This is a genomic window from Halomonas sp. (assembly GCF_034520545.1).
Classification (GTDB): Bacteria; Pseudomonadota; Gammaproteobacteria; order Pseudomonadales; family Halomonadaceae; genus Halomonas.
On the sequence record NZ_JAXHNN010000009.1, the window covers coordinates 283,882 to 398,133 of the forward strand.

General features: G+C 59.2%; 105 protein-coding genes, 6 tRNA genes, 1 other RNA gene and 6 pseudogenes (2 of these 118 cut by a window edge). 83 read left to right on the plus strand and 35 right to left on the minus strand.

Annotation, left to right across the window (positions count from 1 at the left end; translation table 11 throughout):
* Together rlmKL and U5L98_RS06305 are read left to right on the plus strand one after the other, a co-directional pair.
* A protein-coding gene (rlmKL, locus tag U5L98_RS06300; protein WP_322557483.1) for a bifunctional 23S rRNA (guanine(2069)-N(7))-methyltransferase RlmK/23S rRNA (guanine(2445)-N(2))-methyltransferase RlmL crosses the window boundary here: on the plus strand, positions 1-216 show its 3' end. 1,974 nt of this gene lie to the left of the window's left edge; only the last 216 of its 2,190 coding nucleotides appear in the window; its start codon lies beyond the left edge, outside the window; its stop codon occupies positions 214-216.
* A gap of 19 nt (positions 217-235) precedes the next feature.
* Positions 236-583, plus strand: coding sequence for a glutaredoxin family protein (locus U5L98_RS06305; RefSeq protein ID WP_322557484.1), 348 nt, complete (start codon positions 236-238; stop codon positions 581-583).
* Positions 584-586: 3 nt separating this feature from the next.
* On the opposite strand, the gene U5L98_RS06310 is transcribed toward U5L98_RS06305, so the two are convergent.
* Positions 587-868 carry a hypothetical protein gene (locus U5L98_RS06310; protein ID WP_322557485.1) on the minus strand — a complete coding sequence of 94 codons (282 nt, stop codon included), beginning with the start codon at positions 866-868 and terminating at the stop codon, positions 587-589.
* Positions 869-985: 117 nt separating this feature from the next.
* Between U5L98_RS06310 and pdxB the strand changes: the two genes are divergently transcribed.
* Entirely contained in the window at positions 986-2,149 is a 1,164-nt protein-coding gene (gene pdxB / locus U5L98_RS06315) for a 4-phosphoerythronate dehydrogenase PdxB (RefSeq protein ID WP_322557486.1), read from the plus strand.
* A gap of 58 nt (positions 2,150-2,207) precedes the next feature.
* Here pdxB and htpX read toward each other — a convergent pair whose 3' ends face one another.
* The 4 genes from htpX to msrB form a co-directional block, all read right to left on the minus strand.
* Complete coding sequence (gene htpX, locus U5L98_RS06320; protein ID WP_322557487.1) at positions 2,208-3,107, minus strand: protease HtpX; 900 nt, start codon at positions 3,105-3,107, stop codon at positions 2,208-2,210.
* Positions 3,108-3,228: 121 nt separating this feature from the next.
* Positions 3,229-4,458, minus strand: a complete 1,230-nt coding sequence (locus U5L98_RS06325) for a pyridoxal phosphate-dependent aminotransferase (protein ID WP_322557488.1) — start codon at positions 4,456-4,458, stop codon at positions 3,229-3,231.
* A gap of 116 nt (positions 4,459-4,574) precedes the next feature.
* On the minus strand, positions 4,575-5,540 hold the full coding sequence (gene ylqF, locus U5L98_RS06330; RefSeq protein WP_322557489.1) for a ribosome biogenesis GTPase YlqF: 966 nt from the start codon (positions 5,538-5,540) through the stop codon (positions 4,575-4,577).
* Between the two features lie 90 nt (positions 5,541-5,630).
* Entirely contained in the window at positions 5,631-6,032 is a 402-nt protein-coding gene (gene msrB / locus U5L98_RS06335; RefSeq protein ID WP_322557490.1) for a peptide-methionine (R)-S-oxide reductase MsrB, read from the minus strand.
* 191 nt (positions 6,033-6,223) lie between these two features.
* Here msrB and U5L98_RS06340 point away from each other — a divergent pair.
* From U5L98_RS06340 to U5L98_RS06435, 21 genes and pseudogenes are all read left to right on the plus strand, one after another.
* Positions 6,224-6,299 (plus strand) — tRNA-Glu (locus U5L98_RS06340).
* Between the two features lie 23 nt (positions 6,300-6,322).
* Positions 6,323-6,397: transfer RNA gene (locus U5L98_RS06345), tRNA-Gly, on the plus strand.
* A gap of 205 nt (positions 6,398-6,602) precedes the next feature.
* Positions 6,603-6,678, plus strand: a tRNA-Glu gene (locus tag U5L98_RS06350).
* Between the two features lie 26 nt (positions 6,679-6,704).
* Positions 6,705-6,779, plus strand: a tRNA-Gly gene (locus tag U5L98_RS06355).
* A gap of 114 nt (positions 6,780-6,893) precedes the next feature.
* Positions 6,894-6,969 (plus strand) — tRNA-Glu (locus tag U5L98_RS06360).
* A gap of 136 nt (positions 6,970-7,105) precedes the next feature.
* Complete coding sequence (locus tag U5L98_RS06365) at positions 7,106-8,068, plus strand: ABC transporter ATP-binding protein (RefSeq protein ID WP_322557491.1); 963 nt, start codon at positions 7,106-7,108, stop codon at positions 8,066-8,068.
* Entirely contained in the window at positions 8,065-8,838 is a 774-nt protein-coding gene (locus tag U5L98_RS06370; RefSeq protein WP_322557492.1) for an ABC transporter permease, read from the plus strand. The genes U5L98_RS06365 and U5L98_RS06370 overlap by 4 nt, the downstream gene beginning before the upstream one ends.
* 1 nt (position 8,839) lies before the next feature.
* The gene (queF, locus tag U5L98_RS06375) at positions 8,840-9,676 is read left to right on the plus strand and encodes an NADPH-dependent 7-cyano-7-deazaguanine reductase QueF (RefSeq protein WP_322557493.1); all 837 of its coding nucleotides are present in this window, start codon (positions 8,840-8,842) and stop codon (positions 9,674-9,676) included.
* Between the two features lie 43 nt (positions 9,677-9,719).
* Positions 9,720-10,280: a nitroreductase family protein gene (locus U5L98_RS06380; RefSeq protein WP_322557494.1), complete on the plus strand. Its 561-nt coding sequence runs from the start codon at positions 9,720-9,722 to the stop codon at positions 10,278-10,280.
* Between the two features lie 88 nt (positions 10,281-10,368).
* Positions 10,369-10,932 (plus strand): DUF2799 domain-containing protein, encoded by a 564-nt coding sequence (locus U5L98_RS06385; protein ID WP_322557495.1) that lies wholly within the window; start codon positions 10,369-10,371, stop codon positions 10,930-10,932.
* Positions 10,933-10,962: 30 nt separating this feature from the next.
* On the plus strand, positions 10,963-11,466 hold the full coding sequence (locus tag U5L98_RS06390; protein WP_322557496.1) for a YiiD C-terminal domain-containing protein: 504 nt from the start codon (positions 10,963-10,965) through the stop codon (positions 11,464-11,466).
* A gap of 126 nt (positions 11,467-11,592) precedes the next feature.
* Positions 11,593-11,680, plus strand: a tRNA-Ser gene (locus tag U5L98_RS06395).
* A 205-nt stretch (positions 11,681-11,885) separates the two neighbouring features.
* A pseudogene (locus U5L98_RS06400) lies at positions 11,886-13,013 on the plus strand (IS1380 family transposase); the annotation flags it as partial.
* A 434-nt stretch (positions 13,014-13,447) separates the two neighbouring features.
* Positions 13,448-14,320, plus strand: a complete 873-nt coding sequence (locus U5L98_RS06405) for a GIY-YIG nuclease family protein (protein ID WP_322557497.1) — start codon at positions 13,448-13,450, stop codon at positions 14,318-14,320.
* 67 nt (positions 14,321-14,387) lie between these two features.
* Positions 14,388-14,573 (plus strand): SOS response-associated peptidase family protein, encoded by a 186-nt coding sequence (locus U5L98_RS06410; RefSeq protein WP_322557498.1) that lies wholly within the window; start codon positions 14,388-14,390, stop codon positions 14,571-14,573.
* Positions 14,574-14,759: 186 nt separating this feature from the next.
* Complete coding sequence (locus tag U5L98_RS06415) at positions 14,760-15,713, plus strand: IS1595 family transposase (RefSeq protein WP_322557499.1); 954 nt, start codon at positions 14,760-14,762, stop codon at positions 15,711-15,713.
* 240 nt (positions 15,714-15,953) lie between these two features.
* On the plus strand, positions 15,954-16,646 hold the full coding sequence (locus U5L98_RS06420) for a tetratricopeptide repeat protein (RefSeq protein WP_322557500.1): 693 nt from the start codon (positions 15,954-15,956) through the stop codon (positions 16,644-16,646).
* 150 nt (positions 16,647-16,796) lie between these two features.
* Entirely contained in the window at positions 16,797-16,928 is a 132-nt protein-coding gene (locus tag U5L98_RS06425) for a hypothetical protein (protein WP_322557501.1), read from the plus strand.
* Positions 16,929-17,300 (plus strand): hypothetical protein, encoded by a 372-nt coding sequence (locus tag U5L98_RS06430; RefSeq protein ID WP_322557502.1) that lies wholly within the window; start codon positions 16,929-16,931, stop codon positions 17,298-17,300.
* On the plus strand, positions 17,301-17,423 hold the full coding sequence (locus tag U5L98_RS18710) for a DUF4113 domain-containing protein (RefSeq protein WP_416208210.1): 123 nt from the start codon (positions 17,301-17,303) through the stop codon (positions 17,421-17,423).
* A 363-nt stretch (positions 17,424-17,786) separates the two neighbouring features.
* Positions 17,787-19,235 (plus strand): RES family NAD+ phosphorylase, encoded by a 1,449-nt coding sequence (locus tag U5L98_RS06435; protein WP_322557503.1) that lies wholly within the window; start codon positions 17,787-17,789, stop codon positions 19,233-19,235.
* Between the two features lie 195 nt (positions 19,236-19,430).
* On the opposite strand, the gene U5L98_RS06440 is transcribed toward U5L98_RS06435, so the two are convergent.
* Both U5L98_RS06440 and U5L98_RS06445 read right to left on the minus strand, forming a co-directional pair.
* Positions 19,431-19,949: a hypothetical protein gene (locus tag U5L98_RS06440; protein WP_322557504.1), complete on the minus strand. Its 519-nt coding sequence runs from the start codon at positions 19,947-19,949 to the stop codon at positions 19,431-19,433.
* A complete protein-coding gene (locus U5L98_RS06445; RefSeq protein WP_322557505.1) occupies positions 19,943-21,304 on the minus strand; it encodes an IS1380 family transposase in 1,362 nt (453 codons plus the stop codon). Before U5L98_RS06445 ends, U5L98_RS06440 begins: the two co-directional genes overlap by 7 nt.
* A 178-nt stretch (positions 21,305-21,482) precedes the next feature.
* Here U5L98_RS06445 and U5L98_RS06450 point away from each other — a divergent pair.
* Positions 21,483-21,911: pseudogene (locus U5L98_RS06450) on the plus strand (transposase); the annotation flags it as partial.
* A 173-nt stretch (positions 21,912-22,084) separates the two neighbouring features.
* On the opposite strand, the gene U5L98_RS06455 reads toward U5L98_RS06450, so the two are convergent.
* Together U5L98_RS06455 and U5L98_RS06460 are read right to left on the minus strand one after the other, a co-directional pair.
* Complete coding sequence (locus tag U5L98_RS06455) at positions 22,085-23,359, minus strand: Y-family DNA polymerase (RefSeq protein WP_322557506.1); 1,275 nt, start codon at positions 23,357-23,359, stop codon at positions 22,085-22,087.
* Positions 23,360-23,395: 36 nt separating this feature from the next.
* The gene (locus tag U5L98_RS06460) at positions 23,396-23,836 is read right to left on the minus strand and encodes a translesion error-prone DNA polymerase V autoproteolytic subunit (protein WP_322557507.1); all 441 of its coding nucleotides are present in this window, start codon (positions 23,834-23,836) and stop codon (positions 23,396-23,398) included.
* A 374-nt stretch (positions 23,837-24,210) separates the two neighbouring features.
* Here U5L98_RS06460 and U5L98_RS06465 point away from each other — a divergent pair, with 374 nt between their 5' ends.
* The 5 genes from U5L98_RS06465 to U5L98_RS06480 all read left to right on the plus strand — a co-directional run bounded on the left by U5L98_RS06465 (position 24,211) and on the right by U5L98_RS06480 (position 29,273).
* Entirely contained in the window at positions 24,211-25,908 is a 1,698-nt protein-coding gene (locus U5L98_RS06465) for a KAP family P-loop NTPase fold protein (RefSeq protein ID WP_416208179.1), read from the plus strand.
* A gap of 413 nt (positions 25,909-26,321) precedes the next feature.
* Positions 26,322-26,660, plus strand: coding sequence for a hypothetical protein (locus U5L98_RS06470; protein WP_322557509.1), 339 nt, complete (start codon positions 26,322-26,324; stop codon positions 26,658-26,660).
* Positions 26,657-27,961, plus strand: a complete 1,305-nt coding sequence (gene qatC / locus U5L98_RS06475; RefSeq protein ID WP_322557510.1) for a Qat anti-phage system QueC-like protein QatC — start codon at positions 26,657-26,659, stop codon at positions 27,959-27,961. Before U5L98_RS06470 ends, qatC begins: the two co-directional genes overlap by 4 nt.
* Before the next feature lie 8 nt (positions 27,962-27,969).
* A complete protein-coding gene (qatD, locus tag U5L98_RS18715; protein ID WP_416208211.1) occupies positions 27,970-28,695 on the plus strand; it encodes a Qat anti-phage system TatD family nuclease QatD in 726 nt (241 codons plus the stop codon).
* A 104-nt stretch (positions 28,696-28,799) separates the two neighbouring features.
* Complete coding sequence (locus tag U5L98_RS06480) at positions 28,800-29,273, plus strand: hypothetical protein (protein WP_322557511.1); 474 nt, start codon at positions 28,800-28,802, stop codon at positions 29,271-29,273.
* Positions 29,274-29,397: 124 nt separating this feature from the next.
* Here U5L98_RS06480 and U5L98_RS06485 read toward each other — a convergent pair whose 3' ends face one another.
* The 7 genes from U5L98_RS06485 to U5L98_RS06515 all read right to left on the minus strand — a co-directional run bounded on the left by U5L98_RS06485 (position 29,398) and on the right by U5L98_RS06515 (position 34,007).
* A complete protein-coding gene (locus tag U5L98_RS06485; protein WP_322557512.1) occupies positions 29,398-29,772 on the minus strand; it encodes a histone-like nucleoid-structuring protein, MvaT/MvaU family in 375 nt (124 codons plus the stop codon).
* A 301-nt stretch (positions 29,773-30,073) separates the two neighbouring features.
* Positions 30,074-30,571, minus strand: a complete 498-nt coding sequence (gene radC, locus U5L98_RS06490; protein ID WP_322557513.1) for a RadC family protein — start codon at positions 30,569-30,571, stop codon at positions 30,074-30,076.
* 11 nt (positions 30,572-30,582) lie between these two features.
* Complete coding sequence (locus tag U5L98_RS06495) at positions 30,583-31,194, minus strand: lambda exonuclease family protein (protein WP_322557514.1); 612 nt, start codon at positions 31,192-31,194, stop codon at positions 30,583-30,585.
* A 149-nt stretch (positions 31,195-31,343) separates the two neighbouring features.
* Positions 31,344-32,159 carry an ERF family protein gene (locus tag U5L98_RS06500; RefSeq protein WP_322557515.1) on the minus strand — a complete coding sequence of 272 codons (816 nt, stop codon included), beginning with the start codon at positions 32,157-32,159 and terminating at the stop codon, positions 31,344-31,346.
* A 45-nt stretch (positions 32,160-32,204) separates the two neighbouring features.
* Positions 32,205-32,390: a hypothetical protein gene (locus tag U5L98_RS06505; RefSeq protein WP_322557516.1), complete on the minus strand. Its 186-nt coding sequence runs from the start codon at positions 32,388-32,390 to the stop codon at positions 32,205-32,207.
* 83 nt (positions 32,391-32,473) lie between these two features.
* Positions 32,474-33,442, minus strand: coding sequence for a DUF932 domain-containing protein (locus U5L98_RS06510; RefSeq protein WP_322557517.1), 969 nt, complete (start codon positions 33,440-33,442; stop codon positions 32,474-32,476).
* A 190-nt stretch (positions 33,443-33,632) separates the two neighbouring features.
* Complete coding sequence (locus U5L98_RS06515) at positions 33,633-34,007, minus strand: hypothetical protein (RefSeq protein ID WP_322557518.1); 375 nt, start codon at positions 34,005-34,007, stop codon at positions 33,633-33,635.
* 366 nt (positions 34,008-34,373) lie between these two features.
* On the opposite strand from U5L98_RS06515, the gene U5L98_RS06520 reads away from it, so the two are divergent.
* Entirely contained in the window at positions 34,374-34,769 is a 396-nt protein-coding gene (locus U5L98_RS06520; RefSeq protein ID WP_322557519.1) for a hypothetical protein, read from the plus strand.
* 38 nt (positions 34,770-34,807) lie between these two features.
* Here the strand turns inward: U5L98_RS06520 and U5L98_RS06525 are convergent, their stop codons facing one another.
* Together U5L98_RS06525 and U5L98_RS06530 are read right to left on the minus strand one after the other, a co-directional pair.
* A complete protein-coding gene (locus U5L98_RS06525; RefSeq protein WP_322557879.1) occupies positions 34,808-35,836 on the minus strand; it encodes an IS4 family transposase in 1,029 nt (342 codons plus the stop codon).
* 18 nt (positions 35,837-35,854) lie between these two features.
* Positions 35,855-35,962, minus strand: a pseudogene (locus U5L98_RS06530) (transposase family protein); the annotation flags it as partial.
* Positions 35,963-37,122: 1,160 nt separating this feature from the next.
* Here U5L98_RS06530 and U5L98_RS06535 point away from each other — a divergent pair.
* Positions 37,123-37,752: a YagK/YfjJ domain-containing protein gene (locus U5L98_RS06535; protein ID WP_322557520.1), complete on the plus strand. Its 630-nt coding sequence runs from the start codon at positions 37,123-37,125 to the stop codon at positions 37,750-37,752.
* A 357-nt stretch (positions 37,753-38,109) separates the two neighbouring features.
* On the opposite strand, the gene U5L98_RS06540 is transcribed toward U5L98_RS06535, so the two are convergent.
* Positions 38,110-38,931, minus strand: coding sequence for an N-acetylmuramoyl-L-alanine amidase (locus tag U5L98_RS06540; RefSeq protein ID WP_322557521.1), 822 nt, complete (start codon positions 38,929-38,931; stop codon positions 38,110-38,112).
* A complete protein-coding gene (locus U5L98_RS06545; RefSeq protein WP_322557522.1) occupies positions 38,915-40,063 on the minus strand; it encodes a lysozyme inhibitor LprI family protein in 1,149 nt (382 codons plus the stop codon). Before U5L98_RS06545 ends, U5L98_RS06540 begins: the two co-directional genes overlap by 17 nt.
* A gap of 167 nt (positions 40,064-40,230) precedes the next feature.
* Here U5L98_RS06545 and U5L98_RS06550 point away from each other — a divergent pair, with 167 nt between their 5' ends.
* The 16 genes and pseudogenes from U5L98_RS06550 (at position 40,231) to U5L98_RS06625 (ending at position 60,812) form a co-directional block, all read left to right on the plus strand.
* Entirely contained in the window at positions 40,231-40,599 is a 369-nt protein-coding gene (locus U5L98_RS06550) for a hypothetical protein (protein WP_322557523.1), read from the plus strand.
* Between the two features lie 328 nt (positions 40,600-40,927).
* Positions 40,928-41,152, plus strand: coding sequence for an amphi-Trp domain-containing protein (locus tag U5L98_RS06555; protein ID WP_322557524.1), 225 nt, complete (start codon positions 40,928-40,930; stop codon positions 41,150-41,152).
* Between the two features lie 219 nt (positions 41,153-41,371).
* Complete coding sequence (locus U5L98_RS06560; RefSeq protein ID WP_322557525.1) at positions 41,372-42,709, plus strand: hypothetical protein; 1,338 nt, start codon at positions 41,372-41,374, stop codon at positions 42,707-42,709.
* 247 nt (positions 42,710-42,956) lie between these two features.
* Positions 42,957-43,295 (plus strand): annotated as a pseudogene (locus U5L98_RS18720) (PAS domain S-box protein); the annotation flags it as partial.
* Positions 43,296-43,341: 46 nt separating this feature from the next.
* The gene (locus U5L98_RS06570; protein ID WP_322557527.1) at positions 43,342-43,872 is read left to right on the plus strand and encodes a GGDEF domain-containing protein; all 531 of its coding nucleotides are present in this window, start codon (positions 43,342-43,344) and stop codon (positions 43,870-43,872) included.
* 73 nt (positions 43,873-43,945) lie between these two features.
* A complete protein-coding gene (locus U5L98_RS18725) occupies positions 43,946-44,443 on the plus strand; it encodes a helix-turn-helix domain-containing protein (protein WP_416208181.1) in 498 nt (165 codons plus the stop codon).
* A gap of 1,080 nt (positions 44,444-45,523) precedes the next feature.
* Positions 45,524-45,826, plus strand: a complete 303-nt coding sequence (locus U5L98_RS06580; RefSeq protein WP_322557528.1) for a helix-turn-helix transcriptional regulator — start codon at positions 45,524-45,526, stop codon at positions 45,824-45,826.
* Positions 45,827-46,027: 201 nt separating this feature from the next.
* Positions 46,028-47,473, plus strand: a complete 1,446-nt coding sequence (locus U5L98_RS06585) for a YfjI family protein (protein WP_322557529.1) — start codon at positions 46,028-46,030, stop codon at positions 47,471-47,473.
* A gap of 180 nt (positions 47,474-47,653) precedes the next feature.
* The gene (locus tag U5L98_RS06590; protein WP_416208182.1) at positions 47,654-48,574 is read left to right on the plus strand and encodes a WYL domain-containing protein; all 921 of its coding nucleotides are present in this window, start codon (positions 47,654-47,656) and stop codon (positions 48,572-48,574) included.
* 25 nt (positions 48,575-48,599) lie between these two features.
* Entirely contained in the window at positions 48,600-52,151 is a 3,552-nt protein-coding gene (locus tag U5L98_RS06595) for a helicase-related protein (RefSeq protein WP_322557530.1), read from the plus strand.
* Between the two features lie 9 nt (positions 52,152-52,160).
* The gene (locus U5L98_RS06600) at positions 52,161-54,971 is read left to right on the plus strand and encodes a DUF1156 domain-containing protein (protein ID WP_322557531.1); all 2,811 of its coding nucleotides are present in this window, start codon (positions 52,161-52,163) and stop codon (positions 54,969-54,971) included.
* On the plus strand, positions 54,971-55,693 hold the full coding sequence (locus tag U5L98_RS06605; protein WP_322557532.1) for a hypothetical protein: 723 nt from the start codon (positions 54,971-54,973) through the stop codon (positions 55,691-55,693). Before U5L98_RS06600 ends, U5L98_RS06605 begins: the two co-directional genes overlap by 1 nt.
* Positions 55,687-56,736, plus strand: a complete 1,050-nt coding sequence (locus U5L98_RS06610; RefSeq protein ID WP_322557533.1) for an ATP-binding protein — start codon at positions 55,687-55,689, stop codon at positions 56,734-56,736. The genes U5L98_RS06605 and U5L98_RS06610 overlap by 7 nt, the downstream gene beginning before the upstream one ends.
* Positions 56,729-57,325, plus strand: coding sequence for a hypothetical protein (locus U5L98_RS06615; RefSeq protein ID WP_322557534.1), 597 nt, complete (start codon positions 56,729-56,731; stop codon positions 57,323-57,325). Before U5L98_RS06610 ends, U5L98_RS06615 begins: the two co-directional genes overlap by 8 nt.
* Positions 57,322-60,183, plus strand: coding sequence for an ATP-binding protein (locus U5L98_RS06620; RefSeq protein WP_322557535.1), 2,862 nt, complete (start codon positions 57,322-57,324; stop codon positions 60,181-60,183). Before U5L98_RS06615 ends, U5L98_RS06620 begins: the two co-directional genes overlap by 4 nt.
* 41 nt (positions 60,184-60,224) lie before the next feature.
* Positions 60,225-60,812 (plus strand): hypothetical protein, encoded by a 588-nt coding sequence (locus U5L98_RS06625; protein WP_322557536.1) that lies wholly within the window; start codon positions 60,225-60,227, stop codon positions 60,810-60,812.
* Here U5L98_RS06625 and U5L98_RS06630 read toward each other — a convergent pair whose 3' ends face one another.
* The gene (locus U5L98_RS06630) at positions 60,813-61,766 is read right to left on the minus strand and encodes an IS1595 family transposase (RefSeq protein WP_322557381.1); all 954 of its coding nucleotides are present in this window, start codon (positions 61,764-61,766) and stop codon (positions 60,813-60,815) included. It abuts the gene before it with no gap.
* 162 nt (positions 61,767-61,928) lie between these two features.
* On the opposite strand from U5L98_RS06630, the gene U5L98_RS06635 reads away from it, so the two are divergent.
* Complete coding sequence (locus U5L98_RS06635; protein WP_322557537.1) at positions 61,929-66,335, plus strand: AAA domain-containing protein; 4,407 nt, start codon at positions 61,929-61,931, stop codon at positions 66,333-66,335.
* An 18-nt stretch (positions 66,336-66,353) separates the two neighbouring features.
* On the plus strand, positions 66,354-67,070 hold the full coding sequence (locus U5L98_RS06640) for a hypothetical protein (protein WP_322557538.1): 717 nt from the start codon (positions 66,354-66,356) through the stop codon (positions 67,068-67,070).
* A gap of 86 nt (positions 67,071-67,156) precedes the next feature.
* Here U5L98_RS06640 and U5L98_RS06645 read toward each other — a convergent pair whose 3' ends face one another.
* Together U5L98_RS06645 and U5L98_RS06650 are read right to left on the minus strand one after the other, a co-directional pair.
* Complete coding sequence (locus U5L98_RS06645; protein ID WP_322557539.1) at positions 67,157-68,305, minus strand: hypothetical protein; 1,149 nt, start codon at positions 68,303-68,305, stop codon at positions 67,157-67,159.
* Positions 68,306-68,405: 100 nt separating this feature from the next.
* On the minus strand, positions 68,406-69,656 hold the full coding sequence (locus U5L98_RS06650; RefSeq protein WP_322557540.1) for a tyrosine-type recombinase/integrase: 1,251 nt from the start codon (positions 69,654-69,656) through the stop codon (positions 68,406-68,408).
* 348 nt (positions 69,657-70,004) lie between these two features.
* On the opposite strand from U5L98_RS06650, the gene U5L98_RS06655 reads away from it, so the two are divergent.
* From U5L98_RS06655 to U5L98_RS06735, 17 genes are all read left to right on the plus strand, one after another.
* On the plus strand, positions 70,005-71,258 hold the full coding sequence (locus U5L98_RS06655; protein ID WP_322557541.1) for a tyrosine-type recombinase/integrase: 1,254 nt from the start codon (positions 70,005-70,007) through the stop codon (positions 71,256-71,258).
* A 108-nt stretch (positions 71,259-71,366) separates the two neighbouring features.
* Positions 71,367-72,014, plus strand: coding sequence for a hypothetical protein (locus tag U5L98_RS06660; RefSeq protein WP_322557542.1), 648 nt, complete (start codon positions 71,367-71,369; stop codon positions 72,012-72,014).
* A 79-nt stretch (positions 72,015-72,093) separates the two neighbouring features.
* Entirely contained in the window at positions 72,094-72,288 is a 195-nt protein-coding gene (locus U5L98_RS06665; RefSeq protein WP_322557543.1) for a helix-turn-helix transcriptional regulator, read from the plus strand.
* 275 nt (positions 72,289-72,563) lie between these two features.
* Positions 72,564-72,965 (plus strand): hypothetical protein, encoded by a 402-nt coding sequence (locus tag U5L98_RS06670; protein ID WP_322557544.1) that lies wholly within the window; start codon positions 72,564-72,566, stop codon positions 72,963-72,965.
* Positions 72,962-73,168, plus strand: coding sequence for a hypothetical protein (locus tag U5L98_RS06675; RefSeq protein WP_322557545.1), 207 nt, complete (start codon positions 72,962-72,964; stop codon positions 73,166-73,168). Before U5L98_RS06670 ends, U5L98_RS06675 begins: the two co-directional genes overlap by 4 nt.
* Positions 73,158-73,388 (plus strand): hypothetical protein, encoded by a 231-nt coding sequence (locus tag U5L98_RS06680; RefSeq protein WP_322557546.1) that lies wholly within the window; start codon positions 73,158-73,160, stop codon positions 73,386-73,388. Before U5L98_RS06675 ends, U5L98_RS06680 begins: the two co-directional genes overlap by 11 nt.
* Before the next feature lie 97 nt (positions 73,389-73,485).
* Positions 73,486-74,442, plus strand: a complete 957-nt coding sequence (locus U5L98_RS06685) for a toprim domain-containing protein (protein WP_322557547.1) — start codon at positions 73,486-73,488, stop codon at positions 74,440-74,442.
* On the plus strand, positions 74,439-75,947 hold the full coding sequence (locus tag U5L98_RS06690) for a YfjI family protein (RefSeq protein WP_322557548.1): 1,509 nt from the start codon (positions 74,439-74,441) through the stop codon (positions 75,945-75,947). Before U5L98_RS06685 ends, U5L98_RS06690 begins: the two co-directional genes overlap by 4 nt.
* Before the next feature lie 185 nt (positions 75,948-76,132).
* Positions 76,133-76,882, plus strand: a complete 750-nt coding sequence (locus U5L98_RS06695) for a hypothetical protein (protein WP_322557549.1) — start codon at positions 76,133-76,135, stop codon at positions 76,880-76,882.
* Positions 76,875-77,159, plus strand: coding sequence for a hypothetical protein (locus U5L98_RS06700; protein WP_322557550.1), 285 nt, complete (start codon positions 76,875-76,877; stop codon positions 77,157-77,159). The genes U5L98_RS06695 and U5L98_RS06700 overlap by 8 nt, the downstream gene beginning before the upstream one ends.
* A gap of 16 nt (positions 77,160-77,175) precedes the next feature.
* Complete coding sequence (locus U5L98_RS06705; RefSeq protein WP_322557551.1) at positions 77,176-77,649, plus strand: hypothetical protein; 474 nt, start codon at positions 77,176-77,178, stop codon at positions 77,647-77,649.
* Between the two features lie 288 nt (positions 77,650-77,937).
* The gene (locus U5L98_RS06710; protein WP_322557552.1) at positions 77,938-78,591 is read left to right on the plus strand and encodes a DUF2569 family protein; all 654 of its coding nucleotides are present in this window, start codon (positions 77,938-77,940) and stop codon (positions 78,589-78,591) included.
* Positions 78,592-78,660: 69 nt separating this feature from the next.
* Positions 78,661-78,846 (plus strand): hypothetical protein, encoded by a 186-nt coding sequence (locus tag U5L98_RS06715; protein WP_322557553.1) that lies wholly within the window; start codon positions 78,661-78,663, stop codon positions 78,844-78,846.
* Between the two features lie 278 nt (positions 78,847-79,124).
* On the plus strand, positions 79,125-79,466 hold the full coding sequence (locus U5L98_RS06720) for an HGGxSTG domain-containing protein (protein WP_322557554.1): 342 nt from the start codon (positions 79,125-79,127) through the stop codon (positions 79,464-79,466).
* A 122-nt stretch (positions 79,467-79,588) separates the two neighbouring features.
* Complete coding sequence (locus tag U5L98_RS06725) at positions 79,589-79,789, plus strand: hypothetical protein (protein WP_322557555.1); 201 nt, start codon at positions 79,589-79,591, stop codon at positions 79,787-79,789.
* 74 nt (positions 79,790-79,863) lie between these two features.
* Positions 79,864-80,196, plus strand: a complete 333-nt coding sequence (locus U5L98_RS06730) for a type II toxin-antitoxin system RelE/ParE family toxin (protein ID WP_322557556.1) — start codon at positions 79,864-79,866, stop codon at positions 80,194-80,196.
* Positions 80,193-80,498, plus strand: coding sequence for an addiction module antidote protein (locus tag U5L98_RS06735; protein ID WP_322557557.1), 306 nt, complete (start codon positions 80,193-80,195; stop codon positions 80,496-80,498). Before U5L98_RS06730 ends, U5L98_RS06735 begins: the two co-directional genes overlap by 4 nt.
* A gap of 429 nt (positions 80,499-80,927) precedes the next feature.
* Here U5L98_RS06735 and U5L98_RS06740 read toward each other — a convergent pair whose 3' ends face one another.
* Positions 80,928-82,355: a sigma-54 interaction domain-containing protein gene (locus U5L98_RS06740; RefSeq protein ID WP_322557558.1), complete on the minus strand. Its 1,428-nt coding sequence runs from the start codon at positions 82,353-82,355 to the stop codon at positions 80,928-80,930.
* 188 nt (positions 82,356-82,543) lie between these two features.
* Between U5L98_RS06740 and speB the strand changes: the two genes are divergently transcribed.
* From speB to U5L98_RS06785, 9 genes and pseudogenes are all read left to right on the plus strand, one after another.
* Entirely contained in the window at positions 82,544-83,494 is a 951-nt protein-coding gene (gene speB / locus U5L98_RS06745) for an agmatinase (protein WP_322557559.1), read from the plus strand.
* 65 nt (positions 83,495-83,559) lie between these two features.
* Positions 83,560-84,096, plus strand: a pseudogene (locus tag U5L98_RS18730) (YjiH family protein); the annotation flags it as partial.
* Between the two features lie 58 nt (positions 84,097-84,154).
* Positions 84,155-85,051 (plus strand): annotated as a pseudogene (locus U5L98_RS06755) (YjiH family protein); the annotation flags it as partial.
* 11 nt (positions 85,052-85,062) lie between these two features.
* Positions 85,063-86,682: a 5-guanidino-2-oxopentanoate decarboxylase gene (locus U5L98_RS06760; RefSeq protein ID WP_322557560.1), complete on the plus strand. Its 1,620-nt coding sequence runs from the start codon at positions 85,063-85,065 to the stop codon at positions 86,680-86,682.
* A 40-nt stretch (positions 86,683-86,722) separates the two neighbouring features.
* The gene (locus U5L98_RS06765) at positions 86,723-88,186 is read left to right on the plus strand and encodes an aldehyde dehydrogenase family protein (RefSeq protein ID WP_322557561.1); all 1,464 of its coding nucleotides are present in this window, start codon (positions 86,723-86,725) and stop codon (positions 88,184-88,186) included.
* Positions 88,187-88,727: 541 nt separating this feature from the next.
* Complete coding sequence (locus U5L98_RS06770; protein WP_322557562.1) at positions 88,728-89,333, plus strand: class I SAM-dependent methyltransferase; 606 nt, start codon at positions 88,728-88,730, stop codon at positions 89,331-89,333.
* A gap of 154 nt (positions 89,334-89,487) precedes the next feature.
* On the plus strand, positions 89,488-90,291 hold the full coding sequence (locus U5L98_RS06775) for a M48 family metallopeptidase (RefSeq protein WP_322557563.1): 804 nt from the start codon (positions 89,488-89,490) through the stop codon (positions 90,289-90,291).
* Positions 90,292-90,490: 199 nt separating this feature from the next.
* The gene (locus U5L98_RS06780) at positions 90,491-92,743 is read left to right on the plus strand and encodes a putative bifunctional diguanylate cyclase/phosphodiesterase (RefSeq protein WP_322557564.1); all 2,253 of its coding nucleotides are present in this window, start codon (positions 90,491-90,493) and stop codon (positions 92,741-92,743) included.
* A gap of 18 nt (positions 92,744-92,761) precedes the next feature.
* Complete coding sequence (locus U5L98_RS06785) at positions 92,762-93,067, plus strand: flavin reductase family protein (RefSeq protein ID WP_322557565.1); 306 nt, start codon at positions 92,762-92,764, stop codon at positions 93,065-93,067.
* A gap of 183 nt (positions 93,068-93,250) precedes the next feature.
* Here the strand turns inward: U5L98_RS06785 and U5L98_RS06790 are convergent, their stop codons facing one another.
* Positions 93,251-94,141, minus strand: a complete 891-nt coding sequence (locus U5L98_RS06790; protein ID WP_322557566.1) for a DMT family transporter — start codon at positions 94,139-94,141, stop codon at positions 93,251-93,253.
* 220 nt (positions 94,142-94,361) lie between these two features.
* Between U5L98_RS06790 and U5L98_RS06795 the strand changes: the two genes are divergently transcribed.
* Positions 94,362-95,285 carry a LysR substrate-binding domain-containing protein gene (locus U5L98_RS06795; RefSeq protein WP_322557567.1) on the plus strand — a complete coding sequence of 308 codons (924 nt, stop codon included), beginning with the start codon at positions 94,362-94,364 and terminating at the stop codon, positions 95,283-95,285.
* A 147-nt stretch (positions 95,286-95,432) separates the two neighbouring features.
* Complete coding sequence (locus U5L98_RS06800; RefSeq protein ID WP_322557568.1) at positions 95,433-95,858, plus strand: DUF3617 domain-containing protein; 426 nt, start codon at positions 95,433-95,435, stop codon at positions 95,856-95,858.
* A 64-nt stretch (positions 95,859-95,922) separates the two neighbouring features.
* Here the strand turns inward: U5L98_RS06800 and U5L98_RS06805 are convergent, their stop codons facing one another.
* Complete coding sequence (locus U5L98_RS06805) at positions 95,923-99,036, minus strand: efflux RND transporter permease subunit (protein WP_322557569.1); 3,114 nt, start codon at positions 99,034-99,036, stop codon at positions 95,923-95,925.
* Positions 99,036-100,130: an efflux RND transporter periplasmic adaptor subunit gene (locus U5L98_RS06810; protein WP_322557570.1), complete on the minus strand. Its 1,095-nt coding sequence runs from the start codon at positions 100,128-100,130 to the stop codon at positions 99,036-99,038. The genes U5L98_RS06805 and U5L98_RS06810 overlap by 1 nt, the downstream gene beginning before the upstream one ends.
* Before the next feature lie 249 nt (positions 100,131-100,379).
* Between U5L98_RS06810 and U5L98_RS06815 the strand changes: the two genes are divergently transcribed.
* Positions 100,380-101,555, plus strand: coding sequence for an NAD(P)/FAD-dependent oxidoreductase (locus U5L98_RS06815; protein WP_322557571.1), 1,176 nt, complete (start codon positions 100,380-100,382; stop codon positions 101,553-101,555).
* 26 nt (positions 101,556-101,581) lie between these two features.
* Here the strand turns inward: U5L98_RS06815 and U5L98_RS06820 are convergent, their stop codons facing one another.
* From U5L98_RS06820 to U5L98_RS06840, 5 genes are all read right to left on the minus strand, one after another.
* Positions 101,582-102,037 carry a CopD family protein gene (locus U5L98_RS06820; RefSeq protein WP_322557572.1) on the minus strand — a complete coding sequence of 152 codons (456 nt, stop codon included), beginning with the start codon at positions 102,035-102,037 and terminating at the stop codon, positions 101,582-101,584.
* Positions 102,038-102,057: 20 nt separating this feature from the next.
* Entirely contained in the window at positions 102,058-102,336 is a 279-nt protein-coding gene (locus tag U5L98_RS06825; RefSeq protein ID WP_322557573.1) for a YqjK family protein, read from the minus strand.
* Entirely contained in the window at positions 102,323-102,718 is a 396-nt protein-coding gene (locus tag U5L98_RS06830; protein ID WP_322557574.1) for a phage holin family protein, read from the minus strand. Before U5L98_RS06830 ends, U5L98_RS06825 begins: the two co-directional genes overlap by 14 nt.
* Complete coding sequence (locus U5L98_RS06835; RefSeq protein ID WP_322557575.1) at positions 102,718-103,050, minus strand: DUF883 family protein; 333 nt, start codon at positions 103,048-103,050, stop codon at positions 102,718-102,720. The genes U5L98_RS06830 and U5L98_RS06835 overlap by 1 nt, the downstream gene beginning before the upstream one ends.
* A gap of 88 nt (positions 103,051-103,138) precedes the next feature.
* A complete protein-coding gene (locus U5L98_RS06840; RefSeq protein ID WP_416208183.1) occupies positions 103,139-104,182 on the minus strand; it encodes a phospholipase A in 1,044 nt (347 codons plus the stop codon).
* 244 nt (positions 104,183-104,426) lie between these two features.
* On the opposite strand from U5L98_RS06840, the gene mscK reads away from it, so the two are divergent.
* On the plus strand, positions 104,427-107,789 hold the full coding sequence (gene mscK / locus U5L98_RS06845; protein WP_322557576.1) for a mechanosensitive channel MscK: 3,363 nt from the start codon (positions 104,427-104,429) through the stop codon (positions 107,787-107,789).
* Positions 107,790-107,808: 19 nt separating this feature from the next.
* On the opposite strand, the gene U5L98_RS06850 is transcribed toward mscK, so the two are convergent.
* Positions 107,809-108,573 carry a TlyA family RNA methyltransferase gene (locus U5L98_RS06850; RefSeq protein WP_322557577.1) on the minus strand — a complete coding sequence of 255 codons (765 nt, stop codon included), beginning with the start codon at positions 108,571-108,573 and terminating at the stop codon, positions 107,809-107,811.
* Between the two features lie 5 nt (positions 108,574-108,578).
* Positions 108,579-110,597 (minus strand): hypothetical protein, encoded by a 2,019-nt coding sequence (locus tag U5L98_RS06855; RefSeq protein WP_322557882.1) that lies wholly within the window; start codon positions 110,595-110,597, stop codon positions 108,579-108,581.
* A gap of 247 nt (positions 110,598-110,844) precedes the next feature.
* Between U5L98_RS06855 and ffs the strand changes: the two genes are divergently transcribed.
* Positions 110,845-110,941, plus strand: an RNA gene (gene ffs, locus U5L98_RS06860) — signal recognition particle sRNA small type.
* 81 nt (positions 110,942-111,022) lie between these two features.
* Positions 111,023-112,255: a tyrosine-type recombinase/integrase gene (locus U5L98_RS06865; RefSeq protein WP_322557578.1), complete on the plus strand. Its 1,233-nt coding sequence runs from the start codon at positions 111,023-111,025 to the stop codon at positions 112,253-112,255.
* A 500-nt stretch (positions 112,256-112,755) separates the two neighbouring features.
* On the opposite strand, the gene U5L98_RS06870 is transcribed toward U5L98_RS06865, so the two are convergent.
* On the minus strand, positions 112,756-113,046 hold the full coding sequence (locus tag U5L98_RS06870; RefSeq protein WP_322557579.1) for a helix-turn-helix domain-containing protein: 291 nt from the start codon (positions 113,044-113,046) through the stop codon (positions 112,756-112,758).
* 120 nt (positions 113,047-113,166) lie between these two features.
* Here U5L98_RS06870 and U5L98_RS06875 point away from each other — a divergent pair, with 120 nt between their 5' ends.
* Positions 113,167-114,252: the 5' portion of an IS1380 family transposase gene (locus U5L98_RS06875; protein ID WP_322557580.1), read on the plus strand. The gene runs 276 nt beyond the window's last position; 1,086 of the gene's 1,362 nt are visible here — the first part of the coding sequence; it begins with the start codon at positions 113,167-113,169; the stop codon falls past the right edge of the window.

A 114,252-nucleotide genomic window follows, 5' to 3' on the forward strand; every position in this document is an offset into this window, starting at 1 on the left:
CGCGATCACGGTCGGCTGGTGCGCCTGGCCATGGCGCGCCTGGCGCCAGGGGGAACCCTGGTGTTCTCCAACAACCAGCGGCGCTTCACGCTGGATGAGGACCTCGCCGAGCAGTTCCATGTGAAGGATATCTCCGCGAAGACATTCGATCCTGACTTTCAACGCCGCCCGGACCTGCACCACTGCTTCCTGATCCGCCATCGGGAGGATGCATGAGTCGTCAAAGGAAAGATGCATGATCGAGCTGAGACTCTATACCACACTGGGCTGCCATCTCTGTGAGCAGTTGGAGGCGCTGCTGGCGACCCTGTGCCATGAGCGGTATCGGCTGGAAAAGATCGAGATCAGCGACGACGAGGCCCTGGTCACACGTTACGGGGTGCGTATCCCGGTGCTGGTGGACGAGTTGGGACAAGAGCTGGATCGCGGTATGGACCCCGGCCGCCTGGCCGCCTGGCTGGCGGCACGAGGCTGGCTGGACGAGGCGGCCTGGCGGCAGCTGCAGGAGCAGCTGAGTGGCGAACGGGCGCCGAAGACGGCGAAGGGCGCGACCCTGCGCGGTGGGCGACGTTACCTGGGGTAGGGATTACGGCGAGTCCAGCAGTGAGAGCTGGCTGACGGCATCGCGTCCCTGGGCGCTTTCGTCCTCCGCCTCCAGCACCTTGTCAAAGCCTCTCGACGACAGGATGGTGGCCTCGTCGGCCAGCCACATCATCGCCTGGTCGTGGTCATCGGCCAGGCGATGCTTCAGGCCGCCGAACTGGGTGCCGATCTGCCCCCAGGCACGGCTGAAGATCCAGTCACCGAACATGTCCTGATGGACGTGCACCAGCACATAGTCATGGTCGGTTTCCCAGCGGATAATCACGGCAGCTCCCGAGGTAGAGGGCGCCGCAGTCCTGCGACGCTCAAGTGGTAGTTGGCGGTATTGTAAGGGCTTGGGCACACTGGACAAGCCGTATCACCACCTAGACGGGAGTTCGCCATGAGAATCGTCGTCGATGCCAACGTGCCCGCCGCGCAGACCTGCTTCGGAGAGCTGGGCGAGGTGATTCGCCTGCCGGGGCGCGAGATCGATGCCGCCGCGCTGCGCGAGGCCGACGCCCTGGTGGTTCGCTCTATCACCCGGGTCGACGAAGCCCTGCTGGCTCATGTCGAGCGGCTGCGCTTCGTCGGGACCTGCACCATCGGCACCGACCATGTGGACGAGCAGGCCCTTGTCGAGCGTGATATCGCCTTCGCGAGCGCTCCGGGCTGCAACGCCGAGGCGGTGGTGGACTACGTGCTGGGCAGCCTGGCGACCCTGGCCGAGCGACAGGACTGGCAGTTGACCGAGCGTCGCGTGGGCATCGTCGGCGTGGGCAACGTGGGTGGGCGGCTGCAAGAGCGTCTCTCGGCGATGGGTATCGACTGCCTGGCCTGCGATCCGCCCCGCGTGGAGGCGGAAGGTATCGAGGGAGAAGGGCTGGCCGGTTTCGAGGACCTGGATGCCCTGATCGATGAATGCGATGTGCTCTGCCTGCATACTCCCCTGGTGACCGAGGGGCCCCACCCGACGCACCATCTGCTCGATGCCCGGCGCATCGCGGCCCTGGCGCCGGGCTGCGTGCTGCTCAATGCCGGACGTGGCGATTGCGTGGATGGACAGGCGCTGCGACAGCGGCTGGCGGGGCAGGGCGATGTCACCGCGGTGCTCGATGTCTGGGAGCACGAGCCTGCCATCGACACCGGCCTGGCGGATCTCGCCGCCATCGCCACGCCGCATGTCGCCGGCTACAGCCTGGACGGCAAGTTGCGCGGCACTCACCGGATCTATCGTGCCCTGGCCCGGCATGTCGGCCTGCCGGCGCGCCTGACGCTGGCCGACCTCGCGCCTCCGCCGCCCGTCACACGTCTCGTCCTGGACGCCGGCCTCGGCCCCGAGGAGGCATTGCGCCTGTGCCTGCGTACCGTTCATGACGTGCGGCGTGACCACGACAGCCTGCACCGCGAGGCGTACCGCCAGGGTATGGCGAAAGGCTTCGATGCCTGCAGAGCGGCCTACCCGCTGCGCCGGGAGTTCGCGACCCTCGAGATCGAGCTGAGCGTTGAGAGTCGGAAGCTGGCGCCGTTGTTGAGAGGCGCGGGCTTTCGGGTAACCACCGCCTGACAAAAAAATCGACAGCGGGCCCGCCTATTGGCGGGCCCGCTGTTTAACGGGGCAGGGTTTACTGCCGATAGGCCGCTTCCTTGAGGGCACGGATGCGATCGTCGAGGGGCGGGTGGCTGGCAAAGAACCGCTCCATCAGCGAGCGTGTCTGGCCCTTGGTGATGGCCATGGCGCGCAGGGTGTCCGGCATCTGATCCGGCATTTCGGTCTCGGCCTTGAGGCGAGCCAGGGCGTTGATCATGGATCCGCTGCCGGCGAGCTGGGCGCCGGCGCTGTCGGCGCGATACTCACGGAAGCGCGAGAACCAGGCGACGATCGCCGAGGCGATCAGCCCGAAGACGATCTCGGCGACGATCACTACCGCGAAGTAGCCCAGAAAGCCCAGGCCGCCTTCGCCATCGCGCCGCAGGAAACTGTCGACCAGCTGCGCCACGACGCGGGCGAAGAACATCACGAAGGTGTTGAGCACCCCCTGGATCAACGCCAGGGTAACCATGTCGCCGTTGGCGACGTGGCCGATCTCGTGCGCCAGCACCGCGCGCACCTCCTCGGGGCGCATGCGGTTGAGCAGGCCGGCGGAGACCGCGACCAGGGCGTCGTCCTTGTTCCAGCCGGTGGCGAAGGCGTTGGACTGCTGGGCCGGGAAGATGCCCACCTCCGGCGTCTTGATGCCGGCGTCGCGGGCCAGTTCCGCGACAGTGTCGACCAGCCACTTCTCGGTGTCGTTCGATGGCGTCTCGATCACTACGGTGCCGGTGCTGCGCTTGGCCATCCACTTGGAGATGAACAGCGAGATCATCGAGCCGGCCATGCCGAAGATGAAGCAGAAGATCAGCAGTCCCGTCATGTTCATTCCGTGGGACTGCAGATAGGATTCCAGACCCAGCAGGCGCAGGGTGATGCTGGCCACCACTACCACCGCCAGGTTGGTGCCCAGGAAGAGCAGGATTCGCATCATTGTCGGAAAACTCCGGTCGTCGGGAAGGGGGTGCCGCGTTCAGCGGCGTGTAAAAGCTGTTGCTTAGATACGGTCATGCCCGCCGGGTTTCAAGCGGCGGGCGGAAAGGATATGCGTCGCTCTACTGGCGGTAACGCGACAGGAAACGGGCGAAGCGGTCCAGAGCGTCCTCGAGCTGGTCGGCCCAGGGCAGGGTGACGATGCGCACATGGTCGGGCTCGGGCCAGTTGAAGGCCGTACCCTGCACCAGCAGGATCTTTTCCTGCAGCAGCAGGTCGAGCACCAACTGCTGGTCGTCCTGGATATTGAAGACCTTGGGGTCGAGCCGCGGGAAGGCGTATAGGGCTCCCTTGGGCCGGGTGCAGCTGACCCCGGGGATGGCATTGAGCTTCTCGACGGTGATGTCGCGCTGGGCGAGCAGGCGCCCACCGGGCAGGATCAGGTCGTTGATCGACTGGTAGCCGCCCAGCGCGGTCTGGATGGCATGCTGGGCCGGCACATTGGCGCACAGGCGCATCGAGGCGAGCATGGTTACGCCCTGGATGAAATCGGCCGCGCGTTGTTTGGCGAGGTGACCCGAGAAGATCATCCAGCCGGAGCGAAAGCCGGCGCAGCGGTAGCTCTTTGAGAGCCCGTTCATGGTCACCACCAGCTGGTCCTCGCCGGCCAGTGCCCCGGTAGAGACATGCTCGACCCCGTCGTAGAGAATCTTGTCGTAGATCTCGTCGGAAAACACCACCAGGTGGTGTTCCCGGGCGATCTCCAGCAGCTCGCGCACCACCGCCGGCGGGTAGACGGCTCCGGTGGGGTTGTTGGGATTAATGATCACGATGGCCCGGGTGTGGGCGGTAACCTTGGCTCGGATGTCATCCATGTCCGGCGCCCAGTCGGCCTGCTCGTCGCACAGATAGTGCACGGCATGGCCGCCCGAGAGATTGGCCGCCGCGGTCCACAGTGGGTAGTCGGGGGCCGGGATCAACACCTCGTCGCCGTCGTTGAGCAGCGCCTGCATGGCCATCACGATCAGCTCGGAGACGCCGTTGCCGATGTAGATGTCCTCGATGCCGACGTTGGGTATGTTCTTGCGCTGGCACTCCTGCATGATTGCCTTGCGCGCCGAGTAGAGCCCCTTGGAATCACAATAGCCCTGGGCGGTGGGCAGGTTGCGCATCACGTCCTGGAGGATCTCCTCCGGTGCCTCGAAGCCGAACGGCGCGGGGTTGCCGATGTTCAGCTTGAGTACGCGCTGGCCTTCCTCTTCGAGCCGCTTGGCATGTTCGAGCACCGGGCCGCGGATGTCATAGCAGACATTCTCGAGCTTGTGCGATTTCCTGATTGGGGGAGTGTCCATATCGTTCGGTGTCCAGTTTCCAGGGGTTATCCCCAATGCTTGCGTGTGGTCGGGGCTGACCCGGCGACAGGGCTTTCTTTATCCTCTTCGACCTGTCCCCGGCGCCCCTGAGCCTGTCATGTCAGTTCGTTATTATGCTGCCCATGGAAATTATGCGGCTCCGCCGCGGGCGCCGGCGGAATGTCCGCCGGTGTTTCCAGGGTCAACCGGCCCAGCTTGCCGTCACGCAGCTCGTGGAGCAGCACCTCGGCACCGCGGTGCAAGTCGACCTCGCCCCCGGGGCGCAGGCCGCCGCGCTTGCCAGCAATCTCGGCGAGGATCGCATGGCCATCGAAACCGGCCAGGGCGAGCAGGTCGACCCGTATCGGGCCATCGGCCTCGACGCGCTCGGCCTCAGGGTGGGGAATGTACTCGGGCAGGGCCTTGAGCTTGTAGCGCGCCTTGAGGGCCTCGGGGTAGCGCCTGGCAAGTTCGGCAGCGGCGACCACTGCGACCTCCACGTAGTCGATGGCGGTATCGCGGATGGCACCGCTGGTGGCCAGGCGGTGGGCGCTTGCCTGGTCCTCGATCTTGGGCCACAGCACGCCGGGGGTATCGGTCAACGCCACGCGGCCACCGATGCGTACCCTCTGCTGGCGCTTGGTTACCGCCGGTTCATTGCCGGTCTTGGCGATGGTTCGCCCCGCCAGGCCGTTGATCAGGGTCGATTTGCCGACGTTGGGAATGCCCATGACCATCACCCGCACGTCGCGGTCGGCGCGTACCTGGCCGGCCAGCTCATGGCAAAGCTTGGGGATGCGCTTGAGCTCCCGGGCGTTGGTGGTGGTCACTGCCAGGGCGCGCATGTCGTCCTGAGCGTCGAAGAAACCGACCCACTCGCGGGTTCGCTCGGGGTCTGCGAGGTCGGCCCGCGAGAGAATCTTCAAGACCGGCTTGTGGCGGGTCAGCTCGGCCAGCATGGGGTTGGCGCTGGAGTAGGGCAGGCGGGCGTCCAGCACCTCGATCACCACGTCGATCTCCGGTAGTGCCTCGAGGATCTGCCGGCGCGCCTTGTTCATGTGTCCCGGGTACCAGCCGAGCATCGAGCCTCTCCTGCATGCGCTTGAATGAAAATGGCCGCCCATCATAGCAGATGGGCGGCCGTCTCAGGGGAGGGCGGTCACTAGCAAAGACTACTCCCCGGCGTGGAACTGGATCGCCACCGAATTGATGCAGTAGCGCAGCCCGGTAGTCTCCTGGGGGCCATCGGGGAATACATGGCCCAGATGGGCATCGCAGCGCGCGCAGTTCACTTCGGTGCGCTGCATGCCGTGGCTGGAATCGGTTTGCTCCGTCACGCAGCCCGAGGTGAAGGGACGATCGAAGCTGGGCCAGCCGCAGCCGGCCTCGAACTTGTGCTCGTTCTCGAACAGCGGGGCGTTGCAGCACACGCAGTGATAAATGCCATGCTCATCACTCACGTGGTAGTGGCCGCTGAAGGGCGGCTCGGTGCCTTTCTGGCGGGTGACACGGTACTGCTCGGGCGTCAGCTGCTGCTGCCATTCGGCATCGCTCTTCTGGATCTTGCTGCGCATGGCCTCTCTCCTCGTTCTGGAGCCGGGTGTGGGCCCGGCGCGTTTAGCCCCCATTCTGACATCAACTCGGGCGGGTATTTCCAGTTGCGGGGCAGCATCGGTCACGCGATATCAACGCCGAAAGAGAGAGGCTTGACAGCTTCCCGGGCGCTGGGTAATATTCGCCGCACCTCGACGAGCCGAGACATTGCGTCCCATTCGTCTAGTGGTCCAGGACACCGCCCTTTCACGGCGGTAACAGGGGTTCGAACCCCCTATGGGACGCCACTCGACTCATCAGGTACCGGAGTGCGGGAATAGCTCAGTGGTAGAGCATCGCCTTGCCAAGGCGAGGGTCGCGAGTTCGAATCTCGTTTCCCGCTCCATTTTGGTTTGGGTAACGTTTTGATCAGGCCAAGGCTCGGCTCACGAGCTGGAGCGCCAGCCCGGTCGAATCTCGTTTCCCGCTCCATTTTGGTTTGGGTAGCGTTTTGATCAGGCCAAGGCTCGGCTCGCGAGCTGGAGCGCCAGCCCGGCTGGTGGCAGCCCCGTCAAATATCGTTTCCCGCTCCAAGCTAGAACAGCTAATGCGTCCCATTCGTCTAGTGGTCCAGGACACCGCCCTTTCACGGCGGTAACAGGGGTTCGAACCCCCTATGGGACGCCACTTCCGGTTTTGTCAGTGCGAGTCCTGCGGGAATAGCTCAGTGGTAGAGCATCGCCTTGCCAAGGCGAGGGTCGCGAGTTCGAATCTCGTTTCCCGCTCCAAGCGTAATCAAGCGTATCTCGAGCCAAGGCTCGGGTCACGATCCGATGTGTCGGCCCAGCTGACGGCAGCCCCGTCGAATCTCGTTTCCCGCTCCAAATCGCCCCTCCTTTTGTGTCCCATTCGTCTAGTGGCCTAGGACACCGCCCTTTCACGGCGGTAACAGGGGTTCGAACCCCCTATGGGACGCCACCCTTTCGCATCACCCTCGCACCCCCTCTGCTGTTTTCCCGGGGCCTGTCTCCCGTGGCGGCGACTTGAAGTTATTTCTTGGCATCGCCATCATTCGTGCTCTTCACAGAGACTCCTCCTTTCCACTGGATCGCTCATGGTCGAACCGGCACTCTCCATCCGTGGCCTGACCAAGGTCTACGGCAATGGTTTTCACGCACTGAAGGGCATCGACCTCGACGTCGCCGAGGGCGACTTCTACGCCTTGCTGGGCCCCAACGGCGCCGGCAAGTCGACCACCCTGGGCGTGGTCTGCTCTTTGGTGCAGAAGACCGCGGGCCAGGTATCGATCTTCGGCATCGATATCGACCGGGACTTCGCCCGGGCCAAGTACCATCTCGGCGTGGTGCCCCAGGAATTCAACTTCAACCAGTTCGAGAAGGTCATCGACATCGTGCTGGCTCAGGCCGGCTACTACGGGATGTCGCGTCGCGAGGCACTGCCCCGCGCCGAGGAACTGCTGAGCGACCTGGGCCTGTGGGACAAGCGCAACGGCAGCGCGCGGATGCTTTCCGGCGGGATGAAGCGACGGCTTATGATCGCCCGTGCCCTGATGCATCGGCCCCGACTGCTGATCCTCGACGAGCCCACCGCCGGCGTGGATATCGAGCTGCGCCGCAGCATGTGGGCGTACATGCGCCGCATCAATCGCGACGAGGGCACCACCATCATCCTTACGACCCACTACCTGGAGGAGGCCGAGAGCCTCTGTCGCAACGTGGGGATCATCAACCACGGCGAAATCATCCGTAACACCAGCGTGCGTGACCTGCTCGCCGAGCTCGATACCGAGACCTTCCTGCTCGACCTGGCGCACCCGATCGAGGCCGCACCCGAGGTGGCGGGCTTCGAAGTGAGCCGGGTCGATGCCGCCCAGCTGGCGGTGGTGGTGCACCGCGGCCAGCGCCTCAACGATGTCTTCGAGGCGCTCAGCGCCCAAGGGCTGCAGGTGATGTCGATGCGCAATCGCGCCAACCGGCTTGAGGAGATGTTCGTCTCCATGGTGGAGCAGGGCAACAGCGACAAGGCGGCCGCCGAGGCGGCGGAGGCGCGCGCATGAATCCGACCCAGATCGCCATCGCCCTCTGGACCCTGGTGCACAAGGAGGTCAAGCGCTTCACGCGGATCTGGCCCCAGACCCTGCTGCCGCCGTCGATCACCATGACCATGTACTTCATCATCTTCGGCAACCTGATCGGCTCGCGGATCGGCGAGATGGATGGCTACAGCTACATGGACTTCATCGTCCCGGGGCTGATCATGATGGCGGTGATCACCAACAGCTACTCCAACGTGGCCTCGAGCTTCTTCTCGAACAAGTTCCAGCGCTCCATCGAGGAGATGATGGTCTCGCCGATGCCCAACTGGGTGATCCTCACCGGCTTCGTGCTGGGTGGCATGGCCCGTGGCCTCGGCGTGGGGCTGATCGTCACCCTGGTGTCGCTGTTCTTCACCCGGCTCGAGGTGGCGCACCCGCTGCTGACGGTCTTCGTCGTGGTGCTCACCGCGGCACTGTTCGCCATCGGCGGCTTCATCAACGCCCTGCTGGGCAAGAAGTTCGACGACATCTCTATCGTGCCGACCTTCGTGCTCACGCCGCTGACCTACCTCGGCGGGGTCTTCTATTCCATCTCGCTGCTGCCGGCCTTCTGGCAGGGCGTATCGATGCTCAACCCCATCCTCTACATGGTCAACGTCTTCCGCTACGGTTTCCTGGGTGTCTCGGACATTCCCGTGGGCTGGGCGCTGGCCGCCATCCTGGCCTTCATCACCGTGCTCTTCGGAGTGGCGCTGTGGATGCTGGAGCGCGGCAAGGGCATCAGGAGCTGACATGTCACACCACCGTCCCGATACGCTCGCGCATGCGCCCCTGGGGCGCGAGGCCGCCTACCCGGAGCACTACGATGCCGGGCTGCTCTTCCCCATTCCCCGCGCCACTAACCGGGCGCCGCTGGGCATCGAGGAGGGCGCCTTGCCCTTCGTCGGTGAAGACGAATGGCACGCCTTCGAGGTCTCCTGGCTCAACGAGAAGGGCAAGCCCCTGGTGGCCGTGGCGCGTTTTCGCCTGCCGGCGGACTCGCCGAACCTGATCGAATCGAAGTCCTGGAAGCTCTACCTCAATGGCTTCAACCAGACCCGCTTCGAGAGTCGCGCGCAGGTCATCGATACCCTGATATCCGATCTGTCCCTTGCCGCTGGAGCTGCGGTCTCCGTCGAGCTGTTCGATGTCGACCACGAGGCGCTGGCGCCGCGGCGCCTGCCCGGCGAGTGTATCGACGACCTGGATATCGAGGTTGCGGACTACGCGCCCAGCAACAAGCACCTGCGAGTAGTGGACGAGATCGTCGAGGAGACGCTGTATTCGCATCTGCTCAAGTCCAACTGCCCGGTTACCGGGCAGCCCGACTGGGGCAGCGTGCTGATCCGCTACCGGGGTCCGCGGATCGAGCGCGAGGGACTGTTGCGCTACCTGATCGGCTACCGCCAGCACCAGGACTTCCACGAGCACTGCGTGGAACACATCTTCACGGACCTGATGACTCGGGCCCGCCCTGAACGCCTGCTGGTGCTGGCGCGCTATGTGCGCCGTGGCGGGCTGGACATCAGCCCCTGGCGTGCCACTCCCGGCGAGCACCCGCCCGAACCGCTGCGGCTGGCGCGCCAGTAGTCGCTTGGGTAGAGTGCCGACTGAACCTCAACAGGAGAACAACATGGACGCGATGACGCTGCTGCACGAACGTAGCTCCATGGGCAAGCTGATGGGCCCGGCGCCGAGCCCCGAGCAGCTCGAAGCCATGTATCGGGCGGCACTGCGTGCGCCGGATCACAAGGAGCTGCGCCCCTGGCGCTTCATCGAGTTCTCGGGCGAGGGCCTTTCGCGCCTCGGCGAGCTGTTTGCCGAGGCGGAGTTTCGTGAGGATCCCCATGTCGGCGATGCGGCCCTCGACGCGGCGCGCAAGAAGCCGCTGCGTGCTCCGATGATCATCGCGGTGATCGCCAAGGTGACTCCTGAGATCCCCAAGGTACCCAAGATCGAGCAGGTGATCTCTTCCGGCTGCGCGGCCCACGGCATCCTGCTCGCCGCCCACGCCCAGGGACTCGGCGCCATGTGGCGCAGTGGCAAGTACGCCTTCGATTCCACGGTGCACAAGGGTCTGGGGCTCGCCGAGGATGACGAGATCGTCGCCTTCATCTACCTGGGAACCCCAGGCGGGCGTCATAAGCCGCTACCGGACCATGACATCGACGACTACGTGGAGCGCTGGGACTGAGCGATTGGCGAACCATTTTTTCAGTTGCCTGGCCATACTGGTTGCAGCTCTTCCTTCCATGCGGAGCACCCCTGCCTGGACGTTTGCCATGACCCGTCGCTATCTCCTGACATCCTTCTTAATATTGCTTGCTCTGATCCTCTCGGGTTGCGCCAGCTTGTCGGAGGGCGAATGCCGCACCGCCAGTTGGCAAGAGATCGGACGCATCGATGGCTCGCAGGGCCAGCCGCGCGCTCGGCTCTTCGAGCACGCCAAGGCCTGTGCCGACTTCGGCATCCGGCCTGATGCCGAGGCTTACTACCGAGGCAGGGAGTGGGGGTTGTTTGACTACTGTACCCCGGCCAATGCCTATCGGGAGGGGCGTCGCGGGGCAACCTATCAGGGTGTCTGCCCGGCACTGCTCGAGGGCAACTTCCTGGAGAGCTACCGCCAGGGCCTGGTTATTCACGAGGCGGAGAGCGCGGTGGAGGAAGTCGAGCGCCGGATCCAGCGCGTCGAGCATCGACTGGACGACGAGGAAGTTGCCAACGACAAACGTCAGGCGCTACACCGGGAGCTGAGAAGTCTCTATCGCGATTATCGTTTCCGCCAGCAGGAACTGTTGTACCTCGAGCGGTATCACGGACGCTACGGCCGCCTGCGTTCCCAATAGCACTGACCCCATCATGTCTGGAGCCGAATCATGCGAGAGATCGGTATTCCCCACCCGCGCTTGCCACTGCCCGCCCCCGGCCAGGAGGACGATCCTAACCAGTTCCTTTCCTGGCTCGGTGAAGCGATCCCCATGGTCCCCGCGTTGGGCATCCGCGAGATGAGCCGCGATGGCGACTCCCTGACCTGGGCGCTCTCGCTTATTCCCAGTCTGAACGACAAGGGCACCGGTTTCGGCGGTGCCCTCGCCGGCCAGACCACCCTGCTGGGCTGGTGCTGGACCACCCTATGGCTGCGCCGTCATGGGCTCACCCGCGACGTTGTGGTGGCTGAGGCCACCCAGCGTTTCCTGGCCCCGGTGACCGGTGACTACCGCCTGGTCTGCGTGCCCGCTACCGACGATGCCACCGCACGGCTTGCAGAGCGTCTCGAGCTACACGGGAGGGGCCGTATCGCCCTGGTTCAGCGACTCTGGTGCGGCGATACCCTCTGTCTTGAAGCTCGCGGCGATTATGCCGTGCTGCCCGCCAGTTGAGCCGGCGATGAGGAAAACCGGCTTGCAATCGCGTACTTAAGCCGTTAGCATACGCGCCGTTCTGGAGGAAAAAGCCCTCCGCGCCAACATGGCCTGGATCTGCTTTCGAATCGAGAATCACAATGTGGAGGGGTGTCCGAGTGGTCGAAGGAGCGCGCCTGGAAAGTGCGTAAGCCGAAAGGCTTCGAGGGTTCGAATCCCTCCCCCTCCGCCACAAATTATAGATAAGTCGCTGAATTCAGCGGCTTTTTCTTTGTCTGAATGTTTATAGCCCATACTCCAGCCCATACTTTATTTCTGGCTTCCACTGAACTCTCCAGGAACCCATCGGACAACCGACACTGAAATCATACCCTCAGATTCTGTGCTGGGGCTTTCTGAGTCGCGTATCAATGCTTTTGCTTCTGCAGCACTATCTTGCTTTGCTGTTGCGTGAAGCCCTCGACAGCAGCGGCTTGATTGACGCCCTTGAGGACCATCTTGTCGATCAGCGGGTCCGCCACTCGTAGGCTAGTCAGCTGAGCACTGTGGTGCTGCAGTGTGCCATGGGTTGGATTGATCTCAGCGATACCACCACACTGAGTCGCGATCCGCTCTGGCAGCTGGCTTGCAGCGATACGCGGGGGACGTCGCCGTTGGCGAAGGTCCGGTACTAGCAAGCTACTCTGTCGCGGCTTCTGACCTCTCTGGGGCGCGACGACAACATCGATACCGTGCATGAGGGCCTGCTGCGCTTGGCGATCTGGCGGCTGACCTCGCTCAATGGCGGCGAACGGCCAGAAAGCCTGACGCTGGATATCGACGGCCTGCCGATCGAGGTGTTCGGCCACCAGGGCGGCTCGTCCTACCACGGCCATGTCGGCGCACGGATCTACTCGCCGCTGATTGCCTCGCTGGCCGAGACCGGCGACATGGTCGGCGGCCTGCTGCGCGAGGGCAACGCCGGCCCGGCCGAAAACGCCGACACCTGGATTCCGCACTTGGTACGGCGGCTCAACGAAAGCACTGAGGCCAAGGTCCGCGTGCGCATCGATGCCGGCTTCACCGGCAACGACACGCTGGAGGCCCTGGAAGATCGCGGCATCGAGTACCTGGGCCGGCTGCGCAGCCACACGGGCCTTCAGAAGCTGGCGGCACCGTACCTGAAGCGCCCACCAGGCCGCCCACCTGAGCAGACCCGGGAGTGGTGCCACGACCTTGAGTATCAAGCCGGTTCCTGGCCGACGCCACGCCGCGTGGTGCTGGTGGTACAGGAGCGTCCCGACGACCTGCTGCTGCATGCCTTCTTCCTGGTCACCAACCTCAGCAAGTTCGACTGGCCACCGCAGAAGGTCCTGGCGCTGTACCGCAAGCGCGGTAGCGCCGAATCCCACATGGGCGAGGTGAAATCGGCCCTCGACGTGCACCTCTCCTCGACGGATCGCGGCGACTCCACCGTCCAGGACGTGATGGCCCGCAACGAAGTGGGCCTGCTGCTGAGTCTCTACGCCTACCAGGTGCTGCATGGCCTGCGCTGCTTACTGGAGCAACAGACCCAGCTAGGGTGGAGGTCATGCGCGAGGAGTTGCCCAACTCCACTTGGTAGGTCACCAATCGACACTCTTCTCCAGATCGACCAGAGAGATCCCCGATCCTTCAGGCACTCGGGCATCAGGTCTTTGGTGACACTCGCTATCACCATGGCCTAACGTCAGTGCGACTGCTGTAGGTGATCGCTGACAGTCTTTGGAGGGATATCTGACAGGTTCTCACTGTCTAGGCTGACCCTGCCCCTCACTCCGCTTCGCTGTGTATGATGGATCGCAACAATCATCGTCAGCACCAATACATGGAGGAGCATCGTGAGCACAGAGAGTCACTCTCAGCTGGCGGCCTTTATCTGGTTCGTGTCGGACCTACTGCGCGTTGATTTCAAGTAGTCCCAGTATGGCCGGATCTTCCTGTACTTCACCCTGCTGCGGCGCCTGGAACGCGAGGCACTATGAGCCAGGGACGTAGCATCCGGCTCTTCCTAGTGGACGGCATGCCCAACGGCCTCCCGACCGCCGAGATCATGAACTGGACAGGGCATGTACTCACCGGGCCACGTAGCAAGCTCAGCGAACTGGTTCAGCGCCCTGAGTGTGGCCGCACCGGAATCTATCTCCTCGTCGGCCCTGACCCAGAGAATAGTCTGTGCCCGCTGGTCAACATCGGCGAGAGTGACGACGTCGGCACCCGGCTGAAACAGCACAACCGCCCGGAGGACAACGGCGGCAAGGACTTCTGGGAGAAGGTCTGCCTGGGTACCAGCAAGGACCAGAACCTCACCAAGGCCCGCGTGAAGTACCTTGAGAGCCTGCTGATCCAGAACGCTGGCCAGGTCGGTCGCTGCAAGCTGATCAACCGTACCGCCCACGAGTACATCAACCTGCCCGAGTCGGACCGGGCCGATATGGCGTTCTTCATTGAGCAGATACGCACCGTTTTGCCGGTGCTGGGCCTCGACTTCCTGCGTGAGACTTCGCGCCCCTCGAGTGCTCCTGAATCTGTCCCTGTTGCCGAGCCCGAGGCCTCTCCGAGCTTTAGCCTGGAGATGCCACGGCACGGCATTCGCGCCACGGGACAGGAGTCCGACGGCGAGTTTTACGTCTTCAAGGGCTCACTCGCCCGAGGCAGCTGGGTTGGCACCGAGGGCGGCTATCAGAGTCTCTACAACCAGCTTTGTGAAGATGGGGTGCTGGTGGAATACGACAACAAGACTCGAGTATTTAACGAAGATCAGAGCTTCAGCAGCCCTAGCGCCGCCCCGCCGTTGTCTCCGGCCGCAGCGCCAACGGGCGGACCTCATGGAAGGCGGAAGACAGCGGCCTGACCTATGGTGAATGGCAGGATAGGCAGGTGAGTGCGGCAGCCGAAGAGATCGCGGAAGAGCTCTCTTGATGGGGGGAATCATGTGCGGCCGTTTCGCCCTCTACAGTGACTTCCCCAGCCTGGCAGCATCCCTCAAGCTGCCGCTTGCCGAGGGTGAGCTGACGCCTCGCTATAACGTTGCGCCGGGCACCTGGATCAGTGCGGTGCGCCGGAACGATGAGAGCGGCGAGCTGTGCCTAGACGCGCTATGGTGAGGCTACCGAACCCTGGGTCGACGACAAGGCGCCGCAGCCCACTACCCATGAGGCGCTATGACGGGGAACCCCTGTGGTTTCCCGGTATCCTAAGACCTGATTAGCAATGATCGTCAGCCCGGTTTGCCCTGATGACGACAAAACCATACTGTACATGTATATAGCTTTCAGGCGGAGGATGACGTCATGGCCATGAACCCCATCCAGTTTCAGCCCGGCCTGTCGATGCCCGAGTTTTTCGAGCGCTATGGGACCGAAGCGCAGTGTACGGCGGTGTTGGAGCAGACGCGCTGGCCGGACGGCTTTCGCTGCCCGCGCTGCGAAGGCACGTCCTGTTCCCGGGTGCGCCGGCGGCACCATACGCTATACCAGTGCCGTGCCTGCCGTCACCAGACCTCGCTGATCGCCGGCACCCTGATGCAGGGCACCAAGCTGCCGCTGACCACCTGGTTCCTGGCGATCCACCTCATCAGCCAGGCCAAGACCGGGCTGTCGTCGCTGGCCCTCAAGCGTGACCTCGGGGTGAGCTACCCGACAGCCTGGCTCATCCACCACAAGGTGATGGAGGCGATGGCGGAGCGCGAGGCGCGCTACGTCCTCGACGGTCCGGTCCAGGTCGACGATGCCTACCTGGGCGGCGAACGCCGCGGCGGCAAGGCCGGGCGCGGATCGGAGAACAAGGTGCCTTTCGTGGCCGCCGTCTCGCTCAACGAAGCGGGCCATCCGCGCTACGTCAGGCTCACCCCCGTGGCGGCCTTCAGCCGTGAGGCGATCGCCGAGTGGGCCAAGACGACGCTGCGACCTGGCAGCACGGTCTACTCCGATGGCCTGGCCTGCTTCGGTGCCGTCACCAGCGTCGACTGTACGCATCAGCCCACCGTCATCGCGGGACGCAAACCCCAGGACGTGCCCGAGTTTCACTGGATCAATACCGTCCTCGGTAATCTCAAGACCAGCCTCTCAGGGGCGTACCATGCCTTCGGTTTTCAGAAATATGCGGCGCGCTATCTGGCCGCGTTCAGCTATCGCTTCAACCGCCGCTTCGACCTCAGGGAGCTGCCGACCCGGCTGCTCATCGCCGCGGTACGCTGCAAGCCGCGGCCCCAGCGGGTGATTCGGTCGGCTGAGCTTCATTGCTAATCAGGTCCTAAGAAGAGTCCGCCCATGGCGTCGCCAAGAGGATCACAAACTCACATCGGAGCCATTCAAACGGAGAGATTATGACCCAAGGACGCTTCATTCTGACTTGTTAATAAATGGCGTCCAAAACGCTTTCTGATCATTTGATAAATAATCAGCACTGACCGAAAATTAAAACAATGTCTCGCAATCGTAAGTTAAAAACTTTTATGCATAATTGAAAATATATTGAGGTTTTACATGAATTTAATATCTAGAAGGTCGTGGGTCGGATTGCTTTTTTCTCTTTTGCTCAGCACAAGTCTGCAAGTCAGTTCCGATAGCTTGTCAGAAGGAGCTCACCTTTATAAGGCTGGCCAGTATCAAAAAGCCTTGTCTGCATGGGAGAAAGCTGCAGAAAACGGAAGTGCCGAAGCAAAGTATAACATTGCCAACATGTATTATTTTGGAAAAGGTGTAGAGAAAAATAAGGAGCTGGCTGCATTATGGTATCAGAGAGCGGCGAGTGATGGTCATGCTGCTTCACAGTTTTTTGCCGCCGAACAACTGTATCACGGTGATGGGGTGAGCATGGATCGGAAAAAAGCGGTGAATTATCTTCGGCAGGCCGCAGAAAATGGGTTCACGAAAGCACAAACAAATCTTGCAAATATTTATTTGTCAGGAGTTGGGGTTCCGCAAAACTATTCCGAGGCAGTTAAGTGGTATAAATCTGCTGCTCAGCAAGGTGATGCAGATGCACAATATAATTTAAGCAACATGTATGCTCAAGGGCTAGGCGTCGAGGAAGATTATGTTTTTGCATATGTCCTGGCAAGCCTTTCTGCTGCACAAGGCAATGAAAGTGCAAAATTTAATCGCGAAATAATCGCAAATCTTTTAACCCCGGAGCAGCTGGAGACAGCACAACAGATCGCAGCTTCACTCTATTAATGCTCGGGCCTTCATGAAACTGAAACGCGATGAGTCGATTGCCTCAAAGGAGGCATCATCGTAACGAACCGCAATGGCGATCTTTTTTGGCGCGGGTTCGGCTGAGCAAGTAGGCTAAGTGCCATAAGAACCATGCAGGAGGGAGCAAACATGGCGGACTGCAGGGAAGCGCCGTTCCAGCAGGACATCATCGAGGCCATGACGGCCCACGGCTGGAAGGCCGGCCCGGCCAGCGGCTATGACCGCGCCTCCGCGCTCTACACCGAAGACCTGCTCGGCTAAGTGCGCGAAGCCGTCCGTCAGCACGCCGCCAGGGCAGGGAAGAAGCTGCGTCGTCAGGGAAGCGTCACCAGTGCAGTGATGGTCTTCGCGCGCACCATACCCTTCCAGCTCGACCAGCCCCAGTACCGCAAAATCGTTGTCGTCCCGCTGCTTCGTCCCACCGACGACACCCGCGAGATCGCTCACGCCGCCGGTCTTGGCCTCGAGACCATCTTCGCCAAGGGCTACCGCCACCAGAAGGCCGGCATGATGCTGCACGACCTCACAGCCGATACCAGCCGCCAGCTCTCCCTGGACGAGACGACGAAGAGCGAGGCCGACCGGCAGCGCAGCCGACGTCTGATTGCAACCGTCGACAAGCTCAACCGATAGCTGGGCCGCGACACCGTCAGGCTAGGTTTGCCGAGACAAGGCAACGGTTGGGCGCTACGATGTGAGCGTAGGACACCCAAGTACACGATTCGGTGGGAGGAGCTGGTCAGGGTAAGAGGATGAGGCGCTGGATGGGGGTGATCGATGTAAAGCCAACATTTCGGGAAATGCAGAAGGGGTGCGGATCTTGGATATACAGCCTAATTTTAATCTAAAATTATTTATATTCAGTAGGTTGACGTAATTTTAGCAGGCAATATTTTCCAGCCAACGTGCTGGCATTTTCCACCAATCATAGAACACGCTGTCTAACTACTACGCTTTATTTGGCATTGGCCGTCACGCAAAATTTGCAGTGTGATGCCTGTCATCTACAAATGAGTGTCCAATGATCCGCAGTCCTGTCTATGGCCGCTATTTCGGCACGGCATAAAGCCTTTGTCGGCGCCCGAACCTCGTCTACTTTGCATAGTGTAAGGCGGATACATGAACGAAAATTATGATTTTGAAAAACTGAAGATAAAGAGGCTTTGCTACCAGTGTATCGGTGAACAGTACTTGAAAGACGAGGTGCAACAAAAGGGCCAAAGAGGACGTTGCTCCTACTGCAGTCGTAGCGTTCGGTCCTACACAATTGGGGCCATTGCAGAGCGCGTTGAGACGGCATTCGAACAGCATTTCAGGCGGACCTCAGACCAACCCACGGCCTGGCAGCAGTCTCTGTTGTCGGATCGGGAGTCAAGCTATGACTGGGAGCGCGATGGTGAGCCAGTCATTTGGGCGATCGCAAATGCCGCAGACATTCCGGAGCCTGCGGCAGAGGATATCCAGGTTATATTGGACGACCAGTACGCCGATTTCGATGCCGCAGCGATGGGCGAAGAAAGTGAATTCTGTTCGGAGTCCTACTACGAGGAAAAGGGATCCAGTGATGATGTGTGGCAAGAGGAGTGGCGCGATTTTGAACGTTCATTGAAGACTGAGGCGCGCTTCTTCAGTCGGACCGCAGCAGGGCATCTGGCGTCGGTCTTTGGCGGAATCGATGGAATGTATGCGACCGACGGCAGACCGCTGGTTATTGATGCGGGAGCTCAGACAAATCTGTCCACTATCTACAGAGCGCGCGTCTTTCAGTCTGAAAAAATGTTGCAAGAGGCGATTTGCCGCCCGGACCTTCATATTGGCCCCCCACCAGCAGTTCTAGCGACCGCTGGGCGAATGAATGCACGAGGTATATCAGTCTTCTATGGCGCAACAGATCCAGGGGTGGCGATTGCCGAGGTCAGGCCGCCGGTGGGAAGCCAAGTGGCGGTCGCGCGCTTTGAGATCATCCGTCCCATTCGACTGCTGGATCTCACTGCCCTTAGAGCAGTGGCTGAGGTCGGCAGTATCTTTGATCCCGGGTGGGCCGCTCGACTTGAGCGCGCGACATTCCTGCGCTCCCTAAGCCAGCGTATTGCTAGGCCCGTCATGCCGGACGATGAGGCCTTGGAGTATCTCCCTACACAGGCAATCGCTGATTTTTTGGCAACAGAAAACGATCCTGTGCTCGATGGCATTATTTTTCCATCTGTCCAGGCGACAGGTGACTTTTTGAACGTTGTCCTATTCCACAAGGCAGCGCGAGTTGAAGCGATGGATATCCCAAAGGGAGCTGATATCGAGGCGAGTACAGGCCATATGAGTGAGGACGGCTGGGAAGTGGATTACTTAGTAAGCGAACGTCTTTCGCCCAACAGTTCATCAAAGGAAGAACACGAAGGGGACCAATTGCCCGGTCTAGACGAATTCGTCGTCAGTGCATGGCAAGCTGGCAATATTGATCTCCGAGATGTGACGTTGCGGAACGACCTTGAGAGCGTAAAAGTGCACATCGTGCGTTGGGTTCAATACCAGTGTAATGAGTACGACGTAAAGCGATATCGGTGGAATTAAAGCGATGTCGATTTAATAATCCACTGAATTTCATAAAAAAAACAGCACCTGAGGTGTCCAGGGCTCCAGAGTATTCCCCCATGAACACCTGTGCCGGTGTCCGGTAGCCGAGCCGCTTTCGGGGGCGGTCATTCAGCTTTTTCACCATCCTTCGCACCTCGGCATCGGTGACCTGCCGGGAACGTCCCCATAGCCTCACCTGGCGCCCCGGCGCCGAGAGCAAGCTTGATTGGTTGGTTGGTTGGCTTGGCGCCATTGGCTATGGCGTTGTCGTACTGCCACTTCACCAAGAGTGGTCATGGAAACCTTTGTCTCACTGACAGTGGCCCTCAATCGAAGTGCCTCGCGCACCAGCTCCCCGAAGGACGCTCCCGGGTGGGTGTTCGGATTATAAATGGCACGGACATAGTGGATCTTTTTGTAGGCCGGACGACGAGCCATGAGCTTTTCCTGAGTCGAACGTAGGCATTCTTTGTCCTGAATCCGTGAAGCTCGTGCCGACACTTTCCCTATCACCGCCAGCAAGTATTTTTTGATCACCTGATTCGAAAATTGCGGGGTGATTGAGCGCGATGTCACCGAAAATGCCCGTTCCGAACGGTACAGATAGCCCGGCTTTTCCGGCTTTTTCACCCACCAGGCACGGCCGGTCTGGCGATTGCGCGTCGCTCGGAAGTGCCTGTGGATAAAGTGTCTTCGGACGGCGGTCAACATGGCGAGCCTCGCGGGTAACGTAGGCGGCTTCGCAGGGTGTTCAACACCGTCATGCGCCCGATGTCCTGCCCGAAGTCGAGGATGATTTGCCGCGCCTTGTGAATCACCAGAGCCGCTCGATGCACCAATTCCTGCAACACAGTCCGTATCCTTCGTCGCTTAGCCGGGTGGCGGACCGGGCTCAGCTCACCGGTCATGCCCAGCTGCCCCATCAGGCGCAAGATGTTGTAGGCCAGTTGGGCGAGATGCAGGATCAGGTCGTTGGTGGCGAACTTGCCCGAGGGCAGCCGCTCCAGGTCGAGATCGGTCTTGATCTCGCTGTGGAACTGCTCGTGGGTGGCATGCGCCTGGTAGCGCTTGATCACCGCCTCCGGCGCCTCGTCCAGGCTGGTCCACCAGCCTTCCAGCTCATAGTCCGGTTCGAGTAGCAGTTGACCATCGCGATCGGCGGTGCGCTCCACCAGACGCATCACGCGCTTGACGACGTATTCGACCTTGTTGTCGTCGCGGATCGAGACGGTCTGGGTCCACAGCGCCTGGCGCTTGCCAGGGCGCAGCTCTTGCCAATAGTCAGCCGCTACCGCTAGCCAGGTGTCCTGATCGGCCTTGGCCGAGTCGCGTGGGTTCCATTTGATGAGGTAATCCAGCCGGCGGCCCGCATCGGCAAACGCCTGGCGGTGCCGTTCGATAAGGGCCAGGTGCGCCTGGCTGTCGAAGCCACTGTCCTCGCGCAGCAGGATCGGTTGCTCGGTCAGGTCCTGGGCGCGGGGTAGCACCCGCTCCAGGAAGGCGTTGCTCTCCTTCATGGTGTGCTGCTTGCCGGGGCGCAGCTCCAGGCCCAGGCACCAGCCTTCGTTGCCCAGATAAGCGGCGATCGGGGTGTAGCCATCGACCTTCTGGTAGGTCCGCGAGACGCCTTCCTTCTTCGAGTTGCTGTTGTCCATGACGAAGGTGTCGATATCCAAGCAGACATGGCCCTTCTCGGCGCTGATGGGCACCTCCGCCAGCGACAGCAGCGTGGTGGACCAGGTGGCGGTGCGCGCCTGCAGGTCTTGGGCGGCGAGCTTCTCCATCCGCTGACGCAGCGTCGCGGTGCTCGGCACCTTCTGTAGGGTCAGCAGTTGCTGGAAGGGCTTGTCACGGCGAAAGTTCTCAATAGCGTCATAGTCGCTCATGCCCAAACACAGCAGGCCCAGGTAGCTCTTGATCACGTCGCTGGTACGCATGCCCAGCGTGGTGGGGAAGCGTCCGTCGATGCTGTCGACGCCGGCGATCTCGAGGCACTGCCCGATAATCGACAGCCCGGCATGGCTGGTGAGGGTGCGGCGACTGGCGCGGAACTTGACGTTGGGCATGGAAATGTCCGGGTGAACGGCGACAATCGATATATTGCCATGCGCATCAGGGGGTTAGAAGCGATTTGAGGTGCCGATTTCACGGATTCAGGTTTGTATACGACTAAATAGCCCAGCGTCTAGAAAGAGCACATCATCTAAATCCATTGCGGGTCTAACTCGCCGGTCTAGCCTTGCAGCCCTGCGCCTGTACGGGCGCCCCGAGATCTTCAACAGCGACCAGGGTGCTCAGTTCACGGCCGAGGCGTTTACGGGTGTGCTGAAGCACGAGGGCATCACGATCAGCATGGATGGCCGAGGCCGTGCCTTCGACAACATCTTCGTCGAGCGCCTGTGGCGAACGGTGAAGTACGAGGACGTCTACCTCAAGGGCTATGCGACTCCGGTGGAACTGACGCTCGGGTTGACGGAATACTTCGCGTTCTACAATGACGAGCGCCCTCACCAAGCGCTGGCGAACGAGACACCGGACACAGTCTACCGGGCTCGGCAGGGCGGAGGCGCACTAATCGTGGACAAGTACGGACCGGGGGCGATACCGACCGGTGACTCAGTGGGACCAAGACAGCGCTGTTCAGCTGCGAATGAGGCTCAGGTCATTGCTTAAACTCATGCACTTTCTGTCTTGACGGTGGGGTCCATTTCAATTCTCGAGGTCGAAAGATAGCAGCGTAAACTATTGATTAACCTGAAAACGCCTTTTAAAAATTGTCACTCCAAACGTGATGATGCAGGCCGAAGCCGATGACATGGATGGCAGTCTGCTATGCGAGTGAGGGGTCAGCGTATCTTAGGCAACTCGTCCCAGCGGGTCGTCCAGCGCGGTGTCCGGTTGGCACAGCGCAGATGCCAGGCAGCTCCAGGCGAGGGACGGCCGAAGGTCACGGTGCCACGTCCCATCCGGCCATTGAGGCTATCGAGGGTCGCCATAAGGTGGTCATTACGCTCTCGGTCGGCTCGGCTCTCCGTGGTATCCAGCAGCGAGAGCTGTTGCCGGTTGGCATCCACCAGGTCGACCAGCATCACTCCCGCCTTCATGAAGCGATAGCCTGGTCGGTAGATGGTTTCGAGGGCCTGACTGGCGGCATGCAGGATGTCTCGACTGTCATCGGTGGGCTGCGGCAGTTCCACGATCGCGCTGGGTGAATATTGCGGCAGGTCAGGCCGGTGTCGGTTGGTTTTGAGGAATACGTAGACGGCACGCGCCAGGCTGTCCTGGGCACGCAGCTTCTCGGCACTGCGCTGGGCATACTGACGGATCGCCTGATGGATCTCCTGCCGTTTGTCGGTCAGTCGGCCGAAGGAGCGCGAGGTCATGATCCGCTGACGCGCCTGCCCCGGATCGTTCATCTCGATGCAGGGAATGCCCTTCAGCTCGAGGCAAGTACGTTCCAGGGTCACCGAGAACCGCTCGCGAATCTGCTTGGGGTCCGCCTGGGCCAGGTCCCATGCCGACTGGATGTCCAGCAGCTCAAGGCGCTCCACCAGCCGACGTCCCACACCCCAGACGTCACCCAACGAAATCTGCTTCAGCAACGCCTCGCACTCGGCGCTGCCGGTTCTCAGCATGCAGACGCCGCCAAAAGCGGGCATCTTCTTGGCCGCCCGGTTGGCCAGCTTGGCCAGCGTACGGGTCGGGGCAATGCCCACGCTGACCGGGATATGCGTGAAGCGCCGTACCTTGGTGAACAGTTCCTGCGCATGGCCATGCATCTGATCGACGGTGAAGCTATCGAAACGCACGAACATCTCGTCGATCGAGTAAGGCTCGACCCCGGCAGAGAACTCCTCCAGCACCTGCTGCACCCGTGAGGACATGTCGCCGTAGAGCTCGTAGTTGGACGACAGCAGTTCGATCCGCTGACGCCGCTGCAGTGGACGCAGCTCGAAGGCCGGGGTGCCCATCTCCACGCCCAAGGCCTTCAGCTCGTTGGAACGCGCGATCACGCAGCCATCGTTATTGGACATGACCCCCACGGGCACGCCCTCCAGCCGAGGCTGGAAGGCGCGCTCGCAGCTGACATAGAAGTTGTTGCAGTCGATAAGCCCGATCATGACCCGCTATTCCCTGCTATTCCCTGCTATTCCCCGCTATACCGAATACTCATGCACCACCGCCTTCACCACGCCCCAGGCCTGGCACTCCAGGTCTGCGGCGGGGATGGGGGGATAGGTAGGATTACCCGAGGTCAGGTAGGGCCGGTTGCCCAACAGTTCATAGCGTTTAACCACCAGTTCCCCTTCCACCGAGGCCACCAGAATGTGTCCCGGTCGAGGCTCGATGGCACTGTCGACCACCAGCAGATCGCCTGCGCCGATACCCAGCGCCTCCATGCTGTCACCGGTCACCGTCATTAAGAAGGTCGATGCCGGGCGCTTCACCAGACGTTCGTTGAGATCCAGGGTGCGCCCCTCGTAGTCCTGGGCGGGGCTGGGAAAGCCCGACAGCCCCGCTCGTGTCAGTGGCAAGGGAAAGGGAAGCGGCAGTGACGGCGGCTCCGGGTGAGCCAGGATCAAGGGGTCATGCGGCATGGTGGGCTCCTATCGATACCTGATATATATACAGTAACAGACAAGGCACCATGCCTGCCAAGCCCACAACGCCACGAAGGTAGCAAGCATCCTCAGGATGATGCTGCTAACCTGACTGAGGTACTGAGATAGCAAGGGAGTGCGAAATAGCGGCCAATTATTATCAATCGATGACCCGGATACAGGTACCGGTTGTATATCAGCTCACGACACAAAGCTGACATGCCGGAAATGGCAGCATGCACGTCCAGTCGTGCTAGCCAATTTTCTTATGGGGGTAAAATAGTTTGTGGTCAGATACAGAATCCGAAAAGGACTACCTTAATTTTGGGGAAGTCTCACAGCTCGCAGTCGACATTCTTACAGCGGATGGCATGTTACCGGTCTCCGTTGGCGTTTTCGGTAACTGGGGTGCTGGGAAATCCTCCCTTTTGAAACTGATTGAGCAGGAGCTAGATCAGGATGAGAAGGACTGGATTGTTATCAAGTTCGATGCCTGGCTGTACCAGGGGTATGACGATGCTCGGGCAGCCCTCCTGGAGGTTATCGCAACGGCACTGACCGAAGCCGCGGATGGAAACGCGAGTCTGACCACGAAAACCAAGAAACTCCTTGCCCGAGTCGATGGATTCAGGGCCATGGGGTTGCTGGCTGAGGGCGCAGCCCTGTTCGCCGGCATTCCCACCGGTGGCTTTTTCGCCAGAAGTGTTGGTGCCCTGGGTAATGCCGCTGACGGTATCGAGAATCAGGAAGAGTACGAAAATCTAGGCAATACGGTCAAGGAGGCGAAAGAGCAGGCTGGTGGCCTGTTGAAGCCCGAGACGAACAAAAGCCCGCCTCAGCAGATTGATGCTTTCCGTAAGGAATACGGGGAAATCCTGGAAGAACTTGGTGTGCCGCTAGTGGTGGTTATCGACAACCTTGATCGCTGCCTCCCGACCAACGCCATCCATACGCTTGAAGCCATTCGGCTGTTCCTGTTCTTGACGAATACAGCCTTTATCATAGCGGCCGATGAAGAAATGATCCGTTCCTCGGTGGCCGATTACTTTAAAGGGGCATCAGACCGGCACCAGATAGACTACCTGGATAAACTGATTCAGGTCCCCATCCGAGTGCCCAAGGCTGGCGTGCGGGAAATCCGCTCCTACCTGTTCATGTTGTATGCCATCGACCACCGCCTGCCCGAAAAAATACTCGAAAAGCTCCGGGACGGTTTGGAGAAGGCCTTGCAGCAGTCTTGGAAAGACGATCCAATCACTCGTCAGGATGCCTTGGTGCTGACTGGAGAGTCGGAGGATAGCACCCTAGCCAGGGCGTTTTCCCGGGCAGACCGCATTGCGCCGGTGCTGGCCAACTCCCCTATTATCCACGGCAACCCGCGGATCGTGAAACGGTTGTTAAATGTCGTTAAAATGCGCTCACAGATTGCACGGCGCCGCTCAATGCCTTTGGACGAGGCTATCATCACCAAGCTGGTGATCTTTGAGCGATGCGTTGGTGTGAAGGCAACAGCTGACTTCTACCGTTTGGTGGACGCCGAACAGGGAACGCCCACGCTGCTCAAGCAGCTGGAGGAAGGGGATGGCCAGATACCCGCTGACGCCCCAAAGACATGGACGGATAACCCGACCACTATATCCTTCATTAGCGAGTGGGCTCAACTCGAACCTCGTCTTAGTGGGGTCGACCTAAGGGCCGCGATTTACCTGTCTCGGGAAACCATGCCGATTGGCGCCTATGTGGTGGGGCTGTCCCCTGTAGGGCGGGAAATTCTGGATGTGCTGGTGGATACAAAGAATACCAGCTCGCCGACAGCGGAAAAGCTTTTGAACACCCTTCCTCTGGAAGAGCAAATACCAGTAATGGAAGGAGTTATAAGCCACCTGAGACAGGCTTCCGACTGGTCTCGAAAGCCCAAAGGATTTGCAGGAGCGTGCCTGCTGGCCCGCCATTCGGCCGACGCGGCCAAGATCCTAGTTCGGTATCTGCAAGAGCTGGAGCTGGGCGATAAGCCTCCAGCGTGGATGACTACACTTTTAAAAGAAGAGCAATGGCATAAGGATGCTTAATGGGGACTTCGCAATCGAGTACCGGCCCGGGGAGCGGTTCACCACTGATACCGCCATGGGCGGATGACCAACCACAACAACCACTGCCACAACCACAGACTAGTAGGTTCGCTCCATTTCGAAAATCTTTAGGTAGTGCTGTATCTAGCGGCAACCGAGATGATTTTAGGAAAGCTATTGGCCACTACGCTCGCAAGGCCAGCGGTGGAGGTGGGAGTGCGGCCAGGAGGATGGGGAGTGTTACCCAGGCCGGAGCCGGACTTTTTGGCACTCTGATTGGAGCTACTGCAGGCCCAGGAGAGGCCAGCGTCGATCTTGGCAGTTTGGCTGGCCTCCCATGCGAGCAGGCAATTTCCGCTATTACCCAGGCTCTGACTACAGATGACGGGGATTCGGATAAGATCCGAGCAGCCATGAATCATGCTCTGGTTGAAGCGCTGGATGGCGTGGAGACCTTTGATCCTCAATGCATCACCGACGATGTGATTGTTGATACCATGATTGGGTATTTGTCTGAAAGTATCTTCTTGCAGATGATAATGGACTCAGGCAAGGCCTGGAACAAAGCGGATACCCCCGGCCAAGCGATGCGAGCGGAAACGGAACTCCGTGAACTGGTTAAGGTTGTAGTCGATAAATTTATGGCCCCCAAACTTTCCGGCAATGTGAGAGCCGTTAACCGACAGCAAATGGCTCAAATTGAACGTCAATCCATTATCGATGCATGGAAGGAATGGGAGGCTTACCAGTGACACAATTAATATTCCATCACAACCATCAACATCTCCCACCTGCCAGTGACGACGTATTGCCCGTTCAACTTTATGGATTAATCGGGAAGGGACGAGGTGACATATCAGTAATCGGGAATCCGGTCATCGACAAGATAAAGCGCCTGGGGGTGCAAATCCCTAGCCAGGCTATGGATTTCCTGACGATTGCACTTGCGGTAACTGCCGCAGATACCTTTGTTCGCCGGGCGGATGCTGAAGATGGCTGGACCCGTCGACTTTCCCTCCATCTACCACTCCATGAACCAGCTCGATGGCTGCCACTGACAAAGGATCTGGAGCGAGCACTGCACTTCCTGAGTGGAGATATCTGGAGCTTCAATTTCCAAAAAGGTGGATACCCACCTCCTGAACCTTATTGCTGGCCTGATCGACACAGACGTATTTCACTCAAAGGATTAGATTGTGTATGTCTGTTCTCCGGTGGCATGGATTCGGCGATTGGAGCGATTGATCTACTGGCGCAAGGGCGTGCCCCATTGTTGGTGAGCCACTGCTATAAAGGTGATAAGAAACATCAGGACCAAGTTGCTAAAGTGCTCGAGGGGCATTATTCCCGTTTTGAGATCAACGCAGATCCACACCTGTATACAAGAAAAACAGACATCACAATGCGGACGAGAAGTCTTAATTTCCTTGCGTTTGCAGCTGTCGGCGCCTGTGCTGTACGCGCTGTATCCCAACAAGAGAATATCGACCTATTCGTGCCCGAGAATGGTTTTATCTCGTTGAATGCCCCATTGACTCCCAGACGCACCGGTACGCTGAGTACGCGAACCACTCATCCACACTTTATCAAAAGTATCCAAGGGATTCTTGATGCGGCGGATATCCCTTGCAGAATCATTAATCCTTACCAGTTTAAAACCAAAGGGCAGATGGCTGCTGAGTGCAAAAACAGACAGTTGCTAGAGGATGTTGTAGATAGTACGGTGTCCTGCAGCCATTGGAAACGAAAAAAAATGCAGTGTGGTATATGCGTTCCCTGCGTCATTCGCAGAGCTGCGCTTCATGCAGGAAGAATTAGTGATACCAGCTCATATAGGTTTGAAACCGTAGCTGATGTGTTAAATAAGACTGACCGTAGGGATGACATTCAGGCTTTGCGCATTGCGGTTACACAGAAAGCAACGCGGAACCCAGGGCCATGGATAGCAGATAGCGGCCCACTTCCCGTTGCGACATTCGAAGATTTTCAGAAAGTCTTTTTGGATGGCCTTTACGAGATTGAGGTTTTCCTGAAAGCCGAGGCCGCTTTGTGAACATCGATATGCATTGTCACCTCGATCTGTATCCGGAGCCATTCAAAGTGGCCGAGGAATGCAAAAAACGGGGTACATACGTACTGTCAGTAACTACTACGCCCAAAGCCTGGGATGGGACCTGCAGGCTTGCTAAGGGCTGCTCACGCATTCGTACAGCGTTGGGCTTGCATCCACAAATCGCGCACCAAAGATCACATGAGCTGGAGTTATTCGATGCGCTACTCTCAGATGCGAAGTATGTGGGAGAGATAGGGCTCGATGGGGGAAAAGGCTTTAAGGACCATTGGCAAGTGCAGCTGAAGGTATTCCGACACATACTTAATAGTGTGAATAGTGCCGGTGGTAGAGTCATGACGATACACAGTCGATCAAGCGCAGCGTCCGTGTTGGATTTCCTCCCGGGTGTTGATGGTGTTCCGATACTTCATTGGTTTACGGGAACGCCGAGTCAACTGAGAAAAGCTATAGACATGGGGTGTTGGTTTTCCATTAACCCATCTATGCTAGAAACGAAAAAGGGCTATAACCTTGTTGCAATGATGCCAAAAGAGCGAATTTTGACAGAAACTGATGGCCCATTTACAACCCTTTCGGGAAACACTCTATTTCCGTGGGACGCGAGCTTAGTGATTCTGAAGGTGGCATCCATCTGGAAGTGTGACATAAGCGAAGCAGAAAAAATAATAGATAACAACTTTAAGCGGCTTTTGGTGAAGGACCATTTTTGCTAAAAAGGCCGTGAACGCGGACGCATATTTCGTTCGATTTTCTCAAAAATATACGCCAGTTGGGGGTGGTGTTTACGCATGCAGTATCGGATAAGCAGGGAGACTTGATGATCAAGACTGTAATACTATCGGTTAGGACCCCACAGTGGGCGAACGAAGACAGCACCGCCATTAACTGCTTGGTGAGAACTAACACTCTCCACCAGGAGGTGCCGTTTACTGCCACGCCTTATGACTCGGAGGCTCATGGGCGGGAGATTTTCGCGAGATGTCTTGCCGGTGAGTTTGGCGAAATTGCTCCGATGGAACCCAAGCATCAGCAACAGCCCCTATCACAACTCGAGCTTCCTTCGGAGTACCACCTCCTAGAGAGGTTCCTTCTCGAGGCCAATCGAGAGAACAGCCATAAGTCTTTTCGCAGCGCTGTCATCGTTTGGGCCTCCTTACTCGATAACATTCTCGATGAGATGCTGGAGGTCGAGGCATTGCGCGCTTCAGCTTCAGGAGAGGCTGTAGGTAAGCCACCGCGCACCCTCGATGCCCGGATCAAGCGAGCCCTTGACGCAGGTTTAATCTCCTGAATTCAAGCAATAAGCGCAGCATTTGGTTCACATAAGTTTGGTGCTGCATGAGAACTTTCCGATTGTCAGCTTCTGGCCGGAAGCGGCCCTGCCCGCTGAATATGGCAGGCAGGGCTCGGAACGGTTAGTCTTCCGTCCTCACCAACCAGCCTTCCACTGTCTCGGAACCGTACTCATCCTTCCAGGCTTTCAAGGTCTTCTGATTGCCGCCCCGCGTTTCCACCACCTCTCCAGTATTCGGGTTCTTGTAGATCTTCAGCTTGCGCTTGGCGCGACCTGAGCCTGTGCTGCCGCTGGAGCCTTTACTGGTGCTCTGTGTTGGATCCAATAGCTTGATGACGTCGGCGGCGGACTTGTCGAATTCGCGCATCAGGGTCTCGAGGTGGTTCTTGAAGTCCAACTCGGACTTGAGGCGCTCATCGTTCTCCATCTTCTTCAGCTCTTCCTGAAGCTGCTTGAGCTGTTCTTCTTTCTGCAGGTAGGTATTGAGAAATGACACGGGCTGACTCCTCTGATTACGGTCGGCATCGATTATGGAGGCAACTCTCTCACAGTTCAATCAGTAGGGAGTGACAGTGTTGTAGATACGCCTCCGCAGTCACCTGCAGTCTATTCTTAGCGGATACGTCTAGCCTGTTGAGTCAGTTGTTTCTGCGCCCACCATGGAAGTCTTTACCACCGGCAAACAGTCGCTCATCTAGCGTGCGACAGTCGATGTCTTGCAAAAAAAGAGAGTGCGAAAGATACCGGTGCCGCCCCGAGGGCAGCACCGGAATTTATGCCGTGATGCTGGATAAGGGCTACACGAATCCCCGCTCCGCCAACGACACGCAGCTCTCTCCTCCTACCACGACATGGTCGATGACCCGAACCTCGATCAGTCCCAGCGCTTCCTTGAGGCGCTGGGTGATGCGCAGGTCGGCATCGCTAGGCTCGGGATCTCCCGAGGGGTGGTTGTGGACCAGGATGACCGCGGCGGCATTGTGTGCCAGGGCGCGCTTGACCACTTCCCGGGGGTAGACGCTGGCCGAGTCGATGGTGCCTCGGAACAGCGTCTCGAAGTGGATCACGCGGTGCTGGTTATCCAGGAAGAGCGCGCTGAACACCTCGTGCTCGTAGCCCTGGAAAAGCACTTGCAGGTACTCGAAGGCCAGCGTGGGTTGGGTCAACTTGCGCCCTCTGGCCAGTTTTCGCCGGGCGAAGCCACGAGCGATGCTTATCAGTTCGGCCTCGGTGATCGGTGAAGTGATGTGGTAGGTACCGGCGACCTCGCCGGCGCTCAGTTTGCGATGGTTCATGGGGTCTCTCCTCAGGCGGCCATGACCAGGGTCATGCGACGCTCCAGTTCTGCATAGAACGCCTCGACGCGCTCGGCGATGGTGTTGATCAGGGCGTCATCCCGATAGACGCGCGTGACGAACAACGGCAGGCCCGGCCAGTAGCTGACGAAATCCAGCCATTCCCGTTCGCTGACCCACAGGCCGCCCTGGCATTGCGCCACGTGTTCCTGGGGGAGCACCCCCTCGAGCAACAGCTCGACCTGGTACTTGGGCAGCTTGGTCTTGATCTCCACCAGGCCGCGGCTGTCCACCAGGCAGTCGGGGGAGTAGCCCACGCCGTGGTTGAGGATGATGCCGACCTGCTCCAGACGCGGCTGGCCGCTGGACTCGTAATAGAGGTAGCGGGCCACGGATTCGAGTTCGTGGCCGCGCTGGGTATGGGCATTGCCCGAAAAGGCATCCGAGGGCTCGCCGGTGATGCGCTCGCCGATCAGTTGGTGCATGTAGCTGAAGGCCCCGGCGCCGAAGCCGCCCGGCCCCTTGCCTTTGACCAGCAAGGTCTTGAGCTCGGACATGGTAACGATGCCCAGACGCGCGGCATGCCATTCGGGCGTGCCCTGTTCCAGTGTCAGGATCTGCATGGTGCTCTCTCCTGGATGTTGGGTATGACGACACGGCATAGCGGCGAGGGAAGGCCCCTCGCCGGTCTATGCGGGTGTCATGGATGGTTGGGTGGATGATGGAAGTACTGAAGGAGGCGAAGTCGGGACCGCTCAGTGACGGGACCCGGTCAGTGCTGTGGACGATTGGGCTGAACCCGCCTCTGCAGGGAGGCGCGCAGCTTGTCGAAGTCGTCGCGTGGGACTTGCTCGGCCTGGCCGTACTTGCCGACGAACCATTCCTGGGTGGCCGGGGGACAGGCGGCGATCAGCTGGTTGATCTGCCCCGCCTGGAAGGGCGTGACCAGTTTCACCGGTGCGGCGGCCTGGCCGTTGTCGTCCTGGCCGCGGGTGGTGATGTTGAGCAAGGCGCACAGCACATAGCGCTTGCCGTAGCTGGTGGAAGAGCCGAAGGCCTGCACGGCATTCTTGCTGCCGCTGGTATCGGCCGGCAGCAGCATGCTGGTCTCCTCGCGGTGGCCGTCCTGGTGCATCAAGACACCGGTGATCTGGATACCGCGTTCCTGGGTCTGGATCCGAAAGCTCACCGCGAAGCCGTGTTTCTGCATGATCGGCCGCACGGTATCGACGATATCCTCCAGGGTGGCGTAGGCGCCGTTGTTGCCCTGGCCACGCTCGGCAATGCTGGGTAGTTCGGTCTGCATGGCCGCCATGGCGGCGCTGTAGGCCATCAGTGCCTGGCGATCCAGCACGCGCTCCTGCATCTGCAACAGGCGCTCCATCTTGTCGATGTCGACCTCGGGATTGAGAGCGGCCCGTTCGATCACCTGGATGATCGCCGTGCTCTCGTTCAGCGAAGAGGCAGGCGAAGGAACCGCCGCCGTCCTGCTGACGGCGGTCTGTCGGGGCTTCGTTGCCTGGCCATTGGCCTGGCTTTGTTGGGAATGGGGACGTTGGGACTGCTCGGAATGAATGGGGGTTGTCATGGTAGTTCTCCTTACCGGTCGTGAGAGAGCGTGTAAGAGTGAGGGTTAGCGATAGCGATCGATGACGTCCTGGAGCTGGTCGGCGGGGACTGGCTCCAGCGACACGACCACGTGGAAGACCCGGCCATGGGCCAGCACGTGGGTCTGGGTTTGACGTTCGCCGGCCTCGAGCAGCTGGCGAGCCAGCTGGGTCAAGACGCGGCAGGTCTCGAGCGAGAGTGGTGGTGGCATCAGAACCTCCAGACACGACAACGCCCGGCCTGGAGGGGCCGGGCGCTATGCCGTGAACGAGATGGGTGGATTAACGGAATGGATCAGGCCACCAGCGCCATGGCCGAGGCCAGGGCCTTGTCCTTGAGACTAGCCCCCTGACCGAACCAGGCGGAGTCCATGCGATAGTCGTTGCTGCGCGCGCGTTTCTCGTGATCCACGTACTCGGTCACCGCGTTGAGCAAGCCCCAGGCGGTACCCTGAGCGGTACACAGCTGCGAGCCCCGCCCTTCGCCGTGATAGAGCGACTGCACCCGGTTCAGCGCCCGCACGTTGGGTAGCCTGGCGGGATCGTCCAGCGTTTCGTCGGTATTGCAGATCACCGACTGGAAGTACGCCTTGGCTTCGGACTGGCTGACCTTGCGCTCGGCCAGGGTCTTGAGCCGATACATGAAGTCGTCCCACTGGGCGACCGAGATCCCCAGTTGCTGCTTGACCCGCCGTGCATCGAACTCGGTGCTGTGCGGGACCCTTACTCCCTGGCTCATGCCGTCCACGGCAATGGTCAGGGTGTTGTTGCAGACCACCCGCACCGAGGTGGGGGTGGCGACGGTGGCCAGGGATCCGTCACAGGACGTGGCCAGCAGCAGGTAGGCGTTGACCTGATCCTGGCCTTTCAAGGCACTCCCCAGCCCGCTGCGAGCCAGCGCCCAGAACTTGCGCCCACCCTTGAGCACCCCGGCGGTCTCCAATTCATAACCGGCGTATTCGGTAAGATCACGGTAGAACTCCAGCACCTCTTCGGGCTGGACCACCTTGTAACGACGCGAGACCACCGACAGCGGGGCCCGGGTGTCGGAGCGGTAGAGCACCTTCTGTTCAGGGAAGGAATAGATGCTGCCGAGATGCCCTGCCCCATCGGCGATGAAGCGCACCGGCGCCTCTTCGATGGACCAGTCCATACCGGCCTGTTGCCGCCAGACCTCCAGCGGTTGATGACGCGAGAGTTGTTGCCCCAGGCCGTGCCAGGGGGTGACGCCGACATACGCCATCTGTTCGAGTTGATGGGCCATAAGAAAGATCTCCTGAATAGGGCGTGCCTGCACCACGGCATAACGGCCCGCACTGCCAGGCAGGCAGGCGGACCGAGGGGGTGATGTCAGGATAGCCGGAAGGTTGAGTTACCAACGGAAGTGAAGGAACAAGAAGCGAAGCAAGAGGCGACCGAGGACGCCGGGAGCGAGGTGTACACCGACAACGCGATCAGTGCTCGGTGTCAGGGGGTGGTAGCCGAAGGATGGGCATTTCGGCCAGCGGCAGCCGGAAGGTGTGGCCACAGGCGCGACACTCGAGGTTGTCGAGCACCTTGGCATCCAGCTCGTCACCGAGCCGGGCCCCGGCGATACCACCCGCGGTACCCCCGACCAGGGCACCGAACAGCGCACCGGCCAGGCTACCCACGGAAGCACCGACCGGACCAGCGACGAAACCCACCGTGGCACCGGCCTTGGCGCCGCTCAGCGCGCCCATGGCCCCGGTGGTGCCGCCCGAGAGCACGCCGGTGGTGGTGCCCACCGAACGCCCCAGTTGACGGGGCACAAGCTGCGACGAGGCGCAGCGCGGACAGGTAGCAGACATGAGGATCTCCTGAATGAAGTGGAAAGGACGAAACCCTATGGCGGGTCTTCCCTCAAGTAATACGGGGCTGACGTTTTTTTGAATCGAATCGTAGGGATTATCGGCTCCAGGAGTGTTTTCTATTGGCAATCGTTTATCCGCCAGCCCAGTATACAAAAAATAACAAAAACACTAAGGAATCCAGAATAGTCCGACAAAGTCCACAGTATTCCAGCTATCACAGGCAGCAGGATTTTGGCCAGTAGATGCGCTTGCGAGCGCTGCCTGACCTGCCTAATATCAGCTCCGTAGCGCACGCCAAGAAGGGCAAAGCGCTGCGACGGAAACAAGGACTACCACTCTCCAAAAATTCCAGGAGGAATGAAGATGGATTACGATTTACCTGAAGATGCGCTGCTTGAGCGCAAGCGGCTTGCTGAAGAAGCCAATGCTGAAAAAGCCAATGCCGATGAATTCGATGTCGATGCCGATGAATTCGATGTCGATGCCGATGAATTCGATGCCGAAGAGTTCGATGTTGGAGAAATGCAAATGGATGACGATCTTAGTGACGACGCACGTCTTGAGCGCGAGCAACTGGACGAAGAAGTTGGTTCTGAAGAGCAGGACATACAGCATGAAGAAGATTTAGAGGAAAACAGATCGCGGCGAGCGAAAGAGTATTGCGCCATATATGGTGTTATGCCGGAAAATGATCCTGATCTAGAAGGAGAAGATACAGAGCTAGACGAGGAAGAAGAGGAGGATCTGGTCGATACATAAACCGAACCTAAAGCCTGAGGAATCCCCACGAATATTGGCTATCCGTTGCATAAGGCCTGCTCCCTGACCTCCTCCTGAATGCATACTTGAAGCGTTTTCCAGGAGGGCCAGGGGGCAGTACTGACACGATGACGCCGCAACCACTCCAGGCCCAGTCGCCACACGGAGAGCACGTTCCGATGCCGAATACTGTTGCTCTGGTAGCGCTGCTGTTGACCGCTGTCACGGACCTGCAGGCCGGCTATCATCACCGCGACATTGGCCAGCATGGCGATCAGTAGCAGGATTTCGATTCGCTTGCCCTGCCGCGACTGATGCATGCCGAAGCCCAGTCCGAATAATGGGCTCTTGACGTCGCGGAAGCCTTCTTCAATCTGCATGCGCTGCCGGTAGATGGCCACCAACTTGTCTGCCAGCGTCGAGCGTGCCGGCAGATTGCTGACCAACACCCAAGGCTCCTTCTGGCGCCGAGCGATCGCGCGGCTCCCGCTGTCCTGGGAGACCAGCCCGCGCTTATTGCGATGTTTTCGCCCCTGTGGTGGCCGATGGTAGAGCACCATGTAGGTGGTGAGCGGGTTGCTCTCGGCGATCTGGACGGCGCCCAGTGCGCGCGATTCCGAGGTCGCTTGCGGAAACAGATCTGCCACGGGCTGCCACTCATGCCCCGGTATCTGGCAGCGAGTTGGACTGCGTACCCGGCCAACGTAGTACCAGCCTCGTGCCTCGACCGCCTGAAACCAGGGATTGCGAAAGCCTGCATCGGTGACCAGGATCGGCGTCGCGTTGTTGCGGCATTGGGCAGGCAGGTTGTCGGCAACGCTGCTCAGTAACGCCTGAGACATGTCACAGGCCTCCTCGACTACGTTGTCCAAGTTGCCGCTCTGCACCGCCAGAAAGGCTCTGAATGACTTAATAGCCTCCTTGCCATGGCCGAGGACGGCGAAGAGCACCGGCTCCTGCTTGCGCTGCATGTCGAGAAACACCGTGACATAGCGATGACCCCGTTGTGTGGCCGTCTCGTCCACGCCGACGGTGGTCACACTGGAGAGATCCAACTCACCCAACATGTGGCCCACGTAGTGGTGCACGATGCGCCACAGGCGCTTGTCGAAAATCTCCAACTGCCGGGAGACTACCAGCACCGGCATCTCATTGACCAACGCCATGGCGGCCTGTTCGAACAGCGGGGTGAAGTCGCGGCGGGCCTCGTCCGGGACGCTACACCTGAGGCGGCGTGGCCGCCTGCCCTATGCCGATGCGGGACTCCGGCATCGCCGGATAAATTTCTACTGGCCAGCCGGTATTACATGAGACTCCTGCCAGGCGGTTCACGCCTTGGGGGATCAGGCCTCAGCGGGAGTCAGCCAGTCGGCTCGGTGTTGCGTTAATTTCGCGCGGTGGATGTATCCCAACCTCCATGACAGAGGGGGCGGAACAGTTGTTTGACTTTTGGCTAGCGGTAACGCTCTGACGGGGATGAAAGTACAGATAAGCCAGCATCTCAGTGTCCTTGAATAAACACATACGTCAATTCGGTTATATCCTATGTAGCAAAGCGTAGGGTATGAGCCGTTGATAGAAAGGTCTAGCAAGTATCGAAGCGGGAACAGTCCCGCTTATTATATCGTGATAATTTGCATTTAACTTCAGAGCTAATAAAATCAACGGGAAGGCTTTTAGGTAATAGTGGTTTTATTTCGATAAGCAAGGTAACAAATGCAATAACTTATTAGTTGCTTTAGGATACGTTAGTATTACCTATAGAACAATAGAACTATAACGCTAAGAGCAATAGAGCAATAGAGCAATACAGAGCACATACCTAATATCAATAAAGGAGAGTACCAATACAATATACACTAATATCAAAGCAATGTATCCAGTGTCAATAGATGCAAATTACAGTAATGCCAGAATGACTCAAGCTAGAAAGACGCTATTGCTAATCACTGGGCTTTACGGATGCTAAGGCATGGAACACCTTAAGTGTGCAATGCCTGTATCTCAATCTACCAGTAGGCAAGTGACTATTGTGTATCTTGATACAGCAAGGGGAATGTTCGATAGTTTATCTTATTAATACAGATGTCCCGTGACGCCAAGCAGTCGGCGCTACTAAAGTGCGCCGAGTCTGACAGGAGTATGTCTCCGTAATTTCATTCTAGCATGAGTTAGCGGTTGTTGATGGAAGCCTGGTTTTATTGGTTTCTTGTTTTTCGTGTTCTCTTCTCGCCCTGATGGGGCGATGAGAGCGGGTTAGAGATTTAGGAGATTGATGATGATAAACGATCGGTGTATGAACCGTAACTTGACGCCAATTACTGCGCCGGAGTATTCCCCCGAACCAGGGGTCGTGTTACCGATCTTGACGCAGGAAGGGCCGGTTGCAAAGGAGTATCTGGATATTATTTATCGTGTGACCTGGCAGGCGGTCGACGAGTACCGGCGTGTGTTGGTGTGCCGGTTCGACCTGACCTTGCCGCATGGCGTGCCGTTGCCTGATGACGCCTACTCGAATCAGCCGCTACAGCGCTGCTTGGCCTCCTTTCAGGCCAAGGTGGATCAAGATCGCCTGCGTCGACAGAGTCCGCATGCCTGTCGGGTGCGTTACGTGGTAGCCCGTGAGATCAGCTCAGACGGCATGCCCCACTTCCACCTGATGCTGTTCTTCAACCTGCATGCCTACAATACGCCGGGGACGGTGGATTACGAGGGTCGCAACCTCTTTGTCATGCTCTGTGAAGCTTGGGCGAGCGCACTGAGGGTGCCTGTCGAGACGGCGCGGCCTGGTGTACAGCTGTGTCGGGGACGCTTAGTGGAACAGGCGGGCTGGCATGGGCCGATGTATACCCACTACTACCTCGAGCCGGGTAACCACTACGCGGCCCTTCCGGCGATGTTCCTCCGCGGCAGCTACCTGTGCAAGCTCTACAGTAAGCGCTTCGGGGATGGTCACCGTGCTTTCTTGCACAGCCACCGATAATCGATCGCTGTGACTTTTCTTGCTTTCTGCTATCCCGATTCTCTGTGAGCGGTGCCCTACACGCCTCTACCTTGGTTTTCTGCTGGGTCGTGCTGCGACATGGTCTACCACCTTGATTTCAATGGCCGGGATCTTTCATTTGTCGCCATACTGTCAACGATTCCTCGGCGTTGACCAATTTGCCTCCTCCGCTTGCAGGTCGTGAAGGAAGCCTTCAGCGCATCAGAGGTTGTTGGTAGTGCGACAGTGATCCATGGTAGGCAACTTATCCTTACGCTTAATCAGGAGATATTAAATATAGCCCGAGGCGATCATCCGTATTTACTACATGAATTTTACTTTTACATGGCAGGCAAGCTATCGATCCAGATTTAGATCGTTAGAATCATAGGGTTCATCGGTGTTGTTACAAAAATGGCGAACCGCTTCGACAATGCTAATGGCAACCAACTGTTGGTGTTCCTCCCCTGCCAAGATCACCTCTTCACTTCGATTGACTATAACGCCTGCCTCTAAAAGAACAGCAGGCATAATCGCGCTCTTTAGTACCACCAAATCATCAAAACGGTAAATTCCAAGGTTTGAATTCAAAAGGGGGCGATTCTCGCCGGGAATATTTTCTGCATGATGGAGTGTAGGATTCAGCCCATGCTTACGCAGGGCCAAACCTATCGCAACTGCTGCTCTGAGACTCTGATCGAATTTGGGGTTTTTTGAAGAGACAAAAAGCGAGTAACCACTAAATATATCCGAGTATAAATTTTTCTCCCCATTAAAAACCCATGTTTTTAGATAGCTAGGCTGCACCGAATCGTGATGAATTGATAGGAAGAGGTTGGCATTGCTATCCGCTGCTTGCTTGGTGCGCTCGGCCAGAGATCCTATGTCACCTTTCTTGTTAATGGTAATCGTGTTAATAAATCCATGAGCCTGAAGTTGCTCAACGACCAAAGTGGCCAGCCGATGGTTAAAATCAAACTCAGTTACACCGCGAGCACTGGTTGCACCCGGTGAGTTCAAAGTATGCCCAATGTCTACTGCTATGATAAATTTCGACGGATCACAAGTTCTTTCATTAGCCTCACCTTCAGGAATATAAGATATACAAAATAACATCACCGCAAAAAAATATTTAAAATCCATAAGAGAAAGATTTAGAGCGTCACCGTATAGTCTCATTCAACTCACTCCAAAGCTCCTCACTGCGCAATTCAATCTGCTCCATCACACACTCGGAAAATATTTTCAAACGACTGGGCGATTCAAGATCTTGGTTATCCACTGGACAAACCCGATCACGTTCTTTTATCCATTGAGATTGGTCCGATTTTATCCTGTCGGCCTCGGACGAATTAACCGCACGGTAAAGGTCCTGATATATTTCCCCCATGATACCATCTGCTTTACTAAGTTTTGGAACACGGCAAATCATATGTTCCACAGGCTCTGTCGCAGCTGAACAACGAAAACTAGGTCCAGTAACATGATCGTATGCCGACAAGTAGCCATTCCTTGATATCGTTGACTCTTCCTTCTGCCAAAGGGGAAACTCCGGATCGAGCCCTCGGAAATTCCCTCGAATATCAGAACAACTACCTTGGTAACATTCCGGTGCATCCAGTTGCATGTTGACATCCTCTTCCTTAAAAAAGTGAAATTCATTGAAGATTTGGTCGAAAGGAAAATACTCCGAAACATAATCGGCTTCTGCTCTTGGACCAGAGCTTCGAATCGTGACTTCGCACTCTCCGTGAGTCAATGCCCGCTCGTCACAGTTGACCGAGGAAACCCTGTAGTCCTGAGACGAGGCGGCCTTTAAGAACGAAGAAAGGTTTTTGGGCGGGAGCGTGTCATTCTCGACCCTCCATCCAGGAAACTGGTCAGCAGCCGGACCGGTGCCGCGCTTGTACAGGTGATAGCGCACGGTGCCTTCTTCCACCTTCTCACTTCCCCAAATGTAATAGTACCTTGGGATTTGGAGGTACCCCCAGTGATTCGACTTACCGATGTAGTTCCCACTACCCCCAAATATTTCACACACACCGTCATCGCAATGGGTCATCATGTACTGTCTTTCTGTTTTGACCCAAGTTCTTTCTCCATTACTAAACACGACTCGCTCACTGCCCTCTTGTAGGAGACATGTCCCGTCGCCTTTCTTACTAACTGGCCAGCCCGCCTCGCACGGAAAGTAGTCTGGGAGGTCGTGACTCATGAAATCCGGGCGTTCCACGTACCACTTGTCTGCGAAGGCTTCCCCGGTGATACCGAAGGCCACGAACATCAGGGTCATCATAATAAAACGTTTCATTAATCGTCTCCTTGCTTTATAAACGAAAGAACAAAGTCCCTTATTGATAACGAAAGATTAAACGTTCTTTTTTCTTGATACAGCGAAATGAGTTTTATTTAACGCTACAATAAAGCGGTGGTCGCGTCCACTCCATTACGACCTCGTTATCCCTGTTTGCTGGGTTGGTGGGGCTGATCTGGAAGCGCGACCATACCCTGGTGCGTCAGCACAGCATCCACCTGTTCGCCTTCTACACCACAGAGGTCAACGTGGGACAACGCCGCCAGGCTATCGCCGACCATTGGATCCACACCGTCACCCACGACGAAGGGGCCTGTGCAAGGCTGTATCCCAACCCCCACAACAAACAGCACCTGCTCACACCGAGTCTGGACGAGGTACAGGCCACCTCTTCAGACGCTCGACATTCCCTGTGTCGGCAGCTGCGCGCCCTGGCCAACATCGACCGCCTGACCTACCTCGCCTATCCCGAGGGGGTCATGCCTCACGGCACCTGGGAGCGGGATGTGGACGAGAAAGGCAAGGGACAATAAGGGACTTCCTGGTGGCCCGGGATCAAGTGAAACACCGGGCCTTCCGGTCCCATGCACGTGCGCCTCACTTTTCGTTTGCTGAATTCAAACGATTAGCGTCGTACACCGCCGACGATTCCTCGGCGTTGACCAGTCCACCTCCTCCGCTTCGCAGGTCGTGGGGGAGGCCTTCAGCGCATCAGAGTCAGTGATGCCCCTCAGAGCGCCTCAGGCGGTATCGGTGCATCAGGCAGTGACCCCGCTAGACGGTGTCGCTGAGCTGCTAGACTGGAGACGAGGCGGCTTTTGGCCGGGCACTGTCGGTAATCCCCTCACCGAGGAGAGCAACATGGGATCCAAAGACGAGAGAGACGTCGAAAAGGGCTACACGAAGGCCGACTTCGTGGCCAAGCTACGGCGGCTGGCCGATGCCATCGAAAACGGCGATCGGTTCGAGATTCAGATTGCCGGTGAGCGGATTTATGTCCCCGTGCGAGCCGAATTCACCATCGAGCACGAACGCTCCGATGATGAAGAGGAGATAGAGTTTCAGATCAAATGGCAGCATGAATAGCAAGGCAATGAGTCACGGAGAAATGTCACGGGAAAGAGGCGTGTCTCGGCAAGCCAGTCGGAATATCCACCGCTGCGCTGTTCACCAAGTCCGAAGATAACAACGTCCGCTGTCGTCGACGTGGTGGGCAGGTTCGCCCAGTGGGATCACCATTCGAGGGACGTGCTGCCCTCGCCAGGGAACGAGACGAAATGCAAAGGTAAGTGGTTGGGAGGCGTCATGCAGAGGAAAACCGGATCAATCACCAGTCTTCTCGTCGGCCTCACGCTGGCGGGCTGTTCATCGCCCGTCACCATCCCTCCGACGGGTCAGGACACCACACCACCCGACGTCGAGGTCAATGTGGCCTCGTCGGGCCGCTCCGGTGGGGTGGAAACCGGTGGTTCCGCTGATTCCTTCAATGTCCTGGCCGGAGAGGGTGTCGCACTGGTCTCGTCGGCGCGGGATGAGGGTGGCGTCGAGGTCCATCGCGTGACCGCCGTGTCCGGCGGGCAGATCGAGAACAATGAAGTCGGTGCCACTCAGACCCTCGAGGAAGTCGGCAGTGCCGATGCTCCCCGGGATGCCCTGTTCCTTGGGGGCTCCCTAGTGCCTAACGACGGGTCGAAGTCCATTGTGCTGGAAGGCTATGGTCGAGATTTCTCGGGCAATGAGGCCACGACGCCACGGCTGACGGTGCAGTATCTGGAACCGGTGTTGCCGTCTATCAATGTCAGACCGGATACCGTGACTCAGGGGGAGAGTGTCCAGGTGAGCTGGAATGTCACCGGGACCAATGCCACCAACTACACGCTCCGGTTCCCCGATGCTTCGGGTCAGATGCAGACCAACAACGTGGCAGACACCGGTAGCCAGGCGTTGATCGTAGACAATCCGGGCCACTACCAGCTGTCCATCGATGCCGGCACGCACCTACGCCAGCGCGGTGCGACGTCGGATACCGAGATGCTTCAGGTTCAGACGCCACCACCGCCGCAGGCCACGCTGAACGTATCGAACACGAACATCTGCAGCGGCGACAACTTCGATTTGACCTGGACCACATCGAATGCGGACAGCGCTCAGTTGATGCCGCCAGGTCAATCGGTGCAACTCAGTAATGCAAGTGGTATTACCCGCTCGACGACGACTTCAACCACTTACACCCTGACTGCCACACAGCAGGCCACGGGCAGGAGCGATTCGGCTATCCAGACAGTAAACGTGATTCAACCGCCCAACGAGATCAAGGTGAGCAAGGCGGCGACGACGGGCTCCGGTGGCCCGGGCCCGGACAACTGGCGGGAAGCCACCATTGATACGCAGGACATTACCCAGGACTGCAAGACCTTCACGACCATCGATAAGGTCAGTTACACGGGATCCGGTCTCACGTCCGGGGAATCCATCCGAATTCGTTTTGACCCTAATTCCGGTTCCACCAGGTACGACAGGTTCACCCGGAATGACCGTGACACGGATGCATTCGATGGCATGGACCCGCGAGGTACCTGGGGGCTTATTCCCACGAGTGCCCCACTCAGGGCGACCATCCCCTTCGAGGTGACGGTGAAATAGGGGCGACCGGGAAGGCGTTCGCCTGATGAAACTGGCGCCGGGCCGGTATTGGCCGTCCCGGCGTTATTGAACCTGCTCGCCGACCGATTCAGTGCCTCGCCAGCGTCTTGAGCCGCAATATCGCCTTTCTCCTGCTGCGTATTCGCGCAGTTTGTCCTCGGCTGGTCCAGAGGGGTTCCTCGTCCTGGACCTGCTCAACGAGCATGCACTGACCGATATTACGCGAGGTCACATCACGGCTGATCTGGTGGGCGCCACACGTCACGAGAAGGAAGCCCCCCACGGGGACGAGGCTGCCCTGTGGCGTATCTTCTTCGAGCTGAACCGCGATGCCATCGTCATCCTCCGTGATGATGGCAGCGTCTACCGTGCCAATGCGCGCTTTGCTGCCATGCACGGTTACTCGCCGGACGAGGTGGAAAACCTCCACGTATGGGACTGGAACCACCAATTCGAAAAGCCAAGGTTCCTGGAGATCCTGAGAGCGGTCCAGGACGGTGGCGAGCACTTCGAGACACGACACCGTTGCAAGGATGGCCAGGAGATTGATGTAGAGGTGGCCACCAATGCCACCCACTACCATGGCACCAAGCTGATCTTCTGCCATTGCCGCGATATCACCCAACGCAAGCGTGACCAGGAGCGGATCCACCCTGGCCACGACCGACCCGCTGACGGGGATTGCCAACCGCCGCGAGTTCGCTCGCAGCCTCAAGCTCGAGATGGCCCGTGCCAACCGATTTCATCGACCGCTGGCCCTCATCATGTACGATCTCGACCATTTCAAGCGGATCAACGACACCTTCGGCCACAACGTCGGCGACAGTGTGCTGAGGGCTACGACCAGTCTGGTCAACCGATTCACTCGGCAGGTGGATCTCCATGCGCGCTGGGGCGGGGAGGAGTTCACCCTGCTGTTGCCCGAATGCAGCCTCGAGGCTGCCATCAACAGCGCTGAACGCCTGTGTGCGGCGATCGCGGAACAGACCTTCAAGCACAAGAAACCGGTGACGACCAGCATCGGGGTCACCGTCCTTGCCCCCGAGGATACGATCGATAGCCTAATCAAGCGTGCCGATGACGTGCTCTACCGGGCAAAAGGCGCCGGCCGTAACCGGGTGGACTCGGAAGCGCCCGAGGCCACCTCCACAAGCAGCAAGTAAGTTTCTACTGCGCCGTCTCATCCTATAGGCCCGTCCATGACGGGTTATCGTCACCCTCGACAAGGAGAGACCCATGGCGCATTCCCCCGATGACCTGGCCTTTCTGACCCAGCTGCAGGCGGAGCACCCCGAACAGGCGGCCCTGATCCGAGGCTTCGCCCGGCAGAACGGGCTGCCGGTACCGCCTGTACCCGCCACCCCGACAGCCTGGCCGACGCCTCCGGGCGCGGCGATACCCGAGCATCGCGATGCCTCGTTCCCCACAGCTGCTTGGGCGGCAGACGGTGTCGCCGCCAGGCGCTGGCAAGAGCACCTCGACCCTGAGCCGTACGCGTCAACTGACGCGACCCTTCCGTCACTACCGCCCAGTGCGGCGCAGTTCCATACCGGCGCCCCGCTGCAGGGAGCCGAGCTGATGGGGGCAGTGGTCGCCCGGCGTCGCGCCCTTGGCATGACCCAGGCCGTATTCGCCGCCCGACTAGGGGTCAGTATGCGCACGTATCAGGAGTGGGAACAGGGCCGTCGGCGGCCCTCGGGGCCAGCCGAGGCGATGTTGAGGTGGCAACTGTAAAGGCTGGACGCTCACCTGACTGGCAAGCGCTGCTCCACTCTCCCCAGCGACAATGACTTATCCGCCAGTCTCTGGCCCTGCTGCCGGCCAAAGATGGCGAAGCGCTCGGGGGCCAATAGGCTCCCCGATTAAATGAGCCTGATAGTCCGCCATACTTTCGTCCAGCCACGTGTTCTCTCGGAGCTCTCCGCCCTATTGGCGTCCAGCGGCGTCTTCTTAACTCTTACTCCGCCAATCTCGTGTCCTGGTTAGGCCTAGAGCAAGGCTGCTCTTACGGTATGGCGCAGGAAGGGCACCAACCGCGCGGAGGGCACCGAACAGGCATTCAAGGATCTCCCCAGGCCGAGGCACCAGTCCCGGATTCCTCACTGTTGCCGGAACCTCCTGGTGGACCCTATCCAGTGGCAAGGCTTGTCTCGCGTCGCCAACAGCCTGGCTGCCCCCCGAACCTGCAGGCTCACCTCGGGATCAGCCTGCGGCCCTACCCAAGAGGGAAGCGGAGGGTGTGCCGCCTCAGCACTTCCAGCAGGAGCTTTCCTGGCGGGCTGAGTGGCTCAGAACCCCTGGCCTCTACCGCTCGAGGGGCATGAATCGAGCACCAATCTCGGATTCTGCGTTTTTTTATAAAAAAAATAACCATTTGATTCTAAACAAATAATCTGAGATATGCACTGACAGGGCTTCATGGGGAAATCCGAGATTCGCCCGGGCTGTCGTGCGATAGGAGAAAAACACCAAGGGTGCGGTGTAGCAGATTTCAGCATTCCCGGCCGCGGATCCTCTCGCATTGCCTATGCCACCCCTGCTGCATTCCGCTGTATGTAGCAAAATAGCGAGGATTTTAGGGCCATCTCGAAAAAATCATCCCTCTTCAGCACAGATCACGCTTTATGCCCATTGTCAAGGTATTTCGCGGATAACATATCTCGGGTTTTTATTCTGGGAGCTTATAACCCAGATTTCTGACCGTGAATGACGCTGCGAGCTGATCCAGAGTTAGTGCACTTCGCGAGGTTAGCGGAGTTGGCCTCCACCAAGAGCGTGGAGGGTTCACTGAAAAGGCCATAAGAGGAAATTGAGATGGATTCATTCAACGGCAAGGTCATCCTACGTAGGAAAGAGCTCGAGCGCTTCATCGGGTTCCGCAGATCCCAGATCTACGACATGCTCAATGAGAAGTGTGATGGGTATGACCCGGACTTCCCGAAGCAGATTAAGCTTGGCCGCAAAGCCGTGGGGTGGTACGTGCACGATGTGCTCAAGTGGATTGAGCGCCGAAGGGAACAATCTAATCACGACGAGGAGGGAAAGTCTAATCACGACAAGGAGGGAAAGTCTAATCACGACAAGGAGGGAAAGTCTAATCACGATGATGAGGAATAATCACCTCACGTTGTGTAAGTCCGCGGTTTAGACCGCAGCTCTTTAACAATGAATCCTTGCTAGTAGGCGTATAGCTGGGGCGTAGCCATGTTCGGCTACGTTTCCAGCAACGTCTATGCCGTATGGGCGTCAGTCGCCCGATGCGGTAACGGCAGGTGCTTTATTGTTACTCCCTTTCTCTAGTCTTAAGAGGGTAACGACATGGACTACATGCCAAGTGTACTGCCACCTGTGGGTTTCTGTTTTCCTGCCTTCGATAACAGCGGTCCACTGTACGAGAAGATCTACCAAGTGAGGGGAGCCACCCTCGCGCCCATCCCCATCATCGTCCAAGGTGGGTTGTCGGTGATGTCCTTCTTGCTGCAGAACTTGGTTGACGTGGAAAAACCGAATGGACAGATTGTGCCACCAAGCCAGTACTTTGTTGCTGTAGCGGCTTCGGGGGAAAGGAAGGATACAGTAGTTAACCTGTTTTTTGAAACACTTGACCAACTGGAGGAAGCCTATGGTGAAAAGTACTCTCGTGAAGTAGAGGACTATGAGCTAGATTTCGCACTGTGGATTGCACAAAAGAAAAAGCTCATAAAAGATATCGCTTATGAAAAAAGTGACGATGTCTACGCGCTCTATGAGCACGAGAGACGCAAACCGATTCACCCCCCTAGAGCGGGAATCAAAACCCTGACAGATACGACGCCTGAAGCGGCACTTGATGTCTTTCATCGTGAGTCGGTGAAATCGGCGATCTTACGTTCCAGCGAAGGCGAAGAGGTGTTGGGTGGGCATGCTGTTCGAAGATTATCCCTGTGGAATTCGTTGTGGAGCGGTCAACCCGTTAGGGTAGAACGAAAGTCAACAGATAGCTTTATCGTCAATCCCCGCATGACACTGTTCGTACAGGCACAGCCGAGTGTGATGCAACGCTTCGTCATGAAAGGAGGTGAAAATGCACGAGGCATAGGTTTTTTTGCGAGAACGCATATTACCTTCCCAGAAACCACGCAGGGAAGTCGTCCCGTGGAGTACATAAAAGAAATGACCCATGAGGGCTACGACCTGTTGGTCAAGGAGTTATTTGAAGAGAACATTAAGGCCAGCAAAGATCCTGATTTTACACGTGCTAAGATCAGCTTCTCGTTGCCGGCTAAGGAGCGATGGTTTATTGTCGCTAATGCCATCGAGTGGGAGATTAGGCCCAACGGTCGCTTTGCCGGTTTCGGTGATCACGCCTCGAAGCTGGCAGACAATATTGCCCGCCTCGCGGTACTGCTGCACTGCTCACGGAATGGACGAGAAGGTGAGGTATCGTTGGATACTCTGGAGCAGGCAATCAAGTTCTGCTTCTGGTTCTCCAATGAGTTTCTTCGCCTGTTTCAATCATCGTCTGAGGAGTATCGTGATTATTACTCGCTTTATAACTGGTTTAACCAGAAACGTCAGGAGGGCTTCCGATACCTGAAAAAGAATCATGTGCGGAAATATTGCCCCAATCACTTACGTGATTCCGGTAAACTCAACATTATTCTCAACATTCTGATGAATAATGGTGAAATCAGGGTGGGAGTCTTTGAGAAGAAAACCGTCATCGACCTTTACCCCAACTACTTGGATGATCTGCCGTTGCTGACGTCCGTTATACACTCATAAACCACCCGACCGACGCCCGAGCCCCCCAGGCTCGGGCTTTTGTGGTTGTGCGGTATCTGCCAAGGCGGTCAGGGTCGCTCAGGTGTAGGCAGAAAGGATCCTGATCAGCTACCATGTAACCTATCACTATCTGTTAGGTTGTGCTCTTCAGGGCGCGACCGCCGCCAGGGAGGCCCGCGGGTGCCCAACGCAGCTCAGCAGGATGCTCACCAACACGAGGCGTTGTCGTCGCTTTCTACGCCACAGCGTGAGCGTCTCGCCCACATCGACTTCACCCTGATGTTCAAGGGCGAGGCTGGGCGCGGCGATCTGATCGATCGCTTCGCCATCGCACCCACTCAGGCCACCAAAGACTTCGCCCTCTACCACGAGCTCGCCCCGGCCAACATCACCTATGACAAGTCCAAGCGCCTGCATGTCAGGGCCCGCAATTTTGCCCCGCTGTTCGATTACGACAGCGCTCGCACCCTAAGCACGTTGTGCCAGGGCCACGGTGACGGCTTCCTTGGCACACTGCCGACGTCGGTGCGTTGCGAAATGCCCCATCAGCTCAATCAGCCGGATCTCACCACCGTGGCCCTAGTCAGTGAGGCCATGCACAAGGGATGTACACTGGAGATTCGCTATGTATCGCTCTCCAGCGGCGAGACCCAGCGTGAGATCGTGCCGCATACCCTGGTCGACAACGGCCTGCGCTGGCATGTGAGAGCTTATGACCGCCACTCCGATGAGTTCCGCGACTTCGTACTCACCCGTCTCCTGGAGGCTTCTGTGCTCGAGCAGAGCCCTGCCCAAGAGCAGGAGGAGGTCATGCAAGATCGCCAGTGGAATCGCTTTGTCGAGTTGGAGTTGGTTCCTCACCCCAACATCCGTCATTCTCAGGCCATTGAGCGCGACTATGCGATGCAGGAAGGTCGCATGAAAGTCGAGCTGAGGGCTGCATTGGCCGGTTACCTGCTGCGCCGCTGGAACGTGGATTGCTCGCCGGATCACTCAATGCAGGGTGCTGAATACCAATTGGCTCTGGCCAATGCCCCGGCCTTGTATGGGGTCAAGAATCTTCGGCTGGCACCAGGTTACGATCACGGTGAGCCGGTATAACGCGCCGCCGTGCGGAGGGAGCTGCATGCTCAAACTCGAAGACATCAAGAAGGACGCCCAGGTACGCGGCATCAAGCCTGACGAGATCGTGCGAGTGGTCACCGTGGAGCCGGTGGGTACCGATGCGCTGACGATCTACTTCAAGGATGGCCAGGGTCAGCTGCAAGAGCAGATGCTGTTCCGCAGCGACGAAGCCAACCTCGCCCTGGCTCAGGCGGGCCGCCCCTGGGCCTTCGATGCCCCCGGTGCCGACTTTAAGCTCGGTCTGGAGGCCTATCGGATCAGCCAGGCGGCACTGTTCGACCCTATGATGGCAGTGCATACCTCCAACGTGGAGCCGTTACCGCACCAAATCTCCGCCGTCTACGAGGTGATGCTGCCGCGTCAGCCGCTGCGCTTCGTATTGGCCGACGATCCTGGTGCCGGCAAGACCATTATGGCGGGTCTGCTGATCCGCGAGCTGTTGATGCGTGCCGATGCCAAGCGCATCTTGATTGTCTCGCCCGGCGGACTGACCGACCAGTGGCAGGATGAGCTCCTCGAGAAGTTCGGTGTTCAGTTCGAAATCTTCAGCCGCGAGAAGCAGGAGCAGTGCGCCTCCGGCAACTACTTCGATGAGCAGAACCAACTGATCTGCCGTCTGGACCAGCTCTCACGCAATGAACAGCTCCAGGAGAAGCTAAAGATCACCGACTGGGACCTGATCATTGTTGATGAAGCCCATAAACTGTCGGCTAACTATTTCGGCAACAAGGTCAACAAAACCAAGCGCTTCCAGTTGGGTGAACTGCTGGGCACCATCACCCGCCACTTCCTGCTGATGACTGCCACGCCCCACAACGGCAAGGAAGAGGACTTTCAGATCTGGCTGTCGCTCATCGACAGCGACCGCTTCTACGGCAAGTTCCGCGAAGGCGCCCATAAGGTCGATGTCTCCGACATGATGCGGCGGATGGTCAAGGAGGAGCTGCTCAAGTTTGACGGTACTCCGCTGTTCCCCGAGCGCCGTGCCTACACGGCCAACTATGACCTTTCCGATGCGGAGGCGGAGCTCTACACCAACGTTACCGATTACGTGCGTAACGAGATGAATCGCGCCGAGCAGCTGGATGGTAAGCGCAAGGGCACCGTGGGCTTCGCGCTTACCCTGCTGCAGCGTCGCCTGGCTTCCAGCCCCGAGGCCATCTATCAGTCGATCAAGCGGCGCCGTCGCAAGCTGGAAGACAAGCTCAACGAGATGAAGCTGGTCGCCCGTGGCCAGTCGGTGAGCGAAGTGCGGGTGGCGTCGACACTCGGCACTTATGCCATCCAGAAGCAGATCGACTTGCCCGAGGACTTCGACGAGCTCGATGAAGAGCTCAGCGCTGAAGAGTATGAGCTCTACGCTGAGCAGGTGGTCGACCAGGCCACGGCGGCGGAAACGGCCGTCGAGCTCGAAGCCGAAATTCTCAGCCTGAAGGATCTAGAGCAGCAGTCATTGGATGTGGTGGAGTCCGGTAACGACCGCAAGTGGGAGGAGCTGTCTCACCTGCTGCAGGATACGCCGCAGATGTATACCGAGGGGGGCAGTCGTCGCAAGCTGATCATCTTCACCGAACACAAGGACACCCTGAACTACCTGGTGGATCGGATTCGCAGTCTGCTCGGGAGGCCCGAGGCGGTGATCATCATTCATGGTGGCACCAACCGCGATGATCGGCGCAAGGCGCAGGAACGTTTTCGCAACGATCCCGATGTGCTGGTCCTGGTCGCCACCGATGCGGCAGGGGAGGGCGTCAACCTTCAGAACGCTAATCTGATGGTCAACTACGATCTGCCCTGGAATCCCAACCGCCTGGAACAGCGTTTCGGGCGCATCCACCGTATCGGCCAGACGGAGGTCTGCCACCTCTGGAACCTGGTGGCCAACGAGACCCGCGAGGGCGCGGTGTTCCAGAAGCTGTTCGACAAGCTGGAGATCGAGAAGAAAGCGCTGGGCGGCAAGGTCTTCGACATCCTTGGTGAGGCCTTCGAGAACACCTCGCTCAAGGACCTATTAATGGAGGCCATTCGCTATGGGGAATCTCCTGAGGTCAAGACGCGCCTGGACCAAGTGATCGACGGCGCCCTGGATACCGGCCACCTCCGCGAGATTATCCGTCGCAATGCGCTGGTCGAGCAGCACATGAGCCTGGAGGATCTCTACTCGGTCAAGGAGGAGATGGAGAAGGCCGAGGCACGCAAGCTGCAGCCCTATTTCATCCGCGCCTTCTTCAGCGAGGCTTTCCAGCTCTTGCAGGGCGAGATGCGCGCTCGAGAGCCTGGCCGCTATGAGGTGCGCCATGTGCCGGCTGCCATTCGTGAACGAGACCGGGTGATCGGCGAGACCCGCACACCGGTGTTGCGCAAATACGAACGCATCTGCTTCGAGAAGGAACACGTGCGTCTGCCAGGCAAGCCCATGGCCGATCTGATCCACCCCATGCACCCCCTCATGCATGCCACCACCGACCTGGTGCTGCAGGCGCATCGCAGCAAGCTGAAGCAGGGCGCCGTGCTGGTCGATCCTAGCGATGACAGTACCCTGCCCAAGGTGCTGTTCATGGTCGACCACACCGTGCGCGAAACCCACAGCGAGCAAACCGGCAAGCCTCGCGTGGCCTCACGCCGCCTGCAATTCGTTGAGATCGATGAGCAGGGCCAGGCCTCACATGCCGGATGGGCGCCCCATCTCGACATGCAGCCGATCGATGAAGTCGACCACAACCTGATTCAGGACGTGTTGCAGGCCCCTTGGATCACTCAGGACCTGGAGGCCTTGGCCGTTAGCCATGCCGTTCAGCAACTGGTGCCGGAGCACTACCAGGAAGTGAAAGGTCGGCGCGAGCGTCACGCCGATAAGGTGCTGGGGGCGGTCAATGAGCGGCTGGTGAAGGAGATCAACTACTGGTCGGATCGTTACCTCTACCTCCGCGATCAGATGGATGCTGGCAAGCAGCCACGCATGCAGCCCGAAATGGCGCGTCGGCGGGTGGATGAACTGACCCAGCGCCTGGAGCAGCGCAAGCGGGAATTGACCGCCATGAAGCAAGTGGTCTCCAGCACACCGGTGGTGATCGGCGGTGCCTTGGTGATCCCCCAGGGGCTACTCGCCCTGCGCAAGGGCGAAACCCAGTTCAGCGTCGATGCTCAGGCCAGGGCCCACATCGAGCAGGTTGCCATGCAGGCGGTGATGGACGCCGAGCGCGCCATGGGCCACCAGGTGTTCGATGTCTCCGATCAGAAGTGCGGCTGGGACGTCACCGCACGCCCCCCGGCCAATCCGGATGGCTCGATCCTGCCCGACCGCCACATCGAGGTGAAGGGGCGCGCCAAGGGGCAAAGCACCATCACCGTCTCGCGCAACGAGATTATCTACGGCCTCAACCAGGCCGACAAATTCATGCTGGCGATCGTCATCGTCGATGGTGAAACCTTTGAAGGGCCGCACTACGTTCAGAAGCCCTTCACCAGCGAGCCTGACTTCGGCGTGGCCAGCATCAATTACGACTTGAGTGAGCTGCTCTCAAAAGCAGCCACGTCACAACAGACGCAGTAGGGAACACGGATGACCGCAATCAAAGCACCTAAGAAACTAATTGAAGTAGCGCTGCCACTGGATGCTATTAACGAAGCTGCAGCTGCTGAAAAGTCGATCAGAAAGGGGCATCCATCAACTTTACATATGTGGTGGGCACGTCGACCGTTATTGGCAGCGCGTGCAATTATTTTTTCGCAAATGGTTAATGATCCGGGTGGTGAGAGAGGGTGGGCTAGCGGAAAGTCAAAAAAAGTATGTGAAGAAAAAAGAAATGAAATATTTAGCGTATTGAAAGAGCTTTGTCAGTGGAAAAATAACAATAATAAAGAGGTGTTACATCGCGCAAGATCATTGATTGTCGAAAGTTGGAAAGAAACATGTGAATTAAATAGCTTGGATTTTGATGAAAAAAAGCTAGATCTGAATTTATGGGATCCTTTTTCCGGAGGAGGAGCCATTCCACTAGAAGCAAGCCGTTTGGGGCTTGGGGTTTATGCCTCCGATCTTAATCCGATACCAGTAATGCTTGGCAAGGCAAGTCTTGAAATTCCGCCGAAGATTTTTAAATACTCGCCAGTATCTCCATCTAATGGCCAAATAAATTTAAATGATCATTATGGTTATGATGCTTTGGCGCAGGATGTTCTTTTTTATGGTAAAACCCTGCTTGATAAAGCAAGGGAGTCGTTAGAACATCTTTACCCAAAATATAGAAGTGCACAAAGCTCGTCTGATGAAGAAGTTGTGTGCTGGATATGGGCTCGTACAGTTAAAAGCCCAAATCCGGCTTTCGCTGATTGTGATGTTCCATTGATTAAATCTTTTACTCTCTCTACTAAAGGGAATGGAGCATTCTTAAAACCCATAGTTGATATTGAAAGCAGGAGCTGGAGTTTTGATATTGTTGATAAATCGAAAAAAATAGAGGAGGTGGGAATTGTAGGACGTAAAGGTGCCTTCTGTTTAATGTCCGGAAGTAACATTCCGCTAAAATACATTAGGGAGGAAGGGAAAAAGGGCCGTATTGGCCATAGGCTAATTGCAATAGTTACTAAGAAAAAGAAAGGTAGAGGGTACTACCCTGCAAGTTCCGAGCATGAGGCAATTGCAAAAAATATTGATGTGATTGACTATCCTGTAGGTGAAATAGATCATTGGGCTGGTTGCACGAACTCCGTCGTCTATGGGATGGATCGTTTCGAAAAACTTTTCACAAACAGGCAGTTAAAAACACTGGTTTATCTTAGTGATGAACTTGTGAGTGTTTATTCTAGGGTTATTGAAGATTTTGATAATAGATACCCAGCCGCAGAGCTTGATGCCCATGAGTACGCAAGTGCAATATGTCTATATATTGCATTTGCAATATCAAAAACTGCAAATAGAGCTAATTCGTTGTCCGCTTGGATGCCATCTGTAGAGTGCCCCGGTCATTTGTTTTCTAAGCATGCTATTCCTATGAATTGGGACTATTCAGAAACTAATGTTCTGTATGGTTCGAGTGGGTCATTTTTATCTATGCTTGAAACTACTGCAGATGGACTAAAAAAATGCTATACAAGTTCAACTTCTGATGCAAAGGTTTTCTTTGCTGACGCATCTTCTTGCTCGATAGTTAAAAATGCTGTTATTTCTACAGATCCACCTTACTATGATAATATTCCATATTCGAACCTTTCGGATTTCTTTTATATATGGTTGCGTCGGTCATTGCTAAAAATATCGCCTGATCTGGTTGCTACCATACTAACACCAAAGCAAGAAGAGTTGGTTGCAAACCAGTTTCGACATGGCGGGAAAGATCTGTCTGAGATTTTTTTCTTAGAAGGTATGAAGAAAACATTTAAAAATCTTATTAGTTCTTCTTCAGATTTTTACCCAATGACAATTTATTACGCTTTTAAGCAATCAGAAACAAAAAGTAATGACACTATATCCAAAGGTTGGGAAACCTTTCTTTCAGCAATTGTAGAGTCTGGGTTAACTATTACAGGGACATGGCCGTTAAGAACAGAGCGTGAAAACCGATCACGAAATCAAGGCGCCAATGCATTAGCTTCCTCCATTGTTCTTGTATGTAGAAAGAGGCAGGTGAATTCAGAAATTATTTCAAGAAGAGAGTTTCAAAAAAAATTAAGGGAAGAACTACCTGAAGCGCTGGAAACCATGATCGGCGGTCAGACCGGCCAGGCACCTATTGCCCCAGTGGACTTGGCGCAATCCTCAATTGGCCCAGGTATGGCCATCTACTCTAAGTACGAGTCCGTGCTCAATCAGGACGGCTCGGGGATGAGTGTCCATGATGCCTTGGTGATGATCAACCGTGCCATTACCGAGTTCCTTAGTCCCGACTCGGGTAATTTCGATGCTGATACACAGTTCTGTGCCAGCTGGTTTGACCAGCACGCCTGGAGCACCGGACCCTTCGGAGAGGCCGACACCCTGGCTCGAGCGAAGGGGACAAGCGTCGACGGTGTGCGTGAGGCCGGTGTGGTCGAGTCTGGAGGTGGCAAGGTTCGCTTGCTCAAGTGGGGTGAATACCAGTCTGAGTGGGATCCCACCACCGACAAGCGTACGCCGGTGTGGGAGGCCTGCCACCAGATGATCCGTCGCCTGCAGAACCACGGCGAATCTGCCGCCGGTGAGCTGCTGGCCCAGATGCCGGAGAAGGGTGAACCGATCCGCCAGCTGGCTTATCACCTCTACACACTCTGCGAGCGTAAGAAGTGGGCGGAAGAATCCCGCGCTTACAACGAGCTTATAGGTTCCTGGAGCGCGATTGTGGCTGCGTCGCATGAGACAGGGCATTCGGGTGAACAGGTAGGATTGGAACTCTGATGTCCGGGCAAACACAAATTTTCCTGGCGCATTTTGCCCAGTTGGAGAAGCTTGCTGCCCGGGAGGCGCGACAGGAAGAATCGCGGGGGCTGATGGCTAATGCCAGAGTTGCGAAGGAACGCAACCCGATATTTCGGCGGAACGCCAGCGACATCGAACTACTGGCCAAGTTGCGCAACGTGCTGGTTCATGAGCGCGATGCCCGCTTTGGACCTCGCTATCTGGCCGAGCCGCTTCCCGAGCTAGTTGCTCAGTTGGACAACATCATCCAGCAGATCGAGAAGCCAGCTCTGATCGTGCAGCACTTTCAAGTTCCCATTCAGGAGTTCCAGCCACACGCTTCTACACAAGAGGTACTGGAGTTCCTGGCCCAGCAAGACTTCTCCCAGACCTTTGTACGTGACGGTAAGGACCTGAGAATACTGACCGCCAATACCATCCAGCGCTGGCTGGGACACAATGCTAGCCAGGAACTGATCGACTGCACAGTCCCGGTGCATGAGGTGCTTGAGCATCAGGAGTTATCGGATGAGCTTCTGTTCGCGGCCCGTGAGACTACTCTAGTGGCTGCATTGGACGCCTTTGATGGCGTGAAACATCCTCATCTTGCCGCTCTGGTCATTACTGAGCATGGTCGTGAGAATGAGAAGCCCCTGGCCCTGCTGACCCCGTCGGACCTTGGGCGAGTTACCCAGATACTGGAAGGAAAAGTGCCATGTTGAAATATCTGGAGCTGCGGCAATTCACATTGTTTCCCAAAGCCGATCTTCATTTTGCGCCAGGGCTAAATGTCATCGTGGGGGAGAATGGCACGGGAAAGTCTCATCTGCTCAAGGTGGCTTATACGGCACTGGCAAACTCGGCCGAGCAGGCCAACGAACCCACCGTGACCGAGCCGACCAAGACATTGTTACAGAAGACCTTGGCCGACAAGCTGGTCAAGGTATTCCGACCGGAGTCTTTAGGGCGCTTGACGAGCAGGCGCCAAGGTACCCAACGCTCTCGGGTAACGCTGGCTTTTGAGAACACATCGCTGAACATTTCTTTTAGTTTCAGCACCCGCTCACAGTCTGAGGTACAGGTCGTTCATCTTCCAAAAACCTGGCAGGAAAAAGCCCCAGTCTTTATGCCGACACGTGAGCTGCTCAGCCAGTACCACTGGCTGCTGCCCCTCTACGAAAGCCGCCATGTGGACATCGAAGAGCACCATATCGATCTCTGCAAGCTGCTGGGCGCGCCGGCTATCAAGGGTGCGCGGGAAAAGGCTGTGGCTGAGCTGGTGGCCCCGCTGGAAGATGCTATGGGCGGCAAGGTGGTGCTGGACAAGAACGGGCGCTTCTACTTGCGTATTCCCGGCCAGGGCAACCTGGAGATGCCGCTGGTGGCCGAGGGGCTACGCAAGCTGGCGATGCTCGCTCGGTTGATCACCACCGGTTCGCTGCTTGATAAAGGCTACCTGTTCTGGGACGAGCCTGAGGCCAATCTCAACCCCAAGCTGATCAAGCTGGTGGCCCAGGCAGCCGTGGCACTTAGCCAGCAGGGTATACAGGTGTTTATCGCCACTCACAGCTACTTCCTGCTCAAGGAGATTGATCTGCTAACTCGCCAGCAGGCAGTAACGCAGCGCTACTTTGCCTTAGTTCGTGGTGAGGGGTTGGTTGAGCGTATCGAGGTCGCCGACCACCTTTGCGACCTGGAGCACCTGGTCAGTCTGGATGAAGAGTTGGCCCAGTACGATAGAGAGATGGAGCTGGCCAATGCCTGAGGTGCAAGAAGGACGCTTGAAGTTCGGTTTCCCCGTGGGCTGGCAACTAGCCAAGTACGACGACAGCACTTGGTACCGCCAGCGGATGAAGAGTCGTCTCAAGGGAGTGGATATTCTGGCACACGATGGCGGCCCCACCCAATGGTGGATCGAGGTCAAGGATTGCGAAGGCTACGAGCCAGAAAACCGTCCGCGGATGTCGGCTAGCGATTCCCCCGACGTTACCCAGGTCAGGCAGTGGGTTGAGCAACAGGGCTTGAAGCCAGAGGTTCAGGTTGCTCGCCGAAAGCCGTTTATTATTGATGAAGTTGAGGAAAAGCTGCGCGATACCCTAGCGGCGCTTGCCGTAGCAGAGCGTGAAGCCGATCCCGAACTCGCAGTCTTTTATGCTGTGCAGGCTCCATCTCCAGCCCTCCGAGTTGTGCTGCTGCTGACCTGGAATCAGCGTGATTTCAAACGCCTGGCCGCTCGTCTGCAGACTCGACTGGAGCGTGCCCTGGCGCCCTACGGAATCCGAGGCTTTGTGGTGAACGAACAGAATCCCGGTGATGCTGGGCTGCATTGCCGAGTGACAAGGAGTAAAACATGAGTTTGAAACCCTGGAAGGAAATCGCTCGCCCTCACCGTGATGTGCTGGAAGGCACCTTCAAGCAGTCTGAATTTGCCGCCGACATCTCGCAGGTCGCCAGTGGCACCGCACCTGAAGAGTATCAGGACGCCGAGAAATTCTTCGCCCGCACCTATATCACCGAAGGCATGCGCCTGTTGCTGATCTCCGTGGCTCAGCGCCTCGCCGGCAAGGGCGGCGACCCGGTGGTCCAGCTGCAGACGGCGTTCGGGGGGGGTAAGACCCACACCATGTTGGCGGTCCTGCATCTGGCAGCCCGCAAGGTGTCTACCGACAAGCTGATGGGCATCCCCCCGATCCTTGATGAGGCAGGTATCCAAGAGCTGCCACACGCCAATGTGGCGGTCATCGACGGGATCAAGCTTTCACCCAGCCAGGCTTCTCAATACGGCCCCCAGAATGTCAACACTCTTTGGGGTGAGCTGGCCTGGCAACTGCTTGGGGAGGCTGGCTATGCCATGGTCGCCGAGAGCGATGCCACGGGTGTCTCCCCCGGCAAAGAAGTGCTTACGCAGCTGCTGCAGAAGGCATCGCCCTGCGTCATCCTTATTGACGAGCTGTTGGCCTTCATTCGTCAGCTGGAGTTGGGCAAGTCCTACGCAGCGGGCACCTTCGATAGCAACATCAGCTTCATCCAGGGACTGACAGAGGCGCTCAAGGCGGTGCCCAACGCTATCCTGCTCGCCTCGCTGCCCGAGTCAGAGCTTGAGGTCGGTGGCTCCATGGGCCAGCAGACGCTCAATTCCCTGGAAAAGTATTTCGCGCGTGTCGAATCGGTGTGGAAGCCCGTTGGCACGGAAGAGGCCTTCGAGATCGTGCGGCGTCGGTTGTTCGACACCCCTGGCGAGCGTGGCGAGGTCGAAGGTATCAGTCGTCAGTTCTCGGATTTTTACCGCAAGCATGCCGAGAAATTTCCCACTGAGACCCAGTCGAACGACTATTTCGAGCGGCTGTGTCGCTCCTACCCGATCCACCCCGAGGTCTTTGACCGCCTCTACGAGGACTGGTCGACCCTGGACAAGTTCCAGCGCACCCGGGGGGTGCTGCAGTACATGGCCATCGTCATCCACCGGCTGTGGGTCTCGGAGAATCGCGATGCGCTGATCATGCCGGGCTCGATCCCGCTGGAAGACAGCAACGTGCGGCACAAGAGCATCCACTACCTTCCCCAGGGCTGGGAGCCAGTGATCGAGCGTGAAGTCGATGGGCCTCGTTCCGCCACGTTGGACCTGGATAGCCACACCCCCTTGTTTGGCGGCGTGCAGGCCGCGCGACGCACGGCACGTACCATCTTCCTGGGGAGCGCCCCATCCAGCAGCACCCAGACCGCTCGTGGCATCAAGCAGGAACGCATCCTGCTGGGCGCCGTTCAGCCAGGTCAGTCACTGGGTATTTTCGAGGATGTGATCAAGCGGCTGCGTGACCGCCTGCACTATCTTTACTCCGAGCAGGACCGTTTCTGGCTGGACACCAAGCCGAACCTGCGCCGGGAGATGGAGAGCCGCAAGCAGACCATCAGTGATCGTGATGCGCTCATCCCGCTGCTCAAGGAGCGAACCAACCGACTGATGGGACGCAACCATCATTTCGGTGGCGTCCACGTCTTTACCCCCTCGGGCGATGTGCCAGACGATTATGCCAGTGGGCCGCGTCTGGTAGTGCTGCCGACCGATGCCGCCTACAGCCGCACCGAGACCAACCAGGCCTTCAGTGCCGCCCAAGAGATCCTGCGTAATCGGGGAGACCAACCACGCCAGAAACAGAATCGCCTCATATTCTTGGCGGCTGATTTTGATGTCGTCAGCCGTCTGAAGGACCAGGGCCGCACCTTCCTGGCTTGGAAGTCGATTGTGGATGATATCGATAGCGGTGCCTTGAACCACGACATGACCCATCTGCGCCAAGCGAAGATGAGCCGCGATACGGCCGAGACCTCTCTCGCTCAGCTGATCCGCGAGACCTACAAGTGGCTCATGGCCCCGGTCGAGGAGTTCGTAAAGGGCAAGCCGACGTTGGAGTGGGAGGTGGTACAGATATCCACTACCACCACCAATCTGGTCGAGACCATTGAGAGCAAGCTGCGCGAAGAAGAGTGGTTGATCTACGAATGGTCACCGATTTTCCTGCGTAATGTCCTCAACCAGTGGTACTTCAAGGAAGGCGTTACCGAGGTCAGCGCCCTCAAGGTGTGGCAGGACTGTTGCCATTACCTCTATCTGCCGCGCCTGGTGAACGACCAGGTCTTCAAGAACGCCATGAACCAAGGCGTCGCCTCGGAAGACTTCTTCGGCTACGCCTCCGGCAAGGAGGGCGACAGGTACCTGGGTTTCACCTTTGGACATGGCAGCATTGCCGGTATCGACTCAGAAGCGCTGCTCATCGAACGTAGCGCTGCCGAAGCCTACCGAGATCGCATGGCGGAAGAAGCCGCTCAGCATGAGCGCGATCGGGCAGGCCAGGGTAGTGATCAGCCCGGCAGTGACGGGTCAGGTGGCACAGTGCTCCCAGGAAGCTCATCAGCCCCTATGGGAACAGGCGCTGGAGGTGACGTAACCGAAGCACCACCCATCACTACTGGTGTCGTCAAGAATCACTTCTATGGCACCGTTGACCTCGATCCTGTGAAAGCCAAGATGAGTTTCATGGACATCATCGATGAAGTCGTCGAGCAGTTCACCACGCGCACCGGCGTCGAGGTCAAGATCTCGGTGGAGATAGAAGCCACCAGCCAGGACGGCTTCGATGAAGCCCTCCAACGAACCATTAAGGAAAACTGCAACGTGTTGAAGTTCAGAAGCTCGGAGTTTGAGGGGGAGTGAGCCGTACTTTGCAGGACATTGATACGTCAGGTGAGGATTGAATGAGTTCTCCTAGCACTGAATACGATGCAGAGAGCATCAAGCAAGCCAGCAAGAGCCTGAGCGGTCTGTTGGGGTTCGCACAGGAAGTCTTGACGGCTCGCTCAAAGATCCAGATGGAGATGTCATCTGGACTTGGTGTCTTTCGTGAACAGGATATCTCAGGCTTGCCTGGGATACATCTGGACGCAGAGGACGGCGCTTGGCTAAGGCTAGATCGCCAGAGAACCACGCGTCCCCCAGAGCCTGAGGAGCATGTAGCTGAATTCGTGGCTGATCTCGCAAATGACCCTGATAAGCGTCCCGAGTTACTTCCCGCTATTTCTCGTGAGGTAACCATTGAGGAAGCATCGGACTTGGAAGAGGCTGGATTGCTGAGGTCGGAAAACGTTCGCGAGCTCATGGAAGACGGCAAGACCCTCAAGGAGTGGGTCAAGGTGACACTGCATGTCGAGGATTTCCTCGAGGTTCAACAGGGATTCGAGGCGTATATCACTGGACCATGGGCAAGATGGTCCGAGGCTGAAAAGCCCGTTCGAAAGGCCATTAAACTCTACAACACCTTGTTCACGTTGCATTCTGCGACCTGATTAGCAATGAAGCTCAGCCGACCGAATCACCCGCTGGGGCCGCGGCTTGCAGCGTACTGCGGCGATGAGCAGCCGTGTCGGCAGCACCCTGAGGTCGAAGCGGCGGTTGAAGCGATAGCTGAACGCGGCCAGATAGCGCGCCGCATATTTCTGGAAGCCGAAGGCATGGTACGCCCCTGAGAGGCTGGTCTTGAGATTACCGAGCACCGTATTGATCCAGTGAAACTCGGGCATGTCCTGGGGTTTGCGTCCCGCAACGACGGTGGGCTGATGCGTACATCCTGCGCTGGTGACGGCACCGAAGCAGGCCAGGCCATCGGAGTATACCGTGCTGCCAGGCCGCAGCGTCGTCTTGGCCCACTCGGCAATCGCCTCACGGCTGAAGGCCGCCACGGGGGTGAGCCTGACGAAGCGCGGATGGCCCGCGTCGTTGAGCGAGACGGCGGCCACGAAAGGCACCTTGTTCTCCGATCCGCGTCCGGCCTTGCCGCCACGGTGCTCTCCGCCCAGGTAGGCATCGTCGACCTGGACCGGACCCTCGAGGACGTAGCGCGCCTCGCGCTCCGCCATCGCCTCCATCACCTTGTGGTGGATGAGCCAGGCCGTCGGGTAACTCACCCCGAGGTCACGCTTGAGGGCGAGCGACGACAGCCCGGTCTTGGCCTGGCTGATGAGGTGGATCGCCAGGAACCAGGTGGTCAACGGCAGCTTGGTGCCCTGCATCAGGGTGCCGGCGATCAGCGAGGTCTGGTGGCGACAGGCGCGGCACTGGAACAGCGTATGGTGGTGCCGGCGCACCCGGGAATAGGATGTGCCCTCGCAGCGCGGGCAGCGAAAGCCGTCCGGCCAGCGCGTCTGCTCCAACGCCGCCGTACACTGCGCTTCGGTCCCATAGCGCTCGAAAAACTCGGGCATCGACAGGCCGGGCTGAAACTGGATGGGGTTCATGGCCATGACGTCATCCTCCGCCTGAAAGCTATATACATATACAGTATAGCTTTTGTCGTCATGAGGGCAAACCGGGCTGACGATCATTGCTAATCAGGTTCTGCGATTCACTCAGCGGAAAGCACTCCTCCTGAGTTGGTATGGGGGATCGGCATCGCCAGATGGAGGGTGGATGGCAATGTCATCGACATGCCCATTCTTGAACAGCTTCTTGATGTCGAGGTCGAGGAAGGTGGTGGAATTGCGTTCCGGCCAAGGGATATTAAGCCCAAGCTTAGCCTGAAGCCCTTCATCGCAATGGAGGTCGAGGGTGCTTCCAAGCTGCAGCACACATTACAGGGAAGCCTGACCAAGATCCTGGACGATGAGATTGAATTCTCCCCTTTTGATACAGCCTGGGAGCCACTGCTCTCCACAGCAGCGGCGCAGTTGACGTCGAGTGCCGAGCACATTTCCAGGGAGGCGCTCGATAGCGGTGAGCAGATCCCCACGATCAGTGATCAGCTTACCATTGCCTCGAGCTGGGCCATTTTCGGCCGACCACGTTCTTCCGAGGCTCGCGAGCAGGATCTCGAATCTCTGCGTCAGAGAGTCGAGGAAGCTGCAGATGAGGTACCGGATTCACTTCGAGGTTTTGCAGCGACGCCGCCAGAGGGGAAGGCCGAAAGTTTTGATGATTTCGAGTTGGACTCAAATGTCCTGAAGCCTGGCGAGTCGTCCACGAGCTGGGAAGCCCCAGTCGGTGCTATTCCAGGCGCTGATTCTTCCCGAACCGAACGAATGGAAGCAGACCGGCGACGCGTTCACTTCTTCCCGCTGCCCTTCAATCAAGAGCAGGGCAGAGTCATCGACATGCTAGAAACGGCAGATGTTGTCTCTGTGACAGGTCCCCCTGGAACCGGTAAAACGCACTCTATTGCCAATATCATCAGCCACATGATGGCAACCGGAAAGAGGGTGTTGGTAACCGCCCGTACGCCGGAGGCCATAGCTGCCGTCCGAGAGAAGCTTCCTGAAAACCTACGCTCGCTGGTGATCGCTTCGGTGGGGACTGACCGTGAGAGTGCCGAGCAGCTCAAATCAGCTGTATCAGAGTTATCCGATAAAGTCATCGGGATGGACAAGGAGGGCGCGAAACAAGAGATGCGGCGGCTAGAGGCCGATATCGTCGAGTGTGACCGAAAAACAGACCAAGCCGACCATAACCTTGCCGCCATCGCCAGAGCGAACTTGGCACCCCTCATCTGGAAAGGTGAGGAATACGCCCCGATGGAATTGCAGGAGGTCCTCTCGGAAGACCAAGAGAGGTTTGGCTGGTTCAGTGATCGCCCGGTAAACCAGCCACCGTCGCAGCTCAGGGAAGCACTGAGACGGCTGAGTGTTGAGCTTCCGAGCCTGGCTCCCGACATCATCTATGCCGGAGTCAATATTCCTACCGTCGAAGAGATACCCTCGACACAAGCGTTGGTTGAGGCCCATGACGCAGAGCTTGCCTACCGCATTCAGGAGAAGCCGGATTACAGTCATGCACCGAAGATGGCGCGTGACACTGCTGACATCGAACATATTGGCAGTGAGCTTCTGGATAAACTTAAGTACCTCCACCAGCGATTGGCAAAACTGGACGGTTATCAACGGCAGATGGTCACTGCTGCCCTTTCACAAGTGAAAGGACATGATATTGGCCCGGTAATGCTGAGAAATAAGGCTGCCTATATTGATGAGTATCGATACCTAGAGCTCGCTGCCAAGGTGACTTATGTGCTCGGTAACTGCTCATCCAGAGATCTGACTGGTGCCGCTGAAAGGGCCGCCGCGGGTCAGAAACCGGTGACTTTCGGTTTTTTCAACAAGCCGTTGAAGGAAGCCGTCGCTTCTATCAAATTAGGGGATCAACCACCTGAGAGTCGAGAGGACTGGCTGGCGGTTCACATGGCATGCAGGTTGGAAGCCGATCGTGAAAAGATCGAGACTGAACTTTCACCACTCGTCACTGGAGGATATGTGCCTCAGGTGCCAGCGCAAGGGCCTGATATTGCGGGGTACTTGGTCAACTGTAGCATCAGTATTGAGACGGCCATGCATCTTTCCGCTTTGCTGGTCAAAATGGTAAATAGCCTCCGTATGCTTTTTCCTTACGGGCTCGATGTGGATGGGATTAGAGACGGCCTTGACGTGAGTAATGCCATCTTCGCTCTTGAGGCCAACCTTCCAGATAGCTACCAGATTCCTGAGGCTATCCGGATGCTTGATAGATTCGAGCTTCGTGAAGAAATCCCCATCCATAAGGTGCTATTGGAGCTGCGCCGGGGCCTGGGTGGTTGTGACCTCGATCACGCGACTATCGTCACTCTAAGGGGGGAGTTGACACAGGAGACTAAGCGTGTTGGAGAACTCACATCTCGTCTCCAGCAGCTTGAGCAGGATCTCGACGCATTAGAGCAGGCTGGAGCACCCGACTGGGTGGAGCGGTTGAGAAAGTATCCACTGGAAGCCGCCTCGCTGATTCCCGAGGATTGGGAATCTGCCTGGGAGTGGGCGATGATGCGCGGGCGGATCGAGCGTATCGTTGCCCTTGGCAATGGTGACGAACACCGCACTGCTAAAGCTGAGCTTATGGCACGCCGCCGCCGGCTCTTCGTGCAGTTGATCAGCACACGTACACTCCTGGGATTGGCCCGGCGGATGACCCCATCTGTCCAGAGTGCCATGGCGGCTTTCACCCAAGCCGTTTCCAGGATAGGCAAAGGTACTGGAAAGAATGCACCGCGTTTTGTGAGGGCGGCTCAGGAGGCGGCCAAAGAAGCGTCGAAAGCGGCACCGGTCTGGGTAATGCCCGAGTACAAGATACCCGAGCAGTTGCCTCCTCATCTTGGGGAGTTCGACCTAGTCATTCTCGACGAAGCGTCTCAGTCCGACATCACAGCGTTGGCGGCGCTTGCACGTGGAAAGAAGCTGCTTATCGTGGGAGATGAAGAGCAGGTAAGCCCCAGCAATGTCGGTATCCCATCTGAGCGAATTAACGCAATGCGGGCCGAACACCTGCATGGTTTGCCCAATTCTAAGTTGATTGATGAGCATACCTCAATCTTCGAGATTACGCTGCGGATGTACCCGGCCAGTCATCTGATACTCAGGGAGCATTTCCGCTGTGTGGCACCGATTATTCAATTTTCGACTCGGTTCTATTCCAATCGCCTCGTTCCTCTTCGTGTGCCAAAGGCATCAGAACGATTCGATCCACCCTTAGTGGATGTTTATCTTCCTTATGCCAAACGCTCCGGAAAAACCAACGAGGACGAAGCAAACTACATTGTGAACGAAATTGCCAATATTATTGCAGATTCTAACCATGCGCACAGGACAATTGGCGTAATTTCACTGTTGGGAAACCATCAGGCTGATCTCATTGAGCGAAAGCTGATCGAGGACTACCGAATAGGACCTGAGAAAATTGCCGAGCGTGAGATCATTGTTGGCGATGCTCGTACCATGCAAGGTCAAGAGCGTTCTGTGGTATTTCTCTCCATGGTATCGACCCCCTCTCAAGTCATGTCCCAAAGTAAGAAAGCAGATCAGCAGCGAATTAATGTAGCCATGAGTCGCGCAGCGGATCGGCTTTACTTGGTTCGCTCTGTTCGTCTGGAAGACTTGAAACTCCAAGATATCAAGGCAGATGTCATTAAGCACTTCAACAACCCCATGCCTGAGGGGCACAAGTATTCTGGTACGGATCTGCTTGAGCGCTGTGACAGTGGCTTTGAGCGTGAAGTTCTTACCATGCTTCTGGATGCCAATTATCGAGTCAGACCTCAGGTTGAGGTAGGTGGATTCTGGATAGACCTAGTCGTTGAGGGGGCTGAGGACCGGCGTCTGGCTATTGAGTTAGATGGTGATGCTTTCCACGGCCCTGACGTATGGGAAAAGGATATGGCTCGTCAGGCCGTGCTCGAGAGGGCAGGCTGGGTATTTTGGAGAATCTTCGGTAGCCAGTGGCGAGACCAGAAAGACTATTGGTGGAATCAGCTCATTCAGACTCTTGGCCGAATGGGTATAGAACCAATTGGAGCAGAGGCAATAGATGAGCGATTTACCGAATTTCGTGTGATAGAGCCTTTCGCAGTAGATATGGAAGATAAAGTACCGGCTGACCTAATCGATGATGAATCACCAGATGAGTCAAGTGATGGGGAGGCTGTTGGAGAGTTAGCCTCTGATGATGATGGCACTCAAAGTGTAGTGAAACCTATCGATGACACAGTGCCAGAGAAAGAAACCTCCCAGACTGATCTTTTCGACGAGGAAGATAGCAAAACTGGTCCTCTGCCAGTCGATGATAGCGCTGTTGACGTCAAAGTTGTTCAGGTAGGAAGTGAGGTGGTTATTAAGCAACTTTTCAATGATCAAAAGATCATGAGGTTTACTATTGTCGAAAACTACAACGCGCCCCAGAAAGGATTTCTTGGTAGCCACACCCCTCTCGGAAAAGCATTGATGGATGCTATTGAGGGAGAAGTAGTGGAGTATCATCAAGGAGATATCCACCGAAAAGTAAAGGTGGTTGAGGTTTCGTAAATTAATTAGGAAATAACTATGTTTAATAGAGACGACTGGCAACCTGTTAAGATACCAGCACGTAAAGTTGATGGGGTGTGGGAGTTTTTCTATGGTGGTGATATCCCAGTTAGAGATGGAGCATATGCAGAAATAGTAGTTAACAAGAACTCAATAACAGATAAAAACTTTATTTACAATTTAAAGAAGAAGTCTTTTCATAAGTTCCTGGACGAAGAGGCTGAAATATTGGTGGCACTTACCGTAAAAAACATGCAATCGCTTGACAAAAATGATGCAGATATATTGATCTCACCAAAAAATATCAACGTTGATCGTAGCGAAAGATTTTCAAATTTTTCTTTTTCAAATGAAACAAAATTTATTAAGATCGTAGTAGGTGGTCCTTCAAAGAAATCCAAGGCAAAAAATGAAAAATCCGAAGGTGGTATCTGGCTTCAAGTAGAAGGCATGGAACCTCAAGGCGTTACAGCAAGTACATTGATACTCCCTGACGGAGTGACTGATAAGGAAGTGGATAGCTTAAACTATGCTTTTACTTTGCTTTCAAATAAATACGAGCCTTGGAGGAAATCGCACACTGGCAATATATATGATCGTATGTTTTATAAAGAAGAGAATGGTGTTTGGTACCCACTAAATGTGTTGAGAAATGCGGCAACCGTTGATGAGGAAAATAAGCTGATTAAGAGGCAATGGGAGGCAATAACCAAACAGTTGAAAATTAATGTTTAGGCATAATAAAGTTGGAATCGGGTATAAGTTTACATTCGTCTTGACGTTGCGGTCGAGGGTATGAAGCTGCGGCCATCTCATAGAGTTCAAATCTTTTTATTTTTCATTTTTCTTTTCCCGCTTTCTTTTATGACGCTGTAAATAGCTGACCGGAGGTCTTGTTGATTATTATTCAACCCGGCAAATATTAGCATTGATTCACACTGCGTTTTATTTTGAAAACCTTTTATGTTCTTGTGGTGTTTTTCAGCAACAATATCAAGTAGAATTATTAAGTCTGTCGCCTCACTCCTATTTCTTTCAATTGTGTCAGTGGGGGTTTTTAGAGCATTCCTGTCAATTTTTTCTGGATTTTTCTCCACATCATAAAAATCAGCTTCAAGTAAATTAAGATCAATTGATAAATTTAACTCTTCTGTTATTGCTTTAGTAAAATAATTAAGGCACAATTCACTCCTTAAGTTTTTTCTGCCCCTCCACCGGTACTCAAGCCAATCTCTCACTCTTGCTTCCAATGCAACTGTTTTTGCCTTATCCTTAGAATTTGTTAAACCATTTTTGACCAAGTAGTTGTGAGCAGCATTGATATCTTTTATTAGTTTGTTGGACCATTCATTTTCCGTGTAGAAGCCGAGATCGTTAAAGTCCGGCATATATAGGTTTCTCAAAGACGATTTTATAATCTTTAAATCATCAGCGGTTGTGTAAATTTCTTTAATGCTTATCTCAGTATATGAATTTCCACGATCCTTGAAGTAAAAAACTTGTTCACCATATGCTTTAGCTAAATTCAAGCTTAATCTCAATACATCCTCAATATTATCATCCTTCACCTCATGGCGATATTGCTCTATGCTGTTAAGGCTCGCTTGCTTATAAGGGCAGTTCAGTACTGCAAACTTATTATTTCCGTCAGTATAAGCAATTAGCATTGGCTCGCAAGCTTTCCAATTTAGCGAGTTGAGTATTTTCTCATTATTTTTCGGGTGTGGTACGAAACCATCAATCCCTTCTACTGCTATGTTTAAAGGATTGTTCTGACGAGTATTTGTAAAAGTATTTAAAAATTTATTTTTATTTCTAATGCCTATATTGACAGGATTTTTAGGTAAGATTATTAAATAAATTTCTTCTTTGGCTACAATTGTAGCGAATTTTTTAAAGTCTACGCCTAGCTTGCTAATTGCATCCTTTAATGGGATTATTTCCTGGCCTTCAAGCTTAAAGTCAAACATTTTATTGGCCTATACTTTTTTATTAGGTCGTCCTATTACGATTAATAGCTCTTTTATATTTTTTAAGAATTTAGAAATAAATTAACAGCTAAGCATTCTATCACTGTTGGGATCCGCGAAGTTTATTTAAGTCTAATCCAAATGGCCCCGGCTTCTCTACGGGTAGTATATAGTCAGCCCACTCCTGCATCATCTCTCGCCGCTTCTCGAACAGGTCGCCACGGCGGTAGGCCGCCTCCACCTTGTTCTCGATGGTGTGGGCCAGCGCCATTTCGGCCACATCGCGGGGGTAGCTGGTGACTTCCCCGGTCCAATCCCGAAAGCTCGAGCGGAAGCCGTGGGGCACGAAGTCACCTCGCTCGCTGTCCAGGCCATAGCCCATGCCTCGCATCAACTGGAGCATAGCCATATTGGATAGGGGACGTCCATAGCGAGCGCCGGGAAACACATAGGGGTTGCCCTTTACTCTTGGGAGTTTTGTCAGTAGTTCCACTGCTTGCCGTGACAGTGGGACACGGTGTTCGCGGCGTGCCTTCATCCTGTCGGCAGGGATTATCCAGGTCTCATTGTCGAGGTCGATCTCTGGCCACTCTGAGCGAAGGACTTCCGAGGTTCGTGTCGCTGTCAGCATCAGGAACTGCAGTGCCTTGGAGGAGATGCTAGTGTAGCCCTGGAGCTCACCCATAAATGCAGCGACATCGTCGTATGGCATGGCCGGGTGGTGGGTCACCTTCTTGACCCGGGAAGGTCGGGCCAGCAGCTTATCTAGGTGGCCACGCCAGCGGCCCGGGTTCACGGGGTCTCGGTAGTTATGAGCCGCAGCGTAGTCGAGGACGTTCTCGATTCGCCCCTGTACCCGTTTGGCCGTTTCGGTCTTGCTGGTCCAGATCGGCGACAGGATCTTCAAGACATCTTGGGTGGTGACCTCATCGACTGGCTTACTGCCGATCACAGGACGTGCGTAAGACTTCAGGGTGCTGACCCACTGCCGTGCATGCTTAGCGTTCCTCCAACTGCGACGGTGGGACATGATGTATCGCGCGGCACAGCTGGTGAAGGTTGGTGCCGTCTCGTCTACGTGATCGTCTTCTGCTCGTGCCTCCAGTGGATCGAGTCCTCCCTTTACAAGCTTTCGGTTATCCGCCGCCCGTGAGCGTGCCTCAGCCAAGCTGACGTCCGAGCTGCTGCCAAGGCCCATGTCGCGAAGTTTCCCATTTCGTCGGAACCGATAGATCCAGCTTGCTCCCCCTTTCTTGCCGATCTTGAGATACAGGCCTTCACCATCATTGGTCAATCCAGGCTTGGCCTCCCTGACCAGTTTCTGTACCCCGCGTGTGGTGAGCTTGCCCATGGCCACTTCCTCCGTTGTCGGAGGGATGAGCGTACCATATGCTGGCCCATACTCCAGCCCATACTTTGATTCTGTAATCAGCGATACAGCTTTGGATGCCCATGGACAAATAAGTCAAAAAATACAATTAAAACAGTGAGTAAATGGATGATACTGGACTTGCCTGTATTGTAAGTAGGCGGACTCCCCCTCCGCCAACCGCCTATATCAACGGCGGTTTTTTTGTGTCATGCCGTCGCATCCTATCCTATAAAATCAGCAACTTACCTGCTTTCTTTGTATCAAGGCGTCTCACCGTCTATCGTCCAAGCATAAATCCTATGTTGGGTACAAAGTGGGGTAAGCGCCATGCCGAGGAAAGCCCGAGAGTTAGCACCCGTCGAGGTCAAGCGCCTGACCGACCCTGGCTTGTATGCCGTGGGCGGCGTTGCCGGCCTGCATCTGCAAGTCACCAACTCCGGCGCCCGGTCGTGGATTCTCCGCACCACCATCGCCGGCAAGCGCCGTGACCTTGGCTTGGGCGGGTATCCAGACGTGACCCTTGCCCTGGCCCGTGAGAAGGCCCGAGAGACCCGCGAGCGTATCGCCCAGGGCATCGACCCGGTAGCCGAACGCCAGCGCCTGCGATCCGCCGCCCTTGCCGAACGGCTGAGGGACATGACCTTCGAGAAGGCCGCCGAGGCGGTCGTGGCCAAGAAGCAGGCCGAGGCCCGCAACCCGAAGCACGGCAAGCAGTGGGCGAGCACCCTGGAGACCTACGCCTATCCGGTCCTTGGCCCCATGAGCGTGGCCGACATCGAGCTGGCGCACGTCAAGCAGGTGCTTGAGCCCATCTGGCAGTCCAAGACAGAGACCGCGACCCGCGTTCGCCAGCGCATCGAGGCGGTGCTGTCATGGGCTGCCGTTCATGGCCACCGCAGCGGTGAGAATCCCGCCCGCTGGAAGGGCAATCTGGATGCGGTGCTACCGGCGCCGACCAAGGTCTCGAAGGTAGAGCACCACCGCGCCATGCCCATGGATGAGATGCACGCCTTCATGGAGGCTCTGGAGAAGCGCAAAGGCATCGCCCCGAGGTGCCTGGCCTTCACGATCCTGACCGCTGTTCGCTCCGGCGAGACCCGCGCCGCGACGTGGGACGAGATCGACCTGGCCGAGAAGGTATGGACGATACCCGGCGAGCGCATGAAAGCAGGGCGCGAACACCGGGTTCCGCTATCCACCCCGGCTGTGGAATTGCTGGAGTCGCTGCCCCGTTTCGCTGGCTGCAACCTGATCTTTCCCAACTCCCAGGGCCGCAAGCTGTCCGACGCCACCCTGGCCGCTGTGCTCAAGCGGATGAAGCTGCACGAGAAAGCCACCGTTCACGGCTTTCGGTCCACCTTCCGTGATTGGGCCGCCGAGCGCACCAGCACCCCGCACCACGTCGCCGAGATGGCCCTGGCCCACACGATCAAGAACCACGCCGAGGCCGCCTATCGTCGCGGCGACCTGCTGGCCAAGCGGGCGAAGCTGATGCAGCAGTGGGCCGACTTCCTGGCCGCCGCGCCAGCCCAGGCCGAGAACGTGACGCCGATCCGCGAGAACAAGGTGGCCGCCGAATAGCTGGCGCCACCGACCCCGTTGGCTGGCTAGGGCCGATCACCCGAACGCATGGCTACTCCACCATGCCCGCCAGCCATCCCCAACCTGGAGTGCGCGAGGAGTAGCGCGATGACGGACGATTCATGCCCACCCTTCATCCTGCCTGACAGCGTTCTGAAGCGGCGCCAAGGGCTTCTGGAGGGCGCCATGCCTAAACCCTTGCCACGCCAGTGGGCTGAGCACCTGGAGCTGCTGACGGCAGACGGCAAGCTGACCAGTGTGGACGACATGCTGACGCTGATGCGTGCCGAGTTGGACAGGCTGCAAGAGCAGATCGATGCCGACGAGGAACCGGACAGGCACTCAGAGTTGGTGCTGGCCGCTCCCATGGCGGAAATGCTTGACGAAAAGACTGACCTAGAACAGCGCGAAAGTCGCCGGGAAGTGTATTTCGGCCTCCTACTTGGTTATCTCTATGGCCGCCTGACGAAGCCGGGTAAGAAATCCGAAGCCGAAGCATCCACTGCCCTGATGAAGATGAGGTTAGATCGCGAACGAAAGTCCCTGGGCGGCAAATCTGGCCGTACATTGAGCCTGGAGGGTTTTGTAGATGAATGGTTCGAGTGGGTTTTGTCCGGTTCTCCAGGGAAGAAAAGCGAATTCGATAGCGATATGGCAAAGCGCTTCAATGTCTCTGAAAAAACCATTGAAACTGAGAGGCTTAAGTTGCAGCGAGAGTACAAATCAGTCGAACAGAACATGAGTGAAAATCCCTAAACGCTAGTTCCTAGGGAGACGATCAAGGGGGATCTTCATAACCTCTGGCGTGTAAACCCATACCGTGAGGTATCACGCCATGACCACCGAGAAAGACCGCACCTTCCTGACCGCCAAGCAGGTCGCCGCCCGCTATGATGTGGGGGTGGCGACTATCTGGCGCTGGGCACGCGACCGCGACGACTTCCCGAAGCCCAAGAAGCTGGGCGACAACTGCACCCGCTGGCGCCTGGCCGACCTGGAGCAGTTTGAAGACGAGCGGGAGGTGGCCTGATGCTTGCCCCTATCATCCCGTCTCGCTATGCTCAGGGGGCTGCTGCAAATTCAGCAGCCGGGTTTGGCGACCCGATCACTTCTAGGCGCACAAGCGCCCACCATGAAGCAGGCGCTTTTTTCATGCCTGGCATTCATGACTATGGTGGCTGTGCGTGGGAGACCTCCGGGTCTGCCGGTTTCCTAGAGTGCCGGTTCGCCAACCTGCGTACAGCCACCCCCACCAACTGTTTGGCGACAGTCGGGGATGGCTCCTCAACTCTAGGAGTCTCACCCATGTTCCCTACCCCCAATCCGTCTGCACGCGCCGCCGCGCATCGAGCGATGGCGAAAGCCGCGTTGTTCTCAGACTCAAGCGCCGCTGTCCGGCTCAAGCGCTTCAATCACCACATGAGCAAGTCCCGCCGCCTGGAAGCCCAGGCCATGCCCGCCTTCACGATCTACCTGGCTCGAACAGGCGAGCGCCTGGAGGTTCGCGCCGAGACCTGGCAGCAGGCCATCGAACACACCGGCAGGGCCGACGCCTGCCTTGTCGAGATCATCGTGCCTGGCAAGTTCGACCTGACCTTCAATCCTGACTCCCCCCTGACCGTTGCTGATGCAGACCTGAGCCGTGGCCTCGCCACTGTGGTCGCCCTCCTTGACGGAGCCGAGCGTGGCCGGGAGGTGCAGGCATGACTTCCATCGAGACCCAGGACCGCATCGACGCCCATACCCGCCAGGCGTGGGCACTGGCTGAACTGCTGCAATCTCACTTCTCCGACGAGGGACGCGACCCGATGACGGATACCGTCATGGTCTGCCTGATGGAGAACCTGGCCAGCCACCTGCGCCACATTCGCGCCCTCAACAGCGGGCAGGAGGTGGACCATGAAGGGTGAAACGATCCTCACCGCGCTGGGCGCCGGCACCATCGAGGAGGCCGTCGAGGAAACCCGCTACGCCATCGAGAAGCAGGCCAACAGCATCGGCACCGTGCTGGACACCAACTACGGCTATCTGCGCCTGACAGATGACGAGAGCGCCGAGGTTCAATCCTTGGTTCGTCGCCTGCTGGAGCGCCGACTGGCCGTGCTGGAAGGAGGGCAGCCGCATGTTTGAGGTAGCCCACACCCTGGCCGCTTGCTGGCGCTGGCTGGCCGGGGCGATCCGACCGAAGCGCCAACCCCACCACCGTCGCTGATGACAGGAGGTATTCATGCAGACCGAAACGCGAAAGGCCCGGCCCCCAATGGGGAACCGGACCCGATACGACGCGCCACACCCAGCGCAAGACAAGCATACCACCATCGAGGCCGCACTGGCTGATGCCCTAGCCTCTCGTGGCATTACCGGCCTGGCGATCCGCACCGATGGCGACGTTCATCGCTTCGACGCCCCGGATAAGCGCCGGGGCAACTTGGCCGGCTGGTACGTCTGCCCCACCTTGGAGGTGGCGGTATTCGGCTTCTGGCACACCGGGGAGCAGCAGACCGTCACCGTGGCCGGCGAGCATGACCCCATCGCTGCCGAGCAGGCCCGTCAGGCTGCCGCGAAAGCGCGACGTGGACGAGAGGTCAGGCGCCAGCAAGAACAGGCCCAGGCCGCCCAGCAGGCCCGCCAGACGTGGGCCGCTGCCGCACCGGCTGACCATCTCCACCCCTACCTCACTGCGAAGGGTGTGCAGCCCCACAACCTGCGCCAGCGGGACGGCACGCTCCTGGTGCCGCTGTACGCCGAGAAGGAGCTGGTGAGCCTCCAGCGCATCCATGCGGACGGCACAAAGCGGTTCCTCACTCGGGGCAGGATCAAGGGCGCTGCATCGCTGGTGGGCCGTCTGGCTGGCGCTGGACACGTCTACGTCACCGAGGGGTGGGCAACGGCGGCAAAGATCCACGAGGCGAGCGGCTGCCCGGTCGTGGCGACCATGGCCGCAAACAACCTGGAGCCCGTGGCCCGCACCCTGCGCCGCAACCTGGCTGCCCATATCGCCATCACCATCGCCGCCGACAACGACCGGCGAACCCCTGGTAATCCCGGCCTGACCTATGGCCGCCACGCTGCCGAGATCATCGGCGCCGACATCACCTGGCCGCGCTTCCCCTGCGAAGACTGCGCCTGCTCCGACTTCAACGACCTCGCCGCCTGTGAAGGCCGCAAGGAGACTGCTGCATGACTTCCCTTCTGACACAACTGCACGACACCGCTGAGCCGATGGAGCCGCCCAGGGCGCTGCCTACAAGTCTGCCACCCGTGGAACCATTCAACCCCGCGATGCTTCCCGAGGCGATCCGCGCCTATGTCATGGACGTGGCCCAGCGCCAGCAGTCGGCCCCGGAGTATTGCGCCGTGGTGGCCCTGATCGGCCTGGCCGGCGTGGTGGGCCGAAAGGTGCTGATGCGCCCGAAGCGGTACGACGATTGGACCGTCACCCCCAATCTATGGGGCGCACTCATCGGCGGACCCTCTTCGATGAAATCGCCCACCCTCAAGGCGATGCGCTTCCCCCTGGACGCCATCGAGAAGGAGTTGCGCGAGGCGCACGAGGCCGCACGGGCACAGCACGAAGATGATGCCGAAATTGTTGAGATGGAGCGCCAGGCCGCCAAGCATCGGGCGAAGAAGAAGGCCGGAGAGGGCGACCGTGACGGCGCCCGCGCTGAGCTGGCCAAGGTTACGAGCCTGGAGGATCCCTCCGAGTCACCGCCGCGCCTGACCGTGAATGACGCCAGCGTCGAGGCGCTGGGCGAACGGCTCAACGAGAACCCCAATGGCCTGACGTTGGTACGCGACGAACTGGCCGGATGGCTGGCCAAGATGCAGCAGGAGGAGCACGCCAGCGAACGAGCGTTCTATCTGGAGTGTTTCAACGGCGATGGCCGCTACACCTACGACCGCATCGGGCGCGGCACCATTGCCATCGAGAACTGCACACTTTCCATCATCGGTGGCATCCAGCCGGCGAAGATTGCCCCGCTGGTGCGAGGCGTGGCCAAGGGTACCGACGACGACGGCCTGATCCAGCGGTTCCAACTGGCGGTATGGCCCGACCAGCCCAAGCACTGGCAGTGGGTGGACCAGGCGCCATCGGCCCAGGCCAAGGACCAGTACCGTCAGGCGTTCTATGCGCTCCACGCCATGACCTTCGAGACCGAGGACGGCGAGCCGCCCACCTGGCGATTCAGCGACCAAGCCCAGGCCGCATTCATTACCTGGATGGAGGAGCTGCAAACCGAGGCCAGGAGCGAGGAGTTGCCGCCTGCCCTGGAGTCCCACCTGCTGAAGACGCCCAAGACCGTCTGCGCCTTGGCGCTGCTGTTCGCGCTGGTGGACGGCGAGCAGGGGGAAGTCGGCTATGCCTCCACCTGCCGTGCCCTGGCTTGGGCGGACTTCCTGCGCAGCCACACGGAGCGACTGTACAGCGCCGTCACCGGCAGCCAGGTGGCAGGCGCCCACCTGATCCACCAGCGCCGCGCCAAGCTGCCCCAGCCGTTCACTGTGCGCGACGTGCGTCGCAAGCAGTGGTCTGGCCTGGCCAATGTGGAGGAGGTGCGCGAAGCCATCGAGGTGCTGGAAGACCATCACCACCTGCGCCGCTTCGAGGTGCCTGCCGAGACCGGACGCACCAAGACCATTTTCTACTGGCATCCGAGCCTTGCGCCGAAGGAGGGGGAGTCATGAACCGCTGGCTGGAAAAACTGGGAAATGCGCCAGGTGACGAACTGACAAAGCTGACAAAAGGGGGTTCTGTCAGTTCTGTCAGTGCCCCGACCGGCGCTTTTGAGGAAAAAAACGCATCGAGCAACCGCTGGCTGGCCAAGCTGACCAATACGTCCCGGCACCTGGAGGAAGTGTCAACGGCTCCAATGCCGACCGTGGTCGATGACAGCCCGCTGGCTTCAGTTGTGACGCCTGAGCCTGACGAGCCGAAGGGGGCGCCTGCTCCCTTGCAGGAGGTCGAGCGCATTATCGAGGTGCTGACGCGGGAGGTAGGCCGAGACCTTGGCGCCGACCTGGAGAACCTGATGCGCCGCGCCATGGGACCGCTAGACCGAGGTACCCGCGCCACCCTGGCCGCCGAGATCGACAACGCCTTCGAGAGCGCCCAGGGCATCATGCAGGCCCGAGAGCAGGCTGCCCAGGCGATCCGGGGCAGGGTGGGCGATCCACCACCGGCAACGCTGGATGACTGGCTGACCTGGATCGAGGCCCGCTGCTCGATCAATGCCGACGACCGCCGCCACCTGGCCGACCACCTCAAGTGGCTGTCGCCGGCAAAGCTGGCCACCACCTGCCGCTGGTATGTCCAGGCATGGGCGAAGGCTGCCGCTGCCGAGACCGAGGTACGACGCCAGGAGAACGCTGGGAGGAGGGCCGCCAACGCATCGCTGGTGACACCCAGGGCGACAACGCTGACCAAGGCCACCCATTGCCCGCGCCAGCAGCAGAACGGCGCACCGGAGCCGCTGCCGGCTGGTGTGCGCATGAGCTGGACGCTTCGAGTGGACGGCAAGCGACTGGCGATTGCTGGGCGCCCGATGACCCAGGAGGAGGCACTGGCATCTGCCCGCGCTCGTTGGCCTGGCGCTGACGTGGAGGTGCTGACTGATGCTTGATGACGCCATTCTGGAGGCGAGCCGCCTACTGGCCAGCCTGCGCTCGATGCGTGCCGCCCAGACGGTCGTGGACGAGGCCGAACTGGCGCTGTCTGCCCTGGAGCACGGCAACCCCAGCCATCACACCCTGGACTTCGTGGCCGACGCCCTGGAGCGCATCGACAGCGGACTGCCCCATGGCGCCCTGGCCGGGTTCGTGCGGGTCCGGCTGCGTCACCTGGCCGGCATGGTCGCCGCGATGCAGGACAACACCCCAACCCCACCATCGGCAGCCTGACCTGGAGGACATCACCATGACGACGATCACCCGTGACACACTGGCCCAGGCCGCCCAGGAAGGCACCGGCATCGCCCACCTGAGCCCAGGGCAGGCATGGGCCGCCCATCGCCTGGCCATGCCACCGGAGCGCCTGGAGAAGCCGCTGGCGCCTCACATCGCCGCCCTGCTGGAGAACGTCGAGCGTATGGCTCATCGCCGTTTCTTCGATGACGTGGCGCCGGACGACGCCGAGGCGATGATTCACCGCGCCTATGACGAGGATCACCCGATGTTCCTGCGCGGCCCGCTTCTGGAGACGTTGCGCGAGGGCATGGTTGAGTTCATGCCGGGGCTGACGCCTTCCGGGGTCAACGACAAGGGCGAAGCGGTTTACCGCCTGACCGACATTGCCGCCGCCCTGGACGTGACCGAGGACGAACTGCTGGCGCGTGCCGAGGCCATGGGTCTGAAAGACAGGCTGAGCACGACGATCCACCCGCTGCACTGACCCTCACAAAACCTCAGACTCACCGGCCCCGGCAAACGCTGGGGCCGACCTGTATCTGGCCGTGCAAGCATCGAGCAGCAACCGCCCTGGAGACCGCGCCACACCTGGCCTTTGTGATCGACCCGGCACGCAACGGGGCAACGAAGGCAATGGTTCAGAACAACGGAACGCAACAACCATTCGAGACTGCACGGCGAGTGTGCACTGGTGGGCAGGACTGCCAAGGCCAGTGGAGCAACCTGCTACGCTGATCAAGCACGACGCAATCCAAGGAGTGAGGAGTTGAGCATGTTCTGTCCGCAATGTGGGAAAGCCATGGCAACCACGGATGCGAAGTTCTGCCATGCCTGTGGCAGTCGGCTTCCCCAGGATGGCGCACCCGAGGAGGCCCCGCTTCAGGGTGAGGCGCCAGGCATTGAGAGAGGCCAGCGCCAGGCTGCCCAGCCCTCTGGAGTGAGAGGTTGGCTACTGGTGCTGGTTGGTGTGCTGATGATCGTGGTGCCCTTGATAGGTATAGGGTCATTTCTGAGTCACCTCGCCATCCTGAAGCACCTTTATCCCTCGCTGGTCGGCGAGTCAGGCTGGGAGCAGTATTTGTTGTGGATGTGGCTGGCTGTGGGCGGCACCGCTGGGTTGAGCATCTATGCCAGCCTACGCCTGCTGAACGGCAAGACTTCAGAGGACGTGGAAGCAGTGTGCACCATGCTCTGGGTAATCGGCCCTGTCGCGGCTGTAGTGGTCAATGCCCTGATTCCATACCTGGTGTCCATAAAAACGATTCTGATCTACGACTACATAGGGCTGACTGGAACCCCTTTGATCGCCTCAATCATTGGCAGCTCGTTGTTCTCGCTGATTTGGACCTCATACCTCAATCACTCTCGCAGAGTGCGAAACACCTACTTGCAGCCCCAGGCTGAGCCCCAGGGCGCCAGCCAATGACCCCAGGCCCTCGCAGTCCTGGCCCAAGGGCGCGATGCTGATAACGATTCATAACGCCAGGAGCCTGCCATGCCGAGACGCCACACGATCACAAGCCGCTGCCTGCGTTTCGAGAACGGCGACCGCTACATGGTCGCCATACCGCCGCCCCGGCATATCGTGGTGCTGCCCGACGATTGGCCCGTTCGAGTCGTACGTCGCTGGCGCTGCCGCTGGTTGCTGCTGCGCCGCTGGTGGACAGGGTGGACGCGGTAGTCGGCAGTTCACGCACCATTTCACGCAAACCTTTCACGCACCCTGGTTGCGCACAGGTTCGCACCGTTGGTTCGCGTCCCAAGCTGCGAACCTGTCCCCTTACGAACGAAACCATACGAACCAGACGGTCAAGACGAATGGTGCGCAGTTCAGGTACGCAATTCTAAGTGCGCACCACCGGGGATGGTACGAGGGTCGTGTCCGAATTCTCGGGCTCGTACTTGAAGGCCCCCGGAGCTTTCGGACCAGTACGCACGCGATGACCTAGGAGGATCACGATGGACGATCAAGCCGAGCTGCGCCGCCGATACCGGGCATGGTCCCGAGCCGTGGACAGGGGCGAACGCCTGCCCTTCCCCGAGGAGTGCCGCGACCTGCGCTGTGGCGCCAAGACGAGGGCCGGAACGCCCTGCAAGCGCCGCGACCTGTATGCGTCGGGCCGCTGCCGCCTTCATGGCGGGGCAAGCACTGGACCGAAGTCAGGACCGAGGGCGAAGCGACCGGAGCCGCCGAAGGTGGAAGCGCCCTATGATCCGATGGAGAACCCCGAGTTCCTGGCGATCCTGCGCCGTCAGGGCATCCCGGTAGGCGACATCACCGAACGGGTCCGGTATCGGTAGCCTGGGCCATACCCCATGAGAGGGTCAGAAAACTCAAGGTTCAAACCCCATGATGACCTCACGAAACCTAGCACCGAATTGGCGCGACTGGCTGGCAAATGATGGCACCGAGGAGCTGGCCCATGAGTGACGACGACAGGCCCGAACGGTCACCCCCGGTCTATCGGTTGACGCCCGAGGAGCGGGAGACGCTGCGGGCTGAGATGAAGGCTTCGGGCCAATGGATGAAGCGCCAGTTGGCTATCGACCCGGAGTTGCGCCACCTGGACGACGACCGCCAGTCCCCCGACGACGAGGAGGGCGCTGGTCCTGGCCATGGCTGAAGTAGGGAAAAACAGGGATTCGCACCGGCTGATGCCTCATTCCTTCCTGTAGCTTTTAGGCTACAATAGTCCCGATGATGGAGCTGACGCACTACCTAACCGCCGATGGCCATGACCCGTTCCAAGCCTGGCTGGATACCACCAAGGGCAAAGATCGTCAGGCCGCCATGCGGGTGCTGACTCGCCTCAACCGCTTGGCTGCTGGCAATGCCGGCGACACCAAGGCCGTTGGCGATGGAGTGCTGGAGCTGAGAATCGACTATGGCCCAGGCTACCGCGTGTATTACGCCAAGGTGGGCAGACGCCTGGTGATGTTATTGATCGGGGGCACCAAGAAGCGACAGCAGGCCGACATCGAGCAGGCCAAGGCGTTTCTGGCGGACCACCGAAGGAGAGCACGGACATGAAAAGCCACGACACCGCTGTTATCGAGATGCTGCGCGATGACCCTGACATGGCGCTCGATTACCTGCGCACCGCCTTCGACGAGCTGGACGAGGAGGGCGGCGAATCCGCCTTCTTGCTGGCGCTGCGTCATGTGGTGGAAGCCCAGGGCGGTATGGCGGCTGTGGCCGAACGCGCCAAGGTCTCACGCGAGAGCCTGTATCGGGCGCTGTCGCCCAAGGGCAACCCCACCCTGCGAACGATGACCGCCGTCATCAAGGCGACCGGCATCCACTTCCATGACCTGACGCGACAGGCATCCTGACATCTGTCCGATGCCCGCACCTGGAAGAGCACGCCACTTTGGAGTCCTGGAGAAGTGGCCGGCGACTGTCGCCAAACCCAGCTTATAGGGCATTATCCAGCATCATCCTAGCGCCTTTCTTTTCGTGGGGCAGGTTGTGGGGTATGCGGAAAGTTGTCATATAAGCGATTGATTCAAAACTACCAGAGGCGGACTCCCCCTCCGCCACGAATATCGAAAAAGCCGCTGATTTCAGCGGCTTTTTTCTTTTCTAACTGTACCGAGCCCATACTTTGCACTTGGCTTCCCTTGGCGCATTCAGGATTCCGTTGCACAAGTCTCCCTGCGCATGCCTTGACTCCTCTTCCTCTCGGCCTTATACCCAATTGCCATCTTGGCTGTCCATTAGCTGACACAGGCAGGGCAACTGATCTTCCGGGACTCTACACTTTACCGCGTAATACATAGGCTATGGTGCTTGAGCTTGCGAACCACGCTGGGCTGGCTGATGCCGAGCCGTTCGGCGATGGCATAAGTTGAGGAGAGCGTCGCGCAGAGTTCTGCGAGAATGGCCCGCTCGGTGCGGGCCAGGGCGTCCTTCAGGCCCTCCTCCTCGAGCAGCTCGGGAGGCGTAGCCACTGCCTGCTGGCCTTCGTCCAGGCTCTCGCGGATCTCTTCCGCGGCGTCCGGTCCGGGCGGGGCTAACTCCCCAGCATGGATGACGTCGTCGCTGGATAGCCAGGCACGCTCCAGCCAGTTTTCCAGCTCCCGCACATTGCCCGGCCAGTCCCGACTCATTAGGGTCTTCCAGTTGTCCCGGGCGAGCAGTTTGTCCTGCCCGTAGCGGCGGTTCAGACGCTGGAGCTGACGTTCCACCAGGCCGGGGATGTCCTCGCGGCGTTCGCGCAGCGGGGGCAGGGTGACTGGGATGACGTTCAGCCGGTAGTAGAGGTCCAGGCGGAAGGCGCCGTCTTCAACGCGCCGGCCGAGGTCCTGGTTGGTGGCAACCACCAGGCGGAAGTCGACGCGGCGGGACTGGTTGTCGCCCAGCCGAGAGATGCGCCCATCCTGGATGGCCTTCAGCAGCTTCGTCTGCACCCCTAGGGGCAGTTCGCCGATCTCGTCGAGAAAGAGCGTGCCGCCGGCGGCCTGCTCGATCAGCCCGATGCGCCCGCCTGGCGCGGCGCCGCTGAAGGCCCCGGCGCGATAGCCGAACATCTCCGCCTCGAACAGGCTCTCCGGGATGGCGGCACAGTTGACGTCGACGAAGGGGCCATCGCGGCGCGAGCTCCAGCGATGCAGCTGGCGGGCGAAGGCCGTCTTGCCGACGCCGGACTCGCCGAGCATCATCACGGTCGCATCCGTGGGGGCCACCCGGCGGAGCAGCAGGGCCACCTCCCGCATCAGTGGGCTCTTCACCTCCAGCTCGTCGAGCTCGCTCTCCAGTGCCGCGTCTTCCTGCTCAAGTGCCTGGTTGCGCTTCAGGTGATCGCTGAAGCGCTTCTGGAGGAGCGTGTATTCCTGCTGCAGCAGCTGAAGGTCGGTGAGGTCCATGGAGCGGCTGACCACGGCAACCAGCTTGCCTTCCTCGAAGACCGGGTGCGCCTGGGCGATCACCCGGCGGCCGGTGGTGGTGCGCTGAACGAGTTGCGCCGGTTGGCCGGTGCGCATCACTTCCATGCTGATCGACGGCTTCAGCACGCCCTCGGCCTCGAGGCGTTGCACGCTGCTGGCACGGAGCGCCTCGCAGGAGATGCCGTAGACCGCGGCGGCACTGGGGCTCACATAGCGCACCTTGCCGTCGGCATCGACCACGAAGAAGTGGTCATGGGCGGTGTCGACGATGGTCCTGACGATAAGGCTGTCGATGGTACTCATCTGGGCGGCCTGTGATTCATTAATGCATCAATGATTCATTATTGCATCATTTTTGGGCCGTGAGCGATCCAGTTATGAATCAATGGCCCGCAACAGGCCCCATGAACCCGGGTGGCATGGTTTATGCATTTCAGTAGGTAGAGCGCTTGGCGTTTTCATCACTGACCACAAGACCGAAGGACGTTCACATGAGTGATTTTAACCAGCCCCTGGGTGGCAACGAGATGCCGCGCTTCGGTGGGCCCGCGACCATGATGCGCCTGCCGACCCAGACAACGGCCGAAGGGCTGGATGCCGCCTTCATCGGTATCCCCCTGGATATCGCCACCTCCAACCGGCCGGGTACCCGCCTCGGGCCGCGCCAGATCCGCGATGAGTCGCGCATGCTGCGTCCCTATAACATGGCCACCCGCGCCGCACCCTACGACAGCCTCCAGGTGGCGGACATCGGCGATGTGCCGATCAATACCTTCAACCTGCTCAAGACGGTGGACATCATCACCGGTTTCTACGATGAGGTGCTGCGTCATGACTGCAAACCGCTGACCCTGGGCGGTGACCACGTCATCGCCTTGCCGATCCTGCGCGCCATGGCCAAGAAGCACGGCCCGGTGGGGCTGATCCAGATCGATGCCCATGCCGACATCAACGACCACATGTTCGGCGAACCCATCGCTCATGGCACTCCCTTCCGCCGTGCCCAGGAGGAGGGGCTGCTGGCCAAGAACAAGGTGGTGCAGATCGGCCTGCGTGGCACCGGCTACGCCGCGGAAGATTTCGACTGGTGCCGTGAGCAGGGCTTTCGCGTGGTGACCGCCGAAGCGTGCTGGTACAAGTCGCTCGAGCCGCTGATGGCCGAGGTGCGCGAGCAGATGGGCGATACGCCGGTCTACATCACCTTCGATATCGATGGGCTCGACCCCTCCATCGCACCGGGCACCGGTACCGTCGAGATGGGTGGCCTGACCGCCCAGCAGGCCTTGGAGATCGTCCGCGGTGCCTGGGGCCTGAACGTGGTGGGAGGCGACCTGGTCGAGGTCTCACCCCCCTACGATACCAGCGGCAATACCGCCCTGGTGGGCGCCTCGTTGCTCTATGAAATGCTCTGCGTGCTGCCGGGCGTGAAGCGTCGCGATTGAAGCCTCTGGCCTACATACGGGCCAGCCATAGATTCAGACAATGACAACACAAGCTGAGGTCCTCCATGTCATCCTCTCTCGATAGCGCCGACAACATTGCCCTCGAGGGCGCGCCTCTCTCGCGGCACGGCCTGTTCAAGTTCCTCGTGCCATCGCTGATCGGCGTGCTGCTGTTCCTGGTGCCCTTCTCGGTAGACGATACCATCAACATCGGCATGGGCTTCGCCGCCGATGGTCTCAAGGCCCTGCTGGGTGAGGCACTGCCCGCCATCGCCACCCTGGTCCTCTGCCTGTCGTTTGTGCTGACCATCTACGTGAAGGCCGCCAGGCCCTCCTGGGCGCAGGGCAGTGCGCTGGGGGAGCTGTTCGACGTGGCCCCGCTGTGGACGGTGATGCGCGGGCTCGGGGCGCTGTTCGCGCTGATGACCTACTTCCAGGTCGGGCCGGAATTTGTCACTGCCGCCTTCACCGGTGGCGTGATGCTCAACGACCTGGCGCCGGTGCTGCTGACCTTCTTCTTCTTTGCCGCCATCCTGCTGCCGTTCCTGGTCGACTTCGGCTTCATGGAGTTCATCGGCAGCCTGCTGCGCACCCCCTTCCGCTGGATCTTCGGCCTGCCCGGCCGCAGCGCCATCGATCCTGCTGCCGTTCCTGGTCGACTTCGGCTTCATGGAGTTCATCGGCAGCCTGCTGCGCACCCCCTTCCGCTGGATCTTCGGCCTGCCCGGCCGCAGCGCCATCGATGCCACCGCCTCTTGGATGGGCTCCGGCACCGTCGGCGTCCTGATCACCACCCAGCAGTACGAGAAGGGCTTCTACAACTGCCGCGAGGCGGCGGCCATCGCCACCAACTTCTCCATCGTCTCCATCGCCTTCGCGATCCTGGTGACCAGCTTCATCGGCATCAATCACCTCTTCGTGCCCTTCTACCTGACGGTGGTGGTGGCCGGGCTGGTGGCGGCGGTGATCGTCCCCCGCATTCCGCCGCTCTCGCTTAAACCCAATACCTACTACGAGCCCGTGGGCTGTCAGCTCCGGGAGGAGCCAACGGGTGATCAAGGCCTGCTGCGCTTCAGCCTTGGGATAGCCGTGGCTCGGGCGGAGAAGGCGCCCGGCCCGCGGCAGCTTGTGCGCATTGCGCTGTTCAATGTCGCCGATATCTTCTTCGGCCTGCTGCCGCTGGTCATCGCCATCGGCACCGTGGCGCTGATCCTGGCCGAGTTCACGCCGCTGTTCACCTGGCTGTCGATGCCGATGGTACCGGTGCTGGAGTGGATGGGCCTGCCGGAAGCCGAGGCCGCGGCACCTGCCACCCTGGTGGGCTTCGCCGACATGTTCCTGCCCGCGGTCTTGGGCAGCAACATCGAGAGCGAGCTGACGCGTTTCGTGATCGCCTGCCTGTCGTTGACCCAGCTGGTCTATATGTCCGAGATCGGCGCCCTGCTGCTGAAATCGAAGATTCCCCTCAAGCTGTGGGAGCTGGTGGCGATCTTCCTGATCCGTACCGCCATCACCCTGCCGATCATCGTCGTCATGGCCCACTGGCTGGTGGGATGAGGGACCGCCCAATGACCTGTGCAGAACTGCTGATTCGCCTGCTGCGAGACACCTACGGCGTGGATACCGTCTTCGGTATCCCCGGGGTCCATACCGTCGAGCTCTATCGCGGGCTGGACGGCGGTGAGAAAGCCAGCGGCATCCGGCATGTCACCCCGCGCCACGAACAGGGCGCGGGCTTCATGGCCGACGGCTATGCCCACACCACCGGCCGGCCCGGGGTGTGCTTCATCATCACCGGCCCCGGCATGACCAATATCGCCACGGCCATGGGCCAGGCGCTGGCCGACTCCGTGCCGATGCTGGTGATCTCCAGCGTCAATCGCCGCGACACCCTGGGACGCGGTCAGGGTCGGTTGCATGAACTGCCGAGCCAGCAGCAGCTGATGGCGGGCCTCTCGCGGTTCAGCCATACCCTGCTGGAACCCCAGGCGCTGCCCGAGGTGCTGGCCAGGGCCTTTGCGGTGTTCGAAGGGGGACGGCCGGGGCCGGTGCATATCGAGATCCCCATCGACCTCTTCGATGCCCCGGTCGAGGAACCGACCAGCTGGCGACGTCCGTCACTGGCCGGTGCGGCGCCGGACCCCGACGCCCTAGAGAGGGTCGCTGACTGGCTGGAGAAGGCGAGGCTTCCCCTGGTGCTGCTGGGCGGCGGCTGCGTCAAGGCGCCGGAGGCGACGAGGGCGCTGGTGTTGGCCTTGGACGCCCCGACGGTCACCACGATCAATGCCAAGGGGCTACTGGGTCTAGACCATCCCCTGGACCTGGGCGCCAATGCCTCCCTGCCCGCCGTGCGCGAACTGGCCAGGGAGGCCGACGTGGTGCTGGCCATCGGCACCGAGCTGGGCGAGACCGATTACGACGTCGTCTTCGATGACGGCTTTAGCCTGACCGGGCGGCTGATCCGCGTGGACATCGACCCCGAGCAGCTGGCCAGAAACCACGCGGCGGACCTGGCGCTGGTGGCGGATGCCGGGCTCACCCTCAAGGCCCTGGCCAGGCGTTTTGCCAAGACGTCCCTCCAGCGAGACGGCGTGGAACGGGCCCGGGCGACCCGGGAGGCACTGGGGTTGGCCCAGGACCCGGCCTTAGCGCCCTATGTGCCGCTGTTCGATACCCTGCGTGACACCCTGCCGGAGGCGATCCTGGTCGGTGATTCCTGTGCCACCACCTATGCCGCCAACCACCTGGTGGCCCAGCCGGCGCCGCGGCGCTTCTTCAACGCCTCCACCGGCTACGGCACGCTCGGCTACGGCCTGCCCGCCGCCATGGGCGCCAGCCTGGGGCAGCCCGAGTTGCCGGTCGTGGTGCTGGTGGGTGACGGCGGCATCATGTTCACGCTGACCGAGCTGGCCTGCGCGGTGGAGGAGGGCCTGCCGGTGGTGGTTCTGCTGTGGCACAACCACGGCTATGAAGAGATCCGCCGCTTCATGGATGGCGCGGATGTTCCGCGACTGGGGGTGGATATCCAGGCGCCGGACTTCCAGATGCTGGCCGCCGGATTCGGCTGTGTCGCTCGCCGCGTTGGCGACCCGCAGGCCCTGGCCGCGGCGATCCGCGAGCGCCCGCGGCAGGGGCCAGTGCTGATCGAGGTCGACGCGGCCGCCTGGAATGCCGCGGTGCAGGAATAGCCTCCCACTGACCCGGAACCCCACTGCGAGAGAGTCACCCATGCAACAGCTGACACGACAGTTCATCGACAATTGCTGGGTCGAGAGTGCAGGCAAGCGTCGCCTGCTCGTCACCGACCCCTACCGCCAGGAGACCATCGCCGAGCTCACCGCCGGCGATGTCGCCGATGTGGACGCCGCCGTGGCCGCTGCCCGCCGCGCCCTGCCGGCCTGGCAGGCGCTGGGCGGTGAGCGGCGCGGTGCCTACCTGGCGGCCTTCGCCGATGCCCTGAAGGCGCGCCGGGATGCGCTGATGCGCCTCTCCTCCCGCAACAACGGCAAGGCCCTGGCCGAGGCGGGAATCGACTTCGACGATGCCATCGCCTGTTACCGCTACTACGCCGGCCAGGCCGCCGAGCTGGAGGCGCGCCAGGGGCGCATCGTCGAGCACGGCCTCGACGGCATCCGGGCGCAGACCTACGAAGACCCCGTTGGCGTGGCGGGGCTGATCACCCCCTGGAACTTTCCGCTGGTGACCAGCGCCTGGAAGATTGCCCCGGCCCTGGCGGCGGGCTGCACCGTGGTGTTCAAGCCCTCCGAAGTCACCCCGCTGCCCGAACAGGCGGTGGCCGAGATCGCCGAGGCCATCGGCCTGCCCGCCGGGGTGCTCAACCTGGTACACGGCGACGGCGAGGGCATCGGGGCGCCGCTCACCGCCCACCCCGGCGTCGACAAGCTCTCCTTCACCGGCAGCAATATGGTGGGTGAGAAGGTCATGCACGCGGCGGCGAAGGGCGTGCGTAACGTCTCCCTGGAGCTGGGCGGCAAGTCCCCCATCCTGGTGCTGGACGATGCAGAGGTCGAGCAGGCCGCCGATTGGGTGATGGCGGGTATCTACTTCAACTCCGGGCAGGTCTGCTCCGCCACCTCGCGGCTGATCGTGCACGCGGCTCTAGCCGATGCCCTTTACGACGCACTTGCTCAGCGCATGGACGCGATTCGCCTGGGCGACCCCCTGGCCGACGACACGGACATGGGCCCCATGACCAGCACGCGCCAGCGCGAAGCGGTCGAGCGCTACCTGGCGGTGGGTCGGGAGGAGGGGCTTGTGGCGGTGCGCGATGGCCGGCATCGCCAGCTGCCCGAGCGCGGCGAGTTCGTCGCCCCGACGCTCTACCGCGATGTGCCGGTCGAGAGCCGCCTCTGGCAGGAAGAGATCTTCGGGCCGGTGCTCTGCGGGCGCAGCGTCACCAGCAATCAGGAAGCCATCGAGCTCGCCAATGCCAGCCCCTTCGGTCTGGCGGCCACGGTGGTCGCCGGTGATGTCGAGCGCGCGCGAAGGGTGGGTCGCCAACTGCGTGCCGGCAGCATCTGGTATAACAGCGAGCAGGTGGTGATGCCGGAAGCCAGCTGGGGCGGCTTCGGGATCAGCGGCATCGGCCGTGAGCTGGGCCCCTGGGGATTGGCGGAGTATCTGCAGGTCAAGCACTTGATCGGGCCTGCGTTTTCGCCACGCGGGCAGTAGCGGTGATCATAGCGCCACTGCGGACTGCCGTGCAGGTAGCTGACCAGCAGCTGCTGGCTACACAAAATGTACAGAGGGAGGAAACACTACCCGTCGAAATCGGCGGTGAAACGCACTGGGGATTCCTCGATGTGCCAGTCCATCCCGGCCTGTTGCCGCCAGACCTCCAGCGGTTGTTCTGGTCAAGTCAGAGCGGACATCTTAGATCGGTAGAAAACGGACATTTCTAATCGGGGTTGACATTTCCATGACCTGACGCATCACGCCTCGTAAGGTGTTCGGCGCCTGATGGCCCAGGAGCGAGTAAAGTCGGTATGGTAGTTGGTACGGCAGTTGGGGAGTGGAACCAGTCGAGCCATGAGCGATGGAATTCAGACCCTGTTGCTTGCCTCACCTACCCAGGAGAACGCGCCAGCATGGAAGCGATCACCAGCATTGGGCGGGATTCGAACCGTGGCCTTGGTGAGGCGAAAGGCTCATCTCTTGTACGCCGAACTCGGCCGAGTGGCGCACCAGCGACGATGAAAAGGAATCTCCCCTCATGACGCAAGACCGGTTGTTTCCCGCTTCGGCCATGCCGGACCAGGACTGGTGGCATACGCTCTGGCCAGATCCTGACAGGGTCGTCACGGCCTTGTGCATCGAGCCGGGGATGAGGGTCGTCGATCTCGGCTGTGGAGATGGCTATTTCACGGCCGCCATCGCCCGGCAAGTGGGTGCGGGGCATGTCGTCGGTTTCGATATCGACCCCCTCATGATTGAACAGGCGCAAGCGGCGTGCAAGGGAATGTCGAATTGCAGCTGGCTGCTCGGGGATGCCATGGAGCTGAGCCGTTTGCTGACTGCGCCGGTAGACTACGTGCTGATCGCCAACACCTTTCACGGCGTACCGGACAAGACGGCACTGGCCCGAGAAGTCGCTGCGGCCTTGAAGCCCGATGGCCGCTTGGCCATCGTCAACTGGTATCCCCTGCAGCGGGAGCAGACGACCGTTCTCGGGCAGCCGCGAGGCCCCAAGACCGACATGCGCCTGTCGCCGGAACAAACCCGCACGGTGGTCGAGCCGGCGGGCTTCAAGCTGGAAACGAGCGTCGAACTTCCTCCCTACCATTACGGGGCTATTTTCACGCGTATCGTCGATGCATAAGTCACCGGGCTATATATGCAGCATTCGGCACGTTAACTGCCCCTCGAATGCCCGTCTCGGCCTGATCGACGGGGTGTCAGGGCAGGGGTGTTTCCTCCTCAGGTCAGTCGGGCTAGGCTGATCCGTTCGGTCCACTGACGAGAGGGATGATGCGATGCGCTTTCGGTTCACGTTGCGACTGTTGGTCATCCTGCCCCTGGTAATGCTGACCGGCTGCGAGGAGACCCCGACGGGACGCTCCCAGCTGGTTCTGGTGCCGAACGCTCTGATGGCTCAGCTGGGCGAGGATACCTTCGACCAGTTGCGTCAGCGTCAGTCGGTATCACGCGATGCGGCCGTCAACCGCCGGGTACAGTGCGTAGCCAGGGAGGTGGTGGCCGCTGCCGAGGAGCTCTACTCGGCCGCTGACCTGCCCGAGGCCTGGGAGGTCGCTGTCTTCGAGGATTCCTCTCCCAACGCCTTCGCCCTGCCGGGAGGGCGCATCGGTGTGCATACCGGCCTGCTGCGGGTGGCCGAGAATCCGGCCCAGCTGGCGGCGGTGATCGGTCACGAGGTCGGCCATGTGCTGGCCGACCACGGCAACGAGCGTCTCACTCAGCAGCTCGGCATCAAGGCCGTGCTGCTCTTGGTGGGGCTGTTGGGCGAGGGAGAGCTGGGAGGGCAGCAGTTGATGCAGGCCCTGGGCCTGGGCGCCCGGCTCGGCATCAGCCTGCCTTTCAGCCGCGCCCATGAGGAGGAGGCCGACCTGATGGGCCTGGCGATCATGGCGCGGGCGGGGTTCGACCCGCAACAGAGCGTGGCGCTGTGGCGCAACATGGCAGCCGCTGGCGGTGGTCAACCCCCCGAGTTTCTCTCTACCCATCCGGCGCACGGCTCGCGTATTGAGGCGTTGCAGCAGGCCATGGAGGAGGCCATGGCGAACTATCGTAACGCTAACCTGGCTGACTGTTCCGGGTAGCTGTGGGGGTCGGGCATTCAATCACCCGGTAGCTTATTCAGTTACGGCTGTCGCATTAGAAGTATGTAACCCATGTTTTGCGGGTGTCCCTGTCGGTCGCATTGGCTGCTGGCGTCCTGTGAACTGTGGCAGGCTGGTATATCTTTGAGTGTAATGGGGTCTTTCAAGGCGAAAGACCATCCGAATATGCGAGGCCTCCATGGGGTTCAGGCAAGGCGATGTAACAGGAGGGGCGATCGGGGCCTGTTTACTGGTCGCCGGTTTGGCTTTGGCTTCCTCGGTACCGCTCGCCGCCCAGATCCTGTCGCCACCGCAAGAGATTCCCGAGCCGCTGGTATTCGCGGGCTCCGACGACTATCCACCCTTCCAGTGGCTAGACGACGATGGTGAGCCGAGAGGATTCGTGATCGACCTCCAGGACGCTATCGCGCATCAGCAAGACCTCGAGGCCGAGCACTTGCTGATGGCCTGGGATCAAGCCATCGAGGCCGTCGAGACAGGCGAAGCGGATGTGGTGGCGCTGTTCGTCTCTGAGGAAAGAGAGGAGCGATTCGACTTCACCTCGCCGATCTATTACGTGGCGCACGGCATCTTTGCGCGCTCTCCCGAATCGGTCCAGAAGAAACCCGATGATCTCTCCGGCATGCGGGTGGCCGTCGTGGAAGGTAGCTATGCGCAGAATCAACTGAGGGAGAACCCGGCTGGGGGAGAGCTTAGGCCCCAGGAGGACATCAGGAGCGCCTTGCTGGCCGTGGTGGAAGGCCATGCGGATATCGCCATCGTCGCCGCCCACACGGCGCGGCATGTCATCGGCGCGGCAGAGCTTGATATCCATCAGGTCAGCCGGCCCTTTTGGCCCACGGCTTACGTCTTCGCCGTCAGGCGGGGGCGTGACGACCTGCATGCGTGGCTGCAGGAGCAAGTGGGCCTGCTGCAGGCCAAGGGCACCTACTTCGATATCCATGCCGACTGGCTCCCCGAAATGGAGTGGCAGCCCACGACCTGGCGGGACCATCTGCGCACTCTTGCCTGGATAGCGCTGCCGCTGTTGTTGCTGGGGGCAGGCGGTTACCTCTGGTCCTGGTCCCTGCGCCGGCAGGTGGCCCGCAAGACCCGTCTGCTCTCCAGGGAACTGATGTCTCGACGGTCGCTGCAGGGCGAGCTCGAGTATCGGCTCGAGCACCACATGCTCACCGGGCTTTTCAATCGCAGCGCCTTCATCAGCAAGCTCGACAGCCTCATTGAGGCCGATCCCGAATGGTCGCCGACCATCGCCCTGATCCAACTGGTCAATCTCGAGCAGTTGATCACTGCCTTCAGCTACCAGGTGGCGCTGGAATTGCAGAGAACCTTTGCCAGGCTGTTGGAAACGCAGGATTTCCGTCTGGTCGGGCACTTCGGTTCCGGGCTATTCGCCATTGTCACGAGTAAGCCACTGGAAGGCAACGACGTCGTCGGGCGCTTGACCGAACCGCTGAACCTCGGCTCGGTCGATCTCGATCCCGTCTACGTCGTCGGCATCGTCAACGAGGCAAGCCTCGAAGCAGACGAAGGCGCCGATGAGCTGGTTCGCCGTGGCATCCTGGCTGTAGCGATGGCCCGAGAGGCCCACCACCGCTGGGTGATCTACAGCACCGATCTCGAGCCGGATATCGATGACCTGCTCCTGCTGCAGGACTTCCATCGCCACGGCACCCGCGACATGTTCCTCGAGTATCAGCCTCAGTTGGATATCGAGAGCGGAAGAGTGAAGGCAGCCGAAGCGTTGATCCGATGGCATCATCCCAACCTGGGACTGGTATCGCCGGGGCGCTTCATTCCCATGCTGGAACAGGCCGGGCTGACACACTGGATCACGCGCTGGGTGATCGAGGAGGCCAGCGACATGCTGCGGCGCACGGGCCTGGCTGCCTCGGGCTTTCGTGTCAGCGTCAATCTGGCGCCCCAGGATCTCATGGAGCCCGACCTGGTCGATTTCATCGCCCAGTGCCTAGCGCCGCCGATGCCGGCACGCAGCCTGTGGCTGGAAATCACCGAGACCGGCTTCATCCGGGATCCATTGCGCATCCGTGATGTGCTTTCCGATCTCCACGATGCCGGCGCCTGCATCTCGGTGGATGATTTCGGCACCGGCTACTCTTCGCTCTCCTACATGAGCGAGTTCCCTGTCGACGAGGTCAAGTTAGACATGAGCTTCGTGGGCGACATGCTGACCAATGACCGCCATTACCTCATCGTGCGCTCCACCATCACCCTTGCCCACGAACTGGGGCTGACGGTGACCGCCGAGGGGGTGGAGGACAGAGAGAGCCTCCGGACCCTCGTTGCCATGAACTGCGACACGATCCAGGGCTTCTACCTCTCTCGACCATTGCGTGAAGAGAGCCTCCTCGCTTTCCTCGACCGCGACATGGAGAAGATGCTCTCGGGAGTGGCCCGCAGCGAAGAGTGAACAACGGAGGAGAAACAGATGCGTGACGATGTCGAGATGGTCGACGTGCCGCTGGATCGGGTGCGCCGTTACCTCGAGCCTGGCCCCATTGTGCTGGTCTCATCTGCCTGCGGTGGTGAGCGCGATATCATGACCCTGGGCTGGCATACCATGATGGCCTTCTCGCCCTCCCTGGTCGGCTGCGTCATCTCCTCCGGCAATCACAGTTTCGAGCTCGTGCGCCGCAGTGGGACCTGCGTCATCAACCTGCCGATGACGGCCTTGACCGCTGTGATAAAGGCGACCGGCATCCACTTCCACGATCTGACGCGACAGGCATCCTGAAACGCACCCAATGCCTGCACCTAGAAGCCCACGAGCAGTGGCTGGTGAGCATCGCCTCGCGGTCGCTCAAGGGATTCAATCCGACATCTGCCGTGGCACCGGGTTTCTTTTGGAGGGTTCAGAGACGCGTTGTTGTTGTTCTCATGAAATGGCGGACCGCCTGGGGAAATGTCATCGGATATGTCATGCCGATCTGAGGTAACGCGCGGGAAGGACCTCAAGCAGGCCCGCGAAGAGCACGATGACACCTCCCGCCATCTCGAAGCCTGTTAGGGATTCATCGGCGAGGAGGGCCGCGGAAAGCGCTCCCACCAGCACCTCCGTCATCAGCAGGATGCTGACGCGTGCAGGCTCAAGCCGGACCGTCGCCCACATCAATGCCACAAGGCTCAATCCCCACCACAGGCCTCCTGTCAGCAGTGCCAGCCCCGTGATCGTGAGGGCCTGACTCGGGACAATGCTGGGCAGCGGCTCAAGGGACGGGGCGAGAACCAAGGCCGTCACTGCCGCGCCTAGGGCGAAGACGAAGGCGGCGGGTAGAGCCGTGATGGTGGACCTGGCGCGGATGCCGGTGGTGGAGAAAGACCAGAGGATACCGCCAATCAACGACATCCACTCACCTGCTCCCCGGGGCAGCGGCAGATTGCCGTCGGCCCCCAGCATGATGGCCAGTCCTACCAGGCCCAGGACAATGGCGACAATGCGCAGGCGGGGCGTCGGCCATCCCATCAGGAAGCGGCCGATCAGCGTGCTCCACACCGGGCTGAGAAACCACAGCAGGATGATGATCGCGACCCGTCCATAGAGGAAGCCGATCGAGTAGAGCGCGAACGCTGCACCGCCCAGCGCGACCGAGAGCAGGGCGACCGGCCGGGTTCGTGCCAGTTGGCGGCGATTTCGAACGGCAAAGGGCAGAAGAAGTACCACCGTGCCAGCGGTGATGGCGGCTGTCCCCCAGGCGCCCGCCAGGCCCATCTCCCCCAGGGCGCGAACCGGTAGCCAGTAGAACCCCCATAGCACCCCCGTGGCGAGAACGATGGCGGAGGCGAGAAGCGTGCGCTGATCGGGTTGCATACGACATGACCTTGCTATTGCGTGAGGGCGGGGGCGAATAGCTCCGCGCTAGACGAACCATGGCGAGTCAGTGTGTTCCTGCGCGAAAGCCGTTATCACCGAAACGGCAAAAACGTAATTTTTCTTACTTTTATCCAGAGCAATACCGACTATTTTCCTGAATGGATGGCGTCATGCAATATATTTGATCTACACATAGAGGTTAGATAAAGTTACTTTTATGAAACGCCCATTGCCTTCTCTCAATGCGCTTCGTGCCTTCGAGACCACTGCACGCCATTTGAGCTTCGTGCCTGCTGCCGACGAGCTCCATGTCACGCCGGCGGCGGTGAAGCAACTGGTGCGCAAGCTGGAAGAGCACCTGGGCATAGCGCTCGTCGAACGTAGTGGGCGCGGCCTGAGGGTGACGCCGGCCGGCCGGGCTGGCCTGGAATCGCTGGCGGCAGGCTTCGAGCAGATCGAACGTGCGGTTGGCCAGATGAGTGCCTACCGCAATCCTCAGCGCCTGGTCGTCTCCGCCGAACCTTCCTTCGCCACTGCCTGGCTGGTACCCCGGCTCGAGCGGTTCCGCGCCATGTATCCCGACATCGATGTGCTGATCGATTCCTCACTTCGCCTGGCGAATCTTGAAAAGGGAGCGGCGGACGTGGCGATTCGCTTCGGCGTCGCTCCACAGAAGGGGGAAGTGGCCTACCGGCTGTTCGACGAGCAGCTGTGTGCCTTTTGCAGTCCATCGCTGACCACGCGCCATGATGGATTGCGGCAGCTGGATGACCTCTCTCGCGCCACCCTGATTCACTGGGATACGTCAGCCCTGACCTGGGCCACAGCGACTCGAGCGTGGGTGGGGTGGGAGCCCTGGCTCGAGACGCTGGGCGCCGGTCACATCGATGCTCGACGAGGGGTCAGTTTCAGCGACTACAACCTGGCCGTTCAGGCGGCGATTGCGGGACAGGGAGTCGTCCTGGGTAGTTTGCCGATACTGAGCGACCTGGTCACGGCAGGGCTTCTGGTGCGTCCATTTACGGACATCGTGGAGACGAGTATCGGTTACGATATTGTCGCGACCCGTGACGCCGTCGGTACGCAGCAGGTACAGAGCTTCATCGCCTGGACCAAGGCGGAGGCGGCAGGAGCCGCCTAGGCATCGGGTATCGGGCTCGCGCCATTGCCTGTCCCGAGCAGAGCCGGATTGGGGGCGGGCATCGATTGGGCTAGGCCGTCGATTGGGCTATGCTGAGCCTCGTGTAGAGTGCATGGCATACCACCCATTATCAGGGAGAATTTCTTCATGTCGTTCCGCCCCCTTCTTGCCGGCCTACTGCTGGCGCTGCCGCTGTCGGCTGTTGCCGAATCTCCCAATATCGAACCGGGACAGTGGGAGTTCACCAGCATCACCTCCGTGCAGGGTGACATGCCGATCCCCGACCAGACCGAGACCCACCAGGAGTGCATCGCCCAGGGCGATATCGACGATGAGGAGTTCAGCTTCATCGAGGAGGAGGGCTGCGAACTGCTCGAGCACAACGTCACCGTCGACGGCATGGACTACCGCATGGTCTGCCAGGCTGAGGGCGGCGAGGCCGATATCGTCGGCCAGATGGAGTTCCTTGGCGATACCACCGAGGGCCGTGTGGAGGTCACCGTCCAGTCGCCGCAGATGGGCGAGATGAACATGACCACGACCATGAAGGGGCGGCGCATCGGCGACTGCTGAAGCGTCTTCCCGCCATCGATGACAACGGCCACTCCACGGAGTGGCCGTTGTCGTAGAGAAGAGGTCAGTAGCCGGCAGGCGACTCGCCCATCTCCCCTTCCAGGCGGCGGGCGACGTCGCCCGGAGAGCCGGTCCGCCGCGCCAGCAGGTCATAGGCCACCGGCACCACGAAAAGCGTGAACAGAGTGGCGGCGGCCAGGCCGCAGAGGATCACCGTGCCGATCACCAGCCGGGTCTCGGCGCCGGCGCCGCTGGAGACGATCAGCGGCACGGCACCGGCCATGGTGGTCACCGCGGTCATCACGATGGGACGCAGCCGCGTCACGGCGGCATCGACCAGTGCCTCGTGGAAAGCCATTCCCTGGTCGCGCAGCTGGTTGGCGAACTCCACGATCAGGATGCCGTTCTTGGCGGCGAGCCCTACCAGCATCACCAGCCCTACCTGGCTGTAGATGTTCAGCGACTGCCCGGTGAGATAGAGCCCGAGCAGAGCGCCGCAGATGGCCAGCGGCACGGTGAGCATGATCACGAAGGGGTGCACGAAGCTTTCGAATTGGCCGGCCAGAACCAGGAATACAACCAGGATACCCAGGCCCAGCAGAAAGCCGGTGGCGCCACTCGCTTCGAGATAGTCGCGGGAGGCTCCCTTGACGTCGGTCTGGGCCTCCGGCGGGAGAAGTTCATCGACGGTGGCTTCGAGGTACTCAAGCGCCTCACCCAGCGCATAGCCGTCGGCGAGCTCGGCCTGCAGGGTGATGGCGCGGATTCGATTGAAGCGGTTCAGGGTACTGGGACCGGCGAAATCGGTGATCGTCACCAGGCTGGCCAGTGGGATCAGCTCGCCACTTCGCTGCGAGCGCACGCGTATGCTCTCCAGTGAGGAGGGGCTCGGCCGTGCGCCGGGCTCGCCCTCGAGAATCACGTCGTACTCCTCGCCGTCATCCACGTAGCGGGTCACCGTGCGCCCGCCGAGCAGGGTCTCCAGAGTGCGACCGATCTCGGTGACGGTGACTCCCAGGTCGGCGGCACGGCTGTAGTCGATTTCCACGCGCAGTTGCGGCTGGTTTTCCTCGTAGTCGCTCTCCAGGCCGGTCAGGCGCGGGTTGTCTTCGCGAATGTGCTCGATCACGGTGTCACGCCACTCGGCCAGTTCTTCGTAGGTGCCGCCACCGAGCACGAACTGCACCGGTTTCTCGACCCGCTGGCCGAAGCCCTGTCGCATCACCGGGAAGGCGCGAACGCCGGGCAGATCGGCGAGTTTCCGGCGAACCTCGTCCATGATCGCCCAGGCGCTGCGACGCTCACTCCAGTCGGCCAGCCCGACGATGACGAAACCGCTGTTGAAGTTCTCGATGTTGCCCCAGCCACGTGGCGCACGTACCACCGCTCGATCGATTTCGCCGGTTTCGACCATGGGCAGCAGTCGGGCTTCGATCTCGTCCATGTAGTCGAGCATGTAGTCGTAGGTAGCGCCGGGCGGGCCGTTGACCAGCACCCAGAAATTGCCGCGATCCTCCTTGGGGGTATATTCGTTGGGCAGCTGTTCATTGAGCCACAGCATGCCGCCGACCAGCCCCAGAAATACCGCCAGCACCAGCAGCCTCAGCTTGAGCATGCGCTCGAGCAGTCGGCGGTAGATACAGCGTGAGTGTTCCAGTGCCCACTGCACCGCACGGGCCAGTCGTCCCTCCTGCATGTCGCTCTTGAGGATCTTGGAGGCCATCATCGGCGTCAGGGTCAGTGCCAGCAGGCTGGAGATCGCCACCGCCGCGGCAAGCGTCAGGGCAAACTCCGAGAACAGTCGACCGATGTCGCCCTGCAGGAAGCTCAGCGGCACGAACACGGCGATCAGCACCAGGGTAGTGGCGATGACCGCGAAGGCGATCTGGCGTGTGCCGCGGAAGGCGGCGACCAGTGGCGTCTCACCGTGTTCGTGCATGCGCCGATGGATGTTCTCCAGCACCACGATGGCGTCGTCGACGATAAGGCCGATGGCCAGCACCAGGGCCAGCAGGGTCAACAGGTTGATGGTGAAACCCATCACCGCCAGCGCCGCGAAGGAGCCGATCAGGGCAATGGGCACGGTAATGGCTGGAATGATAGTGGTGCGCAGGTTGCCGAGGAACACGAAGATCGCCACGACCACCAGGCCCATGGCGATGAACAGCGTCTGCACCACCTGTTTGATGGCACCGGAGACGAAAACCGAGGCGTCGAAATTCAGCCCCAGGCTCATGCCATCGGGCAGGGTGCCCTGCAGGCGTTCCATTTCCGCCAGCACGCCATCGGAGATCTCCAGCACGTTGGCGGTGGACTGCTTGCGCATGCCCAGGCCCACCATGGGCACACCGTTGCCGCGAAAGATGGTGCGCTCCTCCACCGCGCCGATTTCCACGCGGGCCACGTCGCCGAGCCTTACCAGGTAGCCGTCTTGGCCCTCGTCGAGTACCAGCCCTCGGAAATCCCCCGGCGTGGCAAAGCTGCGCGGCAGGCGCACGATGAACTGACGGTCACGGGATTCGATGGCCCCGCCGGGCAATTCGACGTTTTCGGCACGCAGGGCGCTTTCCACGTCGCTGACGGCGAGGTCGCGCGCCGCCAGGGCGTTGGCATCGAGCCAGATGCGCATGGCGTAGTCGCGCCCGCCGCCGACGATCACCCGTGACACCCCCGTCTGTACCGAAAAACGGTCCACCAGGTAGCGATTGGCGTAGTCGGTCAACTCCGCCATGGTGTAGCCCTCACCAGAAAGGCTTAGCCAGATGACTACGTCGTCGCTGGAGTCGGCCTTCTGGACCTCGGGCGGCTCGGCTTCCTGGGGCAGGTTGTCGAGCGAGCCGGAAATGCGATCTCGAATGTCGTTGGCAGCTGCATCGATGTCCATGGCCAGGCTGAATTGCACGTTGATGCTGGAGCGACCGTCCTGGCTGGATGACGAGATCACCTCGATGCCTGCCACGCCGGCGACACGGTCCTCCAGCACCTGGGTGATGCGGGTCTCCACCACGCTGGCCGAGGCACCCGGATAACGGGTATCGATGCTGACTACCGGCGGGTCGATGGAGGGATATTCCTGCAGCGGCAGGCGCTGAAGGGCCAGCAGGCCGAAGGCCACGATCAGCGCGGCCAGTACCGTGGCGAGTACCGGCCGCTGCACGGAAACATCGGAGAGGCGCATCAGCTTTCCGCCTCCGCGGCATTGCGCTCGCGACGCAGAATCTCCGGCACGCTGGTGTCGTCATCGAGAATGCCGAGCAGGCGGACCGGCTGGCCGTCGCGCACTCGCTCGGTGCCGTGGGCCACCACCAGCTGGCCTTCGCTAAGCCCCTCCAGTACCTCCACCTCGCCTTCGCGGCGGGCACCGATGGTGATCTGGCGCCGTTCTACCTGGTAGTCGCCGTTCTCGTGCAGTATCAGCACGTACTGACGGTTGCCTTCGGGAATCAGTGCCGCTTCGGGGATGACCATCGTCTCGCGTGGCTGGCGCTGCACCACCACTTCGATCAGCATGCCTGGCCTGAGCTTCAGGTCGGGATTGTCCAGCTCGGCGCGTACCGGCACGCTGCGGCTCACCGGGTCGACACGTGCGCCTACGCTTGCGATCTCGCCTTCGAAGGTCGCGTCGGGAAAGGCCGCGCTGCGGGCCGTGAGGGTTAGGCCGGGCTCGAGGAGAGAGAGGAAGACCTCGGGCACATTGAAATCGAGTTTCATCACGTCGAGCTTGTCCAGGGTCACCAGTTCGGTACCGGGGGTGACTAGGCTGCCCACGCTGATGTTGCGAAAGCCGACGCGTCCGCTGAAGGGCGCGAGAATCCGGTAGTTGGCAAGCCTTGCCTCCAGCGCCTGGATCTCGGCCTCCACCTGGCGCAGCCGGGAGCGGGCATCCTCGACATCGGCACGGGGGGCCAGGTTGCGGCTCTCCAACTGATTCAAGCGGGCCACGGTGTTGCGCCGCTCGTCGCGTAATGCCTGGGCGGAACGCAGGTCGGCCTGTTCCTCGTTGTCATTCAACTGGATCAGCAGTTGGCCCGCTTCCACCTCCTCACCGTCGGTAAAACTCAGCTTGGCGATCAGTGCGGTCACGGTGGAGGAGAGTGTCACGCTTTCATCGGCACGCAGGGTACCCAAGGCTTCTATCGGGTCGGACCAGGGCTCTAGGCGTGCCTCGGCGGCGATCACCGCGGTGGGCTGCTGGGCGTACAACGGCGTCGCCAAGGCCAGTAACAGGCCGAGCAACAGGGGCAGTAAGTGTGAGGCGAGGCGTATAGGCATGAGCGCGGATCTTGTCGATGAGCGTGAGCGGTGCGAGAGAGGCGCTCGCGATCCTGCAGGCGCCATTTATAGCCTAACCGGGCCGTATCCTGGGAGTGTGACAACAATTCACAACTATCAAGAGTGGATTCCTTGCCGTCACAATGTACAAGAACTGTACATGATTGACCACTCTCGGCGCATCGATGTCCGGCTGCTAGAATGCCCGCTTGAAGTTGACGACGATGAGTGGCCGGGAGGATAGCGGGGGTGACATACGATGTGGTCGTGATCGGCGCCGGTGCCGCCGGGCTGATGTGCGCGCTGTCTGCCGGCCATGCCGGACGGCGGGTGCTGGTGGTTGATCACGCTAACAAGGCGGGCAAGAAGATCCTGATGTCCGGTGGCGGGCGCTGCAATTTCACCCATCTGGCCTCGGGGCCGGCGAATTTCACCTCCCAGAATCCTTCGTTCTGCATCTCGGCGCTCAAGCGTTATCGACCCGAGCACTTCGTGGAGCTGGTGGAGCGCCACGGTGTGGAATACGTGGAGAAGACGCCGGGGCAGCTGTTCTGTGCCGACTCCTCGAAAGAGATACTCCGTGTGCTGCTTACCGAATGTGAGTGGGCGGGGGTGGATATTCGTCTCAAGACCGTTGTTGAGGGCGTCGAGCGTCGCGGGGAGGGCATGTGGCTGGCGACCTCGCTGGGGCCCATCGATTGCGGGGCTCTGGTAGTGGCAACGGGTGGGCTGTCGATTCCCTCGATGGGTGCCAGCGGCTTCGGCTACGACCTCGCCCGCCAGTTCGGGCTGTCGGTCACCGAGACCCGGGCCGGCCTGGTGCCCTTCACCCTCACCTCGCACTGGAAGGCGCGGGTTGAGGCATTGGCAGGCGTCAGCTGCGAGGTGTCGGTGACATGTCGCGGGAGAAGCTACTGCGAGCCAATGCTCTTCACCCATCGCGGACTTTCGGGACCTGCCATGTTGCAGATCTCCAGTGTCTGGCAGTCCGGGGACACCCTTTCCATCGACCTGCTGCCCGGTCTGGATGTCTTTGAGGCGCTCTGCCATGCACGGCGCGAGACGCCCAAGCGGCGGCTTTCCAGCTGGCTGGGGGAGCGTCTGCCGAAGCGCCTGGCCCAGGCGCTGGTCGAGTGGCATGAAGATGACGGGGTGCTTGCCGAGTACAGCAATGACCGCTTGCAGGCCTGGGCCGAGGCCGTGGAGGCCTGGCGCCTCAAGCCTGCCGGGACGGAAGGCTGGCGGACTGCCGAGGTAACCATGGGCGGCATGGATACCCGAGCTGTTTCGTCCAAGGACTTTTCGGTACAGGAGCTACCACAACTTCGCTTTATCGGCGAGGTACTGGATGTTACCGGCGAGCTCGGCGGCCACAACTTCCAGTGGGCGTGGGCTTCCGGCGTAGCCTGCGGCAATTCACTTTAGGCTCGCATCAACAAGGCATGCCGCGATCAGAGGAAACGCCCACCCGAGGCGATGGCGACGGTGAAAAGCCCGAGGATCAGATTAATGCCGATCAGCCGGCGGATCTTCCCCAGCTGCTGACCGCCCGCGGCCCAGTTCTCGCCGGCCACGGCCCGGCCCAGGCGAGGGTAGGGGGCGAACCAGATGTGCAGGAAGATCGCCATCATCGCCAACCCCGATACCAGCATCAGGTGGACATGGAAGCTGGTACCTGCCATGCCACCGAAGACGCCGAAGAGCATCCACAGCCCTGTCGCCAGCAGTACTACCACAGCGGCCCAGACCCAGGGGAAGAAGCGCTGAAATACGTGGTACCAGAGGGTCAGGCGCTGGGGAGGCTCCAGCAGTTCTCCGGCGACCGGCCGCAGGATCATCCATGCGAAGAACATGCCACCGACCCAGATCACGGCGGCTAGAACATGCAGAGTGATGGCAAGGGACATGGCCAAGTTCCTTCGGGTGGTCAGCGCAGTAGGCGGCGCGCCCGCTTGACGATCAGTGCTCCGGTGGTCAGGCGGCCCGCCATGCGCGCAACGCCGCCGGGCCGTCGTGCGCCGTGGTAGAGCAGCATGCCGCCCATTATCAGAAGCGGCACCTTGAAACGCACCAGCAGGTTCCATCCATGGTCGAGGGAACGTCCCGCCGATTGCCAGCGACTGGTAGCCACCAGCAGATCCACGCGTTGCTGCTCGATGGCGTGTTCCAGCTCGGCTTTGCGGGCCTGACGATCAGCGCGTTTCACGCGACGTCTCCACCAGTTCACGGTCACTTGCCAAGTGGCGCAGCGTGCCGGCCAGCAGGGTGCGACGGCGTGCCAGCTGCATGACCCTCAGGGCGAGCAGGCCACCGCTTATCAGCAGCACCAAAGCGCTCACCCCGATGGCGGCCAGACGGTGGGTCTCCCAGAAGGCGACGATCACCAAGGTGGTGAGAACGCCGAGGCCCAACAGCAGCAGGATCAGGCTCAACCCGGCCAGCAGTAGCATGCCCACCAAGCGGGCTCGCTCTTCCTCGAGCTCGAGCACGGCGAGTCGCAAGCGCGTCTCGCCTATGGCGAGCAGGCTGCCGAGCAGCCGCTTGCCGGCAACGAACAGGCGCTGAGCCGGTCCTTGGCTCGCGGACATCAGCGCCGCCCGATGAGCATGCCGATGACAACCCCTACGCCGGCGCCAATGCCGATGCTCGTCCAGGGGTTTTCGTGGACGTAGCGATCGCAGGCGTCGGCCTGCTGGGTGACATTTTCGCGGGCTTCGTCATAGATGCGCTCTCCGCGAGTCTCGAGTCGCTCGCGAGTATCCTTCAGGCGCTTCTCGGCGCGCTCACGCAGCTCCTTGATGTTGCTGCGGGAATCATCGGCGGTGGCGTTGACCAGCTCCTCGATGGTCTGGGTGAGCTGGTTCAAGTCTTCCCTGAGCTGCTGGGTAGATTCGCTGGTGCGGGGGGCATGTCTAGCCATGAGAGTCTTCCTGTGACGGTACGTGAGAGTTCCAGCATAACAGTCGGCGACGTGAGTTCAACGTATTCGACCCTGACCCAGATCAGGGTCAACGCTCCAGGACGCCGGCGGAAAACAGCGGATTGATGCTGAAGCCCAGGCTCAGGCGATGGCTGCGCTGGTCGTAGTCGATCAGGCTTTCGCCGTAGCCATAATAGTACTGCACATGGCCGCGGATGCTGTTGAACAAGGGCCATGAGTAGTCCACCTGTGTGCCCATATGGTTGTCGCTGGGCTTGCCTCGCAGCATCAGGCTGAGTTCGTTGTCGCCATTGAGACGATGCGCCAGGGTGATGTCGCCGTAGCCGAGGTAGCTGTGGATATCGGGGTTGTCGTCCTCGTCCGAGGACTCCGGGATGCGCCAGTGGGGCGCCAGGGTCAGGGCCCAATCGTCGTTGACGATGGTGGACTCGAGAAGCAGCCTGTTCCAGCTGCGCGACAGCGGGTCTGAGCGACCATTGGACTGGTGGCTGAATCCCAGGCGGTTATTGATGTTGGTCCAGCCGAGCAGCGACATGTCGTTCTCGAAGTCGATGAAGACTTCCGGCTCGTAGTTGGTCTCGCGAAAGGGCGAGGAGGCATCTGTGTTGAAGGCCTGCCACCAGCTGCGCTGGGTGTAGGCGAAGTAGAGATCGCCGCCGTAGTCGCCGAACAGGTCATCGACCAGGTTGAATTTGGCGCTGAACTGAAATTTCATCTCTGCCCGATCAGGCTTGTTGCGATCAGTGATAACGCGAAAGGCCTCGTCGTTCGGACTGGTGCTATAACTCACCGGGAACCAGTAGTTGCGCCGGTGGGTAGTGATGGCGAAGGGGTTCTGTGACGACTCGCGTTCGAACTGACGCCGATCATTCACTTTCTCGTCGAGCTCCCGCTCGACAGTGTGCTCGACGAGGGGGGCGGCCTGAGTGCCCTTGCCATCGCCGTCGGCCAGTTGTCGACGCAACTCCCCCATCTCCTCCTGAAGGGCCGCGAGGCGTGCCTCGATAGCCGCGCGCTCGGCTTCATTCATCGGCTCGGCGGCCATGGCAGTTGCGTTCAGAACCGCCATTGTCAGGGCGGTGGAGAGCAGGGGAAATCGGGCAGACATCATGGTCAGATACCTGGTGGAGGTTAAAGGAGCGTCTCTATTACGCCAGTGCGACGAGTCAATTGTAACGCCGAGCCTACAGGGCGCCATTGCCATGCTGTCCCGGCGGGACGAGAATCATGCTCGGGTCCATCATAACCGAGGCTGCCCATTGAATGCCCATCTACATTACTGCTGCCGGTATGCTGCTGTCTCGCGTGGCTTGATACTCACGCTCCTGTGCTGTCTGGGGTGGCTGGTGATCGCCATGCCCGCGCTGGCTCAGGACGTCGCTGCGCAGGAAGAGACGCCCCGAGGGCTACCTTCGCGCGAGGAGATCGAGTCGCGCCTGGCCGAGCGCCTGCCTGCCGAGGGCGAGACGGTCAGCGAAGGGGTACAGCGTGATATCGAGGCCCTTGAGGCTGTGCTGACAGGACTCGACCAGATCGCCCAGGCAGAAGAACGCCTGGCCGCCCTTAACGAACGCGTTGAGCAGGCGCCTACCCAGTTGATTCGCCTCGAGCGAGAGCTGGTGGCCGAGGAGGAGGCCGATCTCGCTATCTCCGTCAGTGAGCTCGACGGTCTTTCCCTGGAAGAGCTCGAGGACCGGCAACGCGAGGCGGTCTCCGAACTGAAGCAACTGCAGGATCGACTGGCCGAGGTCAATTCACAGCTGATCGCCGCCGAAAGTCTGCCTGAACGCGCTCAGCGGGGAATCGCCGAGGCGATCCAGACCATCGAGCAGAGTCGACGTGCTCTCGATGAGATGGAGGCAAGGGACGTCCCCGCAGACGATCCCCGAATGCAGCAACAACGAGTGGCACTCCGCCTGGCCGAGCTGCAGATGCAGCTCCATCAGCGCGAGCTGGCCACCCACACCCAGTTGCGCGAACTGGCTCAGCGACGGCGTGACCTGCTCACGGGCCATATCGACCGGCAGAGCGTCATGCTCACCATGTTGCAGAGCGTGATCGATCGCAAGCGGCGCATCGCCTCCGAACAGGCGATCGCCGATGCCGCACGCGACGATCCCTTGATCACTGCTGGCCATCCGGTTCTCGAGCGGGCGCTGAAGGTCAATCGAGACCTCAGCCTCGAGTTGTTGAGGGCCACGGAACGCAGTAGTGATATGGTTCGCGAGAGCATCCTGGTCCGCAGCCAGCTCGATCAGGTGCGCCAGATCCAGCGCAGCCTCGACGAGCAGATACGCGCCATTCGAGGCAGCCTGCTGTTGTCACGGATCCTGCGCGAGCAGCGTCAATCCCTGCCCCAAACGGAGTCACTCAGCGACCTTAACGACGAGATCGCCGATTTGCGTCTTCGCCAGTTTGACCTGGCGCGTCAGCGTGACGATCTGCGCCAGAGTGAGCGGCTGGCGAGTCAACGCCTGACTGCTGCAGGCGTGGAAATCACACCGGCCCTGGTCGAGTCTCTTCAACGCCTCTATCAATCCCGGCGAGAACTGGTTGACCAACTCGAGCAGACCTATGGCAACTTGCTCAGCACCGCCATTGAGCTTCAACTCAACCAGCAGCAGACGCTTGAGAACTCACGGGAGTTACGCGCCACCATCGACGAGCAACGCTTCTGGGTAGCAAGTCGCCGCCCCCTTAACCTTGCCTGGTTCGGGCAGTTGCCTTCGCTGTTCATGCTCGAGTGGCATGAAGGGGAATGGCGGCAGATTCTGCCGGGCAACTGGCGCCTGCCCACCCAGGAGGCGCTCTGGGGCCTGCCCCTGCTGCTGGCGGCAGGATTGCTGCTGGGCCTGCGTCGGCGAATCAAGGCGCGTCTGATGGTTCTGCATGGCCAGATCGGCCGGTTGCACAGTGACTCCCAGGCACACACGCCCCTGGCGATCGTCCTCAACCTGCTACTGGCAATCCCCGGCCCCCTGTTACTGGCAGGTATCGGGGCCGTATTGGTTGCCGATGCCCAGGCCGGCGTCGTCGGGATGGGCAAGACCCTCTGGCACCTGGCCCTGGCCTGGACAGTTGTCGCCTGGGCACGTCGTTTGTTGGTGCCCGATGGGGTGGCCACCCGGCATTTCCATTGGCCGGTGGCCTACGTGACACGCCTGCGCGGCTTGTTGAAGTGGTTTGGCCTGGCGCTTGTGCCGGTACTGTTCATCGCCATCCTGGCGCGGGATGGCGAGATCAGTCTCGATGTCCGACCTTTGGCCCTGGGCTTGCTGATCGCCGGTCTGCTCACCATGAGCCTCGTTCAAGCACGGCTGATCCTGGCCCATACGCCCTTCTTTGGTGTCAATCTCTTCCGCCTGTTGCTGGGCCTGATCTTCGCTTCGGCTCCCCTTATTCTGGTGGGGCTTATTATCTCGGGATACGAGTACACGGCTCTGCAACTCATCGGTCACTTCGTGATCACGCTCTACCTGCTGGGATTGTGGATTCTTATAGAGGCCGCGGTGGTCAGGGGGTTGGCCGTCGCGGCCCGGCGTCTGGCCTTCAAGCGCGCCCTGGCTCGTCGGCGTGCCCAGGCCCAGGAAAGCGGTGAAGGTAACCTGGAGCTGATCGAGGAACCTCCGCTGGCCATGGACGAGGTCAACCAGCAGTCACTGCGACTTTCCAAGCTGGCCCTGTTGATCGGCTTTGTCCTGTTGCTTTATATGGTCTGGGCGGATCTGTCGTCCGTGTTCAGCTATCTGGAGCAGGTGACGATATGGGGTGACGCCGATGGCGAGGGTGCCGATCTCGTAGAGAGTGCCTTATCGCTGGCGGATTTTTTCACGGCTCTGCTGATCTTTGCCCTCATGATAATGCTGGCGCGCAACCTGCCAGGCCTGCTTGAGGTCATGGTGCTCTCGCGCCTCGAGCTGAAACCGGGCAGCGCCTATGCGATCACCTCTCTGCTCTCCTACACTATCGTCGCCACGGGGCTGGTGATGGGGCTCTCCAGTCTGGGTGTGTCCTGGAACAAGTTGCAGTGGCTGGTGGCCGCCCTCGGCGTGGGCCTGGGCTTTGGCTTGCAGGAGATATTCGCCAACTTCGTCTCCGGGTTGATCATCCTCTTCGAAAAACCGATACGCATCGGTGACACCATCACGATAGGCAACCTGACCGGCACGGTGAAAAGTATCCGCATCCGCGCGACCACGGTGACCGACTTCGATCGCATGGAGATCATCATTCCCAACAAGACCTTCGTGACCGACCATTTGATCAATTGGTCGCTCTCCGACACGGTCACCAGGGTGATTCTCAAGTACGGGGTCTCATTCGGCTCGGACCATCGACTGGTCCACCGCCTGCTGCGCCAGACTGCCGACGAGAACTCGCGGGTCCTCGACGACCCCGAGCCGGAGGTACTCTTCATGAGTTATGGCGACAGCTCCTTGAATTTCGAGCTGCGCATCTTCGTCAACAGCGTGACCGACAGGCTGTTCGCCACCGACGAGATCAACTGCCGGGTCGTTGATCTGTTCGCCGAACATGGCCTGACTATCGCCTTCAGTCAGCTCGACGTATGGCTGCATCGCGCCGACGGAACTCAGAAGAAGATCGAGAGCGTGGCCCTCGGTGATCCGGGGACACCGGAAGCCAGGCCCTCCGAAGGAATGAGTAATACAGGAGAGCGGAACCTCGGTCAGGGCGATGGCGATGGCGGTGGACGCTAAGGGCAGGGCGGCCGGTCGTTCAGCGCCGGACGGCTTGAAGCAGGAACTCCTGGTTTCCGTCGCCCCCTTTCAAGGGGCTCTGTCGCCAGTGCTGGATGGCCAGCCCCTGCGCTTGGCAACAGGCGCGGATACGCGCTTCCACCTCAATGTAGCGCCATGGCTCATCGACGATGCCGCGCGAATTGACACCGCCCGGGCCCAGCTCGAACTGCGGCTTGACCAGGCTCAGCAGCTTGCCACCACTTGGCAACAGGGCAGCGAGGTCGGGCAGGACCAGCGTCTGAGAGATAAAGGAGACATCCATCACGGCCAGGTCAGGTCCTGCAGCCGCCAGAGCATCGAAGGCCGCCCGCAGCCGGGGTTCGCTGGCCATGGTGCGAGCGTTGAGTCCCTCCAGGCAGGTCACGCGGGGATCGTCGCGCAGTGCAGGGGCAAGCTGGTCATGGCCGACTTCCACGCCGATCACGTGGCGGGCGCCAGAGCGCAGGGCGCAGTCGGTGAAGCCGCCGGTGGATTGGCCGACGTCGAGAACCAGTTTGCCGGTGAGATCCAGGCTAAGCGCCTCGATCAGTGCCGCCAGCTTGAGCCCCGCCCGGGACACATAGTGCTCTTCGGGATCCTCCTCGACGCTCAGCCGGGTCTCTTCGGGGAGCTTCTCGCCAGGCTTCATCAGTGACTTGCCGCTATCGGCCAGGCGTACCCGGCCGTGGCGGATCAGCCGCTGGGCACGGGTACGCGAGCGGGCCAGGCCCTGGGTGACGAGAAGTTGGTCGAGGCGTGGCATGCCCCCTACGGCCCCTCATCCGCTTGCAGGTCCTTGGGCGGGAGGCGGTCTGCACCCCAGCTGCGCTGGATATAACCGGTCACCCGGTCAAGCTCTTCCTGGGTAATCCTGGCGAGCTCCCCCCGCTCCAGTGGGTCGTAATGGAAGATATAGAGCCTCGAGGCGAACTGCTCGAAGGGCAGCGATGATTCACCGAAGCGCTCGCCGTGGCCGGCGGTGCTCACCTCGATGCCGTCGCCCCAGTCCTGGCCGCTGTCGTTGTTGGGGTTGTAGAAGTAGATACGCATTGTATCGCTGGGGTCGAGCGTGACGCGCAGCATCGTGATGGCATGCCAGCCGATGAAGCGGGCCACACTGTCGGTCACGGCGATGCCGGCCGGCTGGGGGTGAATCAGCGGCTGGTTGCCATTGTAATAAGGATGATAGCTGGCATAGAAGTGGCGCAAGAAGTCGTCCAACTCGTGAAGTTGGCCGGTGGCCACGTCGACATTGATGCGAAAGCCGCGCCCCGACCACCAGCCGTGGAATTCCGGATTGACCCAGCGGTGGGGATCACCCTCGCGCTCGATGCAGCGTCGCCCCATCTCGGCGTAGATACGGTCAAGGTGCGGCACCACGATCAGCGATACCGGGTCGAGGTCCATGGGCAGGCTCTGTGCCACGCCGCCACTACTCTCCATCGAGGAGATCGGCTGGCCCTCGAAGTGCATGATGATCTCGTCGTCGCGGGCCGCCCAGGTCACCATCTGCAGCAGGTAGTCCGGATCGTTGTAGGCCCACATGGAGAGCGCGCGGGCCGACTGGCAGGTGGGGTTGTTGCCCTGACCCACGCCCAGCGGCAGCCCGAGCATACACAGCACCCCTTCCAGCAGCCGGGCGCGAGGTGAAGCGCTGTCGCCATAGGCCATGTTGAGGCGCGCCTCGGACCAGTCCGACAGCCTCAGCCCCAGTTGGCGCCACATGGCCGGCGCCACCGGTGGCTGATAGAGGATGCCACGCTCGAGCATCAGGGCTAGCCCGTAGACCGCCTGGGGCGTGGTCGGATACACCGCACCGCGGATCAGGGCGTGGACCAGTTCGCGATAACATAACAGGCAGTCCCGCCCAGTGGACGAGAGTCCCAGGGCCTCGGCCAGCAGGTGATCACCGTGGTCGAGAAGATAGCGCAGCAGGACAGCGTGATAGGGCGAGACCAGGCTGGTGTCGTGCATGGCCCTGGCGAAGCCGGTTGCCTCGTACTGCAGGGCGCCGCTGTCCATGCTTGACAGGCGCTCGCGGTAGGTGTCGATGCCAGGATCCTCGCGACACGCATGGGTGGGGCCGTAAAGAGAGCTGACCAGGCGATCGGCGCCATGCCCGCTGGTTCCCAGGTCGATCTCCGGATTGGCCTGGCAGATGGCGATCTGGGTGATCATCTGCTTGATCGTATCCACCTGGATCGGCCGCTGCTGCAGGATTCGCCAGATCTCGTCGATCAGGCGATCGATGACATGTTCATAGCCGATGCGCTCGGCCAGATGGTGGAACAGGTGGCGAGGAATCTGTGCCAGAGCACCCTGTGTTTCCCGCTCGGCCTCGGTGGGCGCACCGAACAGTAGCCAGAGGTTGAGTGCCATCACCTGTGTCAGGTAATGGTGGGCCTGCTCTTCGGAAAGCAGGGGATGGAGATACTCCCCCTTGGCGACGGCGAGGATGCGCAGTTCGCTGATCGACTCGATGACCACTACATTGGAATCGGCACTTTTCAGCGCATGGGTGGTCAGGGATGGCACCAGGTATTGGGGAGTCGCCCAGTCGGAGCCACGAAAGACTCCCGCCTGCTCGAGAATCTGAGCCCGCTGCTCGACGGCTTCACATCCGCCTTCCTGCAACATGACCCCCTGGGCGGTGTCGAAAACCCTGGCCAGCTGGCCAGGCTTGGCGAGCTCAGGTGCTTCGGCCAGCAGGGCGATGGCCTCGTCGAGCTTCTCGAGCAAGCCGGCTAGCTCGTCGCTGGCCAGTGGCGTCGTACGGGCGTCTTGCATTTGTCCAGGCGTGGTCACGCCGACTCCTTGTCGTCAGGCTGTCATCGTTCCATGACGCCTGTACCCGACAGAGAAATCAAGCTCTTCGATGTTCTTGAGTGGCACCGGGTTGCTGGCGGCGGCCGGCCGGATCGAGTGCCACGACCCTTGTGACCAGGACCAGGCATTGATATAGTGCGCCCCGCTCGACGTCGGCTTTGATCAACGTCGGGTGAGCGATGCCCTGGGCATCCTGCTGTGGTGGCCCCGTCGGTCCTCCCGCAACGCTAGACCGCAAACCCCGCCAGGCCCGGAAGGGAGCAACGGTAGTGGTGGACGCGTGTGCCGGGATGTGGCTGTCGGGGCCGCCTCCATTTTGGCTACTCATCTGTTTTGCAAGGGTTTTTCACCTCAGATCCTCCAAGTGATCCAATAGGTGATACAAAATGCCCTCATGCCCTCCTTACCTCATCTGTTCTCGCCACGGTATCTACTACTTTCGTCTGGTGGTGCCTGCTCACCTTCGTAGCACGGTAGGTCGTACAGAGATCCGCCAATCCCTTCGCACCAGAAGCAAACGAGAAGCATTGCTATCTTCTGCTCGTCTGTTCCTTGAATCTCAGTCCCTGCTAGGTCGATGTACGCCACCTGCTAATATTGCTCCATCTTCTCTGCTTGACATTACGCCTCAATCTTCCCCCTGCCTCACCTCCTTGCTGGAAGAATATTCACAGCTACAGAAGCGTTCGGCCATCTCTCAGAAAACGATAGATGACAAGGCTGCCTTAGTGAGGCTGCTAGCTAAAGTGGTGGGGGATGTTCCCATCTCGTCTGTTGGTGCCAAGGAAGCTAGAGAGTTTAGAGATATTGCCCTTCAGTTACCGCCATTGGCTGCTCGCAAGCTAAGCAAGCATCCTGAACTAAAGATTAGTGATTTTGTTTATTTAGTTGATGAAGAAAAAGCCATATCCATTACAACATACAACAACTATGTAAAAAACCTTAGTGCCTTCTTTAACTTTGCAATCGAGCAAGGATACATAGATAACAATCCCTTCAAGAATATGCGTATCAAGCAAAATGTAAAATCAAATGCTTGGCGTGATGTGTTCAGTAGTGATGATATCAATGCCATCCTTATTTCTACAGCAAATGAGAAAGGATATAAATATTGGCTGCCACGTTTAGCCCTTTATACAGGGGCAAGGCTTAATGAGCTATGTCAGCTTTACAAAAATGATATTATCTTAGTTGATGGTATGTGGTGTATCCATATTAATGAAAAGAGAAGTGACCAGAAACTTAAATCACTTCATTCTGAAAGGATGATACCTGTACATAGCAAGCTGTTAGAAATGGGGATAATAGATGTTGTAAAAGAAGGTAGGCTATTCCCTGAGCTAAGCTATCACGACAAACATGGTTACTCGGGACAACCTTCAAAATGGTTTTCAAGGGTAAGAAATTCATTGGAGATTCAAGGAGAGAAAAGGAAAGACTTTCACAGCTTTAGACATACAGTGGCTAATCAGCTTAAGCAGAAGGGGCATGCTGAATCATTGATAGCTGGCTTGCTAGGACATGCAACAGGAGGAATTACGAATACACGGTACGGAAAAGACTATGCTCCTGAAGTGCTGGTTAATGTGGTGGAGGAGATAGCGTACAGCTCGTCATAAGTATTGATTTAAAAGCCTAGCAAGCGTTTTAGCCATAGAAGCAGGGGGGTAGGTAGGGGGAAGGGGAGATCGTCGATTGTAGCCTAAGAATAAGGCGTTAAAACCATCCTGTTGCCTGCGGAACGCTTATTTGTGTATCCTTCCCTATACGCCACATATAGGATATAGAGAGAGGGTATGTTATAAGAAATGTTTTATAAGAGAGGACAAAAAAATCGTGCGCCATATAGTATAATTGAGCTAAAGATTGGCGGTTTAAATGAGCAAGTACAAAACTTAATCCATCCGGTATGGTGCTGCCATGACTCATTGCTACCGCAATCTCTCTGCTGAATACTGAGCCGCTATCATTCTGAAGTGGACTCTACTGTCAAGATAGAAATTGCTTGATTTCAATAAATCGCCTAAGACTCTAAGTTATTTTTTATACATAAACACTATAATCTCTGTATGTGAATATTTTTTTGTTTAGATGTAAAAAATTGCTTATTTTATTATAATTATATGGGATTTTTATATTCGTTAATCCAGTTGGAGATTGTTCTGTTTGATTTGCTCAGCTCCTTAGAAATAGCACGAGCAGACATTCCTTTTTCGTGCATAGCCAATGCTTTAGCTTTAAGCTCTTCCTTTTCTTGTTTTGCTTTGCTTGGTGCTTTCAGAGGGGGCTTTCCCATAATGCTGGTATCAATGTTGCACTTGACCTTAAGTGCTTTCTCAATATCCGTAGCAGTTTGATATGTTGGCACCACAGCCACTGTTGCACGAGTTTGCTTATCAAGTTTTCTCATTTCTGTTCTAAGGATGTACTGACAGATACCTGAATCCGTGAAATCGGCACCTCAAATCGCTTCTAACCCCCTGATGCGCATGGCAATATATCGATTGTCGCCGTTCACCCGGACATTTCCATGCCCAACGTCAAGTTCCGCGCCAGTCGCCGCACCCTCACCAGCCATGCCGGGCTGTCGATTATCGGGCAGTGCCTCGAGATCGCCGGCGTCGACAGCATCGACGGACGCTTCCCCACCACGCTGGGCATGCGTACCAGCGACGTGATCAAGAGCTACCTGGGCCTGCTGTGTTTGGGCATGAGCGACTATGACGCCATCGAGAACTTTCGCCGTGACAAGCCCTTCCAGCAACTGCTGACCCTACAGAAGGTGCCGAGCACCGCGACGCTGCGTCAGCGGATGGAGAAGCTCGCCGCCCAAGACCTGCAGGCGCGCACCGCCACCTGGTCCACCACGCTGCTGTCGCTGGCGGAGGTGCCCATCAGCGCCGAGAAGGGCCATGTCTGCCTGGATATCGACACCTTCGTCATGGACAACAGCAACTCGAAGAAGGAAGGCGTCTCGCGGACCTACCAGAAGGTCGATGGCTACACCCCGATCGCCGCTTATCTGGGCAACGAAGGCTGGTGCCTGGGCCTGGAGCTGCGGCCCGGCAAGCAGCACACCATGAAGGAGAGCAACGCCTTCCTGGAGCGGGTGCTACCCCGCGCCCAGGACCTGACCGAGCAACCGATCCTGCTGCGCGAGGACAGTGGCTTCGACAGCCAGGCGCACCTGGCCCTTATCGAACGGCACCGCCAGGCGTTTGCCGATGCGGGCCGCCGGCTGGATTACCTCATCAAATGGAACCCACGCGACTCGGCCAAGGCCGATCAGGACACCTGGCTAGCGGTAGCGGCTGACTATTGGCAAGAGCTGCGCCCTGGCAAGCGCCAGGCGCTGTGGACCCAGACCGTCTCGATCCGCGACGACAACAAGGTCGAATACGTCGTCAAGCGCGTGATGCGTCTGGTGGAGCGCACCGCCGATCGCGATGGTCAACTGCTACTCGAACCGGACTATGAGCTGGAAGGCTGGTGGACCAGCCTGGACGAGGCGCCGGAGGCGGTGATCAAGCGCTACCAGGCGCATGCCACCCACGAGCAGTTCCACAGCGAGATCAAGACCGATCTCGACCTGGAGCGGCTGCCCTCGGGCAAGTTC

What these genes read in the sequence shown, in the direction of transcription:
- U5L98_RS06775 (WP_322557563.1), top strand. Translation starts at nt 89,488, where the DNA reads ATGCGCTTTCGGTTCACGTTGCGACTGTTGGTCATCCTGCCCCTGGTA.
- U5L98_RS06850 (WP_322557577.1), bottom strand. Translation starts at nt 108,573, where the DNA reads ATGCCACGCCTCGACCAACTTCTCGTCACCCAGGGCCTGGCCCGCTCG.
- U5L98_RS06615 (WP_322557534.1), top strand. Translation starts at nt 56,729, where the DNA reads ATGCCTGAGGTGCAAGAAGGACGCTTGAAGTTCGGTTTCCCCGTGGGC.
- U5L98_RS06705 (WP_322557551.1), top strand. Translation starts at nt 77,176, where the DNA reads ATGACGACGATCACCCGTGACACACTGGCCCAGGCCGCCCAGGAAGGC.
- U5L98_RS06715 (WP_322557553.1), top strand. Translation starts at nt 78,661, where the DNA reads ATGCCGAGACGCCACACGATCACAAGCCGCTGCCTGCGTTTCGAGAAC.
- U5L98_RS06505 (WP_322557516.1), bottom strand. Translation starts at nt 32,390, where the DNA reads ATGCCACCACCACTCTCGCTCGAGACCTGCCGCGTCTTGACCCAGCTG.
- U5L98_RS06655 (WP_322557541.1), top strand. Translation starts at nt 70,005, where the DNA reads ATGCCGAGGAAAGCCCGAGAGTTAGCACCCGTCGAGGTCAAGCGCCTG.
- U5L98_RS06425 (WP_322557501.1), top strand. Translation starts at nt 16,797, where the DNA reads ATGGCGGACTGCAGGGAAGCGCCGTTCCAGCAGGACATCATCGAGGCC.
- U5L98_RS18725 (WP_416208181.1), top strand. Translation starts at nt 43,946, where the DNA reads ATGGCGCATTCCCCCGATGACCTGGCCTTTCTGACCCAGCTGCAGGCG.
- U5L98_RS06545 (WP_322557522.1), bottom strand. Translation starts at nt 40,063, where the DNA reads ATGAAACGTTTTATTATGATGACCCTGATGTTCGTGGCCTTCGGTATC.
- U5L98_RS06560 (WP_322557525.1), top strand. Translation starts at nt 41,372, where the DNA reads ATGCAGAGGAAAACCGGATCAATCACCAGTCTTCTCGTCGGCCTCACG.
- U5L98_RS06435 (WP_322557503.1), top strand. Translation starts at nt 17,787, where the DNA reads ATGAACGAAAATTATGATTTTGAAAAACTGAAGATAAAGAGGCTTTGC.
- U5L98_RS06790 (WP_322557566.1), bottom strand. Translation starts at nt 94,141, where the DNA reads ATGCAACCCGATCAGCGCACGCTTCTCGCCTCCGCCATCGTTCTCGCC.
- U5L98_RS06500 (WP_322557515.1), bottom strand. Translation starts at nt 32,159, where the DNA reads ATGACAACCCCCATTCATTCCGAGCAGTCCCAACGTCCCCATTCCCAA.
- U5L98_RS06600 (WP_322557531.1), top strand. Translation starts at nt 52,161, where the DNA reads ATGACCGCAATCAAAGCACCTAAGAAACTAATTGAAGTAGCGCTGCCA.
- U5L98_RS06840 (WP_416208183.1), bottom strand. Translation starts at nt 104,182, where the DNA reads ATGATGTCTGCCCGATTTCCCCTGCTCTCCACCGCCCTGACAATGGCG.
- U5L98_RS06785 (WP_322557565.1), top strand. Translation starts at nt 92,762, where the DNA reads ATGCGTGACGATGTCGAGATGGTCGACGTGCCGCTGGATCGGGTGCGC.
- U5L98_RS06480 (WP_322557511.1), top strand. Translation starts at nt 28,800, where the DNA reads ATGATCAAGACTGTAATACTATCGGTTAGGACCCCACAGTGGGCGAAC.
- U5L98_RS06495 (WP_322557514.1), bottom strand. Translation starts at nt 31,194, where the DNA reads ATGCAGATCCTGACACTGGAACAGGGCACGCCCGAATGGCATGCCGCG.
- U5L98_RS06370 (WP_322557492.1), top strand. Translation starts at nt 8,065, where the DNA reads ATGAATCCGACCCAGATCGCCATCGCCCTCTGGACCCTGGTGCACAAG.
- U5L98_RS06665 (WP_322557543.1), top strand. Translation starts at nt 72,094, where the DNA reads ATGACCACCGAGAAAGACCGCACCTTCCTGACCGCCAAGCAGGTCGCC.
- U5L98_RS06510 (WP_322557517.1), bottom strand. Translation starts at nt 33,442, where the DNA reads ATGGCCCATCAACTCGAACAGATGGCGTATGTCGGCGTCACCCCCTGG.
- U5L98_RS06305 (WP_322557484.1), top strand. Translation starts at nt 236, where the DNA reads ATGATCGAGCTGAGACTCTATACCACACTGGGCTGCCATCTCTGTGAG.
- U5L98_RS06405 (WP_322557497.1), top strand. Translation starts at nt 13,448, where the DNA reads ATGAGCCAGGGACGTAGCATCCGGCTCTTCCTAGTGGACGGCATGCCC.
- U5L98_RS06380 (WP_322557494.1), top strand. Translation starts at nt 9,720, where the DNA reads ATGGACGCGATGACGCTGCTGCACGAACGTAGCTCCATGGGCAAGCTG.
- U5L98_RS06830 (WP_322557574.1), bottom strand. Translation starts at nt 102,718, where the DNA reads ATGTCCGCGAGCCAAGGACCGGCTCAGCGCCTGTTCGTTGCCGGCAAG.
- U5L98_RS06325 (WP_322557488.1), bottom strand. Translation starts at nt 4,458, where the DNA reads ATGGACACTCCCCCAATCAGGAAATCGCACAAGCTCGAGAATGTCTGC.
- U5L98_RS06595 (WP_322557530.1), top strand. Translation starts at nt 48,600, where the DNA reads ATGCTCAAACTCGAAGACATCAAGAAGGACGCCCAGGTACGCGGCATC.
- U5L98_RS06455 (WP_322557506.1), bottom strand. Translation starts at nt 23,359, where the DNA reads ATGATCGGGCTTATCGACTGCAACAACTTCTATGTCAGCTGCGAGCGC.
- U5L98_RS06855 (WP_322557882.1), bottom strand. Translation starts at nt 110,597, where the DNA reads ATGCAAGACGCCCGTACGACGCCACTGGCCAGCGACGAGCTAGCCGGC.
- U5L98_RS06645 (WP_322557539.1), bottom strand. Translation starts at nt 68,305, where the DNA reads ATGTTTGACTTTAAGCTTGAAGGCCAGGAAATAATCCCATTAAAGGAT.
- U5L98_RS06520 (WP_322557519.1), top strand. Translation starts at nt 34,374, where the DNA reads ATGGATTACGATTTACCTGAAGATGCGCTGCTTGAGCGCAAGCGGCTT.
- qatD (WP_416208211.1), top strand. Translation starts at nt 27,970, where the DNA reads ATGCATTGTCACCTCGATCTGTATCCGGAGCCATTCAAAGTGGCCGAG.
- U5L98_RS06670 (WP_322557544.1), top strand. Translation starts at nt 72,564, where the DNA reads ATGTTCCCTACCCCCAATCCGTCTGCACGCGCCGCCGCGCATCGAGCG.
- U5L98_RS06620 (WP_322557535.1), top strand. Translation starts at nt 57,322, where the DNA reads ATGAGTTTGAAACCCTGGAAGGAAATCGCTCGCCCTCACCGTGATGTG.
- speB (WP_322557559.1), top strand. Translation starts at nt 82,544, where the DNA reads ATGAGTGATTTTAACCAGCCCCTGGGTGGCAACGAGATGCCGCGCTTC.
- U5L98_RS06675 (WP_322557545.1), top strand. Translation starts at nt 72,962, where the DNA reads ATGACTTCCATCGAGACCCAGGACCGCATCGACGCCCATACCCGCCAG.
- mscK (WP_322557576.1), top strand. Translation starts at nt 104,427, where the DNA reads ATGCCCGCGCTGGCTCAGGACGTCGCTGCGCAGGAAGAGACGCCCCGA.
- U5L98_RS06540 (WP_322557521.1), bottom strand. Translation starts at nt 38,931, where the DNA reads ATGAGACTATACGGTGACGCTCTAAATCTTTCTCTTATGGATTTTAAA.
- U5L98_RS06640 (WP_322557538.1), top strand. Translation starts at nt 66,354, where the DNA reads ATGTTTAATAGAGACGACTGGCAACCTGTTAAGATACCAGCACGTAAA.
- U5L98_RS06385 (WP_322557495.1), top strand. Translation starts at nt 10,369, where the DNA reads ATGACCCGTCGCTATCTCCTGACATCCTTCTTAATATTGCTTGCTCTG.
- U5L98_RS06780 (WP_322557564.1), top strand. Translation starts at nt 90,491, where the DNA reads ATGGGGTTCAGGCAAGGCGATGTAACAGGAGGGGCGATCGGGGCCTGT.
- U5L98_RS06700 (WP_322557550.1), top strand. Translation starts at nt 76,875, where the DNA reads ATGCTTGATGACGCCATTCTGGAGGCGAGCCGCCTACTGGCCAGCCTG.
- U5L98_RS06820 (WP_322557572.1), bottom strand. Translation starts at nt 102,037, where the DNA reads ATGTCCCTTGCCATCACTCTGCATGTTCTAGCCGCCGTGATCTGGGTC.
- U5L98_RS06810 (WP_322557570.1), bottom strand. Translation starts at nt 100,130, where the DNA reads ATGCCTATACGCCTCGCCTCACACTTACTGCCCCTGTTGCTCGGCCTG.
- U5L98_RS06710 (WP_322557552.1), top strand. Translation starts at nt 77,938, where the DNA reads ATGTTCTGTCCGCAATGTGGGAAAGCCATGGCAACCACGGATGCGAAG.
- U5L98_RS06445 (WP_322557505.1), bottom strand. Translation starts at nt 21,304, where the DNA reads ATGCCCAACGTCAAGTTCCGCGCCAGTCGCCGCACCCTCACCAGCCAT.
- U5L98_RS06770 (WP_322557562.1), top strand. Translation starts at nt 88,728, where the DNA reads ATGACGCAAGACCGGTTGTTTCCCGCTTCGGCCATGCCGGACCAGGAC.
- U5L98_RS06835 (WP_322557575.1), bottom strand. Translation starts at nt 103,050, where the DNA reads ATGGCTAGACATGCCCCCCGCACCAGCGAATCTACCCAGCAGCTCAGG.
- ylqF (WP_322557489.1), bottom strand. Translation starts at nt 5,540, where the DNA reads ATGCTCGGCTGGTACCCGGGACACATGAACAAGGCGCGCCGGCAGATC.
- U5L98_RS06610 (WP_322557533.1), top strand. Translation starts at nt 55,687, where the DNA reads ATGTTGAAATATCTGGAGCTGCGGCAATTCACATTGTTTCCCAAAGCC.
- U5L98_RS06415 (WP_322557499.1), top strand. Translation starts at nt 14,760, where the DNA reads ATGGCCATGAACCCCATCCAGTTTCAGCCCGGCCTGTCGATGCCCGAG.
- U5L98_RS06765 (WP_322557561.1), top strand. Translation starts at nt 86,723, where the DNA reads ATGCAACAGCTGACACGACAGTTCATCGACAATTGCTGGGTCGAGAGT.
- U5L98_RS06365 (WP_322557491.1), top strand. Translation starts at nt 7,106, where the DNA reads ATGGTCGAACCGGCACTCTCCATCCGTGGCCTGACCAAGGTCTACGGC.
- pdxB (WP_322557486.1), top strand. Translation starts at nt 986, where the DNA reads ATGAGAATCGTCGTCGATGCCAACGTGCCCGCCGCGCAGACCTGCTTC.
- U5L98_RS06465 (WP_416208179.1), top strand. Translation starts at nt 24,211, where the DNA reads ATGTTACCGGTCTCCGTTGGCGTTTTCGGTAACTGGGGTGCTGGGAAA.
- U5L98_RS06420 (WP_322557500.1), top strand. Translation starts at nt 15,954, where the DNA reads ATGAATTTAATATCTAGAAGGTCGTGGGTCGGATTGCTTTTTTCTCTT.
- U5L98_RS06625 (WP_322557536.1), top strand. Translation starts at nt 60,225, where the DNA reads ATGAGTTCTCCTAGCACTGAATACGATGCAGAGAGCATCAAGCAAGCC.
- U5L98_RS06720 (WP_322557554.1), top strand. Translation starts at nt 79,125, where the DNA reads ATGGACGATCAAGCCGAGCTGCGCCGCCGATACCGGGCATGGTCCCGA.
- U5L98_RS06795 (WP_322557567.1), top strand. Translation starts at nt 94,362, where the DNA reads ATGAAACGCCCATTGCCTTCTCTCAATGCGCTTCGTGCCTTCGAGACC.
- U5L98_RS06695 (WP_322557549.1), top strand. Translation starts at nt 76,133, where the DNA reads ATGCCGACCGTGGTCGATGACAGCCCGCTGGCTTCAGTTGTGACGCCT.
- U5L98_RS06740 (WP_322557558.1), bottom strand. Translation starts at nt 82,355, where the DNA reads ATGAGTACCATCGACAGCCTTATCGTCAGGACCATCGTCGACACCGCC.
- U5L98_RS06390 (WP_322557496.1), top strand. Translation starts at nt 10,963, where the DNA reads ATGCGAGAGATCGGTATTCCCCACCCGCGCTTGCCACTGCCCGCCCCC.
- U5L98_RS06800 (WP_322557568.1), top strand. Translation starts at nt 95,433, where the DNA reads ATGTCGTTCCGCCCCCTTCTTGCCGGCCTACTGCTGGCGCTGCCGCTG.
- U5L98_RS06730 (WP_322557556.1), top strand. Translation starts at nt 79,864, where the DNA reads ATGATGGAGCTGACGCACTACCTAACCGCCGATGGCCATGACCCGTTC.
- U5L98_RS06685 (WP_322557547.1), top strand. Translation starts at nt 73,486, where the DNA reads ATGCAGACCGAAACGCGAAAGGCCCGGCCCCCAATGGGGAACCGGACC.
- U5L98_RS06470 (WP_322557509.1), top strand. Translation starts at nt 26,322, where the DNA reads ATGAATCATGCTCTGGTTGAAGCGCTGGATGGCGTGGAGACCTTTGAT.
- msrB (WP_322557490.1), bottom strand. Translation starts at nt 6,032, where the DNA reads ATGCGCAGCAAGATCCAGAAGAGCGATGCCGAATGGCAGCAGCAGCTG.
- U5L98_RS06460 (WP_322557507.1), bottom strand. Translation starts at nt 23,836, where the DNA reads ATGCCGCATGACCCCTTGATCCTGGCTCACCCGGAGCCGCCGTCACTG.
- U5L98_RS06725 (WP_322557555.1), top strand. Translation starts at nt 79,589, where the DNA reads ATGAGTGACGACGACAGGCCCGAACGGTCACCCCCGGTCTATCGGTTG.
- htpX (WP_322557487.1), bottom strand. Translation starts at nt 3,107, where the DNA reads ATGATGCGAATCCTGCTCTTCCTGGGCACCAACCTGGCGGTGGTAGTG.
- U5L98_RS06410 (WP_322557498.1), top strand. Translation starts at nt 14,388, where the DNA reads ATGGGGGGAATCATGTGCGGCCGTTTCGCCCTCTACAGTGACTTCCCC.
- U5L98_RS06760 (WP_322557560.1), top strand. Translation starts at nt 85,063, where the DNA reads ATGACCTGTGCAGAACTGCTGATTCGCCTGCTGCGAGACACCTACGGC.
- U5L98_RS06735 (WP_322557557.1), top strand. Translation starts at nt 80,193, where the DNA reads ATGAAAAGCCACGACACCGCTGTTATCGAGATGCTGCGCGATGACCCT.
- U5L98_RS06650 (WP_322557540.1), bottom strand. Translation starts at nt 69,656, where the DNA reads ATGGGCAAGCTCACCACACGCGGGGTACAGAAACTGGTCAGGGAGGCC.
- U5L98_RS06870 (WP_322557579.1), bottom strand. Translation starts at nt 113,046, where the DNA reads ATGAGAAAACTTGATAAGCAAACTCGTGCAACAGTGGCTGTGGTGCCA.
- U5L98_RS06805 (WP_322557569.1), bottom strand. Translation starts at nt 99,036, where the DNA reads ATGCGCCTCTCCGATGTTTCCGTGCAGCGGCCGGTACTCGCCACGGTA.
- U5L98_RS06690 (WP_322557548.1), top strand. Translation starts at nt 74,439, where the DNA reads ATGACTTCCCTTCTGACACAACTGCACGACACCGCTGAGCCGATGGAG.
- radC (WP_322557513.1), bottom strand. Translation starts at nt 30,571, where the DNA reads ATGAACCATCGCAAACTGAGCGCCGGCGAGGTCGCCGGTACCTACCAC.
- U5L98_RS06605 (WP_322557532.1), top strand. Translation starts at nt 54,971, where the DNA reads ATGTCCGGGCAAACACAAATTTTCCTGGCGCATTTTGCCCAGTTGGAG.
- queF (WP_322557493.1), top strand. Translation starts at nt 8,840, where the DNA reads ATGTCACACCACCGTCCCGATACGCTCGCGCATGCGCCCCTGGGGCGC.
- U5L98_RS06660 (WP_322557542.1), top strand. Translation starts at nt 71,367, where the DNA reads ATGACGGACGATTCATGCCCACCCTTCATCCTGCCTGACAGCGTTCTG.
- U5L98_RS06630 (WP_322557381.1), bottom strand. Translation starts at nt 61,766, where the DNA reads ATGGCCATGAACCCCATCCAGTTTCAGCCCGGCCTGTCGATGCCCGAG.
- U5L98_RS06555 (WP_322557524.1), top strand. Translation starts at nt 40,928, where the DNA reads ATGGGATCCAAAGACGAGAGAGACGTCGAAAAGGGCTACACGAAGGCC.
- U5L98_RS06585 (WP_322557529.1), top strand. Translation starts at nt 46,028, where the DNA reads ATGGACTACATGCCAAGTGTACTGCCACCTGTGGGTTTCTGTTTTCCT.
- U5L98_RS06440 (WP_322557504.1), bottom strand. Translation starts at nt 19,949, where the DNA reads ATGTTGACCGCCGTCCGAAGACACTTTATCCACAGGCACTTCCGAGCG.
- U5L98_RS06580 (WP_322557528.1), top strand. Translation starts at nt 45,524, where the DNA reads ATGGATTCATTCAACGGCAAGGTCATCCTACGTAGGAAAGAGCTCGAG.
- U5L98_RS06515 (WP_322557518.1), bottom strand. Translation starts at nt 34,007, where the DNA reads ATGTCTGCTACCTGTCCGCGCTGCGCCTCGTCGCAGCTTGTGCCCCGT.
- U5L98_RS06525 (WP_322557879.1), bottom strand. Translation starts at nt 35,836, where the DNA reads ATGTTGGGTGAGTTGGATCTCTCCAGTGTGACCACCGTCGGCGTGGAC.
- U5L98_RS06865 (WP_322557578.1), top strand. Translation starts at nt 111,023, where the DNA reads ATGCCCTCATGCCCTCCTTACCTCATCTGTTCTCGCCACGGTATCTAC.
- U5L98_RS06680 (WP_322557546.1), top strand. Translation starts at nt 73,158, where the DNA reads ATGAAGGGTGAAACGATCCTCACCGCGCTGGGCGCCGGCACCATCGAG.